The organism is Colwellia sp. MB02u-10 (assembly GCF_014077185.1).
Classification (GTDB): Bacteria; Pseudomonadota; Gammaproteobacteria; order Enterobacterales; family Alteromonadaceae; genus Cognaticolwellia.
Genome location: NZ_JACGVK010000131.1, coordinates 1 through 82,600 on the forward strand (window position 1 = coordinate 1; position 82,600 = coordinate 82,600).

Here is an 82,600-nt window from a genome sequence, read left to right on the forward strand (position 1 = left end):
TCACTTTTAAAACGTTAAGTTAACTTAATCAGCTTAGACTAGATTAGATAACTCATTAAAACCGTTCGTTTGGGTTACCCCTTGGAACTGGAGCGCATTCTAGAGATTTCTGGCTTCACGTCAACACTTAATATCAATTAAATTGCGATTAAATGTTTGCTTGCTTTTTAATTGAGCAGGTCGTTGTTTTTTCGTTCTAATAAGATAAAATAAGCGCTCAATAATGCTGCTTTAATCTTATATGTTACGCTTTTTAGACTTAGATTATACTTAGAAGTAATAAAGCGACTGAGTAATAAATGTGTAAGCATGGTTTATATAGGGTAATTAGCTTTATTTTTCCGGCTCTTTTTTTGATTTAGTCTCCTCTTCCGCTACTTTTTCGGCATCCATCGCTTTATCTTCACTATAACGGTGAAAATCTGCATCTTGATCGTCACCCACTACATGCTCTAATTTCAATTTCTTGACTGAACGGATAGTGGTAAATGGCCCTGAACAAGCATACAAACCAAATATAATAAGCAGGATATTTTCAGGACTTGATGCAATAACCACAAAGGCGAGCACTATTAATAATACAACAACAAAATTTACCTTACCTTTCCAGTCAACTTCTTTAAAGCTGTTGTATCTAAAGTTACTCACCATTAACAAGCCAAGTATGATGGTAATAATTCCGACAAGATAACCATAGTCTTGACCGTTAATTTTATATTCGCTCCCCACCCAAATAAGGCTAGCAACAACGCCTGCGGCGGCTGGGCTAGCTAAGCCTTGAAAATAACGTTTGTCGGCAATGCCAACCTGGGTATTAAAGCGTGAAAGACGCAATGCTGCACAAGCAACATAAACAAAGGCGGCTAACCAACCAAACTTGCCAAAACTTGAAAGCGCCCAATTATATGCCACTATTCCTGGTGCTATGCCAAATGACAACATATCAGCCATACTGTCATATTCTGCGCCAAACTCACTTTGAGTATTAGTCATTCGTGCAACTCGACCATCTAAACCATCGAAAATCATCGCAATAAAGATAGCAATCGCAGCACTAATAAAATGCCCATTCATTGATGATACGACGGCATAAAACCCAGAAAAAAGTCCTGCAGTGGTTAATAAATTGGGTAAAAGATAAATACCACGAGTTTGTAGCGAATTGTCATTATGTTTGTCTGGCATAAGTAAAACCGAAATAGGTTAATATGAATAGAGGCCTCTAATCTAGCATAAGTTTAATTATTAACGTTAGCTGTAGTACCCATGAATGATTAATAAAACTAGCCAACATTTGTAAACTGGTCTTGGTGTTGTTATAAAGATTATAGTGATTACAGAATAGTCGCTAGTGACTATTGTTTTAGCTTATTATGCTAATAATAGGGTAATTAAGTATTAACTTATGGATAGGTATCATTATGCACATTAAAACCTTGTCATTCTGTTTAGTCACATTAGTGTCTTTTGATGTCTTTGCAGCTGAAAAAATGACAGTTTATCGTTGGTTCGACGAACACAATGTCGTTCATTTTAGCCAACATCAGCCAGACCGTGATGACTATATCGAAATTAGTATGTCGAATAATAAAAAATATTCAGTCATTATTGATGAAGCAAGTAGTGATGAGTCTTTAGAATTACAAAATAATACTTTGGGTGATAGTAGTGAGGAAAGTAATGTTAACAATGAGCTTAATGATGAGAGGTGTTTAACTGCTCGCGAAAATATAACAACATTAGCCAACTTTGATAACGTTCAATTTAAAGGTGGGCAAGGTAGTGTAGAGATATTAACTACATTAGAAAAACAGCAACAGTTAACGATGAATAGAAAACAGGCTGAGGTTTACTGTACTGATTAAATCAGTACACATTGTCAGCCTGCATCTAAGGTATATTAGTTTACGATAACGCTATTAAGCTTTAACGATGAAATGCAAATTATTATCAACCAGCTCAACAAATATATGATCACCAGCGGAAAACTCGTTAGCCAATAATTTATGTGCTAAAGGGTTTTCAATTTCTTGTTGAATAGAGCGTTTTAAAGGTCTAGCACCGAAAATCGGATCAAAGCCTACCGCCGCAACAAAAGATAATGCTTCTTCTGATAATGTCATGGTTATATCACGTTCTTCTAATCGCTTAGTTAGCGACGATATTTGAATACTCGCGATACTTTTAATTTGCTCAGCAAGTAAAGGATGAAACACTACGGTTTCATCGACCCGATTAATAAACTCTGGCTTGAAGTGATTGCCAAGTTCTGCTATCACCCGAGCTTTCATTTGCGGATATTGGCTGTCATCAACATATTCCTGAATAATCTCTGAGCCAATGTTTGAGGTCATAATAATAACAGTATTTTTAAAGTCGACCGTACGCCCTTGCCCGTCGGTTAAGCGTCCGTCATCTAATACTTGGAGTAAAATATTAAAAACGTCAGGATGCGCTTTTTCAATTTCATCAAGTAAAATAACAGAATAGGGTTTACGTCTCACCGCTTCAGTTAAATAACCACCTTCCTCATAACCGACATAACCTGGAGGCGCCCCCACTAAACGCGCAACAGAGTGTTTCTCCATAAACTCTGACATATCAACTCGCACCAATGAATCTTCACTATCAAAAAGAAAGTGGGCTAAAGCTTTAGTTAATTCTGTTTTACCTACACCGGTAGGCCCAAGAAATAGGAATGATCCTATGGGTTGATCTGGGTCTGCCAAACCTGCCCTTGAACGACGAATAGCATTTGATACTGAAACTACTGCTTCTGATTGCCCAATAACACGTTTGTGCAGGTTATCCTCCATTTGCAATAATTTATCACATTCACCTTCGAGCATTTTTGCTACCGGAATACCGGTAGCTCGGCTTAACACGTCAGCTATTTCTACGTCAGTCACTTTGTTTCGTAGCAAGGTCATTTCTTGCATTTCTGCTTGGCTAGCAAGATCGAGCTGTTTTTCAATATCAGGGATGCGACTATATTGTAACTCGGCCATGGTATTAAGATCGCCAACGCGACGAGCCGCTTCAAGTTCAATACGAGCGTGCTCTAAATCAGTTTTAATCGCTTGTGTGCCATGTAGTGCGGCTTTTTCGGTTTTCCATACTTCATCTAATTCGTCATAACTGACTTGGCAAGTGGCGATTTCATCAGAAATTAGGTCCAAGCGTTTTTTAGAGGCCGGATCAGAATCTTTTGATAAAGCCCGTTGTTCCAATTTCAACTGGATTAAACGCCTTTCTAATCGGTCTAAATTCTCTGGCTTAGAATCCATTTGCATACGAATACTAGAAGCCGCTTCATCAATAAGATCGATAGCTTTATCGGGTAATTGACGGTCGCTAACATAGCGATGAGATAAGGTTGCTGCGGCAACAATAGCGGGATCTGTTATTTCAACATTATGATGGAGTTCGTAGCGCTCTTTAAGACCACGTAATATAGCAATGGTATCTTCAACACTGGGTTCATCTACTATAATTTTCTGAAAACGTCGTTCCAGTGCGGCATCTTTTTCAATATATTGGCGATATTCATCTAATGTAGTAGCGCCAACACAATGCAGATCACCGCGTGCTAACGCTGGCTTTAACATATTACCGGCGTCCATAGCACCGTCACCTTTACCAGCGCCAACCATAGTGTGTAGTTCATCAATAAATAAGATGACTTGCCCTTCTAACTGGCTTAATTCACTGAGTACCGCTTTAAGACGTTCTTCAAATTCTCCACGATATTTAGCGCCGGCAACGAGTGCGCCCATATCAAGTGACAATACGCGTTTATTTCGAATACCTTCTGGTACTTCATGATCGACAATGCGTTGAGCTAGGCCTTCAACAATCGCAGTTTTACCAACGCCTGGCTGACCAATTAATACCGGGTTATTTTTAGTGCGGCGCTGTAATACCTGAATGGTACGCCTGATTTCATCATCGCGACCAATAACTGGATCTAACTTTCCTTGCTCTGCTAGTTCGGTTAAATCAATGGTGTATTTATCCAATGCTTGACGCACTTCTTCGGCGTTAGCATCATCAACATTTTTACCACCACGAATATGAACTATCGCGTCTTGTATACGTTGTTCACTCGCCCCTAAACCTTTAAGGATTTGACCTAACGTACCTTTATCTTGTAACGCAGCTAGCATAAATATTTCTGAGGAGATAAATTTGTCGCCATGCTTTTGGGCAAATTTATCACAAAGATTTAAAATATTACCCATTGCAGACGATAACTGCACTTCACCGCCTGTGCCAGACACATGTGCTAATTCTTCGAGAGCCCCTTCAACTTGCGCTCTTAACGTTCGCACATTGATACCGGCACTTTTTAATAAGGGAATAATACTGCTGGTGCTTTGATTTAATAGCGCAAGCATTAAATGTATTGGCTCAATAAATTGATGATCTTTACCTAATGCGATGGATTGTGCATCAGATATTGCTACTTGAAAAGTCTGGGTAAATTTTTCTAAACGCATTCATGTTCTCCTAATACCATGTTACTTGGCTTACAGTTTAGTTACCTATGATATAAGGACACTAAGGAGGGTTTTCAAGAAAATTATCGTTAAACCTTTAACCTAAGTCAAAAGAACACTTTTAAATAATAATATTATTATAAGGGATAATTTTTACTAGAGTGTATCTATACATATAACGCTAGCCATACGCCCAGTTTTTCCGTCTCTGCGATAAGAATAGTACTTACCGCTATGCTTATAAGTACAGTCTGCAACTTTAGTGATGTTGGCAACCCCTAATGCCAAGAGTTGTAACTCGGCGATTAACTGCAAATTGGCCAGAAACTTTACCTCTGCTCTGCCATCATTTAAAAGTGCCACAGCTTCAAAAGCAGGTTCGAATTTTACTGACATTTGACAGAACGCCTGCTTCACCTCTTGCCCAACTTCAAAAGCTTGAGGACCAATACAAGCGCCCATCCATACAAAAATCTCATCGGCAGCACTATGCATTTTTCTAATGGTTCGTTCGATTATATTTGCTGCTAGTGGTCGCCAACCTGCATGAATGGCAGCAATTTCGCTACCATCTTTGTTTGATAACAAAATAGGTAAACAATCGGCGGTCATTATGGCTAAAGCGATGTGCTGACTATGTGTTATTGCCGCATCAGCGACAATAGGCGTATTTTGATGTTTTTCAACAACAACGACATTATTACCGTGAACCTGCTCTAACCATTGAATTTTTGTCATGGCTGGCAGGTAATCAAGTAACGAGCTTCTATTACCGGCCACAGTACGAGGACAATCACCCACATGATCGCCTAGATTAAAAGCATCAAACTCTGCTTGAAATTTTTCTGTGTTAGTACTATTTGATAATAAATGCGCTGAATGTTTAGATAATTGATCTTTGCTGGGGATTAAGCGAGTAGTAGCAAAGGCCAACACACGTTCTGTTGGCCATTTAATGCATTGTAAGTTACTAGATGAGTTAGTAATCACTATCGATAAGATGAATTTTGGTATCTTTACGCAACATATCAGCTAACGCTACCATATCTTCAGGTACATCAGCATGCCATGTCATTTGCACACCTGTTATTGGATGATATAAAGATAACATTGCCGCGTGTAAGGCTTGGCGCTTAAATTGTTGTAACATTTCGCGTAACTCTTCAGAGGCATTTTTTGGAGGACGCGGACGGCCGCCATAAACGGGATCACCCGCCAGTGCATGAGTAATATGAGCCATATGAACACGAATCTGATGGGTTCGACCCGTTTCTAAACGTAAACGTAAACGGGTATGTAACCTAAACTTTTCCATCACACGATAATGCGTTACCGAAGGGCGACCTGAAAAAGTAACCGCCATATGAGTACGTTTTGTCGCGTGACGACCAATAGGCTGATCAACCAAACCACCTGCGGTCATAATACCACTGGCAATAGCCTCATATTCACGGGTAATTTCACGCGCTTGTAGTGATTCAACTAGGTTAGTTTGAGCAGCAATCGTTTTTGCCACCACCATTAATCCCGTAGTATCTTTATCTAAACGATGAACAATACCAGCACGAGGCACAACATCTAACTGCGGGCAGTGATGTAGTAAGGCATTTAAAACCGTGCCATCGGGGTTACCTGCGCCAGGATGTACTACAAAGCCGGCAGGCTTGTTGATGACCAAAATATCATCGTCTTCGTAGACTATGTTTAAAGGTAGATCTTGTGCTTGAAAGCGTACTTCGCTCTCAACTTTCGTATCAATGGCTACTTCTTCACCACCAAACATTTTTTCTCGTGGTCTATCGACAACTAGGCCGTCAACCGTAATATGACCGGCTAAAATCCATTCTTTTAACCGTGAACGTGAATAATCAGGGAACATTACCGCCAAAGTCTGGTCGAAACGTTTACCTAAGCATGATTCGGGAACCGTATCCCGGTGTTGAATTATCTCAGCCATCAAACTCTCTATTAATTAGCACTGTGCAAGGCAGGATTGCTAGGTTAGAATGCTATTGTTTATTTTACCTCTTTGCTAAAGCAATTACATTAAGTAATTATAATTATAGTGAGGAAGATATTTATTTTAACTAAAACAAAGTAGTGATATTGAAGTCTATGGAAAAAGTGACAATAAAAATAATGTGCCTTGCGCTAGTGTTAGCATTAACAGGCTGTTCAGGAACAAGTGAAAGAGATATTCAGAAGGTGCCAGATAAGTCAGCTCAAGCATTATTCTCTGATGCTAGATCATCGCTTGATAATGGCTTATATCAAAAGGCGATCCAAATTTTATCTGCGATAGATTCTCGATATCCTTATGGGCCAATCTCTCATCAAGTACAATTAGATTTAATTTATGCTTATTACAAAAGCGGTGATGCAGCACAGGGATTAGCACTTACCGATAGATTTTTACGATTAAACCCTGCGCATTCAAACTTAGACTATGTCTATTATATGCGTGCCTTAATCAATGTTGCTACCCAAGAAAATTTATTCCAAAGTTTAGCAGGAATAGACCGTTCAGACCGTGATCCTACGGCGGCGCACGCTGCATTCAATGATTTAAAAATAGTATTAGAGAAGTATCCTAACAGTAAATATGCTGCAGACTCTCGCCAACGTATGATTGCCATTAAATCACGCCTAGCAAAATATGAGTTATCGGTTGCGCGCTATTACTTAAAACGTGAAGCCTATGTTTCTTCTGCTAACCGAGGAAAATATATTGTTGAATATTTTTCTCCTAGCCCAGAAACGGAAGAAGCATTAGAAATTATGATTGCCTGTTATGGGAAATTAGGCTTGAATGATTTACAAATTAATGCCAAACAAGTTTTAGCGGCAAATTATCCTAACAACCCACGAGTTGCTAAGTAACACTTTGGTTTTTATGAATATCGTCGTTCTTTCACATCGATATGAGCACGACATACCGTTCATCGAGCGTATAGGAATATACTAATCCCTCGAAAGACAGGGTATTTGAGAGAAAAACCTGAACATAAAATACCAGCTTAGTGCTGGTATTTTTTTAACAGGTTACGCTAGATAGCTTCTTCGTCTTCTTCTCCCGTACGAATTCGTATCACCCTTTCAACATCTGTTATAAAAATTTTACCGTCACCAATTTTTCCTGTTTGTGCTGTTTCTAAAATGGTGTTTACACAGCGTTCAACATTTTCTTTCTTCACGACTATTTCCAATTTTACTTTTGGCAAAAAATCCACCATATATTCTGCGCCACGATAAAGCTCTGTATGCCCTTTTTGACGTCCAAAGCCTTTAACTTCTGATACTGTCATTCCCGTCACACCAATTTCGCCTAGCGCTTCACGTACATCATCCATTTTAAATGGTTTAATTATTGCTTCTATCTTTTTCATTTTACAGCCTATAGGTTGATTTACGCGTCAGCATTTTACTGATAATTATTATTATCTACATCGCAACTGAATATCAAGTAATTGTACACAGAATTAACTTATACCTATAGTGCAAAAATTCTAATTGAAGATAGACTTTGTTACACTAGATGTACCTGCTGCAATAAGTCAGCTTAAAAGTAACATGCCACATACTCTAGAAGGAAATATCATGAGCGCCCAGGCAATAATCAATGAAATGAAAGTATTACCTGAAATTGATGCTGCGTTTGAAATTGAACGTCGAGTTAATTTTATCAAAAAGAAATTAATACAATCGGGGCTTAAATCTCTTGTTTTAGGTATAAGTGGTGGCGTTGATTCCTCTACTTGCGGGCGTTTAGCTCAACTCGCTGTTGACGCTTTGAATAACGAAAACGCTGAAAATCAACCGGCATATAAGTTTATTGCTATTAGACTTCCCTTTGATATACAAGCAGATGAAGATGACGCTCAACTTGCACTTGAGTTTATAAAGCCTAGTCATAGTCTAACCACTAATATCTTTGCAGGCACAGAGGGTATACATACTGAAACCATACGTGCATTACAAGCAGCTGATCTTTTAACCGCCAATGCTGCACAAGTAGATTTTTCCAAAGGTAATGTCAAAGCCCGCACTCGCATGGTCATGCAATATCATATTGCTGGCATATTAGGCGCTTTGGTACTAGGCACAGATCACTCAGCAGAAAATATTACCGGTTTTTTTACAAAATGGGGTGACGGGGCTTGCGATTTAGCACCTTTATTTGGCTTATCTAAACGACAAGTTAGGCAACTTGCCAGCAGTTTAGGTGCTCCGGCTCAGTTAATCGAGAAAGTCCCAACTGCTGATTTAGAAGAATTAACACCTAGTAAAAAAGATGAAGATGCATTAGGCATGAGTTACGACCAATTAGATGATTTTTTAGAAGGTAAGAACACAGATAAATTAATCGAAAAAAAAATAATTTCTATCTATATGAAAACGCAACATAAGCGCTCAGAAATTCCAACAATATATGAAGGTTAATTAATTTAGTTTGGTAAATTACAATATTTTTGACTATACCTAGCACTGAAAAGTTTATTCAACTAAGGAATGGTTGTAGTGTCAAAGTATAATGGATTTACGATTATCGAAACTATGGTTGGGCTAGCTATAATGCTCAGTTTGTTTTCCATTGGTGTTCCTAGCCTAAATAATTTCATTGTTTACACCCGCGTAGACAATGAAATATCTACCCTGCATCGTCTCATTTTAATAACTCGAAATAGCGCCTTAAGTAATAACACTAGCGTGACTTTATGCCCGTTAAATAGCCAAGGAAAATGTAAAAACTTATGGCACCAAGAGCTGAGTGTATTTACTGACATTAACAATAATAAAGTATATGAACCAGCACTGGATGAACAACTTATCGCTCAAAAAGGCGCAATAAAAGCTGGAGATAAACTACAATATGGCAAAACACGTATCGGCTTAACCTATGCTCCAACAGGGCATTTATTAGGCTGGGGACAGAACGCTACTTTTAGTTATTGCCCTGAATACCATAATGATAAAAACCGAGGTATTGTTGTAAGAAATTCAGGTAGAGCCTATGTTAGCGCAGCCAATAAAACTAACGGCAAGAATGTCAGGCGCACAGGGGTTAAAATAAAATGTTTTTAATTCACTTTTTTTTGTAAGCTTTTTTTAATGTTTATTATTATATTATGATGGGTTTAGTATGCATTATTTTAACACCCGCTCAGTTGTATTTAATCCTTGTGTATGCCTTATCAAGTTAACAACAAACAGAATTTACGACATAGCGATTAGCTAAAATAACAGAACAGTAAAGCACTCGCTTTAACAAGTGGGTGAAGAAAAAGTGAATATCCCTGATATCAAGGCTGTCATTAGCACCGATGATTTAAACAAACTTTCCTAGCTGAGCTTAAGCAACAATGTTATAAGTAAAACATTAATCTTCACTAAAGTGGTCCTTGTGTCTAAGTTATCTATTAAAAAATCTCAAAATAAAAAATTAATCAAAGGCTTTACTATTGTTGAGTTACTTATTGGCATTGCTATTATTGGAATATTAACAGCCATTGCTGGACCCAGTTTAGGTCAGTTTATAGTAAAATTAAGAGTTGATAATGAAATAAGTGAAATGCATCGCTTGGTATTAACAGCAAGAAACAGTGCTATCAATAGTGGTAAAAATGTCACCCTTTGCCCGTTAAACGGTACCACTTGCAGCGACAACTGGCAAAATGAATTAAGTGTCTTTATCAATAATGAAAGTACCTTAGTCAACAATAAGACTTATGACAGCGTAAATGAAGAGTTGGTTAAAGTTAAAGGAAAAATTGCTAGCGGTGACACGTTAACATTCAGTCAAGGTCTTATTATTTTTGCGCCAACGGGCCGGTTAGTTGCTGGGGGTAATAGCAACTTCAGTTATTGCCCTAAAGGTAATAGTAATTTATCGCGTGGCGTAGAAATATCTCTGTCAGGTCGGGTATACACAACTGCGGATACAGACAATGACGGTAAAGATGAAAATAGAAATGGTACCGAAGTTTCTTGTAGTTAATATATGCCCAACAATTATTGGGCACAGTTATAAAATAAAATCACTTTCACTTTCACTTTTCACTGAGCAAGATTATTTAGGCGAACAGACTATTAACGAGGTTGCGCGTCAAATAGCTGATTCGCTTTGACAGAGTTAAACTTAGCCTTTAACAACACACACTCAAATGCCTGATACACTTGCTGCCTCTCTTTAGAAAAAGGCGTTGGGACTTTGCGATTAGCTAGGGTATCAACAAGTTTATTGACCTGACTTTCTTTCACGCTAGCAAAGTAAATCAACTGCTTACCACCAACCAATTCGATATGGCATTTAACGTCAACCTTGTACTTTTTTACCACTATATTAGCTGCAGCCACATTGAAACTTGCATTAGTCAATAGTAGTAAAGTAACCACAAATATTATATTTTTCATTTTATTGCTCCCAACAGACATCGGCCGGTAATTTTTGTCCGGTGTTGCTAACAGATAACACCTGACAGTTGCTGTCATTTGATTTTTGCGGTTCAAGTGCTGTTGCCGTTAACACAAAACTTCCGTTTGCAAGTGTTGCATCAATACTATAGTAAGCATTTTCAGTAACAAAGGGGTCATCATCTAGTCCTAACGCTTTCATATCAGCTGTATACGCTCTTGTATCAACATAAAATTGCTCTTGCATATTTGCTATTCTTAATAATTCTCGCTGAGCTTCTGTGCGGTTTGAGCGCGCAACAAAGTCAGTATATGACGGAATCGCTATAGCCGCTAGAATCGAAACGATAGCAACTGCGATTAACAACTCGATTAATGTAAAGCCCTTTCTGTGTTTTGCATTATTCACTATTATTCCTCCCTAATATAAAGATAAGTTCGCATGGTTTGTAATGAAAAGCCAACCGGAATTATTTTTCGCCCGACAATAATATTCCCGACCGTATCATCAACCGTTTCAGAGTCACCATCATCATCTGGTAATACAATTAATGTTGGTGCCCCCAAGAACTGTTCGCTGATCAAGGCTATTCTATCATCACGATTGTCTGAGTCTTCGCTTTGCCAATTGTAAATTTGCGTACCTAGAGCCAAATCAACGGCATACAACCAACCACTACCCGATGGAGGTTTACAATTTATAAGTTCATTGCTAGATGGTGGTGAGTAGGTGGTAAAGTATACCACTCCGTTAATAACGATAGCGGCGGCTGTACTCTTTTCTCCGTCTAGCTCCAAATCTATATACCAGCCGGATTTGTTACTGACTGCAATTTCAAGCGTTTCCCGTGCTTGAGTCGTTAAAGTTTCTGCAAACGGATTATCCGTATAATTAGCGAGACCTGCTTTTAAAATCGTGGTTGGGAACTCCGGCACTGCTGCACTATAAAATGACTGTGTTTTTATATGCTCATCTTTAAGCATAAAAAAAGTATCATTAGTATCTATACCTACTGGGTTGGACCTATCCCCACTGCCTAACAAAATAGCATCGTAGGGTTTCTCTTGATGGCTCGCTATCTTGGTTGTTTGCCCATCTTTATCAGTGACTATTGTTTCAATGGTTTCATTAATAAATGTGCGAACAACCGCAGCCTCGTTGAAAAATCGAAGATCTGTGCTATTAATATCACCCGCTAAAGAGGCTAATTTAAATACAGTCCAAGGAGACTCAGCGCTTTTTGGTGAAGCACCAGGCATATCTACGCGCCAAACATTACCCCCAGTATCCCCCGTATATAATCTATCGGTTAGGCCATCACCATCGCTATCTAGCGTAGCAATGGCAGAAACTATACTATCAGTACCAGCATATGTAGTTGTTCCGCCAGTTGGAGCCATACTCCACTTTAGTGCCCCCGTGGCGGCATCAACCATATAAATTGCACGCCCTTCATTATCTGCAGTACCAACATTATCATTGTCTTTATTGGTATCGTAGCCACCACCGAAAAATAATACTGGCGCGGCAACAGCATTAACCCCAGTACCAGTAACATTTAATTTCGAATAGCCTATTTTGGGCTTAGACCATGTTTGCCCTAGTTCACTAAAGCCGTCTTTACTGGGATCAATATGCCACATTAACTTGGGTTTACTCGGGTCAGAGATATCCATTGCGTAGTATGATGCCCCACCACGGCGTAAACCAAAAAATATCCAGACCTTGTCACTACCATTTATGATGCCATCACCATTAAGGTCCATTATATGTGAGGTGATTTCACCATCAATTCCATACACTTTATCAACTGATGAAAAATTGTTTCTTAACACTTGAATATTAGAAAGGAATTCATGCGGCATAAATGCCCAATTTTCTTTTACCGTTGCACCGCTATCTTCAAACATATGCAAGACACCTGCATTAGTCCCTATAACGATGCGTATGCTATCGCCATAATTCACCACTAAGGGCTTTGAATGTAGAGGATCGGCAAAAACATCTGAGCGAATATCGGTAATACTTTTGTCATTATCTTCATCATCAACATCCATGCCCATCCCCCAATGTAGCATTTCATTTATTGCAGTACTTTCGATAGAATTTCCATCAGCATCCTTAAAGCCAGCGACGCCTAATGCAGTTGCCAATTTGCTCGCATCACCGTAAAAACTTTCAAAGTTATCGCGACTAAAATCTGCCAAAAGGGTATTATTTCCGGCGGTATCCGTATAAATGCTTCTTTGTGTTTCAGGATTTTTATCTAGATACCAATCAGCTACACCCCCTTGTGCCACCAAATTACCATCGACTTCATTCGACCAATAACTTTTTACTAAGGTTGAAAAGTGTCCAGATGTTGCATCAAGTGCAGCAACACTGTTCACTCCGATTTGAACACCATCAACAACTTTATATTTTTTCAAATTTCCTTGCCAACGAGGCCCGTTTTTCGGTTCGAACATGGCGTAATAAACTGAATTTAATGTTTCCGTACGGTCAAAGTTATTGGCCGCCACAGAAACCGAAGTTAGACTGTCGTTAGAAGGCGTTAAATTTCTTAATGTTGCCTGTAAAGCTTGAGTTAACTGTAACTCGTCTGCGGCAACAAAATAATCCCCACCACCACGTAATGCGGTTTGTTCTAATAAGCCTGCTGCATCTTTAGCACCATCACTAAATCCAATGGTATGGGTAGATACGTGCTGCTCGCCATCTAAATTAAGGTTTACATCATAATGATTAAGCCAACCAGCCAATGCAGGTAAATAGCTATTAGCGACCTTATCGTCATTGTAAATTGTGCTGTCAAATTCGCTATCACTGGTACTAAACGATTTTTCTACCAATATAGGATCGCCATTTACATCTAAAATCAAAGCGCCATTTTCATCCTTTTTTTGCACCTTAGTTTTCATTAACAATATTTTACTATTAGCAGCAGAATCATAGGTAGGAGCACCATCTGTGATTAAAATGATATATGCTTGATCACTACATTCATTAAAAGGTGCGATATATTTATTGTCGCCATTGATAACTAAGCTATCTGCCGGTGGTTCATTGGCCTTATAACTTGGCGGCTGACTTTCATCGTCATCACCAAACTCAACCCCATTGCCAGCAAAGTACTGCGAGGCTTCGTAGACAGACTCACATAATGGGGTCCATGTTTGCGCCGATATTTGGTTATCAATAATATCTAATAGGCTTGTTTGATTACTAGCCGTCATTTCCCGAATGCCAGCTACCACTCGGCCACCATTAGGATCGCTGGCACTATCACCATCATCATAATTAAATATTTCAAGCCCAAACTCAATGCCATCGGAGGTTTCAATAACATTGGTAATACTACGTTTAGCCGACTCAAGTAATGTTTCAGACACGGTATCGACTGTGGTGCTATGGTACCAACGTAAATAATTGGCTGTATATAATGTCACCAAAGGACCAGTCCATGAAACATTTAATTTTGCCGGATCATTGGTATGATAAATCGGATTTTGTTTAGTGCCCAGCTCGTCTGCAGGGTAGCCCGTTGGTAGCGCATCTACATTTTTAACACTACCGGTTAGTGGCTTAACAAATTCACCATCCGGACCTACCTCAGCAACATCTTCCTCACAATCAAGCACTTCAATATTTAAACCATTATTATCTCGAATTTCATCCCACGTGCCGGAATTCCCTTTCATATTGTATTCTCGAATATGACCGGTATAAAAACCATACTTAGTAAGCACGGCTTTAGAGCTTTCACAACTATTGATGGCAGCTAAAAATCGACGCCCATCACTGGGACTATCTGGAATTGATGAAGCACCATCCGCCCCGCCTTTATTAAAATAAGTAGCATCATCATTGTAGGCATTTGAAGAGCCATCAGGTTCGTAATAGGGAGGGGTTTCTGCATCATCGGGTAAGTAGGGAGTTTTGACATCATGCAATGTTCCCATACTGCCTGAATTATCAAATATTATTAGGACTTTTGCTTTTTTAGCTGCTTGTTTAACAGCATCACTGACATACAGTTCAATATCTTCGCTGTATGATATATTGGATACTAAAAGCAATAGGCTTACGGCCAAAATTCTCTTCATGATTCTTACTCCAGTATTAAGCTGAAATACCAATTAATTATCGCAAAAGTTGTTGTGCAACTCCGCTGTTTACTTCAACTATATTGGTATTTGTTCGTCCATATTTTCGGACCACTTGCACACGTAACACATTACAAGTGAATACTTGCGCTGATGAAGCTGATCTGGAGTGGGGGCAATCAGATTCGAGCTCAAGTTCGTTGTTGGCAATATTAATAGTCGCCGCTGTATCAGTATCTGTATTTGTCACCGTTAACGTAGCACTAACATCGCGAAAACTCTCCGCCTTAAATAGTACTATCGGGGAGGCAAATTTGTTATTGCCAGTGCCCGCATTAACTTGTCGAAAAATCACTTCATCACTTGCACTAATTGCTTCTTGCGTCGCAACCAATTTCTCTTCGCTTGCGCCTGACATTTTCATATCTGACGTGGAATTTTGCATCAAGGCACCAGCAACAGCGGTTAAGGCAACAAGAAATACTAAAGCCACAATCAATACCACACCTTTTTGGCGATTAAATGATTGTCTATTGGTTATCAAATTGTCAGCGTAATTTTTTTGCTTTACTTTTTGCTTTACCATGAGTCGACTCCAGCATTGTATAAAGTTACCGTAGAGTTAAATAATAATCGACGATAATTGTCATTAAACGTAACCGGAAAATCACCTAAATTATAAGTATTAGTATTAGTATATTTGTTATCAGGAAGAATGCTACGCGCTAGTACATAAATACGTATGGCTAAAATTCTATTATTATTGCCATTATCCCATTGGGTAGAGGTCATATTATCTGCTGATAGAAAAGCATCAACAATGCCATACCCAGCACTATCTGGAGCGTCAGTGTCAATACCATACATAAAGCGGATCATTTCAATGCCATCAATGATAGGGTCGAAAACCATATTGGTTGTTAAGCGCCCCTGCATTAAACTGGGCACAGTATTATTACCTTGGGCTTCTTCCCTAATGTAATAAATATGATGCTGGTACTCCCAAACTTGGCTATTTGAGACCGTTGGTATACTGGTACCGGTAAATATTTCTGCTTCATTGATGTTTGAAATAATATAGTAATTATTGCTCGTGCTTGCTGTTAGAGGTTGAGAAATAGCGCGTTTTATTTGGATAATATCAGACGTTATTTTTGCATCATCAATACAGCCCATTAGGGAACTATTTGTTACTGTTTTACCCCAAAGCGTTCTAAAATGCCCAACAGCATTTGGAAAAGTACCATTATTTAAACCTTCGCCGACACATTCATTACCTGGGGCGGCACCTGGTGATGCAGTTAACATTGATCGGTCTAACGTACCACTGTAATCACCCCAAAAGTTTTGTCTGAGCAAATCATCACTAAGAACACTTAAAGCAAAACGGCCATTTTCTTGTAACTCTCCATAAGTTGCTGTTTCTTGTGTCGTAGTTTTCATGCCAACAAAAACACTGAGTATGCCGGCAAAAAGTGCTAAGCCAACGGCCAAGGAGATGAATATTTCTATTAAGGTATAACCACGTTGACTATTCATATTAATTTATAAAGGCCTTAACAATAACTTGCCGTCTTTTAGCGCCAGCTGTACCACAATTGTCTTTTGCCGCGTCAGCTATTTCGGTGCGCCCTTCCCAGCTAACAACTACAGTTACTGCATTCAATGCCTGACTTATACATCCCCTAACACTGCTTAAGCCCGCTTGATTATTACCGTCATTAACAACATCAGCACCCATTAGGGACATTTCCCATTCATATTGATCATTAATAACCATTTCTGCTGGTGTACAGAGGCTATCAAGCTTATAACAACGATTGGCCGGTAGTGAATTAAGTGTTTCGCCATAATCGTTAGCAGCGTATCCAGCTAATGTACTGGCATTATTACTGCGCATGCGCTCGACTATGTCTTGCGCTAACGCAGATGCAACAGAGCGTTGCATCGCATCGAAGCTACCTTTTTTAGCCGAAGCTTGCATGGCTACCGCGCCTAAAATACCCGTCACTAGAATAAAAACGGCGACTAACACTTCAATAAATGTCAGGCCTTTATTCAAAGAAGGCTTTTGATATGAGGAATAGAAAAATGAGTTACTCAATATTTAATCTCCCTTTAAATAAGAATAAGCAAACAACAGATGTTATTACTATAACTGAAAAAGTTGAAAACTTTAACCAATTGAAATAGATAATTTTATACGAAGAAATATGCAGGTAGATAGATATCTGGGGAATCACTACTAATTAGACCATCATATGTGTTAAAAATCACATTGGTGAACTGCATTAACCCATACCTTAAATTATTATTACGAGTATTTTTCCTTACTTTTAAATATTACACTACTCGTAAATGCGAATTTAGCATCATAAATAATCATTTAAATTAAAAATTTAACTAAAAAACCAGCTAAAAAATTAATTTAAAACTATCTACACATTACCACCGTGAATAATACGCCTAAGATTAGCGTAATTCTATCGGTACCGCAAATACAGTATTCTCCGCTCTGCCGGGGTATTCAATAACCTCTTTACCACCCAGAGATTTAAGCGCTTCTATAACTTGCTTAACCAAAATTGCAGGTGCTGAAGCTCCTGCCGTAACCCCCACTTTTTCAATACCGTCTAACCATGAAACATCAATGTCTTCTGCTGTATCAATCAAATAGGATGTGGTGCCTATTTTTTCTGCTAACTCCCGCAGACGATTAGAATTAGAGCTATTGTTAGCGCCAACCACCAGCATTAGTTGTACGTGTTCTGCAATAGAGCGCACCGCGTCTTGGCGATTTTGTGTCGCATAACAAATGTCATCTTTACGCGGCCCTTGAATCAAAGGAAACTTATTCCTTAGGGCATCGATGACATCACTGGTATCATCAACTGATAATGTTGTTTGGCTGCAATAATAGAGTTTCTCTGGGTTTTTTATTTCAAGTGTTGCTACATCTTCAGTAGATTCAACTAAATAAATACCCCCTTGAGTGCTTTCATATTGCCCCATAGTGCCTTCAACTTCTGGGTGACCCGCGTGTCCAATCAGAATACATTCAACATTTTTTCGACTCGTGCGTGATACTTCCATGTGAACTTTAGTTACCAAAGGACAGGTGGCATCAAAAACTGTTAGCCCACGATTTTTCGCTTCGTTGCGTACGGCTTTTGATACACCATGAGCGCTAAATATTACCGTACTGTCGTCCGGCACTTCGTTTAGCTCATCAACAAATACCGCACCACGTTCTTTTAAGCCATTAACCACAAACTTGTTATGCACCACTTCATGACGCACATAAATAGGTGCTTCAAATAAATCAAGTGCTCTATCAACGATACTGATCGCCCGGTCAACACCGGCACAAAAACCTCGAGGGTTAGCTAAAATAATTTCCATAACATTCTCATTATTGCTTAACTGACTGAACTGATTAACTGATCAACTTAGGTAACTTAGGTAACTTCAACAACGTCGATAACAAAAGTAACGTCTTGTCCAGCTAGCGGGTGATTGAAATCGATAGTGACTGAACTGCCAGAGACATCTTTTATCATGCCAGGTAACTCGCCGCCGGGTTGACTAAAAGTAATAATATTACCTACTTTTGCTGGTGCGTCTTCATTAAACCTACAGATATCCATGTAATGAATATTCTCAGGTAAAGGCTCACCAAATGCGTCAATAGCCGCTAAGGTAAACTCTTTACTCTCACCGGCTGACATGCCCGTAAGTTGCGCCTCAAACGCTGGTGAAATACTGGTATCGCCCATAATAATTTTTGCTGGCTTTTTATTAACCTTAGTACTATCTGCTGCAGAGCCGTCAGATAGCTTCATAGTAATGTGTGCAATAATTTTTGAAGAAGCTGTTACTAAATTTTTCATATAAATATCTCTTTAAGTCTTAATGTTTTGTGTGTTCTTGCTCGACTCACCATTTTTAAATGAATCAAAAATCATCAGTGCAGCACCAATAAAGATCATTGAATCGGCAATATTAAAGGCAGGAAAATGATAGCCAAAGCCATAAAAGTCGAGAAAGTCGATAACATAACCAAATAGCACGCGATCAATAAGATTGCCCACTGCACCACTTAACATTAACGCAAATGCCGCTGATAATAGTGCTTGTTGCTTAGGCGTTTTTGCTAACCAAACAATAAAAACAATACTGGCAATGGCAGCAATCGCAGTGAAAAACCAACGTTGCCAACCACCTTGGTCGGCAAGGAAGCTAAATGCCGCGCCAAGGTTATGGACATAAGTTAAGTTGAAAAAAGGCAAAATATCGATTGATTGATACAAGTCCATATTGCTGACGATTAATTGTTTTGTCACTTGATCGGCCACTAAAAAAACCAAGGTTAACCATAACCAACGTAAGCCTGTTTCAGTAAATAACTTTTTCATAGCACAATAAACTCTCTTATATTGCTCACGTTTGAAGCGCGATACTTCACTCTATTAATAACGAGAAAACGTGCAGACTTTAAACAAGTACTACACGTTTTAGTTTCAATATCATTCGCCTATTTTCTACTTAAGCGAATTGACGAACTTCACCGTCACCTTCTACGTTAGTAATACAACGTCCACAAAGCTCTGGGTGCTTTTCATCTTGACCAATATCTTCTGTGACATGCCAACAGCGATCACACTTAACACCTTGTGCTGGAGCAACAGTTAACCATAAACCCTCAACTTCAGTGGCTAAAGTATTTGCTGGCGCACTCTCAACAATTTCAACCACGGCTTTAGAGGTAATTAATACAAAACGCAGTTCTTCCCCTAATTGCTGTAATTTTTCTGCCAGCTCACTGGTGGCATATAATGTGACCGCGGCTTCAAGCGCTTTACCCACTTGCTTTTCTTTGCGGGCATTTTCTAGCGCTTTATTGACTTCTGCGCGCACTAATAAAAGCTCGTTCCAGTAATCATTATTTAACACACTGGCTGTTGAAGCTTTTGGTAAACCATCAAACCAAACACCAGTAAAAACGAACTCTTCACGAGTCTCACCTGATGGTGTTGGCAATGCTTGCCAGATTTCTTGTGCCGTAAAAGATAAAATGGGTGCCATCCAGCGTGTCATCGCTTCAGCGATTAAATACATCGCTGTTTGACATGAACGACGAGCTACACTGTCATCTTTTGCAGTGTATTGGCGGTCTTTAATAATATCTAAGTAAAAGCCACCCAGTTCTGTTGTGCAGAAGTTCATTAACTTGTGCACGACCAAATGAAATTCATATTCATCATAAGCCGCAATAATATCTGCTTGTAACTGCGCAGCTTTATCTACCGCCCAACGATCAAGTGCCACCATATCATCAAAAGCAATTAAATCTGTTTTGGGGTCAAAGCCATTTAAGTTTGATAATAAAAAGCGCGAGGTATTTCGAATACGGCGATAAGCATCAGCTTGGCGTTTAAATATTTCATCGCCTGCGGTGATCTCTTGGGTGTAATTTACCGACGCTGTCCATAAGCGTAAAATGTCTGCACCTAGTGTATTGGTGATTTCTTTTGGCGTGATAACATTGCCTAAAGATTTAGACATTTTATGACCTTTAGCATCAACGACGAAGCCATGAGTAAGCACTTGCTTATAAGGTGCTTTACCGTTCATAGCGACTGAAGAAATCATTGAAGACATAAACCAACCACGATGTTGATCCGAACCTTCTAAGTACAAGTCAGCAATGCCGTCAAATTCCTCACGGGCATCAATAACAGAGTAATGGGTTGTACCAGAGTCAAACCAAACATCTAGAGTGTCAGGTACTTTAACGTATACTTGAGCATCATCACCAATAAGCGCTGATGGCTCTAAGTCAAACCATGCTTGAATGCCTTTCTCTTCAACAAGTTTTGCTACGCTTTCAATTAATTCAATCGTGCGAGGATGCAAAGCACCCGTATCTTGATGAATAAATAATGCCATTGGCACGCCCCACGTGCGTTGACGTGATATACACCAATCAGGACGACCTTCAACCATAGATTCAATACGACGTTGGCCCCAATCAGGAATCCAGCGTGTTTTTTCAATTTCTTTTAATGAGTCTTGACGTAAACCTTTCTTGTCCATGCTAATAAACCACTGTGGTGTAGCACGGAAAATCAATGGTGTTTTATGACGCCAACAATGCGGGTAAGAATGATCTATCGCATGATAATGCACTAATGTGCCATGTTCTCTTAGGGTTTCAACGACATTAGCATTGGCTTTAAAAACATGCTGACCTGCAAAAAGTGGTGTATCTTCTAAATAAACACCGTTAGCGCCGACAGGATTTGCCACTTCTAAATTATATAACTTACCAACAACAAAATCTTCTACACCATGGCCTGGCGCTGTATGTACACAACCCGTACCTGAATCGGTCGTCACGTGTTCACCTAAAATAAATGGCACGGTGAAATCATAAAATGGGTGTTTAAGCTCAACCAGGTCTAAATCGCTGCCCTGACAAAAACCTAATATCTGGTATTTATCAATACCAAAACGCTCCATACACGAAGCCACTAAATCAGAGGCTAAGATGAAGCGTTCTTTTCCTTGCGCTGTTTCACACTGTACCAAGCTATATTCTACCTCAGCATTGACAGCAACCGCACGGTTAGCGGGTAATGTCCAAGGTGTAGTGGTCCAGATCACCACTGAAACTGAGCCTTCACCTACATGCTCTTCTGGATGACCTTCTGGCTGAATAAACTTATCAGCAATGCTTTGATCAACAAGCGTAAATTTCACATCAATAGCGGGTGATTGCTTATCTTGATATTCCACTTCAGCTTCCGCTAAAGATGAGCCACAATCTGTGCACCAGTGCACAGGTTTAAAGCCTTGGTGTAAATGACCATTTTCTGCAATTTTACCCAATGAGCGAATAATATTAGCTTCGGTATCAAAATCCATCGTACGATAAGGCTTATCCCAATCAGCAAAAACGCCTAAACGTTTGAAGTCTTCACGTTGGGCATTAATTTGCTTGCCGGCATATTCACGACACTTTTCACGAAACACACTAGCAGAAACCTTATGGCCTGGTTTGCCAATTTTTTTCTCTACCATTAGCTCGATCGGTAAACCATGACAATCCCAACCCGGCACGTATGGCGCATTGAAGTCTGATAAGGTTTTTGATTTAACAATAATGTCTTTCAAAATTTTATTAACAGAGTGACCTAGATGAATATCACCATTGGCATACGGGGGGCCGTCATGCAAAATAAATGATTTTTTGCCTTTTTTAGCCGCACGAATTTGACCGTATAAATCTTTCTCTGCCCATTCTTTTAGCATATTCGGTTCACGATTTGCCATATTGCCTTTCATAGCAAAAGAAGTTGCGGGCAAATTTAGGGTTTGCTTATAATCACTCATTAAAATAAATATCCGTTGTCGTAGTCACTAGGCTTTGCTTAGTATGATGTTATATTTTATTTTCTTAATTTATCGCTAATTTATTAGTCATTTACCAATAAGTTATCGTTACGATGTCGTTAAGTAATAGCTAAATGTTGCACAAAAGTGCGGGCCTGTTCAGTATCGGTGGCAATTTGTTCGGTAAGCTCAACTAACGAGTTAAACTTATGTTCACTTCGTAGTTTTTTTAACATAACTACTTCAATGATTGCACCGTATAAATTGTTATCAAAATCAAATATATGTACTTCTAATTGTTGCCTAATACCAGCAACTGTCGGTCTTGAGCCTATGTTTGCGACACCGTAATGGTGACCAAATGGGCTTTTAACCTGCACCGCGTAAACCCCTGAAACAGGCGAAACCCGACGTTTTAATCTTATATTGGCCGTAGGGAAACCTATTTCACGGCCGCGTTTATCACCATGAAAAACTTTGCCAATAATTGAATAGGGCCGTCCTAACATGGTTTTCGCGCCGTCTAAATCATCTTTCTCTAATAACTGCCTGATTGCTGTGCTGCTTACACGACAACCTGCTAGTTTATGGCTTGCGGTATCAGTTACTGAGAAGTCAAACTGCTTACCAGCGGCCTTGAGCATAGAGAAATTACCTTGGCGATTTTTACCAAAATGAAAATCATCACCAACAATCAAGTGCTTTATCGCTAAGCGTTTTACTAATAACTCTTTGATAAAGGTCTCGGCGGTTAGACTAGCAAATTTTCTATTAAAATTGATACAAATTAATCTATCTATACCTAAGTTTTTTAATAGGACATATTTGTCACGTAATCGACACAATCGTGCGGGGGCTGTTTCAGGCGAAAATAACTCTTGTGGTTGGGGTTCAAAGACCAATACGGCAGCTTCGCAGTTTAGCTTTCTGGCTTTTTCAACCAAAGCTAGAATTACTTGCTTATGCCCTAAGTGAACGCCGTCAAAATTGCCAATAGTTAACACGCAACCTTGACGATTGTTATCAACGTTAATGCGCATGTTATGAATGCCACGTGTTAATTGCATCTAATTAAAAACCTTACTGCCAATAGTGCTTTACTACTAGCTAAATTATTAAAGAATAAAAGCCGATGAATTATATATGAGTCAGCAATAAGAATCAGCCCTTATGAAGAGTTATTTTAGCGGAAATATCGTGTTAATTAAGCGTTTTTTGTCTAATTTTGATATCTGAAAGTCGAATACCTAATAAAAGCAGACAAATTAAATAACTTACTATGCCACTGGTAATACAGATCAAAAGTTGGGTCACTTGCATGGTAAAGCTGTAGGTAAGCCAGACATCAAACTCAGGTGATACTTGATAAACAACTAAAGCCATTATCCCTGCAGAGCTTACAAGACGGCTGATAAACCACCATGTTTTGCCCGTTAACTGAAAAACATTAGCCGCTTTTAACCCCTGATAAAGCATCAGTGCATTCAACGTTGCAGATAAAGTCGTTGCTATGGCTAAACCAACATAACCAAAATATGGTGCTAGCATCATATTAAATACCATATTGGCCACCATAGCTTTAATCGCAATTTTCACCGGTGTTTTAGTGTCTTGGCGAGCATAGAAACCCGGTGCTAATACTTTAATAAACATAAAGCTGAGTAACCCCGAAAGGTAAGCAAACAAAGCATAAGACACTTGTAAAACTTCATACTGGGTAAATTCACCTCGCATAAATAACACCATAATAATCGGCTGTGCTAGCACCATTAGCCCAGCTAAAGCTGGCCAACCAAATAGAGAAACAACTCTGATGCCCCAATCTAAGGTATCACTAAATTCTTGAGTATCTTTCTTAGTATGTAATTTAGCCAAGCTGGGTAATATTACTGTCGCAATACCTATACCAAATAAGCCCAGTGGAAATTCTAGTAATCGGTCAGCGTAATATAACCAACTAATAGAACCCGTGATTAACATACTGGCGATAATGGTATCAAGCAGTAAATTTATTTGCGTTACTGACACGCCAAAGAGTGCAGGAATAATCAACTTTCGTATTTTAGTGACGCCAGGCGAATGCCATGACCATGTCGGTTTAACCAGAGCACCCGCACGATATAAAAAGGGCAACTGAAAAGCGAATTGAATAAAACCACCTAAAAACACGCCCCAAGCAAGCGCAAATGCAGGATTATCCATCACAGGTGCTAAGTAAATAGCACAAGCAATAATACCAACATTTAATAACACCGGCGTAAAAGCTGAAACAGCAAAACGACCATAAGTATTTAATATCGCGCCTGATAGTGCTGTAAAACTCACAAACCACAAATAAGGAAAGGTAATTTTTAATAGTGTACTCGCCAGATCAAATTTTTCACTCGCAGGACCATCATTTAACCAATCTAAAAACCAACCGAAGCCAAACAGCGCCACAATTAATGGCGACGCTATCATACCAAATAAGGTCACTAAGGTAATAATAACACCCAGGGTGCCTGAAACTTGGCCAATTAACTTGCGTGTTTCGTTAGTGCTATGCTCCTCATCAAGGGTGTGGTATTCACTTAACACCGGCACAAAGGCTTGTGCAAAAGCACCTTCTGCAAACAAACGTCGCAAAAAATTAGGAATTTTATTGGCAAAGAAGAATACGTCTGCTGAGGCCCCAGCGCCCATAATATTGGCAATAACAATGTCTCGCACTAAGCCAAGCACACGTGAAATTAATGTCATAGCGCTGACAATAAGTCCTGACTTAATTAGTTTTTTACTCAAACAGCTAGCTCCAATCTTATGCTTATTTTCAAAATATTTTTCAACCTATTCACACTAATTTAATTCGCTGATATTATGAGAAATATAAGTATTGATTCATCATTAAAACCAGCCAAATTTCGCATAATAGATAATATCTCTCTATTATGCGGCTTTTATAAATTGATAGACAAGACTTTAATCTCCTAAAGCGGATGTTTTATAAATAATCGGGTAACCTACTTGTTCAAGGCTAAAAGTGTGCTTTTTTTGTCAAAAAAGTGCCTAAATAGCAAATATATCGAAAATTAGTTAAATCAGAGGAGAACAGCACTTCCAACTTTTAACTAAAAACTTTAGAATGTACTATTGGTTTTATTTATACAAACGGGTAATTATCCGAACGGTCAAATTAAAAAAGTAAATCATTTGACAAACCAGTTAAAAACAGGCATATTTCGTCGCCTTAAATTTAGGCAATATTTATTCAATTTTAGGAGTTCACCTTGGCTAACTCAAAGTCTGCTAAGAAGCGCGCATTACAATCTGAAACGCGCCGCCAACACAATGCAAGCCGTCGCTCAATGATGCGTACTTTACTTAAAAAAGTAATGTCTGCTATCGCAGCCGGTGACAAAGAAAAAGCATCTACAGAATTTGCTGCTGCTGCACCGATTTTAGATCGTTATGCAAGCAAAGGTCTTATTCATAAAAATAAAGCCGCTCGTAGTAAGAGCCGTTTAAACGCTTCTATTAAAGCGCTTTAATTTTTTATAAAGAATTAAAAAACCGGCTTTGGCCGGTTTTTTTATGCCTGTAATTCCACTAAAGCAAGAGTTTGTTGTGGTTTGCGCTTGCGCTTATCATCTATTTTGGTAGTCTCTAGACGGTATTTACCAAGAGAAACCTTACATGAAACTTTCAAAACTCGCTTCTATGCTGATCATTGCTGGCACATTAACCGCTTGTGGTGACAACAAAACAGTAACACCGCTTGCAAGTGTTAGCTTGTTACCTGCATATCAAGACCGTTTAGATATTTATAAAACAGTGACCTTAAGTGCTGACTTATCGCACCTATCCACGAACCAGAAAAAAATGTTGTCTTTACTTATCGAAGCCTCAGACATTATCGATGATCTATTTTGGCAACAGGCTTTTGGCCAAGATAAAACTAGCTTTTTAGCGTCAATAAATGACGATAAAGTCAGAGAGTTTGCCCGCATTAATTATGGTCCTTGGGATCGATTAAATGGTGACAAAGCTTTTTTGACTGATAGCACAGAAAAGAGCCCTGGCGCTCAGTTCTATCCCGCCGATATGAGCAAAGCCGAATTTGAAAAAGCCACCTTTGATGACAAAAATGGTTTGTACTCGATGGTAATAAGAAACGAAAATGGTGAATTAAACACTATTGCCTTTTCAGAAGCCTACAGTGACGAAATTAATCGTATTGCGGTTATTTTAGAAAAAGCCGCGACCTTTGCCGATAATAAAGAATTCGCTAATTACCTTAATATGCGCGCCACAGCATTACGTACTGATGATTTTCAGGCATCTGACCTTGCTTGGATGGACATGAAAAACAACCCCATTGATATTGTTATAGGTCCAATTGAAACCTATGAAGATCAGCTTTTTGGTTATCGTGCCGCTTTTGAATCTTACGTACTGATCAAAGATATGTCGTGGAGTGAAAAGCTTTCAAAATACGCTGATTTTTTACCTGAATTACAACGAGGTCTACCCGTTAGCCAAGAGTATAAAGCCGAAATTCCTGGCTCTGATGCTGACTTAAATGCCTATGATGTTATTTATTATGCCGGCCATTCAAATGCTGGCGGTAAAACGATAGCGATTAACTTACCCAATGACGAAAAAGTACAACTGGAAAAAGGTACACGTCGTTTGCAGTTAAAAAATGCCATGCGGGCAAAGTTTGACGCCATCATGACCCCTATTGCTGAGACATTAATTGTGCCAGAACAGCGAAAAAATGTCACCTTTACCGCCTTTTTTGCCAACACTATGTTTCATGAAGTAGCGCACGGCTTAGGCATTAAAAACACCATTAATGACAAAGGTACAGTGCGTCAATCATTAAAAGAACATGCCTCAGCTTTGGAAGAAGGCAAAGCCGATGTACTAGGCCTTTATATGATACGTCAACTACTGGCTAAAAATGTTATTAGTGAAGGTACGCTAGAAGACTACTACACCACGTTCTTAACCGGTATATTCCGTTCTGTGCGTTTTGGAGCAAGTTCAGCGCACGGTAAAGCCAACATGGTGCGCTTTAACTATTTTGCTGAGCAAGGTGCATTCACTCGTAATGAGCAAGGGTTATACAAGGTTAATGTTGCAGAGATGACCGCCGCTATTGATTCTTTGTCAGAGTTAATTTTAACCTTACAAGGCAACGGTGATTACGATGGTGTTGATAAACTAGTAGCAGAAAGTGGTGTGATTAACAGCCATTTGGCAGAAGACTTAGCCAGTTTAGAAAGCGCAAAAATTCCTGTCGATATTACCTTTAAACAAGGTAAAAAAGTGCTTGGGCTAAATTAAATCAGATTAAATCAAGTTAAGTTAACTTGATTTAATATCACTCGAAAAGGCTAAACATTTGTTTAGCTTTTTTTTGGCCGTTATTTAGTATTGTTACCCTGTCTTGAAACTGTCGCTGGAAATACAGTTATTGTATTATTCAAATGAGCGTACTTCTACTCGCTTACCATCGTCCACTTCATCACTCGGATGATTGATAACCCGTTCCCCCTCATTTACCCCCTCTAGAATCTGCGCAATCAAACCATTACGCTGACCAATTTTAACTTCCCGTCTTACCGCCAGATCACGCTCAATAACAAATACAGCCCAGCCCCCCTTATATCTAAATAAGCTGCTCGCCGGTATTTGCAGTACATTTTCCTGCTGCCATAAAATAAAATTTGCCTCAACTCTATATCCATCTCCAAGTCGATTCCAAAGTTCAGCCCCAGAAACAAAATCAGAAATAATCAACACACGTTGTTCTTCAACCCCAAGTGCTGACGCTTTGGTAAAGCCAACCGGTTCGACTATTCGAACCCGTCCCTCTAAAGGTTTGTCACCGCCCCAGCGCTCAAACAAAACCTTCATACCGGATTTTATTTTTACCGCATCAGTGGAAAGTACATCCACCTCTATTTCCAGAACTGAAGGGTCGCCCACTTCTAGCAATGGCTCACCAGTACGCACGGGACCTTCACATTCGCTAACAACTTTAAGAATCTTTCCATCTATCGGTGATCTAACTGGCACTCGCTCTGCCGGCTGTCCACTGTCAACGGCAGCTGAATATTGTAGAGCCGTGGCCGCAGCTTCCAGTTCATATTTAGCCACTTCGACACTAAAATTGGCTGAACGTTTAGACGCTGCCGTCGTTTGTGCCTGGGTTTGGGCCTTATCAAAGGCTTCACGTGAAATCAAAGCCTGTGCCATTAATGGTTGCAGCCGTGTTAATTCATTACTGGCTAATTGTGCCGATGCAGATGCTGCATTTGCCTGTTCTTGTGCAGCATGTAAAGCCGATTTTGCCGCGGCTACTTGAGCCTGAGCTTGGGCACGGCTGCGCGGATCTAGCACTTGTGATTGTAATGGCGTAATCTCTAACAATACCTGCCCTTGCTTAACCGTATCACCGACCTTTAATTGTTGACGACAGGTTACGCCATCAACAGACGCTGATATCACGTAACGATCAATCAACCGGGTACGACCCTCCTCTTCAATGCTTACGGTCATAGGTGCATATTTTGCGGCTATGCCTTCAACCATAATTGACTGTGGCCAGAAACCCCAAATCAATAATCCGGTGATTAAGGCAACAATAAAGCATATCAGTGGATATTTTTTCAACAGAGCAAGCATCTGTTTACTCCTTAGTTTTAAGTACGGCCACCATATCTAAGTGTGCCAGATTACGCCAAATCATCAATGCAGAAATGACAGAGGAGCCAATGACCACTAAGGCAGCAAAAGCATAAACTTTTAAGCCAAGCACCAAAGGAATACGATATAAATCAGAATCAAACTGAAACGCAAGAAATGCACATAAACCATAACCAATCATCATTCCCAGTGGAATAGCGATGAGTGTTAACACCGCCATTTCACCCAGAAGAATATAGGCAACCTCTGAGCGATGAAATCCCAACACGCGCAAACTAGCCAGTTCTCGATTTCGTTCAGATAGCGCAATGCGCATACTGTTGTAAACCACACCAAATGCTATGCTTCCACCTAGCAAAGTGGTGATAAAGGTAAAAAATAAAATCGTTTCATCCATCGTTTCGTAAAAAGATTTAATCGCCGATTCTTGCTCAACTACGCCAGCTATGCGTGGCGCACCTTTAAGCTCTGCGTATACCTCAGCCTGATGTAACCTATCAACTTTTAACCAAGCAGCAGAAATAACATGGCCTTCATTTAGCAGGCGATTTAATGAGTTTAACTGCATATAACCATTTAAACCCAGATACTCTTTCGCCAGACCAACCACGGGTACTTGCACCACAGGACGATCACCTTCCAGCACTTCTATGGTCAGCATATCACCGACCTTAATATGTAATATCTCTGCCAAGTAATCGGTGAGTATGATGCCCTCTGGCGGTAAATTGATCACTTTCAGGCGCGTATCAAGCAGGCGCATCAGGCTGCCATCAGGCGCTATTCCTTGCACAGAAGTTCTATACGAGCGATGTTCAAAACGCAATTTTGCCGTAACGACTCGAAAACCTTCAACATGCTCTACACCCCGTAAACTCTGTAGTGAATAAAGTGAACGCTGAGATGTTGGCTCGGTAAATATTGCTGTTAGGTCGCTGCGCTGACTCATACCAAACTGCACCTCGACCATGTGCTTAATAGCCCCCTCTTGAAAACCACCAACCATCATAGTGCCGCAGGCCATGCTAATCCCCAATATAGTCATTAATGATTTTAAAGGCCGGCGCTCAATGTGACGAAAAATCATTCGCGTTGGTTGTGAAAACCAGCGCTGTAAGCCCAGTTTTTCAATCAGAGTTGTATGATACATTGCCGGGGGCTCGGGACGCATTGCCTGTGCCGGTGGTAAACTGGCTGCACTAGATACCGCATACAGAGTGCCAACCATAGCAACGCCCATACTAATTAACACCGCAGCAATAATAACCTCGGCTTTTAGTACATAAATCATAAATGGTAGGCTATAAAAGGTCATGTAAATATTACTCATGCCCTTGCCCATCCAGATACCAAAACCTATGCCTGCAATAACGCCAATAGCGGTGATCATTAATATCAATTTTGTGTAATGCAAGCCAACAGCAAAGTTGCTATAACCGAAGGCCTTAAGTCCGGCAATCTGTTCACGCTGTAAACTGATCAGGCGACTCGCGACAACATTTAAAAGAAATGCTGCCACGCCCAAAAAGATTATCGGAAAGATGGTGGCTATGGTTTTTTGTTGTTTAAGCTCCTCAGTCAGAAAACGATTAGACAACTGATCTTTGCGCGCGTATGCGCCTATGCCGCCATAGGGTTTTAACAATTCATCAAGCTGGTCTATTACATCCTGTTCATTACCCTCTTTACTCAGGGTAAGCGTGACATTATTAAATGCCCCGTCCATATCATAGGCACTTGCCAGTGGCTTACGTGCCATCCATAAAACACCATAGCGATAATAATCAGGAAACATCGCGCCAGGGGCAATCTGGTAAATATATTCAGGAGATAGCACATGCCCGACTACATTCAGCACTTTTCGCCGACCATTTATTGTTGCTGCTAATTTATCACCGGGTTGTAAATCATGGGCACGGGCGAACTCTTCACTGAGTAACACTTCATTATCACGACCGGCCTCAAGTAAACGCCCTTTACGTAAATAAATCTGATTTAAAAGGCCAGCACTATTGGCATTTAATGACAGTAGATGACCACTGACCGGATCCTTAAAATCTTCTACATCTAGATTCACATAAGCCAGCACCCGAGTTTCAACCTTATCAACACCGGGAATTTCCTGAATACGTTTTACCAGTAATAAGGGCGCACGCTTTAGCGAAGCAAACACATCGGCGAAATGGTGATTGCGGTAATAATTTTCACGGGTTTCAAACAAGGAATCGAGTGTACTTAATGACATAATAAAAATGCTCACTCCACCAACAATTACCATAATAATTGCTAGGGCTTGCATCCGCATAGCCCAAAGTTCGCGCCATAATTTTATATCGATAGCTTTCATATCGAGATCACCACGTCAACTCATCAGGTCTTAATCGAGTTTCATTTTTATAGACCTTACTGATTAATCCGTCAGTTAAATGGATAACGCGATCAGCCATCTGAGCAATGCCGGCATTGTGGGTAATAACCACCGTGGTTGTCCCTAACGCCTGATTCACTCGTTGCAAAGCCTGCAGCACGACAATACCGGTTTTAGAATCTAACGCGCCGGTGGGTTCATCACATAACAACACATCAGGGTTTTTGGCAATAGCACGTGCAATGGCAACACGCTGTTGCTCACCGCCGGAAAGCTGGGCAGGAAAATGATCAAGCCGACTCTCTAGACCTACGAGTTTTAATGCCTCTTCTGGCTTCATCGGCGACTTGGCAATTTCTGTGACTACGGCAACATTCTCACGTGCCGTCAGGCTGGGAATTAAGTTGTAAAACTGAAAAACAAAACCGACATGAAAACGTCGATACTCTGTTAACTCTCTTTCACTGGCTCGTGTCAGATCACGCTCACCGTAAAACACATGGCCTTCTGTTGGAATATCTAGACCACCCAGAATATTAAGTAGGGTTGATTTACCACTGCCCGAGGCCCCCAACAATACGGTAAATTCTCCTCGATGCAGATCGATATCAACACCGCGTAAAGCTCGCACCTGCACTTCCCCCATCTGATACACTTTGGTCACTTCGTGCACATGAAATACCACATTCTCTTCCAGTGTTTCATGTCGAGATTTTGAGTCAGATGACATACAGCTTCCCCTTAGGTAAACGATAGCGTAACAAGATGAAACGGGATCAGATAATACTGGCTTAAAAAGCGCTAAAAGTGATTTTATTCATGACATTATCTCTATGATAGCCTCCGTGATAGCGATTGATATAATGACGATAGCGACCAACAGCCAATATAGGCTCATTCATAATGATAGCTCACCACATGACAGTATTTTTGTTCACTGATTGCAACGCTATATTTTTCGATTTCAACTGACTTTACTCAGTTAAACGACAAGTAATGTGTGAGTGCTCATATGGTAAATTTAAGCCCATTGCTGTGTTATAACCATTTCATACAAATCTAGATTAATGATGAGAGACAAAAATAGCGCTTAAGCGAAACAGTTGAATAAATAATTATTTTGCATCATAGTGGTCCGACGTGTTAAAAATAATAATAACAGCAACTTTTAAGGTGGCCGTGTGAAGACATTTGATTTTGTAATAATTGGGGGTGGTTCAGCGGGTTGCGTATTAGCTGATAAATTATCAGCTAGTGGCGAACATAGTGTTTGCCTATTAGAGGCAGGTAAAGCCGATAAAAACTGGTTGATTCATCTGCCCATTGGCATTATTGCCCTGTTACAAAATCGCAGCTTAAATTGGCAATTTAACTCTCAGCAAGAAAAAACCCTGAATAATCGAGAAATTTTTACACCACGAGGTAAAACCCTAGGTGGCAGTAGCTCAATTAACGCCATGCTCTATGTTAGAGGACAACAAAATGATTATGACCATTGGCACAGTTTAGGTAACACAGGTTGGAGCTTTAATGACGTTCTTCCCTACTTTAAAGCCTTTGAACATCAAGAACGTGGGCCGGATGATTTTCATGGTATTAACGGTGCACTTAATGTTGCAGACTCAGTCTCTAAACCCGCCATTAATGAAAACTTCATACAATCAGCCATAGCGGCAGGTTATCCTGAAAATCATGATTTTAATGGCGCGTCACAAGAAGGCATTGGCTACTATCAGGTCACCCAAAAAAATGGCTTAAGACACAGTGCCGCAAAAGCCTTTTTAACGCCCAATTTGCACCGTAAAAATTTAACGGTTATTACCCAAACACAAGTCGAAAAAATAGTCATTAATGATGGTATTGCTACAGGTGTTAGGTATAAACATCGCAGCAAAGTTCAGCAGATCATTGCTAACCACGAAGTTATCCTCAGTGCTGGTGCGATCAACTCGCCACAAATTTTAATGCTTTCTGGTGTCGGACCTAAGGCAGAATTAGCAAAGCATGATATTGAGCTTGTACAAGCACTAGAAGGTGTAGGTAAAAATTTACAGGATCATGTCGATGTTCTCAACGTCGCCCAACATAATGTAAGCCAAGTAATGGCGTTTCGTCCGAAATCAATTTGGTGGGGGGCAAAAGAAACATTAAAGTTCATCACTAAACGCACCGGCCTGTTGACCACGGTTATTGCCGAAACCGGTGGTTTTATCAAATCAGATCCAACCTTGGATGAACCCGATTTACAACTGCACTTTGTGCCTGCCGCCATGGACGATCACGGCAGAAATCTTAAACTGCTATTTACCTACGGCATATCCTTGCATGTATGCCTGCTTAGGCCAAAAAGCCGAGGCACAGTGACACTTAACAGCAATAAAATTGCTCAGCATCCACGTATTCACATGAATATGTTAGATCATCAAGATGATATTGATACCATGGTAAAAGGCGTGAAAATTGCTAGAAAAATATTATCAACATCGCCATTATCTCTCACACATATTAAACATATATTCCCAGGTGAAGATTGCACTACAGATCAAGATATTCACCAGTTTCTAAAAGAGAAGTGTAATACTATTTACCACCCTGTCGGTACCTGCAAAATGGGCCAAGATGAGTTATCGGTAGTTAACGAACAGTTAAAGGTCAGAGGCATTAAGCAACTGCGAGTCGTTGACGCGTCAATTATGCCAACGCTCATTAGTGGCAACACCAACGCGCCAACCATGATGATTGCGGCAAAAGCAGCAGATATGATTTTGGCTGAACATGCATTAGCCCAAGATAAAGTTAAGGTTACTAGCCGGATTAACCTCAATAAGAAAAATAAATAAACTTTTTTGAAACGAGATGCTGATTTGTGTGGTCAATTTAAATAACTAATCACTTAATGAGTATCTGGCTTGATTTATTTACTAACTTTAAGCAAAAAACTACTCACGAGCACTTTGCTCGCATTGTTATTTTTTACCCTAAATGCCAATGCTGAAGAAACCACTGTTCCGCCACAAGCACCAGCTTGGCAACTTAAAACACAATCTGGTGACACTATTTCTTCCGCGCAATTTGACGGACAAGCGACTATTTTACATTTTTGGGCTACCTGGTGTCCCTATTGCAAAGTACTACAGCCGAAACTAATCGAGCTTGAAAAAAAATATCAACAGCAAGGTGTTAAGCTTGTTGCTATTAGCTTTAATGAAGATGACGGCGTACTACCACAAGATGAGTTAGCTGCTCGAGGCTATAGCTTTCCTACTGCCGTTAATGGCGATGAAGTGGCCATACTTTATGGCGTAAACGGCACACCAACAACTTTTTTCATTAACAAGCACAAGCAAGTGATATTTAAATATACCAGCTCAGACACCTCAGACCCACGGCTTGAGCTTGCGGTTCAAGAAATAGCTAAATGAGCCATTAACTCAACTTAATCATACACTTTCGTTTTTACTTTGGTTTGTGAGTCAAAGTAAAAAGTTGTTAAAAATAGAAATGATTTAGTGTTTTTATCTTCTAGCATCTACCGTTAGCTAACGCCAAATCGGCTTTATTTAGATAAGACAACCTTAATGACTTCACAATGAAAACGCTCTGAAATCACTTTATCTGCGGCTAATTATTTAGTAGAGCATTTAGCCTTTTTAAATTAAGCCCTAAAAGTATATTTGACCGCCAATAACGCACCACTCATCGAATTTTTCTCTGATGGCCTTGTACCTATGGCGAGTGCAACATAGAATCAATACTAGCTTCATTGTGATATAAAATAACTCATACCATGCTATCGCTCTGAATAAACCTTATTAGCCCTCTGGATATAAACTTAAAAGGTCATTTAATGAAAACTCGTTATCTCGCACCATTGGCCATTGCAATCGCATTAGCCGGTTGTCAGCCAAACACAACGCCCCCTGACGTTGTGAAAATAGAGCAAGCAGAAAATACAGCAAACAATCCATTTTTTTCTGAGTACGCGACACCGCATGGTATTCCACCCTTTGATAAAATTAAAAAGAGTGATTACTTACCGGCATTTAATCATGGTATTGCACAAAAAAAGCTTGAAATAGAGGCTATTACAAACGTTAAATCGCTGCCAACATTTGAAAATACCATTGTTGCGATGGAAAAGTCAGGCAATTTTTTAACTAAAGTAAGTAATACCTTCTACGGTTTAATTGGCTCAATGTCAGATGAAGAAATGCGCGCCATTGCCAAAGAAATGTCACCTAAACTATCAGCCTTAGCTGACGACATAGCGCTGAACCATGCTTTATTTGTACGAGTAAAAGAAGTTTATGATAATCAAATGGTATTTGATTTACGTACAGATCAAAAGCGTCTACTAGAAACAACTTATAAGAGCTTTGTTCGAGGTGGTGCAAACCTTAACGATGTTGACAAGTTAACCTTACGTGACTTAAATGAAAAGTTAAGTGGTTTAAGTTTAAGTTTTGGTGAAAATCTACTGGCAGAAACTAACAACTTTGAAATGGTCATTGATAATAAAGCCGATCTTGATGGTTTACCTGCTGATATTATTGCTGCCGCTAGCGAAACCGCAATAGCGCGTGGCCACGAAGGCAAGTGGGTATTTACCACCCATCGCCCAAGTAAAAATCCATTTTTAACCTATTCAAACAACCGTGAACTACGTGAAACTATCTATAAAGGATATACCCTGCGTGGTAATAACGACAACGCCAATAACAACCAAGCCATTGCTAGTGAAATCGCTAGCCTGCGTTATCAAAAGGCGCAGTTATTAGGTTATAAAACTCATGCCCATTTTGTCCTTGAAAATGCCACGGCAAAAACCCCTGAAAATGTTTTTGAATTATTAAATAAAGTTTGGCCTGCCGCATTAGAACGTGCGAAAGAAGAAACCGCTGATATCCAAAAAATGATTGACGCACAAGGTGATAACTTTACAGTGGCGGCATGGGATTGGTGGTACTACGCTGAAAAAATCCGTAAACAACGCTTTGACATTGACGCCGCAGAAACCAAACCTTACTTCTCATTAGAAGCAACGCTACAAGGGGTTTTCTTTACGGCAGAAAAACTTTGGGGTGTTACCTTTAAAGAGCGTGATGATTTACCTAAATACCACCCAGAAGTGCGTACCTTTGAAGTGCATGATCGTGACGGCAGCTATGTCGGCGTCTACATGACAGATCACTACGTACGAGAAAGCAAACGTGGCGGTGCTTGGATGAGCAGTTTCCGTAAGCAATATCGTATGAATGGCGAAGAAGTCACGCCCATTATTTACAATGTATTAAATTACCCTCGCCCCATTGGTGATAAACCAACACTATTAACCTTTGATCAAGCATCAACTTTATTCCATGAATTTGGTCATGCGATTCAAGGTTTATTATCTGATGGTTATTACCGCTCTCAAACCGGTACTGCACTACCAAGAGATTATGTTGAATACCCTTCACAGGTTATGGAAAACTGGATGACAGAGCCGGAAGTATTAGCAAATTTTGCTAAACACTACCAAACAGGTGAAGTGATCCCTCAAGCCCTTGTTGAAAAAATTCAAGCTTCAGGCAAGTTTAATCAGGGTTTTGGTACCACTGAATATTTAGCCGCCGCATTATTGGATATGAGCTGGCATTCATTAGAAACAGCTGAGATACAAGATGCTAATAGTTTTGAAAAAAACGTTTTAAAAGAAATGGGTTTAATTGAACAAATCGCGCCAAGATATAAAACAGGTTATTATTCACATATCTTCGCCGGTGGTTATTCAGCCGGTTATTACGGTTATATCTGGTCAAATATCTATGACGCTGACACTTGGTTAGCCTTTAAAGAAAATGGCATATTCGATCAAGAAACGGCTGAATTATATCGCAAGCACGTACTAGAAAGTGGTGGAACAGACGATCCAACAGTCATGTACCGTCGTTTCAGAGGTAAAGACCCAACAGTAGAACCTTTACTTGAACGTCGTGGTTTAAGCAGTAAAGAACCAGCCGTAGAACTTTTACATGAACATAGTGGTTTAATCAGTAAGTAACTTCTCCGAGTAAAGAATTTTACTGAGTAAACAAAAAAGGGTCGCTATTTAGCGACCCTTTTTATTTACTTAACTTATCAACTAACTAAGCATGATTACACTTGGTATTATTGCAAATACAAGCTGCCTTCGAAGAAGCCAAAAACAGTTTCAAAAGCACCTTCTTGATACTGTTTTAAACCCGTATCACGAAAATCGATATCCACTTGGCTACGTGTTAGTGCCTTTTTGATAAAACTACTTGGCAGTATTTCAACCGGTAAATCTTTAATAAGTTGAATCGCTGCTTCTAATTTAAAACCAACCGGTCCGCCAGCAAACTTGCCTTTTAAACCACGGCCTTTAATCACCACTTTTTCAACTTTGTAGTCTTCCATCAGTTTGGCAAAAGCAAACTGAAACTCTTGTACTTGCTCAGCATCGCCTGCGTCAACAAGACTAATTTTTTGTACGCGCGTATTTGGTATGTCGTACAACCCATTTTCCCGCGACATGATACAAATAATTGCATCGTTACCTTTTAACTCAACACCACATATCTTCATAAATTAACCTCGTTACTATAATGTGCATTATTATAAAATAGTTTTGCTTTAGCTGCAGTGTTTTCATGCATTTAAAGTTAAGCTTTTAAAAGTAGTTATACATCTTTTGCCAAAGTGATGCCATTAAGCTGAGCAAATTCGGTGTAATCTGAGACCGCATTGGGATTCGCTTTATTAACTTGGCAAACACCGCGCTGGTATTGATAACTAAAAACATCAAACCAGAGATCAAGTAAATCTGCATTGGTTTGCTCCCCGACTAAAGACAAAACCTGGGCAGCAACTTCAGCGGTCGCTAATTCAGTATTATTGGCCGCCAAGCGAATTTGATAACGAGAACTTAACTCTGTTGAGTTTTCAGGTGTTTTTGGTGTAAATGACACTACCGGTAGATGTTGCAAATAAGGACTGCGGCGAAACATTTTTTTAGCTTCTCGCCAACAGCCATCTAGCATAATAAATAAGGGCCTTTTACCGGATCTAACCGTGATTTTATTATCAAAAATTTCACGATCTTCGCCGACATATGCTTTAGGAAAAACGATCATGGGTTGCCACATAGGATCGTTTAACAAGGTAATAATCTCTGGGTTTACTTGGGTTCTTGACCAAAGAAATGCAAAGCTGTCGGGGATCAAATCAGCAATTAACTTACCGGTATTACTCGGTTTTAAAACCTCAGTGTCATACATCAACAACAAAAATCCAGCCTGAGAAATTACCTTAGGCGACAAGTCACAAATACAAAATGGTTTTGCTAATCGACATAAGTCACAACGAATAACTCGCTGGCCTCGTGATTTATAGGTGGTGGTACTTAGGCTTTTACGATATTGATGAAGTTGCTGTACAGCGTGCATAAAGGATATATCAGGACTATTTAGGCCGCTACTTTAACGTGCATGCAGGATATTGGCAATAAAAAAGCGCTGTTCAAATTGAGTAGCGCTTTATATCCTCAAGTTTACTAATTTTAGAGGCTACATGAGTTTAGCATTCTCTATGCTGTGTTTTGCGCTAGCGGTGATCAAATCAAAGTCAGCAATTTCGTTGATACTTTCTTTCAATTGCTCTTCCATTTTATCTATCACTATAATAGATCGACATAAAGCTTCAGCGCGTTTTTCTAGCCCTGCACTACGCGTTTTCATTTCATGCTCTATTAGCTCGCCAAAATTTTCCATCTTGCTTTCAAAAGCCTTCATATCGCCACCTGCAAATAGTATTTCTTGGCCAACCGCAATCATTAAACTGCCTAAAGCGTTTTTAATCGTACTTTCTACGGCTGATTCAATTCTTTGCTCAAAATTTTCATCAAAAAAATCTTTTCCGGAGAAGCCCTCTTCGTCAATATAGAAATTTCCCTGTTGAGTAAATTCAGCATCAACTTCACCACGAATGATGGTTAATTGGCTAGTTAACTCAGCGCTAGCCTGGTTTCCTTCACCTAACAATTCGTTAAAGGCTAGATTAACGCCATCAATGGCTAAATCAATAGCATCTAAGGCGATGCTTCTCACTTCTGGTACAAGATTGCGTATATGAGTTGAATAATCGCTTAATAAAGACTCTTGGTGAGCTGTTAAAGCAATTTTTTCGCCGTTTATCAGCAAAGTGTCGTTTTCAGTGATGCTATACAGTGGCGATTTATCTTTAGAAAAAGTAATTTCTTGAGCATTGATATTAATGCCACCATTTAAGTCAAGATTACATGATTCACTAGAAAAAGAATTATCGTGTCCATAACTTGCTGAGCTTGCCATAATGAGAGCGGTAGCAATCAATGTTTTCATATTAATCTTCCTTTACAAATTAAGTTTATAGAGCGATAGTCGTGTCAGAAAACCACTTGTTAACACTATTGTTTACAAGACTGATGCCAACATTAAAACTTGTTTAATATCAAGCGATAAGAAGAAACTCTTTATTTTTAAAAAAAGATAATGAACTATAATTTAGTGAAAAAAATAATTTTTTGGTTAATTTAACAGGCTTTAAAATCACCATAAAAATCAGTCTAGGCGTAACTTAGACGCTGCATTTCAAACAGTCTTGATCTACAGCGGGCAAATTCAAAGTTAAGTTGAGTACCCTGATAAAGTTCAGCAATATCGACCTCAGCGGCAATAATTAAGCGCACACCTCTGTCGTAGAACTCATCGACTAGTGCGATAAAACGTCGCGCTTCGTCATCTAGACCTCTGAGTTGCCCCATCAGCACACCACTTCGTTGGTAACCGTCTTCAACACCGGAGAAAACGGCAGGAATTAATGCACCATTAAATTGTGGCACATTACTGATCAGCACGGTGTCATAGTTATCGGCTAACTTAATATAATCTCTTTGGCTTCTTGGGGTTGAGCAAAGTGCCATAAAATCAAACCAAATGATATCTGCAGTACAAGCTAAAAACTTAACTGCCCTGCTATGAATAATAATACTGTCATTATAGCGAATATTGCTTTTAGCGAGTGCTGCAAAGTGATGAGTTAAGAAATTACTCTCAGTTTCAGTGCCAATATAAAAGTCTCGATAATTAAGTGTGGCTATATTAGTGTCTAACATTCGATGATCTTTTGGTCCATCAATAGAGATAACCTGGCAATACTGGTGAATAATATCAATAGTCGGTAGAAATCTAGCGCGTTGCAGGCCATTTTTGTATAACTGATCGGGTGGGCAATTTGACGTTGCCACTAGGATAATACCCTGCGATAGCATAGCTTCTAGTAAGCCCGCCAATAGCATGGCATCAGCAATATCATTAACAAAGAACTCATCAAAACAAAGCACATCGACTTCTTCAGACCAAGTTTTTGCAATCAATGCCAGCGGATTGTCTTTACCACTAAAATCATTCAACAGCTGGTGCACACTTTCCATAAAATGATGAAAGTGAATACGTCTTTTGCGTGTTAAATTAAGTTGTTGATAAAATAAGTCCATCAACATAGTTTTTCCACGACCAACTCGGCCATGAAAATAAATCCCCTGAATGGGTTCATGCTTGGTAAATAAGTTTTTTATGACGGCAAGTAGTGGTGTTTGAGCCTGGGCAGATATTAATTTTTGTGAAAGTTTATCCAAAGCAAGGGCGGCTTTGTATTGTTCAGCATCGAGGTTAAGTGTTTCATGCTCAACAAGTTGTTTATATTGTTTTATTACTGACATAAATTTACTTACAGGCACAAAAAAGGGCAGACATATGTCTCCCCTTTTTCAACACTATTAATATTTCAGCTAGCGTAGCCAGCTAAAGAGTATTAATTAAAGTGCTACGATGTTCTCAGCTTGAGGACCTTTCTGACCTTGAGTAACAGTAAACTGTACTTTTTGGCCTTCAGCAAGAGTTTTAAAACCGTCGCCAGAGATTGCAGAAAAATGTGCGAAAACGTCTGGACCAGACTCTTGCTCGATGAAACCAAAGCCTTTAGACTCGTTAAACCATTTTACTGTACCAGTAGTTGTATTAGACATTGTATTATCCTATTTATTCGTAATTGATGCCTTAAAATAAGGCGGTGTTGCAGGAAGTGTTGCTATTAATTATTAAACAGGACGAGCTACTTACTAATATAACTTCGAAACTTTGTACATAAATATAGGTCTTACTTTCTAGCTGTGCGTATTCTAACTGTTTCCCAACAAGAGTCAACCTCTTTTAGATAAAAAATCATTTAATTTATAAAAACTCATAAAAAACACTTTTATTCGATGATTAAACAATAGTTGGTGATATAGAAACTAAACTTTTTTCTGTCTGCAGCATCAATTAACTGGCACTTTTACTGTGTTATTGGTGTCTCGGCTGCTTTTAATTAAGTCATCACCCGCCAGCATGTGTTTTGATTTTGCTAATCGGTCGTAAAGCAAAACATTAACACTTGCGGCTAAGTTCATGCACCCGATTGTTGGTACATATACTACTGCATAGGCGCTATTAATAACCTCTTGCGCTATCGTGCCATCTTCTGGGCCAAAAATATAAAGCGCATTTTCTGGGTGCTCAAATTCAGGTAATGCTATCGCGCCTTCAACTAAATCAACACAAACGATACGTTGTTCTGGCGTTAAATTATCAATTAAAGATTCAACCGCATTCAAAGGGATTTTGCGTGATGCATCTTTTGTATCTGTATGAAACTTTGCAGCCTTTGCATATCGTACACCGGTATAACGCACTTCATTAGCTTGATAACAACCTGCGGCACGCATCACAGCACCAACATTTGACGGACTTTTAGGGTCTGTTAGTCCAATAACAACATTTTCAGTTTTTAACTTCATTTATACAGCACTCAACATTTCACACACTTATTGAGACAATTTTGCGCTGCAAGCGATAAGACTACAAGCAAATTTTTCACCCTTCCTTTACCATATGAGTGCCTTAGTTTTTGTATTACGGCACTTTTACAGCTACCTATTCGCCATTTATCTGATAGCATCAGATGTTAATATTTAAAACTCAGTCAATTTAGGTGTATTTAATGAAAGCAAAAATAAATATTGTAAAAATAATACTTTCTAGCAGTCTTTTTTACTTTGCCCATTCAGCCGCAGCGCTTGAAGCCCCCTTGGTTTCTATCGAAACACATGATAACTTTTTTAATAGTATTAAAGCTCATTGTGGCAAAGCTTTTCAAGGTCAGGTAACAATAGATAATGCTAGCGGCGATGGCTTTGCCAACAAAGATCTTATTATGCATGTCAGAAATTGCTCAGACGAAAAGTTAGAAATTCCTTTCCACGTGGGTGAAGATGCCTCACGTACTTGGATTATCACTAAAACAGGTTCGGGTTTATCATTAAAACATGATCACCGTCACCAAGATGGTAGTTATGACGAAAGCACTATGTATGGTGGCCAAACAGTAGACGCTGGTTGGTCACAAGTGCAGTCGTTCCCCGCTGATGAATATTCAAAGCAGTTATTTGTCAAAACAGGTATCCCACAGTCAGTCGGTAATACTTGGCAAATGTTTATCTACCCTGAAAAATTCAGCTACAGGTTAATTCGTCAGGGTCGTGAGTTTCGTGTTGATTTTGACCTAAGCGCACCGATAACTCCACCTGATGCACCTTGGGGTTATAGTGACGATTAGCTGATAAAACCCAAGCTAAAGTAAATAGACATAAAGAATTACATTTTATAAAGCTTATACCTAGCTTTACTCAGGAACTTTAAAATAACGATTTAGTCGAAAGATAAATCGTTATTTTTATGCCTGATTTTGAGGCCTAGGAATAAGCTAACTGCCACATACTAACCAGCTATTAATTCTAAGGAAAGATCATGAAAAAAAGTATTTCTCACCTCTGGAAAGAAAATAAATCTTTATTATTGTTTGTCAGTTTAATGCTAGTTTTTCGCAGTGCGGTTGCTGACTGGAATGATGTGCCAACAGGTTCAATGAAACCGACCATTGTCGAAGGTGATCGCATTTTAATTAACAAAATGGCCTATGACTTAAGACTACCCTTTAGCCAATATTCGCTAATAACGTTAGCCGAGCCATTACGCAATGATATTGTCATTTTTGAGTCTGATGTCGCTGATAAACGTCTTGTAAAACGTATTATTGGCATTCCAGGCGACAGGGTAGCGCTGCATAACAATCAACTGGTCATTAATCAAAAATCAGCTCAATACAGACTAATAGCCAAAAAACGTGATTTTACCTTAAGTGAAGAATATATTGGAGGTAATAGTCACCTAATACGCACTCAGCTTAAGCCTGGGCATTCTAAAAATTATCCGTTAGAAAGTTTTCAAACGATAACTATCCCTAAAGACTATTACCTTGTTATGGGCGACAATCGTGATAACAGCGCAGACTCTCGTGTTATAGGTTTAGTGCCACGTAATGAAATTATTGGCCGTTCAAATATGGTGGTTTTTTCATTAAATTACAAAAATTATTTAATGCCACGCAATGAACGCTTTTTTAAGGTCATTTAGTACTATCAGATTAATTCCGTGAGCTTAATTCCGTTAGCTTAGTACTGGCCTTAGTACCAACAATGACGAGTCTAATCATAAATGCTGAGAAATAAGAAAAACACTACTCAGCCTATTTTTACCCTAACTACATAACAGCTTAAATTCACTAAACAGTGTGTCAACATAGACGACACGCTGCTTTATCTTGTTGTTTTCTTTAAAGCCTATTATTATCGCTACACTTTGTAACATGTTAAGCAGTAAGTAGTTAATCTATGTCGTTTTCAAACCTATCAAAAATAGCAATCGCATCGCTGATCATTGCTAGTGCTTCAACCTCTGCCACCATAGTGGAATTTACCACTTCACAAGGAAGCTCTAAAAGTAGTTTTAAAGTTAACCTGCACGATGAAACAACGCCAGAAACAGTGGCTAACTTCCTAAAGTATGTCAATGATGGTGACTACAACAACACGGTTGTGCATCGTGTTGAGCCTGGATTTGTTATGCAAGCTGGCGGTTTTGAGTTCACTGGCACCCTGCCATTGAGTCCGATTGCTACAGATAGTGCGATTAAGAACGAGCCCCTTTATTCAAATGTTCGTGGCACTATTGCCATGGCCAAAGTGTCAGGCAACGAAAATAGCGCGACTAGTCAATGGTTTGTAAATTTATCTAATAATAGTGCCGGCTCTGCAGCATTAGATACGCAAAATGGTGGTTTTACTGTTTTCGGTGAAGTCATTGCCGGTATGGAAAACATTGATGTTATTGCTGGTATATCTAGGTGTAACTCGATCCCAATGCCAGACTATAGTGCTGATAACTGTGCAAACAACTTTGTTCCGGGTGTCGAAAATTTCGTGACCATCGAAAGTGTGATCATATTTGATGCAAACGTTAATAGTGCTGATAGCTTAGCCGCAGTTAAAAACACCTCATTAACTGTTACAGCACCTGCACCAACAAATTCAAGTAGCGGCGGAGGCTCTATTGCTTGGATTAGCTTACTTTTCACCGGTTTAATCGCCTTAAGAAGACGCGTTAAATAATCACAGCAGTAGTAGGGCAATGGCATTAAAAATTAACAGGTACATACTACATACCTAGTTAATCCTTTAATTCTCAATAACTTTATTTAACTAAATTTTATCGCGTCTTTGAACTCATGACAGCACTCGTGGTGATTTTTAATTAGCGTTAAGATGGCAAACCCTACTCATTATCTTTCTTTCTCATTGTTTTCTCCCTATAAAAAACAAAAAATCACAGGGAGAAAAGCAGGAGAACTACAGGAGGAGAAGCACGGCAAAACCGCGCTTCAAACTTATTTTAATTTACTGACAGCTGACAGCTAAAGGCTTGTCTTTAAACGCCCCTAAATCCCCCTCATTCCGTTCTCATTGTCTCCTCACTGTAAAAAACAAAAAATAATTCACAGGGAGAAAAACAGGAGAACTACAGGAGGAGAAGCACGGCAAAACCACGCTTCAAACTTATTTTAATTTACTGACAGCTGACAGCTAAAGGCTTGTCTTTAAACTCCCCTAAATCCCCCTCATTCTGTTCTCATTGTCTCCTCCCTGTAAAAAAATTCACAGGAAGTTACTGATGGTCTACTTTTCCACGCAACACTTTATTAGAACCCGTTTTTTTCTTTGCATCTAATCGTCTGAGCTTTGAGCTTTTTGTTGGTTTAGTGGGCCGTCTAGTTTTTTTCACCACCATGGCAGATAAAATCAGCTCTTTCAGACGTTTTAACGCATCGTCTTTATTCATTGGTTGTGTTCTAAATGATTGCGCTTTAATAATGATAATGCCATCACTTGATATGCGACTATCTGATAGTTTCAGCAGTCTGGCTTTGTATATGGCAGGTAATGTTGAACGCTTAATATCGAAACGCAAGTGTATCGCTGTTTCGACCTTATTGACTCTTTGGCCTCCGTTCCCAGTTGCCCTTATGCCGGTAAGTTCAATCTCCCAGTCGGCAATGATTACTGCACTTGATATTTCTAGCATGATTTACCTTGGAAAATTAGCGATGAGGTGCATCGTTTATTAACCCTTTCGCTATCGCTGTCTTGAGAGCGAATAACATTACCCTCAACGCCCCATTCTGCCATGACAACATAGTTAAAAACTTTTTGCATATAGCCTCTAATAGCCGGTTATAAAGTCGCTATTTTAAGTGTATTTCTGTGGGATGCCAAACTAAATGTCTGCTTATTCCCGTTGAACCAGCTAGCGCAAGCATTAAAAAAGGAGGCTACAGCCTCCTTAACGATAAGATGATTAAATTGACACCTTATTAACTGAGGTTCATTTCTTGAACTTTTTCATGGGCAATTTCGGGTGCTGTTGCTTCAGGTTTACTATGCAAATTAGCTTTTAATAAGCCTTTTCGGTGTTTTAAAGCTGCATCCAATTTTTTAGCTGCTGTTGCAATAGCTGGGTACATAACGCCGTCATTTGCTGATGCCGAAATTCGACCTCCTTCATATGTTGTGCGAAGTTCTACATTATGTTTGTTATGTTCGTGCGATAAAATAACATCGAGTGAAATTAAGGTTGGGAAGTGTGTCGATATTTTTGAAAACTTTTCATTAATATGTTCTTTAATTGAATCTGAAACGTCAACATGGTGACCTGAAAGATTTATTTTCATAGGTGTTCCTTTTTATTATCTACTCACTAATAATACTTGGGCCTAAAAGTTAAAAACGCAAGTCAATTACTGAAAATTTTACAATTATTTTTACTAAAGATAATTTTTTGAGTTAAAGATAGCTTGCTATGACATTTTATAATCTTTATATCTCATTAAGGTAAAACAACATAACTTTTGGCATAAATAAACATAACTACTTGTTTTTATAATACAAATAAAACAACACCACACTAGAGCTTTGGTTGTTTTATTTTCTGTATTAGCTATAAGGTGTCGGTGTTCAAGTGTCAATTGATTATTAACCTAGCTAATTACTATTTGTATAGATTCGACGCCATAACCTCGTCGACAGTGCTTTTAATAAATGACTCTTGATTAAATAACACAAAAAATCTCTGCCTTACTCTCACTATCACGAATGAGCCCTAATTCAATCAGCTGCTTCTATCACCATATATAGCCTGAAGTTTTATTGCTGTTTTAGCTAACCTAAGAAATTAGGTTAGTTAAACTGAAGCCGCGTTTAAGTTCGCTATACTTTAAGCGTGTCAGTGCATAATGCGGTTTAAATAATGGTTGCTTTGTCCTCCATACAATTTAATATAATTTACCGACATTAAATCAACAAAACTCAGCAACTAAACTATTAAACAAAAAGCGCATTTTTCAAGATGATTCGGTTATAATCCCCACTCATTTATTATTTATTTTCGACCATATAAGAGATTTTTGAATGTTTGATGATATACGTCCTTATCGTGATGATGAGGTAGTTGCAGTAATCAAAAAATTAATTAACCAACAAGGCTTACAAGCTTCGATTGCTAGTTTAAAAATGCCACGCTTATATCAAGCCCTGCCGCAACTTGCCTGCAAAATTGTAAAATGGTCATTGAAATTTCGGGTGAAAAAATTTCATAATATCGAGCAAATCCAAATTGAAGTGGCTAAATATTTACATCATTTGATCAAAAACAGTACCGCCGGTTTTAACTATAGCGGCATAGAAAACTTTGATACCACCAAGCCAGCCCTCTTTATCAGTAATCATCGTGATATTGTTTTAGACGTTGCCTTAGTAAACTTAGCGCTACATAAAAGTGGTATCAATACCGTGGAAGCCGCGGTGGGTGATAATTTGCTACATCAGCCTTGGGTCGCTGATTTAATGCGTATTAACAAGAGTTTTATTGTTAAACGTAACGAAGAAAACAAACGCGCTATGCTCAATGCATCAAAGCAATTGTCTGCCTACATTCATGATACGGTAGCGAACCGAAAGCAAAACATTTGGATCGCACAACGCGAAGGTCGTGCCAAAGATGGTGTAGACAAAACCAATTCAGCCTTAATATCTATGCTATTACTCAATAAAGATAAGCAAATGCCTATGGCTGATTACTTAGCAGAACTTAACATAGTACCGGTATCAATTTCCTATGAATTTGACCCTTGTGATATCGACAAGGCAATAGAGCTTGCTGAAAAAGAAGCGACCGGTAGCTATCAAAAACACGAAGATGAAGACTTAAAAAGTATCACACAAGGATTAGTCGGGCAAAAAGGTCAAGTTCATCTCCAGTTTTGTCAGCCAATACAGGGAGACTTTGCCAATAGCAAAGCCATTGCCGCAGCCATTGATAAAGAAATCATCAGCAACTATAAATTATACGACAGTAACTTAGTTGCATACGCAAAACTTAATCACCAAGATACTGACAGCACAGTGCTTGAAAAATTGAATAAGCGTATGGAAAACCTCACGACAGAACAGCAACACTGGTTATTAACTATGTATGCTAACCCCGTCTCTGCAAAACAGCAGTTACCGTTATAATGATCAATATAAAAAAGCCGTATCTATTCAATACGGCTTACTCTTTTTAGCTCAAGGTTATAAAAACAAGCTTTAATCTTTTAAAATAAGCACTAACTCGAGGCTATTTTTCTTGGTAAAACGCTGACATTGCTTTGTACAATGAATACAAATCAACTTTTGAGCCGACTGCATAAGGCGAATGTATTGATAAAATGGGAATACCAAAATCAATCACTTCCATATTATCCTTAGATAAGTCACTACCAATAGTGCCTCCTGACGCCTTACCTTTATAGGTCGAGGTTTGCCATTTAATATCGGCATTATCTAAATAATTTCGCGTCCACGCCATGTATTCAGAATTAGCATTAAAACCACCACCATAGAGCTTTAAATTAACGCCGTTACCCAAGCGAGGTGCATTACCTAGTTCCCAGACATTTGACCATGTTGGGTTTACCCCTGGGTTTACGTCCGCAGAAATAACTTTGGTATTACGTAACACTTGACGCAATTGATAGTCATTATAGCTATCACCTTTTTGGTTATAGAGTAAGCTACTGATTAAATCGACTAAGTAAGTAGAACTCGCCCCAGTGTTATTGATGTTACCCACTTCCTCGTTATCCACTAGATAAGCAATAGCGGTATATTCAGGTGTTTTTTGCTCGGTTAATGCTTTAACAGCTGCTATTGATGAAGCTTTATCATCTTGGCCATACGCGGCGATCATACTACGGTCAAAACCGACATCGCGCGGTTTAGTGGCTGGCACTAAAGCAAGTTCAGCAGAAACTAAGTCTTCAACTGAAATATCATAAGTTGACTTTAAATAACTGCTGACCTGATCTTTAATCTTTTTATCTAATTCAGGCTTAGCCGCAATAATAATATCGAGTTCTTCTTTACCGATAACATCTCGACTGGTGCGCTTACGGTTGGGTGAGTCAACATGAGGAGCAAGATCTGTCACCAAAAAAATAGGATCATTGTCATCAAAGCCAACTGAAATATTAACCCTAGTACCATCTTTTTTATCAACCCTACCGACTAAAGCCAGCGGAATATTGACCCATTGATAGGTTTTAATACCGCCGTGAATGTAAGTTTGAAACATGGCAAAATTTTCTTTTTCAAATAATGGCCGTCCTTTAAGCTCAAGTCGCGGAGAGTCAATATGGGCGCCAACAATACGCGTACCTTGCTCTAACGGTTTTTTTCCAATCACCATCAAGGCAATAGTACGGTCACGATTGACATCATAAAAGCGCGCGCCTGGCTTTAATTCACTTTGCTCGGTTAGCTTGGTGAAACCTTGTTTTTCAACGCGTTTAATTGTTTCAGTAACAAAGGTTAATTCCGTGGGTACTTTATAAATATAATCTTTATATTCAATCGCATAACGCTCTACTGCTTTTAGCTCTTGCGCGGTTAAGTTTAACCAGCTAGACGGTGATTCCGGCTTAGCTTTGGCGTCTGCCGCTTGGACAAAAGTGCTTTGTGAAAACGTCAGCGCACTGACAATGGCGAGGGTGGTTATTGATTTTGTTAAATTCATAGCAATATTTATAATTTAATCTCAGATAAAAGGCATACCCCATCATAAAAGCTACCAATATCAGCTGACAAGCTTTATTCGATAAACGGCACTTTTTCAGCTATAAACAGCCTAAAAAAAACTTACCTGCAGAATACAACTAGGTTCAAGACACGCAATAAATTACAAGGTTAAGCGATTACAGCGGTAATATATTACAGAGATAAAATATACCGACTCAAAACAAAAGTAATAAGCCCAACAAACATGGTCAAATAAATACTTTTACTTTTTGCCGCCGCAACTATCGCCAACGTCGCGGCAATTAAATAGGGATTATGCAGCGAAATACTCAACTGGCCTTGTTGAATAAAAATAATGGGTACCCAAATAGCCGTTAACACTGCTGGTGCGCTAAAACTTAATAGCTTAGCCATTTTTGCCCCTAAGCGCACAGGCAAGCGCGGGTGGATAAATAAATAGCGCGTGCTAAAGGTAATGACCGCCATCAGTAGAATGGTAAGTAATGTCACTTGCTGTCCTTAACTGACGGGGATATTTTATCATTGTCTGCATTATTAACATCATTTTTTTTATGCAAAAAACGGTCAGTCAAATAACCTGAGTACATTGCAATCAAAGCGGCTGCGACCAAATCTAATTCGAACTGCATGAGTTTAAACACTACGGATAATAGCGCAGCAACAAGCACAGTCACTAAAATAGGTAAGTTAATAATGGTGGGAATCACTAAGGCAATAAAGGTGACAGCAATCGCAAAGTCTAAGCCTAAATGGGTTAAGTCGGGTAAATAACTGCCGGCGATAACGCCTGCCACATTCCATAACAACCAAAAAACATAAAAACTGCCGCCAGCGACAACCGCATAAACTAATCTTAACTGCCCAACAAAGGACTTGTTATGACTCGATAAAGCAAATAACTCATCGGTTAACAAAAAACCTAAAGAATAACGCCACTTGGTTGGTAAAACTTTTAACTTATCTCGTAATGCTAAGCCATATAGAAAATGCCGCGAGCTAATAATAAAAGTGGTAAATAAGATCGTCGCCAGTGATGCATTGTTAGCAATTAATTCAATCGCAACAAGCTGAGCAGAGCCGGCAAATACGATAAGCGGCATTAAAATAGCTTCAAGCGCAGAAAAGTCACGTTGAACGGCTAAAGAACCACAGAGTATACCCCATGGCAAAACAGCTAAATTAAGCGGTAACATGTCTAAAAAGCCTTTTCTTGCCATTAACCAGCGAGCTTTTTTCTTGGTGAGTGCCATCAAATATTTACCTAGATAAACTAACGTTATGTGATACCAAAGCTATGATTACGTTCAAAGGTTTGAGTGGTTAAATCAGCTCAACTCTCGAACAACATAACTAAGCAAAGAAAAGTAAAGTAAAAAAATCAATAAAAAAGAGGCCGCCAAGCCTCTTTTTTGTTATATAAAACAGGTTGTTAGCTCAAGTTACTTTATAAAGACTTTGCATAAACTCGGGCTTTTTCTAGATCTTCAGGCGTATCAACCCCTTCAACCGCTAAGCGTGCTTTCGCAACAGCGACATGAATTTTCTCGCCTTGCCAAAGTACTCGCAATTGCTCTAATGACTCTACTTGCTCTAACTGGCTGGTTGGCCACTGCACGTAGTCTTTAATAAATCCGGCTCGGTAAGCGTAAATACCAATGTGGCGCAGATAAAAGTCGCCAATAGCATCAATGTTGTCATTGTTAAGAAAACGCTCTCGATCGTAAGGGATAGTCGCGCGACTAAAATATAGCGCATAGCCATTTTTATCACATAACACTTTCACCGCATTAGGGTTTAATGCTTCAGCAACATCGTCAATTTTCATCGCTAATGTCGCCATGCGCGCTTGGCTCTGGCTAGATAAATTACCTGCCACTTGCGCAATATTTTCAACTGGAATAAAAGGTTCATCCCCTTGAACATTCACAATAACTTGCTCATCAGCAAACTGATAGCTTTGCATTACTTCAGCAAGGCGTTCAGTGCCTGATTGATGATCAGCACGAGTTTTACATACTTCACCACCAAAACTTTTTACCACACGAGCAACTTCGTCACTGTCGGTCGCCACAATAACTTGCTCAGCGCCACTAGCTAAGGCTCTTTCAACAACCCATTGGACCATAGGTTTACCGGCAATATCAGCGAGAACTTTACCGGGTAAACGTGATGACTCAAACCGTGCAGGGATCACTACCACAAACGACATAAAAACCTCATTAATCTGATTATTCCAATCATGCTATAACTCATACTACTCTCGGCGGTAACCTTATGCATTATCTTCAGTAATGCGACGCGCTTCACTTTCAAGTAACACAGGAATGTCTTTTTCTATCGCATAAGCCAAACGGTCGAATTTACAAATCAACTCTTGCTGCTCTTTGTTGTAGTCTAATTTTCCTTTGCATACTGGGCATGCAAGGATTTCCATTAATTTAATATCAAACGCCATTATTTTCTCTCTTAAATGTAAACTTGCTCAATGTGCATCAAGCGTTAAAATCATGTCAGTTCTTGTTAACGCTGTCAGTTCTGTTAGCTCTTCCAGCTTTAGTTGTTAACTCATGCGGCTTGCTAGCAAGTGCAGCAATGTTAGCGATTTCGCTCGCCATAGCGGCACTATCATTGTTGGTTGCAAATACGGCATCAACCGGTAAATACCAGTAATGTTCTTGGGCAAAGTCAGTACATTTAACGGCATCTTTTTCAGTCATTAATAACGGTATATCACTAGAGAACTGCTGTAAATCATGCGCTGAAAAGGCTTGATGATCAATAAAGCCTTTAGTCATGGCTAACGTAAAACCTAATTGCTCAAGGGTGTTAAAAAAGCGTTTAGGGTCGCCAATACCTGCTAGCGCATTAATAGGTTTATCGCTAGCAAGGTTTTGCGCTAAAAAAGTATCGATTTCAACACGCTTACCGGTTTTAATATTGATGACATACTTTGCCTGTAACTGCATGGTTAATACCGGTAACGCTAGATTACCCGCTTGTTTTTGCCATGAACTCATGCCATTAACAATAACACAATCGGCACGTTTTATTCTGCGTTTTGTCTCGCGCAATGGTCCTGCTGGTAATAATAAACCGTTACCAAATAAACGTTTACCATCAACTACCACAAACTCGTAATCTCGCGCCAAACGATAATGTTGTAGTCCATCATCGGCAATAATCAATTCACAGCCTTGCTCAATTAAGCACTGGCAAGCTTGAATTCTATTGGCGCCAATAACCACAGGAACGCCGCTGCGTTGAAAGATTAATAACGGCTCATCTCCTGCTTGCTCAGCGCTGCTTTCATCGCTAACTTGATACGGATAATAAGGCGCTTTTGAGCCATAGCCGCGACTTACCACGCCCACTTTTATACCTTGCTCGGTAAGTTTTTCAACTAAATATAAGCTGACCGGTGTTTTGCCATTACCACCAATACCGATATTACCCACGACAACCACAGGCACTGACATTTTAACCTGTTTACATAGCCCGACCTGATAAGCTAAACGGCGAAAAAAACTCACTAGCGCAAAAATAAAGCTCAATGGCAGCAAAAGCGGCACCATTAGCCATTTTGCTGGATGCCCCTGAAACCAAACTTTTTCAATCAGGCGCATAATCTATAGCCAAAATAATGGATTAAATACATAGTGAACTAGGCACCAAATTGAAATTTATGTAACTGAGCATAAGCGCCGTCTTTCGCTAATAAAGCTTGATGATCGCCTTGCTCTTTTATTTGTCCTTGTTCCATAACAATAATTTTATCCGCACTTTCTATGGTTGATAAACGATGAGCAATAACGATACAAGTGCGGTTTTTTTGCAATGCGCTTAACGCGTCTTGAATATGACGTTCAGATTCAGTGTCTAAAGCACTGGTAGCTTCATCTAAAATTAAGAAAGGGGCATCACATAATAATGCTCGCGCAATGGCTACACGTTGGCGTTGACCACCCGATAACATCGCACCATTGTCGCCAATATTAGTATCTAGTCCTTCAGGTAAGTCTTCGACAAACTCCATCACATGAGCTTTACGTGCCGCGTCTTCAACTTCTTCGCGTGTCGCATGGGGTTTGCCATAAGCAATATTATTAGCGATTGAATCGTTGAACAACACCACTTGTTGAGAAACATAGGCAAATTGCTTGCGTAAGTCTTTCAGTTTGTAATCTTTAATGTCTTCACCATCGATTAACACCTTACCGGTTGTCGCGGTGTAAAATCTTAATAATAAGGCGCTCGCGGTAGATTTACCACTTCCAGAGCGACCCACTAAAGCCACCGTTTCACCGACATTAGCGGTAAAGCTTAAGTCGGTTAGTGCCTGTTTTTCTTTGTCTTTATTATAAAGAAAATTAACGTGTTCAAACGCTAAAGTGCCTTTTGCACGTGCTATTGCGATAGTACCCGTGTCGTGTTCTTTTTCTTGATCAAGTACTGCGAAAATACTGACACAGGCCGCCATGCCTTTTTGAAATTCACTATTGACCGTTGTCAGCAGTTTTAAAGGTCTAAGCAGGGTTACCATACACATTAATACCGTCATAAAAACTCCGGCTGATATGTCTGCTCGCATCGAATCAAGGTTGGCAACATATAAAACAAACGCTAAGGCAAAGGAAGCAATAATTTGAATAATAGGGACACTGGCCGCTTGTGTCGCCACCATTTTCATCCGTTGTTGGCGATTATGTTTATTAATTTTGGCAAAACGGTCAAACTCTCGTTGTTGACCATCAAAGGTTAACACCACTTTATGACCATTAAAGGTTTGCTCTGCCGCCGTTGTTACCTCGCCCATGGCATTTTGAATACCTTTACTTATTTGACGAAAACGGCCTGAAACCACGGTAACTATGCCCGCAATAACCGGGGTGATCAGTAAAAATATCGACGCTAACTGCCAACTGTTATAGAACATAACAATCAGCAAGCCCAGCACAAAGGCGCCTTGCTGCACTAAAGTCAATAACGCTTTAGAAACAGCACTTAACACTTGCTCGGTATCAAACGTTAATTTTGAGATCAAACTGCCGGTAGATTCTTTATCGTGATAAGCCACGGGCATAGACATAACATGTTCAAACAACTCCTGACGAATATTGGCCACCACATTATTACCTAACCAAGCTAAGGTGTAGTTACCCGCAAAGTGGCAAATTCCGCGCAGAATAAACATCAGCACAATAACAAATGGCGCCCATTTCATAAATGCGGGATCTTGCCCATCAAGGCCTTTGTCGATGAGTGGTTGCAGTTGAGAAAATACAAAGCTGTCAATGGCGGCATAACCTAACATGCCTAAAATAGAAACAACGGCGGCGGCTTTATAGGCTTTAGCATAAGCCAATAAACGCTTAAAATTTTGTTTTGTGGTATTTTCTGTAGTCGGTTCTGATAGTTTTGTCGACATTCATGCTCTCATGCGTTATCAAAAAATCTTATCCCTGCGGGATTGTTTTATTCTGTTTATTTTGTCTTATTAGTAAATCGTCGGTATTTTAGCGTTATTTTGCCCATCAACCAACTGATAAACTTTTATCGGCGATATAAATCCAGTCATTAGCGTAAAAATAGCTGAATAAAGCGATCAATTTACAAACCAATAAGGCCGAATATCGTCTCGGTAACTTATCACTTCAACGCTAGCATCAATAACATTATCTACAATATTGCCTTTATTATCATTAGCACTAAGCTCAATATTTGCACCAGCCGTGGTTTGACTAAACTTAAAGGTCACCATCCCTTCATCGACCGTATTAAAAGTCGTAATATCAAAACTATTATATCGGCCCAGTATTTCATCTGATGGCATCTGCCAACGGTTTAAATAACCGGTACTAAATACTACATAACGCGGCATAACCGCCGTTAAAAAACTACGACTAGACGATGATTTAGAGCCATGGTGCGGGGCAATCAAAATGTCACTGCTGAGTTTATTAGCCATGCCCGCAATATTTAATAGCCGTTTTTCTTGTTTTATCGAAATATCACCCGGTAATAACACACGATGAAAACCGTCGCTGATAGTTACTACGCACGAGTCATCATTTTTATCACCATCAGCTTGCATTGGCGACAGCACTTCAAAAACCAAGCCTTGCCAAGTAAAGCGCTGTCCCGAGATACAATGGTGGTCAGGTTTTAACGCTAAATCGTTAGCAATAACACGCTTAATAGCCATTTTAGCGCGTAAGTGACGTAAGCCTCCGGCATGATCATTATCGTTATGGCTGATAATCACCCCATCAATCGCTTGATAACCTTGATGCTTTAAATAGGGTAATATTGCCGCATCAGCCATATTAAAGCCACTGGGATAACTGGCGCCGGTATCGTAGAGAAAAACATGATGATTTTTTTCAATAACAACGGCAAGACCATGACCCACATCAAGCACTGACAAACGCCACTCTTGCTGCTGTTCAGCACTAAAAAAATCGATACCAACCGCCGTTATCAATAAACTCAGCGCGGCAATAAACTTAGCCTTAGTGAGTCGAAAAAATACCGCCAGTGCAATAATGACAAAAAATACCATCATGGCTTGTATTTGCTGATATGAAATAGCAAAAACTGCCCACTCTGCGCTAGCCAAATAAAGCAGCCATTGCCAAACATATGACAAACTCAGTAAAGCTAAATCAGTAAAAAAATGTGCTAACCAAAGACTAAATGGCAAAGCAATAACCGCCAACAGCGTTAAAGGAATAACCGTCACACTCATCAAAGGTACAGCGACAATATTGGCAAAAAAAGCGGCTAATGGTAGTTGATAGTTTAGTGATGCGGCTATGGGTAACATAGCTACCGTCAGTGATAGTTGCATAACAAGTAAGGTTTTAAGCCAAAGTAACACCGGCATTTTAACGCTATGCCATTGCTTTTTAAGCCTAGTTTCAGGCAAGGGTTCAAGCGTTAATAATGATATTTTATCTCTAGTTAGCACTGGTGCTATCGTGCGCATGGAAAAACGTGAAAATGTCGAAAAAATAATGACGAGTGCTGATATTGACAACCAAAAACTCGCACTGAGCAAGCTAAGCGGCCAAACCAGTAAAATAATGAAAACAGCCAGCAATAACCAAGGTAACAGTGTCACCTTTATGTGCATAATTTTAAGTGACCAAAACAATAACAACATCACCAAAGCACGTAAGGTAGGAATAGAAAACCCCGCCAGATAGGCGTAATACCATGCCATAACACCACTACACAGAATCGGAGCATAGCTTAAGTTTATTTGCATCAGTTTCAGTTGCCAAGGCGTCGACAACAGAGAACTCAAGGGCAATAAACGAATAACAGTGCGTATAAAAATCAAGCTTGCAAAAGCTACTATGCCGATATGCAAGCCAGAAATCGCAATAAGGTGCTGAGTTGCCGTTGCAGAAAGCACTCGCCAATGCTCGCGCGTTAACTCTCCCCGCTCACCAAAACCCAAGGCTAAAATTAGCGCACCAAGCGGTTTATCAGTTAGTACAACGGATAATTTTTGATACAAATATTGACGCCAGCTAGTTTGCTGATGCAATAAAATATTTTTATTTTTAGTTTTAGTTTTAGTCTGTTTTTTGGTTTTAGCTTTAGTCTTAACATAGCCAGTGGCGACTATTTGTTGCTGCCGCAGCCAGACTTGGTAATTAAAGCCACCGATATTAGCCAAGCCATGCGCAGGTTTAAGTTTTACCGCTAATTGCCACTTTTGTCCCTGCAGCAGAGGCTTGTCTGGCGTCTTCCAAGTTAAGCGCACCTTAAATTTTTTATTAATCTTTCGACCTTGCCAATGGCTAACTAGAAAGTTAAAGCGGCTACTACCAGATTTTATATGAACAATATTACTCACTTCACCTTGAATTAGATGAACTTTTTTATGCAACTGCTCAAGCTTGATGTTATTTTGCGCTAAGGTATCTTGATATTGACTGCCAGCAATTAAAATCCAAACAATGGCAAATACCGCAATAGCCATAAAGCGAAATTTACCTATAAAGATAAATATTAATGAAACCAACAATATAATGAGCAGTAAAGAAAACTCTGGCACTATAGGTATAAATAATGACAAAATAGCGCTGAAAAAAAATGTGAGTAGCCACCATTCCATAGTGATTAGTTTCCATTTAGCCAAGTAACGTTAAGTAAAGTAATTTATGCCAAAAAAAATAATTCAACGCTTTATGCCTGATCACCAAAAAATAAAAGATAACAAACATTTAAAAATGTTTGGTGCTTTACTACATAACGCTAATTTGTGGCACTTGAACCGCCGTTCGGTAAGTAAAGCATTTGCTGTCGGCTTATTTTTTGCCTTTATGCCCGTGCCATTTCAAATGGTTTTAGCGGCAGGCTTTGCCATTATAGTACATGCAAATCTACCTTTATCTATTACCCTTGTTTGGATCACTAACCCTTTGACTATGCCGGCAATTTTTTATTTTTGTTATGTTGTTGGCACCTGGGTTGTCGATGTACCAACAAGAAACTTCGCTTTTGAAGCAAATTGGCAGTGGCTAATTGATAGTGTTTCAACTATTGGGCCCGCCTTTATTGTCGGCTGTGGTGTACTTGCGGCTGTTTTTGCTCTCTTAGGTTATTTCACTATAAATATTATCTGGCGCTTTTCAGTAGCAAAAGAGTGGAAAAAACGCAAAGCACGAAGAGGCCAAGCTACCCCTTCATCATAAAAAAAATCAGACGTAACGTCTGATTTTTTATCTTGTTACTTTATATTTAACTTAACGTTTACGCTTGCCCTAACACTTGCGCCGGATCTACTTTGGTTGCACGCCAAGCCGGGTAAATGGTCGCTAACAAACTCATCATTAAGGCTGTAACAACGGTGTTAATAACATCTTGTTGGCGCAATAAGGTTGGTAAAAAATCAATAAAATATACCTCTGAAGATAAAAACTCTACCGATAAGGCCGTTTCTATAGCACGGATAATATCAGTTAAATTCAACGAGATTAAAATCCCTAAGCTGGCACCCAGTAAGCAACCGACAATGCCATTCATTAATCCTTGAAACATAAAGCTGGCCATAATAGTGCTCGACTTTGCCCCCATGGTTTTTAATATGGCAATGTCTGACTTCTTCTCATTTACCGCCATAATTAAGGTCGACACTATGTTAAAACTGGCCACGGCAATCACCAGCACTAAAACAATAAACATCACTAAACGTACCAACTGAATATCATTAAATAAATGACCATGGCTGCGTGTCCAGTCCAGCATGTAAACATAAAAATCAAAATCATAAGCCACCTCACGAACAATTTGTGGCGCGGCAAAAACATCGTCAACCTTTAAGCGAATGCCCTGCACTTCATCGGCTTGATAACCCAGTAATTCACTCGCTTTCGCTAAGTTAATAAAAACCTGTGTGTCATCTATCGTGCCACCAAATTTGAACACCCCAACAATAATAGCCTGTTGCGTCATGGGCACAGGAAACTGCTGTGATTTACTGTTTTTTTGGTTGTTCAAATTAGCTGGGGGTAGTAATAACTGAACCTTGTCGCCCACTTGCACCGAAAGCTTACGAGCAATGCCAGCGCCAATAATAACGCCATTTTCAAGTATTAGGTCTTGCCACTTGCCCGCGATCATATAACGCGAAATAGCGGAAACCTGCGGCTCTAACATCACGTCTACACCGCGTATTTCAACACCTTTAAGTGCTGCAGACTTTTGCATCATACCCTGGGTTTTAACAAATGGAGCCGCGGTAATAACATGGGGGTTTTGTTCAATACGCGCAACGCTTTTTGGCCATTGCGTAATAGGTGAGTTCACCGCGACCACTTCAGCATGAGGTACAATTGACAATAAATGTGTCGCCAACGCCCGTTCAAAACCATTCATGGCTGAAAGCACAACAATCAGCACCATCACACCAATGGCAATACCAATAGTTGAGGACGCGGATATAAATGACGAAAACCCTTTGCTATGACGGCTACGCACATAACGTAAACCAATAAAAACACTTAACGGTTTTAGCACCTAAGCGTCCTCATTTTTTTTCATACGACTATCGCTGTTAACGTCAAGCGGCTTTAGGTGTCCGTGATCTAAAAGCAGTTGACGATCCATTTTTGCCGCCAAGGTTAAATCATGGGTAACAATGACAAAGCTGGTATTTACGGTCCGGTTTAACTCCTGCAACAACTGAAAAATTTGTTCCGCGGTATCAAAATCTAAATTACCCGTTGGCTCATCGGCTAAGACAAGTGACGGCTTGGTCACTAATGCGCGAGCAATGGCAACACGTTGACGCTCACCACCCGAAAGCTCAGAAGGTCGATGATGGCTGCGATGAGTTAACCCCACTTGTTCAAGCATAGCTTTAGCCTGAGCCATGGCAGCTTTGGGCTTATCACCACGTATCAACAAAGGCATGGCGACATTTTCTTCAGCCGTAAATTCCATCATTAAATGATGAAACTGATAAATAAAACCAATATGTTGATTACGAAATTTTGCCCGTTGCTTTTCAGACAATTGATGAATATTAACCCCATTAATAAACACCTCGCCTGCACTTGGCGTGTCTAACGCGCCAGCTAAGTGCAAAAAGGTACTTTTTCCGCAGCCCGAACGGCCAACAATAGCCACTAACTCTCCGGCTTCAATGGCCAAATCAAGCTTGGATAATACGGCTGTGGTCACTGGGCCTTGTTGATAAGATTTACTTAGCTGGCGACATTCTAAGCCTAAAGCAAGCCTAGGTGTTACCGCACTTTTATCGCCACTTTCATCGCTACTATGGTTGATATTATGTTCCAAATCACTGTCCATTTTGCTCTTCATTTTATTGTTCATGTCATTAAGTATTGGGCTACTCATTTCTGAGTACCTCTGCTGGCTGAGTTTGCGCAGCACGATAGGCCGGGTAAAGGGTCGCTAAAAAGCTCATGGTTAGTGCAGAAGCAACAATCACTAAAATATTGACCACATCAAGTGCAATAGGTAATTTTTGCCCTGCGCCTAATAAATTAACCCCGAGTAAGCTAAACAAATGATTTAAATTCAGCGTTAATATTACCCCAAGTGTAACGCCCAAAATAACGCCCAAAATACCATTGGTTAAGCCTTGCGTAATAAAAATTTTCACAATACCACTTCGGTCTAAACCCAGGGTTTGTAAGATACTAATTTCACCTTGCTTATCAATAACCACCATCACTAACGCTGAGACAATATTAAAAGCTGCAACCGCAACAATTAAACTCAGCATGAGCCACATCATATTTTTTTCCATGCTGACCGCCGCAAACAAGGCCCCCTGACTCTCTTGCCAGCTGACAAAGTTAAAATCTGGATACTTTAACGATAACTGTACAATGACCTGCGGGGCTTTAAAGGCATCATCTAGATACAACCTTAATTGATTAACGCCATCACCTTTTTTTCGATGCAGTTTCGCGCCATCTTTAATGGCAATAAAGACCATAGTTTCATCAACTTGAGAGCCAACATTAAAAATGCCCACAATAGTAAATGTACGCTGCACTGGCACGCGTCCCATGGGGGTAAATAAGGTTTTGTTTGGTAAGGTTAAACGTACAACATCGCCTAAGCTAACCTTTAATTTTTGCGCTAAGGTTTGACCTAAAACCAGGCTAAACGGCGTGGTGTCTAAACTGGCTAATTGGCCATATTCCATGGCACTATTGATAATATTGTGTTGTTCGAATTCAGGCATAATGCCATGCACTAAAACCCCTTGCAGTGCTGTTTTAGACTGAATTAACGCTTCACTTTGCTGAAACGGCGTGACTTGGCTAACGTCAGGCAAGGCGAGAATATCGCGCTGTAAATCGCGCCAATTATTGATATGAGTTTGTTGGGGGGACATTAATACATGCGGTACTAAGCCTAGTACCCGACGCTTTTGCTCTCGCTCTAAACCATCCATGACGGACACAACGGTAATTAAAGAGGCAACACCGAGCACAATACCGATAATAGAGAAAAATGTGATAAAGGAGACAAAACCTTTGCCATTACTACTGCGACTATACCTTAAGCCGATGTAAACACTAACTGGTTGAAACATGAACTCTTTCTTTATTGATAATGCTAATAGCACCAAGATTATTGAGCCTAAAATCATAGCACAGCTCATCAAGATATATCTTCAGACTTTATTCACTTTTATACATTTTATTAAGCAGTCTCGGTAAATTAGTGCTAACTCATTAAATTTAGCTTGTCTTGGACTATTCACCGACATGCTTCTACCCGACTTAAATGCATGAATGCTTAAATACATGAATAGACCAAACATACCTAATACCCATGAAATTGCACTCAACAGAATTAACATCATAAAAAATGCCCTGCTTTTTCCTGTTGGGACTTACTTTTTTGTAACCAGCCAGAATCACCAATGTTGCAATAATAGAACCAAAGCCCTAATACTAAACACTGGTTATAGCTACCAAATAAAATTTTTCAGGTGAAATTTTTCGAGTAAAACTTTCGAGTAAAATATTAAAATCAACTTTATCGCCTAACTTCAGTCGTCATCGTCAATAATATCTGGTGTTACAGCATCAACAACATCAATAGCGCCGCCAACGACAGTGGTTGTTACACCAACAGCGGTAGTCACTACCGCGCAGCTTGGTAGGCTTAACACTATTAAACTAAAAAACAGAAAACACATTTTTTTTAATATCACTTTAGTTTGTCCTATTTATTTACACTGAGTATCAATCAATTTACTGTTGATTTTATCTTGCCCGATTCCTAGCCATTTGTAACAGAAATTATGACTATGAAAATTATGAAGTCTAAACAGACATACTTCAACTTTATTAACCTAAACTTAGCTAAAATCGACTAAAAAGTCAGTATTACTATTACAATGAGTAGATACTTTGAGCTTAAGTTTGCTCACCGGCCAGCCTATTTCTTTATACTAACGGTAAACGATGTAAAGAGACTCAATGACTAAACTTTACATCATCACCAACGAATTAATATGGCCACCCGCTATCCCTCACTGCTAATAAAAATTCTGTCGGATTTATTCATGCGGTTCATTTATGCAGTTTAGCTGAGCCATCTATGATAACTATTATAATTTTTATAACACCCTAAGCTTTTGCTGATGGTCTTGAAGAAACGTTAGCGTACCAGCGTTTTAGATGTTGTTGTTCATCTGCTATTCGAATGTTATTCACTCGATTAAAGTCTATTGAGATGAGCGCTGTAATATCGGCAATAGAAAAGCTATCACCTGCGATGTATTCTGAAGACGCTAAGTGTTGGTCTAAAAATGCCAAAAACTTTTTCACATTTTCACCACATTCTTTGCCCCAATCGGGAACCACGTTCATTCGGTCTTTAAAGTAACCACTGGTATGTTGAAAGCACATGCCCGTTGGCATTAACAAAGATAATTCCATACGACGTTGCCATTGCTCTATTATGGCTTTTTCAAGCGGGCTTGAACCCATTAATGGATGTTCTGCATTTATCTCTTCAAAATATCGGCAAATGGCCACACTTTCGCTAATCACTGTGCCGTCATCTAATTCTAAAATGGGTATTTTAGCCAATGGGTTTTTCTGTTTGAACGCTTCAGTTAAGTTATCACCGCGTAAAATGTCCATTTGAACAAACTCGATGCCTGTAATGTTTTTCTCATGGAGAAATATTCTTACACGCCTTGCATTGGGTGCTGTTGCTGCTTCATATATTTTCATGGACATTGCCTTTAATAAATTATCTACACCACTTATGATAACAATTATCTCTGCAGCCATGATAACTATTATCATATCCTAGGTTTTTGCTGATGGTCTTGAACAAACGTTAGCGTACCCGCATGTTAGATTTTTTTACTGCTCTGCTATTCACATATTATTAACGCGATTAAAGTCTATTCTGATAAACGCGATAATATCACCAAGAGAGCAGCGAGCACCTGCGATGTATTTTCAAGACGCTAAGTGCTTATTTAAAGTGTCAAAAATGCCAAAAACTTTCACCCAATGAACCTTTATCCCAATCGGAAACAAGGTGCATTGAATGCTAATGGCGCACCTTAGCCTTTTTGTTGTGCCTCAAGCAATTCAGCTTCAAGTTGATCACTTTCGTCGGCTCTAGGTTTAGTAAAGGGGGCAATAAGCTGATATAAAACAGGCGTCAGTAATAAGGTAAATACCACCGCAATACCCAAACCACCAAATACCACCCAACCAATTGAATTACGTGACTCTGCACCCGCTCCGGTTGATAAAATAAGCGGTAAACCCCCTAGTATGGTTGATATTAAGGTCATCATAATAGGTCTAAAGCGAACTTCGGCTGCCATAATGATAGCGGCTTTAACCGTCTTACCTTGATCTCTTAATTGATCAGCAAACTCGACTAATAAAATAGAGTTCTTGGCAATCAATCCAATTAACATCACCAAGCCAATTTGTGAGTAAATATTAATAGACGTACCTGTTAAGTAAAGCGCAAAGATAGCTGACGCTATGCCAAAGGGTACGGTGATCATCACGATGATCGCACTATTAATACTTTCAAATTGAGCGGCTAATACCAACAACACGATCAGAAAAGCGAACAGGTAAGTCATGGCAATTTGATTAGACGTTTCTTCAAACGTCAAGGCTTCACCCAAAAACACTAAACCAATACCAGGCGGTAAGTTGTCATTGCCAATCTCACGCAATTGTTCAACCACATCAGCCATAGATATTTCATCTGGTAGTTCTAGGTCAATTTCAATTGCCCGTCTTTGCGCCTGCCTTTCTAACTCGGCAGCAACACCTTCTTCTGATATGTAGGCAAGACTGGATAATGGCACCAAATTGCCATCGCGAGATTTAACAAACAAATTAGTTAAATCAGAAGGATTACTGGTCGAGCGCCCGCTAGATTGTAAAATTAATGGCACGGCCTGATCACCAATATTTAAATCGGTTATATCATCACCATTGATAGCCGCACGCAAAGTGCTAGAGATATCATTAAAAGGCACCCCTAGCTCTTCGGCTCTGCGCCGATCAATATTAATTTTCAATTGTGGTTGAGTTGGCTGATAACCAATTCTGGGACGACCTAACTCGGGTAGCTTTTCTTCAACAATCTTACTAAAGGTTTGCGCCGCAGCAAAGATGCGTTCGTAAGTGTCACCCGTTAGTGCTAATTCTAAGCCACCGCCTTGTCCTCTAAGGTTTAAACTATTTGAGCCAAAAGCTCGAGCTGGAGCACCCGGAATAGCCTGCAATTGAGGGCTCATTTCGCTAATAATTTCTTGCTGTGATTTACTTCTATTATCCCAGTGTTCTAATGGTACGGTTATAAAAACAATATTAGGATCCCAACGACCCACCACGGTGTAAATGGAATTCACATCTTCATCTTGCACGTAGGGTAATAATATTTCTTCCATTTTCCGTGCTTGTCTGTCCATATAGTTTAAGCCGGCCCCATCCGGGCCTCGAGCAAAAATACGCACTGAACCTCGATCTTCCGAGGGTAATAACTTATTTTCAATTTCGTTATACAGCGCAGCGGCTGACACAGCAGCAATAACCGAAATTAATAAGGTTACCCATGCATAACCCAGCGCTAGGCTTAATAAGGCTTTATATTTAGTTAAAACCCAAGTACCAAAGGCACCTAAAGTACGATCGAACAGTACATTTTTTTTATTTTTAACGGGTAGCTTTGCTGTTAGTGCAGGGACCAAACTTAAGGCGACGAATGAAGATATGATAACGGCCCCCGCTAACACGCCACCAAATTCTCTGAATAAGCGTCCCGCTGTTGAGGGTAAAAAAGCGATCGGAATAAACACCGCAGCCAATACCGCAGTCGTTGCTACAACCGCAAAAAACACTTCTCTAGTGCCTAGTACAGCTGCAGCTCTAGAGCCTAATCCTTCTGCTCTTCTGCGTTGAATATTCTCTGATACCACAATAGCATCGTCAACAATTAAGCCGGTACCTAATACTAAGGCTAACAAAGTCAGAATATTAATCGAAAAGCCCAGTACCCACATGATCACTAATGCACCAATTAACGACACGGGAATAGACAGGGCTGGCACTAAAGTGGCACGAAAGGAGCCTAAAAATAACCACAGTGTGCCTATCACTAATAATACCGTTAAACTTAGCGATAAAATTACTTCATCTACAGAGCCTCGAATAAACTCAGCATCATCAGAGGTGACAACTATATTAAGGTCCGTAAAGCGCTTATCAAGGTTTTTCACCATAGCTAACACTTCGTCAGAGATCTCTATGGTATTAGAACGCGCCTGACGCACGATGCCTAAACCTACCACCGGCATGCCATCTAACCTGACAATACTCTTTGAGTCAGCCGGTCCAAAATAAACACTCGCCACGTCGCCAACACGAGTATTACCCGACACAACAATACGCTCAATATCTTCAGGGCTAACTGAGTTAGCGCTAGCCCGAACAATAAGCTCTTGGTCTGCTGATTTAACACTACCGGCTGGTACGTCAAAAGGTGCTAAACGTAAGGCGGCGGCGACATCTGACATAGATAAGTTAAAACTGGTCAGTCTCAACGCATCCACTGAAACTCGCATTACCCTTTGTCTTTCACCATTTAAAGACACATCAGCGACACCAGGAATGCTTAAAAACAAAGGCGCTAAATCAACTTCAACCCGCTCGGTGAGTGTTTCCATATCTAAGGTGTCGCTGCTAATCGCTAAACTGACTACCGCTTGAGCGTCACTATCTGCCTTGATAATGGCCAGTCTTTCCACTTCATCAGGCAAGTCTCGTTGCACTCTACTGACCGACTCTCTGGTTTCATTGGCCGCGTCTTCAAGATTTGTGCCTGGCCTAAACTCAACCCGAATACGAGAAGAGCCCTCTTCACTTGAGGCTCGAATAGATTTAACGCCACTGACTCGCGCAACCGCACCTTCTATTCTGCTGGTTACTTCACTGTCTACGGTTTCTGGCGAGCCACCAGGATAACTGGCCGACACGGTCACCATAGGCCGGTCAACATCTGGTAATTCTCTTATTTCCAAATCATTTATCGCGGCAAAACCCGCTAAAATAATGAGTAAATTAAGCACCATAACCAATACTGGTCGGCGAATAGCTAAGGAAGGTAAATCATTTAATTGTGGCATAGATGGTAATTTCATTATTCGCCCTCAACCTCTTTAACAACATACTCATTGAAAGTGTTCTGTGCTTTTAATGCTTGTCCTTGGCGTAATTGCTGCACGCCCTCTACCACCAAAGGTGCGGTTAGGTTAAATTCACCTTCGACTAAAATAGTGCCTCGTAAACGTTCACGAATTTTCACATTAACTCGTGCCGCTTTTTCATCAACCATTTGCCAAACATAAGCACCCGTGGCACTCCATAATAAAGCCGCTTCAGGCACAGCAATATAATCTTGCCCTGGCACCGTTAAGTTAACGCGAAAGCTCATACCGGGTCGGTAAATGTCTTCGCTATTATCGAGCAGAGCTCTGACGCGAATAGTTCTATCTTGCTCGTTAATGCGTGAGTCAACTTGGGCGATACTTGCCTCGATAGTCACTAAACGATTTTGCCAGGGTACTAGCTGCACTTGGGGTTCTTGCGACAACAAAGCCACCGCTATTTCTGGTGCGGTGAAGTTGATAAATAATGACCCACGATCGTCTATGGTGGTGATCACACTTTGAAGGTTAACTCTGTCACCTACTTGGATGTCAGTTAGTCCTACCACACCAGCAAAGGGCGCTCGTATAATACGCTCTTCTAAGGCTATCTTGGCTTCTTTAACGGCTACATTTGCCAATTCGAGTGTGGTGAGAGAATCATCTAAATCACTTTGTGATGCCGCACCTTTTTTAATACTTTCTGCTAACAAGAGATTTTTTCTGGCCGCATCTTTGAACTCAATCTTGGCTCTTTCCAAGGTAACCAACTGACGTTCGTTATATAACATCATCAATACTTGTGATTTTTTAACACGCTGACCAGGCTCAAAGTTAACCGCAACCACCCTTTCATTGACCGCAGGAAAGAGCGTAACCGATTTAACGGCTTCCGCTGTGCCCACCGCTTCTAAACTATTTTTTTGAGTTTGATAAATGAGTTTTTCAACTATCACTGTTTTTTTATTCGTGTCTTTATCCCCCCAAGACTGGGCAAAAGTTTGGCTACTAATAACAAGTAAGGCGACCAGATAAAATAAACGATGTTGCATAGAATATATTTCTCAATTATCTTCAAGAAGTTAGAGTACGATCATAAACAGTACTCAGATCAATAAAGCTCACGGTAAACAGTAAAGGGCAAAAGGTAAATAACAAAAATGGTTATTAATACGTTAACCAGAAAATATCTACATATTCTCCAGTGAGTAAACTTTAACATACAAGAATAAGTTAATAATATGTAGCAAATATTTTATTATCCTAGTAAATCAGCCTGATAGCCTTTAATATCTTATTACTTTAAATAAAAGTTAGTCTACTAATTAAATTGTGAGTATTGAATGAAGAAAATAATAACAACTGCTGTTTGCAGCTCTTTACTATTTATTGCAGCTTGTAATGATAATACCAGCACAAAAACTGCGACTGAAGCACCGGTTATGCAAAAAACGGCTTTGGCATCAGGTATTGATAAAGCCACTATGGACTTGTCTGTTCGTCCACAAGACAACTTTTACCGCTACGTTAACGGCGCATGGTTAAACGCTCATGAAATTCCGGGTGACAAAACTGCCATTGGCTCATTTTATGACTTACGTGATGAAGCTGATGACAATGTAAAAGCGATTATCGAAGAATTAGCTGCGACTAAAAATCTAAAAATGGGCAGTGATGAGCAAAAAGTGGCTGACTTATTCCGTTCATTTATGGATCTAGATACTCGTAACACTGCAGGCACAGCGCCAGTACAAACAATATTTGACGATATTAATGGCTTGAAAGATAAAAATGAACTCGCCACTTTCTTTGGTGAAAATCAAAAAATTGGTGTCGGTAGCCCGCTCGCTTTTTATATCAGTGTTGATGCAAAAGACTCAACACGATATGCCACAAATATATGGCAAAGTGGTTTAGGTTTGCCGGACAGAGACTACTACTTTAATGAAGCAGAACGTTTTGCAGCATTACGTGCTGGTTACCTTGCCCACATTGAAAACATATTCAACTTAGCGGGTTTAAAAAATGGTAAAGCCGCTGCTCAAACCATTATGGCGCTTGAAACTAAGTTAGCCGGTTTTCATTGGACAAAAGTTGAATCTCGAGACAGTACTAAGCGTTATAACAAATTTAATGTTGCCGATTTAAACACAGTAACAGATGCTTTCAACTGGACCGCCTACCTTGCAGCACAGGGTGTAGCCACACAGAAAGATATCATTATTAACCAACCTTCATTTATTAAAGGTTTTGGTGAAACATTCGCGGCAACATCGTTAGCTGATTGGCAGACTTACCTCACTTTTCACACTCTGAGTAACTTTTCCAGCTCACTTACCACCGAGTTAGCGAATGAAAATTTTGATTTTTATTCAAAACAGTTAAGTGGTCGTGAAGAACAGCGCCCACTGTGGAAACGTGGTGTTGCCGTAGTTAATAACAATTTAGGTGAAGTTATTGGTAAAGTTTATGTTGGCCGTCACTTTAAGCCTGAAGCTAAAACCCGTATGACAGAACTGGTTGAAAATTTACGTGATGCTTACGGCGCAAGCATAGACGAACTAGACTGGATGTCAGAGGCGACTAAAAAATCAGCACGTATAAAACTCGCCAGCTTTGATCCTAAAATAGGCTACCCAGATAAGTGGGAAGATTACACAGCACTAAGCATTAAAAGTGACGATTTAGTCGGCAATACAATACGCTCTGGTACGCTTGCTCACCAAAAAGAACTGGCTAAGCTTGGTGGTCCAATTGACCGACAAGAATGGGCGATGACACCTCAAACCGTTAATGCTTATTACAACCCAACTAAAAACGAAATTGTCTTTCCAGCGGCTATTTTACAGCCACCATTTTTTAATTTAGCGGCAGACGATGCGGTAAACTACGGTGGCATTGGCGCCGTTATTGGTCATGAAATGGGCCACGGCTTTGACGACCAAGGTAGCAAATACGATAGTAAAGGCAACATGCGTAACTGGTGGACTGATGAAGATTTAGCGGCCTTTACCATGCGCGCGGATAACTTAGTGGCACAGTATAGCAACTATGAGGTATTTGATGACTTAAAGGTTAATGGCGAACTAACCTTAGGCGAAAACATTGGTGATTTATCCGGAGTTAATATCGCTTATAAAGCTTATAAAGCTTCATTAAATGGTAAAGAAGCCCCAGTGATTGACGGCTTAACCGGCGACCAACGCTTCTTTATGGGCTTTGCACAAATATGGCGTGGAAAAATGGTTGAAAAGTCATTAAGAAATCGCGTAGCGACAGACCCACATTCGCCAGGTGAGTTCCGTGCGCTAGGTGCATTATCAAATATGCCTGAGTTTTATAGCGCCTTTGACGTTAAAGCAGGTGACGCTATGTATATCGCCCCTGAGAAGCGCGTTAAAATTTGGTAATATTGGCTTTACTGATGACATAAGAAAAATTACCTTAGGTCTAATTAACGCGTAAAAAAAATTGTCAAAATACAGTGTCAAAATAAAAAAGGAGCATTAGCTCCTTTTTTTTACGCCGCTTATAGCGCGTCAAATGACGGTTTTTATTGTAAAGCAGCATGCTAAGCCGTAAAATCTCTTGCCTAATAATCGATACCTTTAGCCAGATGCTTTTTTATTGTTTTGGCTAATTGATAGGGAACACGGTTAAATTCCGTGACTGTACCCGCAACTGTAAATAGCTTTTAATAAAAAGTTATAAGTCAGGACACCTAGTATCAACCTATTGTACCAAGCTAATCATGTTAACACCGTGCGGGAATACACGTAAGTTACACTGTCTTTAAGGCATTCGTATCCTATTTTCTGCGCTGTAGTTAGTTTTATTATGCAACATAAGCTTTTGAATTAACCTCTAGGCCGCAATGAAAATATACTTCTTAGTTATTATCCAACGCATACCAAACGTAATTAGCACTAAGCTAGGCTGGCTTTAATGGCAAAATTACTCAGTGTTGAGTCAGTATCTTGGGCTGTTGATAAACAAAGTATTCTCAATAATATTTCATTTGATGTTGCCCACGGCGATATTATTGGCATTATCGGGCCTAATGGTGCCGGCAAAACCTCACTGCTTAAGTGCATACTAAACCAATACAAAAATTGGCAAGGCGGCATTAAGCTAAAAAATAAAAAAATCAGCGACTACAAACCACATGAATTAGCACAAACATTTGCTTTAGTGGTACAAAACTCGCCCCCCATATTTGATTTAAATGTTTATGATGTGGTTAGAATGGGCCTACTGCCCTATAAAAGCCTCTTTGCTCGTGATAATGACGTAGATAAAAAAGATATTATGCTCGCGTTAGAAAAAGTGGGTTTAGCTAGCAGCCAAGCAAAATTTTTTAACACCTTATCTGGCGGCGAACAACAACGGGTATTAATTGCTAAAGCCCTAGTACAAAAAGCAAAAATATTGGTCTTAGATGAACCTACTAATCACTTAGATATTTTCTACCAACATCAAATATTACAACTAGTAAAAGCGTTAAATATTACCGTTATTATGACCATACATGATCTCAATCTAGCAGCACATTACTGTAATCGTTTGCTGCTATTAGATAAAGGCAACTTAGTCAGCGACAATAGTGTTGATCAAGTGCTAAAGCCTGAGCTGTTAACAAAAGTTTTTGGTTTACCCTGTTATCGAGATGACGCACAACATTGTGGCGTACCTAGAGTTTATTTCTATCCCGCAGCTGATACTATGATGGCTCATCAATCGGCTGTTAAACCAACTGGGCCCATTAGCTCAACTGAGTCAACTGAGTCAACTGAGTCAACTAGTAAAGGTCAACACGCGTGAGTATTCTTGGCAACCGCAAAGGTAAAAATGTCTGGGTATTTTCAGGCCTTATTGCTTTTACCTTATTCTCCATTATTATGTCGATAACCTTTGGGCCAGCAAGCATTACTAGCCTAGATATATTTCAATGTGTGGTTAATCAATGCGCCTCCACTATGCACGACATGGTGATTTGGCAAATACGCATTCCACGTGTTTTGGTAGGTTTAGTGGCTGGCATGGGTTTAGCTTGTGCGGGTGCAATACTGCAAAATGTAACTCGTAACCCACTTGCCGACCCTTATTTATTTGGTATTATTTCTGGCGCAGGTTTGGGCGCTACCATCGCCACTTTAGTGCTCAGTGACCAACAAGCGCTAGCCTTGCCATTGGCGGCATTTCTTGGGGCATTATTTTCTGTGGTCATTGTCTTTGGTATCGCGACCTTACTGCGTAATATGAACCATTTATTATTAACCGGCATTGCGGTGTCGTTCATGCTTGGCTCTATTAGCCACTTTATTCTTTACCTTGGCGACCCTTTTGCCACCAGCCGGGTTATTTTTTGGTTAATGGGCAGTTTAACGCGCGTTGAAATGTTCCATTTTTATTTGATCAGTGCCATGGTATTACTTACTTTACTGACTATTTTTGCCTTACACCGACAAATAGATGCCCTGTTACTGGGCGATGAAAGTGCGGCAAGCCTTGGCGTTAACGTTAACAAACTGCGTTTAATTCTATTAGCTTTATGTGCCGCAGTGACTGCCGCCATAGTGGCTTATTGCGGTGGTATTGGTTTTGTTGGCCTGATGATCCCACATATTGTTAGGCAACTGGTTGGCGTTACCACCATGCCGTTAATTATTGGCTCCGCCTTGGTTGGCGGATGCTTTTTAGTTTGGGTTGATGTTGCCGCGCGCAGTTTACTGAGTAATGTCGAAATCCCCATTGGCATCATTACTTCAGCCATTGGCAGTATTTTCTTTTTAGCGATCATGTATCGCACACGTAAAACAGGATAAATCACATGACAACAGATACAGATAAAACTCAAAATCATCAAGCTCGTATGCAACGCCTTAAAGAAAAAGTTGATGCCCGCATTGATTCCGCTCAAGAAGAACGCGGCTTACTTATTGTTATCACAGGTAATGGTAAGGGTAAATCAACATCAGGCTTTGGCACGCTAGCCCGCGCGGTTGGACATGGCTATAAAGCGGCGGCATTACAATTTATTAAAGGCGATTGGGCCTGTGGTGAACGTAATTTATTAGAAAACAATGGCGTTGAGTTTCATGTCATGGCAACCGGTTTCACTTGGGACACCCAAGACAAGTCAAAAGACATTGCCGCTGCCGTCATAGTCTGGGAAGAGGCAAAACGCTTACTAAAAGATGAAAGTGTCGACGTGATTTTACTTGATGAATTAACCTACATGCTGTCATTCAAATATTTAGATTTAGATGAAGTGATTGAAGCTATCGTTAATCGTCCGGCTAAACAGCATGTTATTATCACTGGCCGTGCATGTCATCGCAGTATCATTGAACTTGCCGATACCGTCAGTGAAGTTCAGCCGCTTAAGCATGCTTTTGATAACGGCATAAAAGCACAAAAAGGTATTGATTGGTAGCCAGTATTACTGTCATAAAAAACAAATGGAATCGTCATGAAATTCAGCCAATACATAGGGATTATATTACTGGGCTTTGCTTATATTGCGAGCACACAAGCCACAAGTAAAAGTATTGATCATACCGCGGTTATTGATGCGCCTAAACCACGCATCATTGCATTATCACCACACATTGTTGAGATGTTGTTTGATATTGGCGCTGGTGACCAAATCATTGCGACGACTGATCACGCTGATTTTCCGCTAGCGGCAAAGACAATACCCAGAATTGGCAGCGCTTTACGTATTCAATTAGAGCGGGTCATTGAATTACAACCAGACTTAGTTATCGCTTGGAAGAGTGGTAACCCAAGTGATGATTTAGCCCGTATTAAACAACTGGGCTTTCGTGTGGTTTACTCGCAGCCCAATAGCTTTGAAGATGTCGCTAAAGAGCTGCGCTTGTTCGGGAAACTGTCAGGTCACAGCGCGCAAGCTAAACGTGTTGCGGCTAAGTTTCTAGCGGATTTAGCCAAGATCAAAAAGCAATATGGTCATAAAAAACCACTCACCGGTTTTTATGAAGTGTGGTCTAGACCATTAACCACCATTGCCAAAGGGAGTTGGCCGCAACAGTTTTTAGACGCTTGCAGTATTAATAATCCATTTATGGCAGCAAAAGCCCAATATCCACAAGTAAATATTGAGCAAATACTGCAAACAAATGTTGATGTTATTATTCAACCCTTATCAAAAAAGCAAGCGGGTAATGATAGTTATGATTGGCAGAAATGGCCGATATTGTCAGCCATTAAACATCAACAAATGATCATCCTTGATGCTGATGTTGTGCATCGAATGAGCACGCGCAGTTTACACGCCCTGACCGATTTATGTCAGCAAGCGGACAAAAGCCGAGCCTACTATCAGCGCATAACAAGTGAATAGTATTTAGTGCTAGCTAGTTACTTTCAATACTGGGGTAAATACTTCTGCTAAATGCTGGGTGTAAATACGGGTTAAGCTGACTTTATTAAACCCGCTTAAAACAATTGCTCTTGCTGGCATGTTGCAAGCATATTCATAAATTACATGTTATTGTTCTATTTTTCTATCTGTCTTTTTAAAACTAAAAAGACAGATAGAAAACAAGTTTCTTACCCATAAATTTTATTTAAAAGGATATAGATATGACTTTTACTTATATGTTAATTCTTATTGTTGCTGTTGGCTCTGTTATCGCTGGTATATTATTGATCAAGCAATCAGCCAGTAAATTTGAGCTCTCAGACGAACAAAAAAATAAAGTAGATAGCCGAAAGGCAGAACAACTTAAAAAAGATCAAGAGCAGGAATAAGCGCTAAATTTATAGCGCAGATGCTTAAGCTTAATAGCGCTTAAATCGGATAGATGCCAATTTTCAAGGGCTATCCACTTAGCCCAACCGACCACTACATCTTGTATTTACTAGATTTAACCTCGTCGATCACTTATGCCACATTTCGGAAGTAAGAGTCTGAGAATTTTGACTAAAAACATTTGTATTTTTTATCTACAGCGGACATGGCTGAACAACTATATTACGTTGTCGGTTTCCTGATAGCAGACGTTCTAAATGGATAAAGACATGAGTCTTTCGATGGTAACTTTTTACTAATGTGTGATTGATCCTAAATATGAACAAAGCCACCAATATAGTATTTAAATCTAAAAAGCAGATGTTTAGTCGCGTCACTAAGAATATAATAATGAAATTATATTTACAGATAAGAGCCTATGCATAAGTCAGCTCGAATAACTACCTTAGCTATTATGCATATCCATTACTCTATACGACTAAAAATCTGCTGTGTTAAGAGCAGATTTTTAGTCGTGATAGTTTTTAGGGACTCTTCTGATTTATCATCTAGCCTCTCCTTAGCTACACAATATTAAAAATGATAAGTTAAACCTAAGGCTATATTATTTATGTCATGAGCCAAGCTATAACGACTCGCTTTTACGCTTACTTGAACTTGTTCAGTAATAGCATAAGCTATTTGTAGGTTATAAAACAAATCAATATCATCCTCACTTACCTTAATAACACTATCATTGAGTTGGCTAGTGTAATCTAACTCCCAAGCGAACAGGCCCACTCCTATCGATGCACTCAAGGCATCATCTTGCCATAACGTATATTGGCCTTGCAGGCTAATACCCTCCACAAGTTTAGGTGCACTATTGACTAATGTTTGATGAAACAATGCAGTATCTAATACCTCTCCAACATAACTCGCTGAGGAATCGCCTAATTGCTCATAATTTACTGTAAATGAGTAAACACTATAGTTTACACCGCCACCTATAGTGTAGCTGGTGCTTGATTTATCTAAATCAATGGACGTAATCCCGATGTCACTTGGTATGTTCACATGACTATTGGCGTCACTTATTCCAACACTACTGGTAACAAACCATTGGGGCTCAGCTGCAGCAAGGCTCATGCTTGTTGCAACCACAAGGGCAGCAGTAACCTGTACAAGCTGATTTCTACCGATATTTTTCTTACGACGCATACGATATAAGGTAACGCCAATTAAAGAAATAATCATTAGTCCCATACTTCCCCCATTTGACTTATTGTTGACCATCGCGTTTTGATAGGCGTTAACCGTCACAAGTACTTGCGCTATTGCTTGATCGCCTTGTCCGTCATCAATGCTATAAGAAATAGTGGCCGCACCATCAAAGCCATTGTCAGGGGTATAGGTTAGGGTGTTATTTTCATTCATCGTAACACTACCTTCATCAACCGTTGCACTGACAATGGTTAAACTATCCCCGTCAGCATCGCTATCGTTATCTAATACCGTAATAATTATCGCACTACGATCATCGGTTTCAGCCCTATCATCAAGGGCTACAGGCTCATCATTCAGATAAACAGTAATGCTGACCGTGCCACTGTCACTGCCCCCGTTACCGTCTGACAACGTATAAACGAGCGTATCCAAGCCGATAAAATCAGCCTTACTCTGGTAATTCAATTGATTATCAGCAGTAAGTGTCACCTCGCCAAATGTCGCCGTGGCAACACCAATACTTAATGCATCACCGTCTGCGTCTAAATCATTTGCCAGTGCATCAATCAGTATTGATTCATTGCGTTTCACTCTAACGACATCCCCTTGTGCAACGGGCATTGTATTGCTTGTTAGCAACACTGCGACGCCACCGGGATCAACTATCGTTCCATTAGCCAAACCATCATTGTCATTTAGACCACCGTCTTCAATAGTTAACTGGACACACCAATGACCTTCCGTCAGTCCAGTAGACCACTGTGTGCTTCCTGACGGTGGACAATAGCCCAAATCACCCGCCGCAGAGTGCAACTGGTTATCCACATTTATAAAAAAGTTCCCCCAACCACCTGTTGCACTATATTTACGATATACAGCACCAGCAGGGATAGGTTCGATCTGAGGCAAGACGATTTGATAGTTTTTTCCAGCTTGTGGTAAACCTGTCGCAATATAGTCAAAGATACCACCTACAATTATGGCATCCTCATCAATGCCGATACTGTTCTCAAGGTCATTATCGGTTAACTGTAGGCCACCGGTTTCACCCGCAGCTATTGTATTGCCTTTGCGTAAACAGACTCCTGGATCGCCTTCAACAAGAAATCCGTCTTGCACTGCCACTTGCGCTGGCATTACATTACATTCGGCTATCGCGTCTAGATAATCTGGAATACCATCTTGGTCACTATCCCCATGCCCTTCTTCATTATCAGGGATTAGATCACCATCGGAATCCACATCGGTTAACACAGCCAAGCTAGCTAATACTTCTAAGTAAAGAGTTTGGGTTGTACTTAAGTTACCTTCCCCAGCATCAATCACTTTTATGCCAATGCTATATATTCCCGAGTTTAATCCACTTGGATCAAGTGTCAGGGTGATTTCATCAACTTCATTGATGTTAAGTGCGGGATCATATAACCACTGTGTACTGAAATTGTCATCGTTAGCATCGACTACCATAGCGTCAATACTCACTAATCCATCAGTTGGTGTAGCCAATTGACGTTCCTCAGCATTTTGTGAGCTGCTCAAAGTAACGTTAGGGGCTATATTGCTCTCAACAATAGTAATAACTTGAGTGGCTCTATTACTGACATTACCCTCAGCAAGGCTTAGGATTAGCGTTTCATTGCCTTCAATAACATTGTCTTGAACAATATCAATCAACACACTTGTTTGCGTGCCTGACTCAATCGTAACTTCTTGAGTCTCGATATCATAATCATTCTCGTCCACACTGCCGCTGATGCTCAGCGCGATAACGACTGGGTACTTAGGTGCTTCACCATTGAGTATAATGTCAACACTGACCTTTTTCCCTTCTACCACCACTTGATCTTTACCAAGGGAAATAATCGGATGAATAATTACTTTCTGACTCGCAACAGTAGTTAATCCTGTTTCTGGATCTATTGCTTGCCAGTATGCAATTCTATTGCCCGATCTAAATAATGGCGCACCATCCACTAATGAAATAGGTACGGGTTGACCTTGGCTATTAATCGCGGTTGCGACACCCAAGTCTACTTTCGTGTACAAGCCTTCTGCATTTACCTCTACCGTTTCAGGAACAATGATAACAGGAGCCGTTTCACTCAGCGCGCCAGTAATCAAGAGATCTACAGTAGTTTCAGAGAACGTATTATTTCCATCAGTAATGGTATAGGTGAGCTCTACTTGCCCAACAAACCCCGTTTGTGTAGTCAGTGTTAGATTTTCACCATTAATGCTTACAGAGCCTAGACTCGTATTAGCACCAACAATAGACAGTGCATCGCCATCAACATCAATATCATTTACTAGTACATCAATGACATAAACACCATTTACACTAATATCTACTGTTACCTCATCATGCTCAGCATTGGGTGCATCATTAGCACCAAACACGGTAACGGTGATGATTTTTGAATCTGTGCCATCAATTGACATCACGGTAAAGCCATCAGTTAATTGCTCACCTGAAGACATTTGTTGTACTTCAGTATTGTCATTATCTAAAGTAAACGTCCAGTTACCTTGATTATCAATATTAAAGACACCGTATGTTCCAGCAACACCCGATTGCATCATAAAGATTGCTTCACCTGTATCATTATCTGTAATCGCTAAACTACCGGTAATTTGTGCAGTGTTATCTTCATTTGTATCAGCGATTGAAGTACCTGTAATTGTTGCAGCATCGTTAATGCCCGTAATAGTTATAGTGACAACTTGACTGTCTGTGCCATCAAATGAGCTCACCGTAAAACTATCTGTTAATGTTTCACCTTCAGGTAAAACATTAACATCAAGGTTGCTACCGTCAAGTTGATAACTCCACGTCCCAGATAAAGTTAATGAGAAGAAACCATAATTACCTTCACTATTGGTTTGCATAACAAAAACAGCTTCCGCTGTATCTTCATCATCAACCGTCAAATCACCTGTTACCACAGTAACATCATCTTCGGTTGCCGCCCCTGTTGAAGTCCCTGTGATCGTCGCCACCCCATTAACACCGGTAATGGTAATCGTCACCAGTTGTGAATCGGTACTATCGGCAGAGCTCGCTGTGAAGCTATCCGTTAAAGTCGCGCCATTCGGCAGTGCTTGCACGGCCGCTTTAGTGCTATCTAAATCGTACGTCCAGTTCCCTGATGTCGTTAAGTTAAATGTACCGTAGCTGCCTGCTGCATTGATTTGCGCAACAAACACGGCTTCACCGGTATCTTCATCCGCAATCGCTAAACTACCGGTAACTTGTGTAGGGTTATCTTCGGTTGCTGCCCCCGCTGAGGTACCTGTAATCATGGCTACACCATTAACACCAGTAATAGTGATGGTAATTTGCTTTTGAGTACCATCAACTGAAGAAATCGTAATGATATCTGTCATGGCGCCGCCATTTGATAGTGCTTGAACCGCAGCTTTAGTGTTATCTAAATCATAACTCCAGTTACCCTGTAAATCTAAGGTTAAAGTGCCATAAGTACTGACGGTATCACCGACAACAAAGCTTGGAGTTTGTCCAGCATCTATATCGCTGATGCTCACAGTACCTGTGGCGCTTGTTCCCGAGTCTTCAATTATCGAGGAAGTAAAATCGCCACTGATAATAGCGCTATTATCGACCGATGTACTCACGACAGTTGTGGTGTTATTGGCCGCCGAGTCATCGATTTCATCATTAGCAACTAGAATAAAGGTGGTTTTTTCTGTGGTACCAGGCAATACTCGGTTAGCCGCTGGCATAAAAATCAAAGCTCTTAAAACTGCCTGAACATTGGCAGTGCTGTCACTGGCGAGTGTATAAGGTCCGGTGCCAGTTAAGCCAGTGCCGCTAAGCGTGCCGTTGTTATAATCATCTAGGACTATAGTCAACGCAATATTATCGCCTTCGCCATCACTAAGCTCAATATTGCTAAAAGGAGTCACTGTGGTGGTGTCGGTAACAATTTGTTCGGCTTGTGCACCGCTAACAATTGGTGCTAAATTAAGAGACACATTTAGATTTATCATTACTGGGGCTGAATCAGCCATCGTATCGTTGGCAACGAACTTGAAACTGTCCGCGCCAGAAAAACCTTCATTAGCCGTATAGGTGATCACTTCATTATGATCACCCGACAGAGACAAGGCACCGCCACTTGGCTGGCTATGGATGCTAAAGCTTAGTACATCGTTAGTTGGATCTTCATCTGTGCCTGTTAGAGTGATATCAATGGGTATGTTATTGGATACGGCAACCGTCCCCTGGCTGTCGGCAATCGGGGCATCATTGGTATTTGCAACTGTGATATCAAAGTCATGGTTAACCACATTACCAGTGCCATCATTCACACTTAAAGCAACCGGATGAACACCTACATCATCATTGGTCGGGGTACCAGAGAGCACGGCGCCCGTTTCCAATTTATATAAATCACCGGCGTTAAAATCAACAAAATATAAGGTTCCACTGCTGTTTTGTGCAATACCATAAACTGTCATATCTAACTGAATGTCGGTTCTTTCCAGCGTTGGTGAATATTTATAGACTCCATTACCTGAAGTTGCGACATAGTAGTTACCGTTTTTATCAACCTTTAGATCTGAAGGACTGCCCGGAACGGAAAATAGATCGGTTTCAACTCCGCCCGATATTTTGACAACTTTACTCTCGCCACCGTGACAACCAGCCAACAGATCGCCGTTATCATCGAAAGCGATCCCCCAGACAGTGCAACTTATATCGGCATATAAACTCTGACTACCGTCTGTCAAGTTTACGGCAATAACCCTACTAGAATGATACTCTGTTACATATAAAGTGCCGTCATAAAAACTCATACCAATTGGGCCACTTAAACCTGTAGTAACCTGCGTTTGAGCTCCTGCACTGTCATATTTAACTATAGTCCCTGCGTTTTCGCCTGAATAATGGGACATATATAACTCACCATTGTACATTTCTATTGCATAACCGCCAGAATCGTCAGTATCAGAAAAAATAGTTTTACTCCCATCGGGGGCAACTTTGGTTATACCATAAGGATCGCTGTAATTGGTAACATAAACATTGCCATCATCATCAGTGGCAATACCTAAAGGCATGTTTAACTCTTCAGTTACTATAGTGGTTTGATTACTGCCGGCGACCAAACTTAGCCAGTTTGGTAAACTGTCTTCGACAGTAACCTCCCAGATTAACAGGTCATCGTCGCTGTCGGTGGCCGACATCGCATAGGTGTAGACGCTATCTTCGGTAGCCGAGGTAATAGCACTCGAAGTCACTACGGGGGCTGCCCCGGGCTCCGCGGGCTCCGCGGTAGCCGCGAGAGCATAGTTACTCATCAGTAGCAAGGCGATAGCAGATGATTTAAAGATAGTGTTAAATGTCATTTCTTAATATTTCCTGTTGTATAGTTATCTATAATCTCAGGGTCTTAGGCCATGATAAATTGTATATGGTCAACGCTTCGTAACGGCTATTGTTATTCGGTGTTAATAAAAAACGCGGATTTCAGTCGCCAGTGCGACACCGCTTAATTATGCTACTAAACACATAATATCTTAAACCTCATCCGGTGTTTTAAACCGAGTAATTTCCTTGGCCTGTTGTTGAACTTATATTAGATTAAGATTATCTCTTCATCAGTTACTATATCTATCTCCATACCTTTGGCGATGTACTGAGGTATCAGCCCATTATGGTTCTAATTTAGCCCACACTTCCATCAATGATAATGATGCGTAAAATAGTTATCCGCACCCAAAGCCATCTTTATTTGAGCATGGTAGGTAAACTCTTTTCCATTAGCAAACGTAATAGGATGTTGCTGTTCTTTCTCAAGCAAAAGCAACTTAGTATCTGCCAAAAAAAATTGCCATATTTTGATGGAGTATGCAATAAATTTATTTTTACTAAACACGGTCAGCTAAACTATGCCACCCGTAATAATAATGCTCTGAAACACTGCTATTCATTGGTCAACAACAATGCATGTACTTCATATTGTAAGCTTTAGTATATCGATTTTTATATATTTTGATTAAATGAGTGAATGTCAGGCAAGCGGTACTTGCTGCCCAAAGGTAGCTGTATTTTTCTTGCTGTCTTAGCATGTAGTTAAGTTTAAGCGCTATTCAAACAAGCTTGAGCATTTGCTTTACCGTGTGCTCGCTTTAAACCCACGTGTTCAGTAAATTCACACAAATGCTCCGCGGTGCCAACAGCACCAGTGAATATACCTTCAAAGTTTGTGGTGAGTTTTAGCCAACTTTCATCGCTGATGTGCAGCCTTGACAGTATCTGTGCGGTTTTAGCATCGATAGCGCCTCGTTTGTCTTCTCTTATGACGCGACCTGTTTCATC

Annotated in this window: 66 protein-coding genes, 1 pseudogene and 1 riboswitch; of the genes and pseudogenes, 21 read left to right on the forward strand and 46 right to left on the reverse strand. The window is 39.9% G+C overall.

Annotated features, from left to right (window positions below):
• Positions 1-333: 333 nt before the first annotated feature.
• A complete protein-coding gene (gene pssA / locus H4J59_RS13165) occupies positions 334-1,185 on the reverse strand; it encodes a CDP-diacylglycerol--serine O-phosphatidyltransferase (RefSeq protein ID WP_182240083.1) in 852 nt (283 codons plus the stop codon).
• Between the two features lie 236 nt (positions 1,186-1,421).
• On the opposite strand from pssA, the gene H4J59_RS13170 reads away from it, so the two are divergent.
• Positions 1,422-1,865, forward strand: coding sequence for a DUF4124 domain-containing protein (locus H4J59_RS13170; RefSeq protein ID WP_182240085.1), 444 nt, complete (start codon positions 1,422-1,424; stop codon positions 1,863-1,865).
• 54 nt (positions 1,866-1,919) lie between these two features.
• On the opposite strand, the gene clpB is transcribed toward H4J59_RS13170, so the two are convergent.
• The 3 genes from clpB to rluD form a co-directional block, all read right to left on the reverse strand.
• The gene (gene clpB, locus H4J59_RS13175; RefSeq protein WP_182240087.1) at positions 1,920-4,499 is read right to left on the reverse strand and encodes an ATP-dependent chaperone ClpB; all 2,580 of its coding nucleotides are present in this window, start codon (positions 4,497-4,499) and stop codon (positions 1,920-1,922) included.
• Between the two features lie 156 nt (positions 4,500-4,655).
• Positions 4,656-5,435, reverse strand: a complete 780-nt coding sequence (gene pgeF / locus H4J59_RS13180) for a peptidoglycan editing factor PgeF (protein WP_404852024.1) — start codon at positions 5,433-5,435, stop codon at positions 4,656-4,658.
• A gap of 43 nt (positions 5,436-5,478) precedes the next feature.
• Positions 5,479-6,456 (reverse strand): 23S rRNA pseudouridine(1911/1915/1917) synthase RluD, encoded by a 978-nt coding sequence (rluD, locus tag H4J59_RS13185; protein ID WP_182240091.1) that lies wholly within the window; start codon positions 6,454-6,456, stop codon positions 5,479-5,481.
• A 158-nt stretch (positions 6,457-6,614) separates the two neighbouring features.
• Between rluD and H4J59_RS13190 the strand changes: the two genes are divergently transcribed.
• Complete coding sequence (locus tag H4J59_RS13190; RefSeq protein WP_182240093.1) at positions 6,615-7,379, forward strand: outer membrane protein assembly factor BamD; 765 nt, start codon at positions 6,615-6,617, stop codon at positions 7,377-7,379.
• Between the two features lie 167 nt (positions 7,380-7,546).
• Here H4J59_RS13190 and glnB read toward each other — a convergent pair whose 3' ends face one another.
• Positions 7,547-7,885, reverse strand: a complete 339-nt coding sequence (gene glnB, locus H4J59_RS13195) for a nitrogen regulatory protein P-II (protein ID WP_077287161.1) — start codon at positions 7,883-7,885, stop codon at positions 7,547-7,549.
• 211 nt (positions 7,886-8,096) lie between these two features.
• Between glnB and nadE the strand changes: the two genes are divergently transcribed.
• The 3 genes from nadE (at position 8,097) to H4J59_RS13210 (ending at position 10,494) form a co-directional block, all read left to right on the forward strand.
• Positions 8,097-8,939: an ammonia-dependent NAD(+) synthetase gene (nadE, locus tag H4J59_RS13200; RefSeq protein ID WP_182240095.1), complete on the forward strand. Its 843-nt coding sequence runs from the start codon at positions 8,097-8,099 to the stop codon at positions 8,937-8,939.
• 78 nt (positions 8,940-9,017) lie between these two features.
• The gene (locus tag H4J59_RS13205) at positions 9,018-9,581 is read left to right on the forward strand and encodes a GspH/FimT family pseudopilin (protein ID WP_182240097.1); all 564 of its coding nucleotides are present in this window, start codon (positions 9,018-9,020) and stop codon (positions 9,579-9,581) included.
• Between the two features lie 319 nt (positions 9,582-9,900).
• Positions 9,901-10,494, forward strand: a complete 594-nt coding sequence (locus H4J59_RS13210) for a GspH/FimT family protein (RefSeq protein WP_182240099.1) — start codon at positions 9,901-9,903, stop codon at positions 10,492-10,494.
• Positions 10,495-10,586: 92 nt separating this feature from the next.
• Here H4J59_RS13210 and H4J59_RS13215 read toward each other — a convergent pair whose 3' ends face one another.
• The 12 genes from H4J59_RS13215 to murJ form a co-directional block, all read right to left on the reverse strand.
• Positions 10,587-10,910 (reverse strand): TapY2 family type IVa secretion system protein, encoded by a 324-nt coding sequence (locus H4J59_RS13215; protein ID WP_182240100.1) that lies wholly within the window; start codon positions 10,908-10,910, stop codon positions 10,587-10,589.
• Position 10,911: 1 nt separating this feature from the next.
• Positions 10,912-11,319: a type IV pilin protein gene (locus tag H4J59_RS13220; RefSeq protein WP_310733193.1), complete on the reverse strand. Its 408-nt coding sequence runs from the start codon at positions 11,317-11,319 to the stop codon at positions 10,912-10,914.
• A gap of 2 nt (positions 11,320-11,321) precedes the next feature.
• Entirely contained in the window at positions 11,322-15,017 is a 3,696-nt protein-coding gene (locus tag H4J59_RS13225; RefSeq protein WP_182240102.1) for a pilus assembly protein, read from the reverse strand.
• Positions 15,018-15,054: 37 nt separating this feature from the next.
• Complete coding sequence (locus H4J59_RS13230) at positions 15,055-15,603, reverse strand: PilX N-terminal domain-containing pilus assembly protein (RefSeq protein ID WP_182240104.1); 549 nt, start codon at positions 15,601-15,603, stop codon at positions 15,055-15,057.
• Positions 15,597-16,556 (reverse strand): PilW family protein, encoded by a 960-nt coding sequence (locus H4J59_RS13235; RefSeq protein ID WP_182240106.1) that lies wholly within the window; start codon positions 16,554-16,556, stop codon positions 15,597-15,599. The genes H4J59_RS13230 and H4J59_RS13235 overlap by 7 nt, the downstream gene beginning before the upstream one ends.
• A 1-nt stretch (position 16,557) precedes the next feature.
• Positions 16,558-17,121, reverse strand: coding sequence for a type IV pilus modification protein PilV (pilV, locus tag H4J59_RS13240; protein WP_182240108.1), 564 nt, complete (start codon positions 17,119-17,121; stop codon positions 16,558-16,560).
• 368 nt (positions 17,122-17,489) lie between these two features.
• Positions 17,490-18,419, reverse strand: a complete 930-nt coding sequence (gene ispH / locus H4J59_RS13245) for a 4-hydroxy-3-methylbut-2-enyl diphosphate reductase (protein ID WP_182240110.1) — start codon at positions 18,417-18,419, stop codon at positions 17,490-17,492.
• Positions 18,420-18,475: 56 nt separating this feature from the next.
• Positions 18,476-18,907, reverse strand: a complete 432-nt coding sequence (gene fkpB / locus H4J59_RS13250) for an FKBP-type peptidyl-prolyl cis-trans isomerase (protein ID WP_182240112.1) — start codon at positions 18,905-18,907, stop codon at positions 18,476-18,478.
• 12 nt (positions 18,908-18,919) lie between these two features.
• The gene (gene lspA / locus H4J59_RS13255; RefSeq protein WP_182240114.1) at positions 18,920-19,432 is read right to left on the reverse strand and encodes a signal peptidase II; all 513 of its coding nucleotides are present in this window, start codon (positions 19,430-19,432) and stop codon (positions 18,920-18,922) included.
• Between the two features lie 130 nt (positions 19,433-19,562).
• Positions 19,563-22,412, reverse strand: a complete 2,850-nt coding sequence (ileS, locus tag H4J59_RS13260; protein ID WP_182240116.1) for an isoleucine--tRNA ligase — start codon at positions 22,410-22,412, stop codon at positions 19,563-19,565.
• Between the two features lie 119 nt (positions 22,413-22,531).
• Positions 22,532-23,479 carry a bifunctional riboflavin kinase/FAD synthetase gene (gene ribF / locus H4J59_RS13265; RefSeq protein ID WP_182240118.1) on the reverse strand — a complete coding sequence of 316 codons (948 nt, stop codon included), beginning with the start codon at positions 23,477-23,479 and terminating at the stop codon, positions 22,532-22,534.
• Positions 23,480-23,612: 133 nt separating this feature from the next.
• Entirely contained in the window at positions 23,613-25,193 is a 1,581-nt protein-coding gene (gene murJ, locus H4J59_RS13270) for a murein biosynthesis integral membrane protein MurJ (protein WP_182240120.1), read from the reverse strand.
• Positions 25,194-25,678: 485 nt separating this feature from the next.
• Between murJ and rpsT the strand changes: the two genes are divergently transcribed.
• Positions 25,679-25,939 carry a 30S ribosomal protein S20 gene (rpsT, locus tag H4J59_RS13275; RefSeq protein ID WP_182190577.1) on the forward strand — a complete coding sequence of 87 codons (261 nt, stop codon included), beginning with the start codon at positions 25,679-25,681 and terminating at the stop codon, positions 25,937-25,939.
• A 145-nt stretch (positions 25,940-26,084) separates the two neighbouring features.
• Entirely contained in the window at positions 26,085-27,740 is a 1,656-nt protein-coding gene (locus H4J59_RS13280; protein WP_182240122.1) for a dipeptidyl-peptidase 3 family protein, read from the forward strand.
• A gap of 135 nt (positions 27,741-27,875) precedes the next feature.
• Here the strand turns inward: H4J59_RS13280 and H4J59_RS13285 are convergent, their stop codons facing one another.
• From H4J59_RS13285 to H4J59_RS13295, 3 genes are read right to left on the reverse strand one after another with little or no spacing between them, the layout of a single operon-like run.
• Positions 27,876-29,084 (reverse strand): efflux RND transporter periplasmic adaptor subunit, encoded by a 1,209-nt coding sequence (locus H4J59_RS13285; protein ID WP_182240124.1) that lies wholly within the window; start codon positions 29,082-29,084, stop codon positions 27,876-27,878.
• Between the two features lie 4 nt (positions 29,085-29,088).
• Positions 29,089-31,452 carry an ABC transporter permease gene (locus H4J59_RS13290; RefSeq protein ID WP_182240126.1) on the reverse strand — a complete coding sequence of 788 codons (2,364 nt, stop codon included), beginning with the start codon at positions 31,450-31,452 and terminating at the stop codon, positions 29,089-29,091.
• A 7-nt stretch (positions 31,453-31,459) separates the two neighbouring features.
• Complete coding sequence (locus H4J59_RS13295; protein WP_182240128.1) at positions 31,460-32,203, reverse strand: ABC transporter ATP-binding protein; 744 nt, start codon at positions 32,201-32,203, stop codon at positions 31,460-31,462.
• Between the two features lie 451 nt (positions 32,204-32,654).
• Here H4J59_RS13295 and H4J59_RS13300 point away from each other — a divergent pair, with 451 nt between their 5' ends.
• The 3 genes from H4J59_RS13300 (at position 32,655) to H4J59_RS13310 (ending at position 37,516) form a co-directional block, all read left to right on the forward strand.
• Positions 32,655-34,313: a GMC family oxidoreductase gene (locus H4J59_RS13300; protein WP_182240130.1), complete on the forward strand. Its 1,659-nt coding sequence runs from the start codon at positions 32,655-32,657 to the stop codon at positions 34,311-34,313.
• A gap of 69 nt (positions 34,314-34,382) precedes the next feature.
• Positions 34,383-34,895: a TlpA disulfide reductase family protein gene (locus H4J59_RS13305; protein WP_259369528.1), complete on the forward strand. Its 513-nt coding sequence runs from the start codon at positions 34,383-34,385 to the stop codon at positions 34,893-34,895.
• Between the two features lie 425 nt (positions 34,896-35,320).
• Positions 35,321-37,516, forward strand: coding sequence for a M3 family metallopeptidase (locus H4J59_RS13310; RefSeq protein ID WP_182240132.1), 2,196 nt, complete (start codon positions 35,321-35,323; stop codon positions 37,514-37,516).
• A 107-nt stretch (positions 37,517-37,623) separates the two neighbouring features.
• Here the strand turns inward: H4J59_RS13310 and H4J59_RS13315 are convergent, their stop codons facing one another.
• The 6 genes from H4J59_RS13315 to H4J59_RS13340 form a co-directional block, all read right to left on the reverse strand.
• Positions 37,624-38,061 (reverse strand): DUF3010 family protein, encoded by a 438-nt coding sequence (locus H4J59_RS13315; protein ID WP_182190585.1) that lies wholly within the window; start codon positions 38,059-38,061, stop codon positions 37,624-37,626.
• Between the two features lie 95 nt (positions 38,062-38,156).
• Positions 38,157-38,921, reverse strand: coding sequence for a tRNA-uridine aminocarboxypropyltransferase (locus tag H4J59_RS13320; RefSeq protein WP_182240134.1), 765 nt, complete (start codon positions 38,919-38,921; stop codon positions 38,157-38,159).
• Positions 38,922-39,041: 120 nt separating this feature from the next.
• Positions 39,042-39,854 (reverse strand): DUF2884 family protein, encoded by an 813-nt coding sequence (locus H4J59_RS13325; protein ID WP_182240136.1) that lies wholly within the window; start codon positions 39,852-39,854, stop codon positions 39,042-39,044.
• Between the two features lie 224 nt (positions 39,855-40,078).
• The gene (zapE, locus tag H4J59_RS13330) at positions 40,079-41,233 is read right to left on the reverse strand and encodes a cell division protein ZapE (protein WP_182240138.1); all 1,155 of its coding nucleotides are present in this window, start codon (positions 41,231-41,233) and stop codon (positions 40,079-40,081) included.
• Between the two features lie 96 nt (positions 41,234-41,329).
• A complete protein-coding gene (locus H4J59_RS13335; RefSeq protein WP_077287100.1) occupies positions 41,330-41,539 on the reverse strand; it encodes a cold-shock protein in 210 nt (69 codons plus the stop codon).
• A gap of 291 nt (positions 41,540-41,830) precedes the next feature.
• Complete coding sequence (locus H4J59_RS13340; RefSeq protein ID WP_182240140.1) at positions 41,831-42,349, reverse strand: RNA methyltransferase; 519 nt, start codon at positions 42,347-42,349, stop codon at positions 41,831-41,833.
• A gap of 203 nt (positions 42,350-42,552) precedes the next feature.
• Between H4J59_RS13340 and H4J59_RS13345 the strand changes: the two genes are divergently transcribed.
• The 3 genes from H4J59_RS13345 (at position 42,553) to H4J59_RS13355 (ending at position 45,058) form a co-directional block, all read left to right on the forward strand.
• Positions 42,553-43,167: a hypothetical protein gene (locus H4J59_RS13345; protein ID WP_182240142.1), complete on the forward strand. Its 615-nt coding sequence runs from the start codon at positions 42,553-42,555 to the stop codon at positions 43,165-43,167.
• Positions 43,168-43,358: 191 nt separating this feature from the next.
• Positions 43,359-44,024, forward strand: a complete 666-nt coding sequence (gene lepB / locus H4J59_RS13350) for a signal peptidase I (RefSeq protein WP_182240144.1) — start codon at positions 43,359-43,361, stop codon at positions 44,022-44,024.
• Between the two features lie 257 nt (positions 44,025-44,281).
• Positions 44,282-45,058 carry a peptidylprolyl isomerase gene (locus tag H4J59_RS13355; RefSeq protein WP_182240145.1) on the forward strand — a complete coding sequence of 259 codons (777 nt, stop codon included), beginning with the start codon at positions 44,282-44,284 and terminating at the stop codon, positions 45,056-45,058.
• Positions 45,059-45,611: 553 nt separating this feature from the next.
• Here the strand turns inward: H4J59_RS13355 and arfB are convergent.
• The 3 genes from arfB to hpf all read right to left on the reverse strand — a co-directional run bounded on the left by arfB (position 45,612) and on the right by hpf (position 46,674).
• Positions 45,612-46,028: an alternative ribosome rescue aminoacyl-tRNA hydrolase ArfB gene (arfB, locus tag H4J59_RS13360; RefSeq protein WP_182240147.1), complete on the reverse strand. Its 417-nt coding sequence runs from the start codon at positions 46,026-46,028 to the stop codon at positions 45,612-45,614.
• A complete protein-coding gene (locus H4J59_RS13365; protein WP_182240149.1) occupies positions 46,022-46,159 on the reverse strand; it encodes a hypothetical protein in 138 nt (45 codons plus the stop codon). Before H4J59_RS13365 ends, arfB begins: the two co-directional genes overlap by 7 nt.
• A 158-nt stretch (positions 46,160-46,317) precedes the next feature.
• Positions 46,318-46,674, reverse strand: coding sequence for a ribosome hibernation-promoting factor, HPF/YfiA family (gene hpf / locus H4J59_RS13370; RefSeq protein ID WP_182190593.1), 357 nt, complete (start codon positions 46,672-46,674; stop codon positions 46,318-46,320).
• A 736-nt stretch (positions 46,675-47,410) separates the two neighbouring features.
• Between hpf and H4J59_RS13375 the strand changes: the two genes are divergently transcribed.
• Positions 47,411-48,514: a 1-acyl-sn-glycerol-3-phosphate acyltransferase gene (locus tag H4J59_RS13375; RefSeq protein WP_182240150.1), complete on the forward strand. Its 1,104-nt coding sequence runs from the start codon at positions 47,411-47,413 to the stop codon at positions 48,512-48,514.
• 103 nt (positions 48,515-48,617) lie between these two features.
• Here H4J59_RS13375 and H4J59_RS13380 read toward each other — a convergent pair whose 3' ends face one another.
• The 8 genes from H4J59_RS13380 to H4J59_RS13415 form a co-directional block, all read right to left on the reverse strand.
• Complete coding sequence (locus H4J59_RS13380) at positions 48,618-50,054, reverse strand: aminopeptidase 1 (RefSeq protein ID WP_182240151.1); 1,437 nt, start codon at positions 50,052-50,054, stop codon at positions 48,618-48,620.
• A gap of 194 nt (positions 50,055-50,248) precedes the next feature.
• Positions 50,249-50,566 (reverse strand): AzlD domain-containing protein, encoded by a 318-nt coding sequence (locus tag H4J59_RS13385; RefSeq protein WP_182135680.1) that lies wholly within the window; start codon positions 50,564-50,566, stop codon positions 50,249-50,251.
• Entirely contained in the window at positions 50,563-51,327 is a 765-nt protein-coding gene (locus H4J59_RS13390) for an AzlC family ABC transporter permease (protein WP_182240152.1), read from the reverse strand. Before H4J59_RS13390 ends, H4J59_RS13385 begins: the two co-directional genes overlap by 4 nt.
• Positions 51,328-51,521: 194 nt before the next feature.
• Entirely contained in the window at positions 51,522-52,286 is a 765-nt protein-coding gene (kdsB, locus tag H4J59_RS13395; protein ID WP_182240153.1) for a 3-deoxy-manno-octulosonate cytidylyltransferase, read from the reverse strand.
• Positions 52,287-52,349: 63 nt separating this feature from the next.
• On the reverse strand, positions 52,350-52,532 hold the full coding sequence (locus H4J59_RS13400; protein ID WP_182135677.1) for a Trm112 family protein: 183 nt from the start codon (positions 52,530-52,532) through the stop codon (positions 52,350-52,352).
• 55 nt (positions 52,533-52,587) lie between these two features.
• Positions 52,588-53,700: a tetraacyldisaccharide 4'-kinase gene (gene lpxK, locus H4J59_RS13405; protein ID WP_220469824.1), complete on the reverse strand. Its 1,113-nt coding sequence runs from the start codon at positions 53,698-53,700 to the stop codon at positions 52,588-52,590.
• A gap of 38 nt (positions 53,701-53,738) precedes the next feature.
• Positions 53,739-55,502, reverse strand: a complete 1,764-nt coding sequence (gene msbA / locus H4J59_RS13410; protein ID WP_182240154.1) for a lipid A export permease/ATP-binding protein MsbA — start codon at positions 55,500-55,502, stop codon at positions 53,739-53,741.
• A gap of 177 nt (positions 55,503-55,679) precedes the next feature.
• Complete coding sequence (locus H4J59_RS13415; protein WP_182240155.1) at positions 55,680-58,202, reverse strand: DNA internalization-related competence protein ComEC/Rec2; 2,523 nt, start codon at positions 58,200-58,202, stop codon at positions 55,680-55,682.
• A gap of 46 nt (positions 58,203-58,248) precedes the next feature.
• Between H4J59_RS13415 and H4J59_RS13420 the strand changes: the two genes are divergently transcribed.
• Positions 58,249-58,782 carry a DUF2062 domain-containing protein gene (locus H4J59_RS13420; RefSeq protein ID WP_182240156.1) on the forward strand — a complete coding sequence of 178 codons (534 nt, stop codon included), beginning with the start codon at positions 58,249-58,251 and terminating at the stop codon, positions 58,780-58,782.
• Positions 58,783-58,840: 58 nt separating this feature from the next.
• Here H4J59_RS13420 and lolE read toward each other — a convergent pair whose 3' ends face one another.
• The 7 genes from lolE to H4J59_RS13455 form a co-directional block, all read right to left on the reverse strand.
• Complete coding sequence (gene lolE / locus H4J59_RS13425; RefSeq protein ID WP_182240157.1) at positions 58,841-60,106, reverse strand: lipoprotein-releasing ABC transporter permease subunit LolE; 1,266 nt, start codon at positions 60,104-60,106, stop codon at positions 58,841-58,843.
• The gene (gene lolD, locus H4J59_RS13430; RefSeq protein ID WP_259369530.1) at positions 60,107-60,949 is read right to left on the reverse strand and encodes a lipoprotein-releasing ABC transporter ATP-binding protein LolD; all 843 of its coding nucleotides are present in this window, start codon (positions 60,947-60,949) and stop codon (positions 60,107-60,109) included.
• Positions 60,942-62,162, reverse strand: coding sequence for a lipoprotein-releasing ABC transporter permease subunit (locus tag H4J59_RS13435; protein ID WP_182240158.1), 1,221 nt, complete (start codon positions 62,160-62,162; stop codon positions 60,942-60,944). The genes lolD and H4J59_RS13435 overlap by 8 nt, the downstream gene beginning before the upstream one ends.
• A 462-nt stretch (positions 62,163-62,624) precedes the next feature.
• Positions 62,625-62,789, reverse strand: a complete 165-nt coding sequence (locus H4J59_RS13440; RefSeq protein ID WP_182240184.1) for a hypothetical protein — start codon at positions 62,787-62,789, stop codon at positions 62,625-62,627.
• A 418-nt stretch (positions 62,790-63,207) separates the two neighbouring features.
• A complete protein-coding gene (locus tag H4J59_RS13445) occupies positions 63,208-63,819 on the reverse strand; it encodes a glutathione S-transferase family protein (protein WP_182240160.1) in 612 nt (203 codons plus the stop codon).
• A gap of 341 nt (positions 63,820-64,160) precedes the next feature.
• On the reverse strand, positions 64,161-67,268 hold the full coding sequence (locus H4J59_RS13450) for an efflux RND transporter permease subunit (protein ID WP_182240162.1): 3,108 nt from the start codon (positions 67,266-67,268) through the stop codon (positions 64,161-64,163).
• Positions 67,268-68,326 carry an efflux RND transporter periplasmic adaptor subunit gene (locus tag H4J59_RS13455; protein WP_182240164.1) on the reverse strand — a complete coding sequence of 353 codons (1,059 nt, stop codon included), beginning with the start codon at positions 68,324-68,326 and terminating at the stop codon, positions 67,268-67,270. The genes H4J59_RS13450 and H4J59_RS13455 overlap by 1 nt, the downstream gene beginning before the upstream one ends.
• 291 nt (positions 68,327-68,617) lie before the next feature.
• Between H4J59_RS13455 and H4J59_RS13460 the strand changes: the two genes are divergently transcribed.
• The 6 genes from H4J59_RS13460 (at position 68,618) to H4J59_RS13485 (ending at position 75,050) form a co-directional block, all read left to right on the forward strand.
• The gene (locus H4J59_RS13460) at positions 68,618-70,684 is read left to right on the forward strand and encodes a M13 family metallopeptidase (protein ID WP_182240166.1); all 2,067 of its coding nucleotides are present in this window, start codon (positions 68,618-68,620) and stop codon (positions 70,682-70,684) included.
• 190 nt (positions 70,685-70,874) lie between these two features.
• Positions 70,875-71,018: riboswitch (cobalamin riboswitch) on the forward strand.
• Between the two features lie 201 nt (positions 71,019-71,219).
• The gene (locus H4J59_RS13465; RefSeq protein ID WP_182240168.1) at positions 71,220-72,095 is read left to right on the forward strand and encodes an ABC transporter ATP-binding protein; all 876 of its coding nucleotides are present in this window, start codon (positions 71,220-71,222) and stop codon (positions 72,093-72,095) included.
• Positions 72,096-72,097: 2 nt separating this feature from the next.
• Entirely contained in the window at positions 72,098-73,099 is a 1,002-nt protein-coding gene (locus H4J59_RS13470) for an iron ABC transporter permease (RefSeq protein ID WP_310650160.1), read from the forward strand.
• Between the two features lie 5 nt (positions 73,100-73,104).
• Entirely contained in the window at positions 73,105-73,710 is a 606-nt protein-coding gene (cobO, locus tag H4J59_RS13475) for a cob(I)yrinic acid a,c-diamide adenosyltransferase (protein ID WP_182190610.1), read from the forward strand.
• A 36-nt stretch (positions 73,711-73,746) separates the two neighbouring features.
• Positions 73,747-74,640 (forward strand): cobalamin-binding protein, encoded by an 894-nt coding sequence (locus H4J59_RS13480; RefSeq protein ID WP_182240170.1) that lies wholly within the window; start codon positions 73,747-73,749, stop codon positions 74,638-74,640.
• 242 nt (positions 74,641-74,882) lie between these two features.
• Positions 74,883-75,050 (forward strand): DUF2897 family protein, encoded by a 168-nt coding sequence (locus H4J59_RS13485; protein WP_182240172.1) that lies wholly within the window; start codon positions 74,883-74,885, stop codon positions 75,048-75,050.
• Between the two features lie 574 nt (positions 75,051-75,624).
• Here H4J59_RS13485 and H4J59_RS13490 read toward each other — a convergent pair.
• A complete protein-coding gene (locus tag H4J59_RS13490; RefSeq protein WP_182240174.1) occupies positions 75,625-81,627 on the reverse strand; it encodes a VCBS domain-containing protein in 6,003 nt (2,000 codons plus the stop codon).
• A gap of 733 nt (positions 81,628-82,360) precedes the next feature.
• Positions 82,361-82,600, reverse strand: a pseudogene (locus H4J59_RS13495) (transposase); the annotation flags it as partial.

What these genes read in the sequence shown, in the direction of transcription:
- pssA (WP_182240083.1), bottom strand. Translation starts at nt 1,185, where the DNA reads ATGCCAGACAAACATAATGACAATTCGCTACAAACTCGTGGTATTTAT.
- H4J59_RS13170 (WP_182240085.1), top strand. Translation starts at nt 1,422, where the DNA reads ATGCACATTAAAACCTTGTCATTCTGTTTAGTCACATTAGTGTCTTTT.
- clpB (WP_182240087.1), bottom strand. Translation starts at nt 4,499, where the DNA reads ATGCGTTTAGAAAAATTTACCCAGACTTTTCAAGTAGCAATATCTGAT.
- rluD (WP_182240091.1), bottom strand. Translation starts at nt 6,456, where the DNA reads ATGGCTGAGATAATTCAACACCGGGATACGGTTCCCGAATCATGCTTA.
- H4J59_RS13190 (WP_182240093.1), top strand. Translation starts at nt 6,615, where the DNA reads ATGGAAAAAGTGACAATAAAAATAATGTGCCTTGCGCTAGTGTTAGCA.
- glnB (WP_077287161.1), bottom strand. Translation starts at nt 7,885, where the DNA reads ATGAAAAAGATAGAAGCAATAATTAAACCATTTAAAATGGATGATGTA.
- nadE (WP_182240095.1), top strand. Translation starts at nt 8,097, where the DNA reads ATGAGCGCCCAGGCAATAATCAATGAAATGAAAGTATTACCTGAAATT.
- H4J59_RS13215 (WP_182240100.1), bottom strand. Translation starts at nt 10,910, where the DNA reads ATGAAAAATATAATATTTGTGGTTACTTTACTACTATTGACTAATGCA.
- H4J59_RS13225 (WP_182240102.1), bottom strand. Translation starts at nt 15,017, where the DNA reads ATGAAGAGAATTTTGGCCGTAAGCCTATTGCTTTTAGTATCCAATATA.
- H4J59_RS13230 (WP_182240104.1), bottom strand. Translation starts at nt 15,603, where the DNA reads ATGGTAAAGCAAAAAGTAAAGCAAAAAAATTACGCTGACAATTTGATA.
- H4J59_RS13235 (WP_182240106.1), bottom strand. Translation starts at nt 16,556, where the DNA reads ATGAATAGTCAACGTGGTTATACCTTAATAGAAATATTCATCTCCTTG.
- ispH (WP_182240110.1), bottom strand. Translation starts at nt 18,419, where the DNA reads ATGGAAATTATTTTAGCTAACCCTCGAGGTTTTTGTGCCGGTGTTGAC.
- fkpB (WP_182240112.1), bottom strand. Translation starts at nt 18,907, where the DNA reads ATGAAAAATTTAGTAACAGCTTCTTCAAAAATTATTGCACACATTACT.
- lspA (WP_182240114.1), bottom strand. Translation starts at nt 19,432, where the DNA reads ATGAAAAAGTTATTTACTGAAACAGGCTTACGTTGGTTATGGTTAACC.
- ileS (WP_182240116.1), bottom strand. Translation starts at nt 22,412, where the DNA reads ATGAGTGATTATAAGCAAACCCTAAATTTGCCCGCAACTTCTTTTGCT.
- ribF (WP_182240118.1), bottom strand. Translation starts at nt 23,479, where the DNA reads ATGCAATTAACACGTGGCATTCATAACATGCGCATTAACGTTGATAAC.
- H4J59_RS13280 (WP_182240122.1), top strand. Translation starts at nt 26,085, where the DNA reads ATGAAACTTTCAAAACTCGCTTCTATGCTGATCATTGCTGGCACATTA.
- H4J59_RS13285 (WP_182240124.1), bottom strand. Translation starts at nt 29,084, where the DNA reads ATGCTTGCTCTGTTGAAAAAATATCCACTGATATGCTTTATTGTTGCC.
- H4J59_RS13290 (WP_182240126.1), bottom strand. Translation starts at nt 31,452, where the DNA reads ATGAAAGCTATCGATATAAAATTATGGCGCGAACTTTGGGCTATGCGG.
- H4J59_RS13295 (WP_182240128.1), bottom strand. Translation starts at nt 32,203, where the DNA reads ATGTCATCTGACTCAAAATCTCGACATGAAACACTGGAAGAGAATGTG.
- H4J59_RS13310 (WP_182240132.1), top strand. Translation starts at nt 35,321, where the DNA reads ATGAAAACTCGTTATCTCGCACCATTGGCCATTGCAATCGCATTAGCC.
- H4J59_RS13315 (WP_182190585.1), bottom strand. Translation starts at nt 38,061, where the DNA reads ATGAAGATATGTGGTGTTGAGTTAAAAGGTAACGATGCAATTATTTGT.
- H4J59_RS13320 (WP_182240134.1), bottom strand. Translation starts at nt 38,921, where the DNA reads ATGCACGCTGTACAGCAACTTCATCAATATCGTAAAAGCCTAAGTACC.
- H4J59_RS13325 (WP_182240136.1), bottom strand. Translation starts at nt 39,854, where the DNA reads ATGAAAACATTGATTGCTACCGCTCTCATTATGGCAAGCTCAGCAAGT.
- zapE (WP_182240138.1), bottom strand. Translation starts at nt 41,233, where the DNA reads ATGTCAGTAATAAAACAATATAAACAACTTGTTGAGCATGAAACACTT.
- H4J59_RS13335 (WP_077287100.1), bottom strand. Translation starts at nt 41,539, where the DNA reads ATGTCTAATACAACTACTGGTACAGTAAAATGGTTTAACGAGTCTAAA.
- H4J59_RS13340 (WP_182240140.1), bottom strand. Translation starts at nt 42,349, where the DNA reads ATGAAGTTAAAAACTGAAAATGTTGTTATTGGACTAACAGACCCTAAA.
- H4J59_RS13345 (WP_182240142.1), top strand. Translation starts at nt 42,553, where the DNA reads ATGAAAGCAAAAATAAATATTGTAAAAATAATACTTTCTAGCAGTCTT.
- lepB (WP_182240144.1), top strand. Translation starts at nt 43,359, where the DNA reads ATGAAAAAAAGTATTTCTCACCTCTGGAAAGAAAATAAATCTTTATTA.
- H4J59_RS13355 (WP_182240145.1), top strand. Translation starts at nt 44,282, where the DNA reads ATGTCGTTTTCAAACCTATCAAAAATAGCAATCGCATCGCTGATCATT.
- arfB (WP_182240147.1), bottom strand. Translation starts at nt 46,028, where the DNA reads ATGCTAGAAATATCAAGTGCAGTAATCATTGCCGACTGGGAGATTGAA.
- H4J59_RS13365 (WP_182240149.1), bottom strand. Translation starts at nt 46,159, where the DNA reads ATGCAAAAAGTTTTTAACTATGTTGTCATGGCAGAATGGGGCGTTGAG.
- hpf (WP_182190593.1), bottom strand. Translation starts at nt 46,674, where the DNA reads ATGAAAATAAATCTTTCAGGTCACCATGTTGACGTTTCAGATTCAATT.
- H4J59_RS13375 (WP_182240150.1), top strand. Translation starts at nt 47,411, where the DNA reads ATGTTTGATGATATACGTCCTTATCGTGATGATGAGGTAGTTGCAGTA.
- H4J59_RS13380 (WP_182240151.1), bottom strand. Translation starts at nt 50,054, where the DNA reads ATGAATTTAACAAAATCAATAACCACCCTCGCCATTGTCAGTGCGCTG.
- H4J59_RS13390 (WP_182240152.1), bottom strand. Translation starts at nt 51,327, where the DNA reads ATGGCACTCACCAAGAAAAAAGCTCGCTGGTTAATGGCAAGAAAAGGC.
- kdsB (WP_182240153.1), bottom strand. Translation starts at nt 52,286, where the DNA reads ATGTCGTTTGTGGTAGTGATCCCTGCACGGTTTGAGTCATCACGTTTA.
- H4J59_RS13400 (WP_182135677.1), bottom strand. Translation starts at nt 52,532, where the DNA reads ATGGCGTTTGATATTAAATTAATGGAAATCCTTGCATGCCCAGTATGC.
- lpxK (WP_220469824.1), bottom strand. Translation starts at nt 53,700, where the DNA reads ATGCGCCTGATTGAAAAAGTTTGGTTTCAGGGGCATCCAGCAAAATGG.
- msbA (WP_182240154.1), bottom strand. Translation starts at nt 55,502, where the DNA reads ATGTCGACAAAACTATCAGAACCGACTACAGAAAATACCACAAAACAA.
- H4J59_RS13415 (WP_182240155.1), bottom strand. Translation starts at nt 58,202, where the DNA reads ATGGAATGGTGGCTACTCACATTTTTTTTCAGCGCTATTTTGTCATTA.
- H4J59_RS13420 (WP_182240156.1), top strand. Translation starts at nt 58,249, where the DNA reads ATGCCAAAAAAAATAATTCAACGCTTTATGCCTGATCACCAAAAAATA.
- lolD (WP_259369530.1), bottom strand. Translation starts at nt 60,949, where the DNA reads ATGAGTAGCCCAATACTTAATGACATGAACAATAAAATGAAGAGCAAA.
- H4J59_RS13435 (WP_182240158.1), bottom strand. Translation starts at nt 62,162, where the DNA reads ATGTTTCAACCAGTTAGTGTTTACATCGGCTTAAGGTATAGTCGCAGT.
- H4J59_RS13445 (WP_182240160.1), bottom strand. Translation starts at nt 63,819, where the DNA reads ATGAAAATATATGAAGCAGCAACAGCACCCAATGCAAGGCGTGTAAGA.
- H4J59_RS13450 (WP_182240162.1), bottom strand. Translation starts at nt 67,268, where the DNA reads ATGAAATTACCATCTATGCCACAATTAAATGATTTACCTTCCTTAGCT.
- H4J59_RS13455 (WP_182240164.1), bottom strand. Translation starts at nt 68,326, where the DNA reads ATGCAACATCGTTTATTTTATCTGGTCGCCTTACTTGTTATTAGTAGC.
- H4J59_RS13460 (WP_182240166.1), top strand. Translation starts at nt 68,618, where the DNA reads ATGAAGAAAATAATAACAACTGCTGTTTGCAGCTCTTTACTATTTATT.
- H4J59_RS13465 (WP_182240168.1), top strand. Translation starts at nt 71,220, where the DNA reads ATGGCAAAATTACTCAGTGTTGAGTCAGTATCTTGGGCTGTTGATAAA.
- cobO (WP_182190610.1), top strand. Translation starts at nt 73,105, where the DNA reads ATGACAACAGATACAGATAAAACTCAAAATCATCAAGCTCGTATGCAA.
- H4J59_RS13480 (WP_182240170.1), top strand. Translation starts at nt 73,747, where the DNA reads ATGAAATTCAGCCAATACATAGGGATTATATTACTGGGCTTTGCTTAT.
- H4J59_RS13485 (WP_182240172.1), top strand. Translation starts at nt 74,883, where the DNA reads ATGACTTTTACTTATATGTTAATTCTTATTGTTGCTGTTGGCTCTGTT.
- H4J59_RS13490 (WP_182240174.1), bottom strand. Translation starts at nt 81,627, where the DNA reads ATGACATTTAACACTATCTTTAAATCATCTGCTATCGCCTTGCTACTG.